Below are 81,785 nucleotides of genomic sequence, written 5' to 3' on the forward strand. Positions count from 1 at the left end.
TCGATCCGGGCCGCGCAGGAGGCGCAGGTCATACCCCCGATGGCGAGTTCGACTTCCCCGGTACCGGGCGTGGTGGTGGTCATGGCTGCTCCTCGGGCTGAGGCTTGGCAATGAAACGGGGGCGGGACCGAAAAGGGGTGGATCCCGCCCCCGTGGATTCAGGCGCGACCGACGAACTCGTAACCGGCGTCCTCGATCGTCCGGGCGATCAGGGAGTCGTCCGGCGCGCCGCCGGTGACGACCGTGACGACGCCGGTGCCGATGCCGGCGTCCACGGAGAGCACGGTGTCCAGGCCGCTGAGCGCCTTGGTGACGACGCCCTGGCAGTGGGCGCTGCCCACACCGTTGACCTTGTATGTGGTGGTGTGCCCGTCCCCGACCGCTGTGGCGGTGCCTGTCTCGGCGTTCTCCTTGGCATCGCCGGTGTGGCAGCTTCCGTCGGGGGTGCAGCAGGACGACATGGGGTTTCCTCCCGTGAGGCGGTTGACTAAGGAGAGCCGCATACCCCTAGGGGGTACCGACCTCGACCCCATGTATACCCCCCACCCGTATTCAAGGCAAGACAGGGAGCGAGCTTGACTTCATACCCCCAGGGGGTATGTTGACGCGTGTCGGCCGCCTGCCCGAGCGGCCCTTCAGGGAGGCCACCATGAACACCGCCGTACGCATCACGGTCTTCGCCGCCGCGCTCGCCGCGACCTTCGGCACCGCCTACGGCGTCGGTACGGGAATCGACCCCGTCGTCGCGAAGGACGAACGCCCCGCCGAACACGGCGGACACAGCGGGACGGCCAAGGACACAAGCGCCCGGAAGGAGGCGGGGCACGGCGGTCACGAAGAGACACCGCCCGGCGGGCTGCAGATCTCAGAGAACGGCTACACCCTCGACCTGCGGACGGACCGCATCGACGCCGGCAAGCGACAGGAACTGCGCTTCGCCGTCCAGGACAGCGGCGGGCGAACGGTCACCGCCTTCAAGCGCGAGCACGACAAGGAACTCCACCTGATCGTCGCCTCACGCGACCTGACGACCTACCGCCACCTCCACCCCACACGGGCTGCCGACGGCACGTGGAGCACACCCGTCGACCTGCCCAAGGCGGGCTCCCACCGGGTCTTCGCCGACTTCACGCCCGCGGCGAAGGGAGCGAGGAACCTCACGCTCGGCGCCGACCTGGCGGTCGCGGGCACGTACAAGCCGGACGAACTGCCGGGCCACACCACGACAGCCAAGGTCGACGGCTACGAAGTGACCCTCAACGGCCGGCTGCGGCCCGGTGCTCAGGACCGCCTCACCCTCAGCGTCAGCAAGGACGGCAAGCGGGTGCGGGACCTTCAGCCCTACCTCGGTGCCTACGGCCACCTGGTCGCCCTGCGCGACGGCGACCTGGCGTACCTGCACGTGCACCCGAACGGAGAGCCCGGAGACGGCAGGACCCGGCCGGGCCCCGCCATCTCCTTCACCGCGACGGCGCCCAGCTCCGGCGCCTACCGCCTCTTCCTCGACTTCAAGCACCAGGGGAAGGTCCGCACGGTGGCCTTCACCGTGCACACGGACGGCACGGCGCCCGCCGAGACCGGGGCCTCCGGCGGAGCCGAGGAGACCGACGGACACGACCACTGATCCGGGTCCCCGACCGGGAGCCCGGGGTTACGGGGTTACGGGGTTAGCGCGCGGACTGGGTGTGCACGTACTCGACGAGCCGCGTCAGCGCGTCGGGGTCCGTGGCCGGCATGACGCCGTGTCCCAGGTTGAAGATGTGGCCCTCCAGTCCGGCGGCCGCGTCGAGCACCTCGCGGGTCTTGGCCTCCACCGCCTCCTGGGAGGCGAAGAGGACCGTCGAGTCGAGGTTGCCCTGGAGCGCCTTGCCGGGGCCGACGCGGCGGGCGGCCTCGTCGAGCGGGACGCGCCAGTCGACGCCGACGACGTCCGCGCCGGCCTCGCCCATCAGGCCCAGCAGCTCGCCGGTGCCGACACCGAAGTGGATGCGCGGTACGCCGTACGACGCGACGGCCTCGAAGACCTTGGCGGACGCGGGCATGACCGAGCGGCGGTAGTCGGCGGGCGCGAGGGCTCCCGCCCACGAGTCGAAGAGCTGGACGGCGCTGGCGCCCGCCTCGATCTGCACCTTCAGGAAGGCCGCGGTGATCTCGGCGAGCCGGTCGAGCAGGTCGGCCCACAGCTCGGGGTCGCCGTACATGATCGCCTTGGCGTTCTCGTACGTGCGGGACGGGCCGCCCTCGACGAGGTAGCTGGCGAGGGTGAAGGGCGCGCCCGCGAAACCGATGAGCGGGGTCGCGCCGAGCTCGGCGGTGAGCAGCCCGATGGCCTCGGTGACGTAGTGGACGTCCTCCGGGGTCAGATCGCGCAGCTGGGCGAGGTCGGCGCGAGTGCGGATCGGGCGCTCGACGACCGGACCGACACCGGGCTTGATGTCGAGGTCGATGCCGATGGCCTTCAGCGGGACGACGATGTCGCTGTAGTAGACCGCCGCGTCCACGTTGTGCCGGCGGACCGGCTGGAGCGTGATCTCCGTGACCAGCTCCGGGCGCGTGCAGGACTCCAGCATCGGGATGCCCTCGCGCACCTTCCGGTACTCGGGGAGGGACCGGCCGGCCTGTCGCATGAACCACACCGGGGTGTGCGGCACGGGCTCGCGCCTGCACGCCCTGAGGAAGGCTGAGTCCTTGACCGCGTCGGGCGTGGCGGTCGTGGCGGTCGGCTGGTGGCCCGAGGGGCCGGCGTTGGCACTCACGACGGAAAGTCTCGCACGCCGCGCGCTGCCCCCGACGCCGGGTACGGCCGTCTCCGGGGCCCTGCCGTGGAGCGGGAAGGCGGTGGGAAGGGAGCCGGAGAGAGTCGCCCGAAGCCCCGCGAAGGCCCTGAAACGGGCGCAGCGTTCGCTCAGCGCGATGCGACCGTGACCCGGTGCACGGGTGTCTCTCCCTGCGCTCGGGCTCCGTTCCCCTTAATCTTCCCCGCATGGCTGCGGCACAGGAACGACTGTCGGACGGCGCTGGCGGAATGGACGACGCGAAGGAGGGGGGCCCCGATGCGAGGCAGACGGAGACGGCTCCGCTGCCCTTCCGTACGGCCGTCGACGCGCTGGGGGCCGCGACAGTGCGGCCGGAGATCGAGATCGAGCCCACGCGCGCACCTCAGCGGCTCGCCCCGTACGCGTACGCACTGGAGGCAGCCGTCCTCGAGGACGACGAGGACCTGGCCGACGGCCGCCTCATCCTGCTCCACGATCCGGCGGGACACGATGCCTGGCAGGGTGCCTTCCGTCTGGTGACCCTGATCCGCGCCGAGCTGGAGGCGGAGATGGCCGCCGACCCGCTGCTCCCCGACGTGTGCTGGGCGTGGCTGACGGGGGCGCTGCAGACCCGCGGTCTGGCGTACGGCGAACCGAGCGGCACCGTCACCAGGGCGAGCTCCCACTACTTCGGCGGCCTCAGCGCCCGCCCCGCCGCCTGCCAGATCGAGATCCGCGCCTCCTGGACGCCCCGTGAGGGCCTTGGGGGCATCCCCGACACCGCCTCTCACCTCGCCTCCTGGTGCGACCTGCTCTCGCAGGTCGCCGGCCTGCCGCCGACGGTCCCGGGCGACACGTCCGTGGTCACACTGCCCCAGCGCCGGGGGCCACAGCCGCGATAGGGCCTGCCCGCCTCCGCCAAAGCCTTCGAGGCCGCCGCCGCGTACGCGAGGTGCCTCCTCGCATACGCGGCCCCTTCACGAATGCGAGGAGGCACCTCGCACGCGCGGCCTCTCGTCGTCTGCGCGGCCTCTCGTCGTACTGACGGGTCGACGCACAAAGGTCCCGCGCACCAAGGTCCCGCGCACAGACGCCCTCACGCGCAGAGGCCCCTGGTCGCAGAACCCCCACGCGCACACATCGCACCGGCGCCCGCCGAAGGCTCCACGCCGCTCACAGCGCCGCGCTCGCGCCCTCCGTCTCGGCGGGCGCCGGTGCGTCGGCGGTCCTGTCCGCCCCTGTGGCGCCGTTCCACGCCCTCACACGGCCTTTCACCCCGCTCACCAGGGGTTGTCTCCGCGTTTGCCACGTTCCTTTCGCCGTGATCATGCATTTCTGCCCCGCACATCACTCTTTCGCCACTACCTCTTTGTCGATACGGCCACTTTCGGACCGGTATTGACGCAGAGCGAACCCGTTCGATCTTCGAATGATCGAAGGCGTGTCCGAATTGCACGGATTGTTACTCACCAAATCGTGATCATTTCCTAAAGGAGCATGCGCCGGGTGCCGAAGACGTCTGTGACCTTGAAAGCACGGTTCGTCCCCACTTCACCCCCACGAGCCGGCCCCGTCCCGCACCCCAGGAGGCCTGGTGTCCGTTCTCCTCGAGCAGCCCGCAAGCCTGGTCGCCTACCGCCCGAACAAACCCACCGCGATGGTGGTCGTGGCCGACCCCCGCGTCCGTTCCACCGTCACCAGACATCTCTGGGCCCTCGGCGTCCGCGACGTCATCGAGGCCTCCTCCGTCGCGGAGGCCCGCCCCCGCATCGGCAACCCCCGCGACATCTGCGTCGCCGACGTCCACCTGCCGGACGGCTCCGGCCTCACCCTCCTGTCCGAGACCCGCGCCGCGGGCTGGCCCAACGGTCTCGCCCTCTCCGCCGCCGACGACATCGGCGCCGTACGCAACGCCCTGGCCGGCGGCGTGAAGGGCTACGTCGTCACCGGTACGCGAACGAACATCGGCCTCCCCACCCGCCCGGGCGCCGCCCCCATCGGCTCCGCGGCGGCCCGTATGCACCGCCGCCCCCCGGGTGCCCCGAGTCACCCGGGTGGCTACCGCGAGCTGTCGGGCCGTGAGGTCGAGGTACTGCGTCTGGTCGCCGAAGGCCAGTCCAACAAGGCCATCGGCGTCTCGATGGGCCTGTCCGCCCTCACCGTCAAGAGCCACCTCGCCCGCATCGCCCGCAAGCTCGGCACGGGCGACCGCGCCGGCATGGTGGCCGTGGCCCTGCGCACCGGGATCATCCACTGAGCGCGGAACGGTGACCGGTGCTCGGTGCCCCGTGTCCGGGACCGACGGCCCCGCGCCGGTCCCGGACACGGGGTACGTGAGCCGACCGGCCTCGCGTACCGGGCGCGACGGGCGTCCCGCACGGGATGGGCACACCGAGTGGGACACGAATACCGTGTGCGACGGAGCGCGCACCGGGCGCATTCACTGACACGTGTGACATGTGACTGGAATACGACCCTCGGACACCCGTCGACGGAACGTTCCGTCGGCGGGTGTCGTCCACACACGGATACCCTTGACAGGTGACCGACGCCCAAGAGACCGCAGCAGACAGCTCACTGCGCACCACCGGAGGCGCCCCTCCGGACGACGGCGGATCTTCTGCGACGGGGGCGCCGATCCCTTTGCTGGAGCCTCAGGACGGCATCCCCCCCGTGATCGCCGACGACGCCTCGCTCGCCGAGACGATCGCCGCGTTCGCCGCCGGGTCCGGTCCTGTCGCCGTCGACGCCGAACGCGCGTCCGGGTACCGATACGGCCAGCGCGCCTATCTCGTGCAGCTGCGCCGCGAGGGCGCGGGCACCGCGCTCGTCGACCCCGTCGCCTGCCCTGATCTGTCGGGCCTCGGCGAGGCGATCTCCGGTGTGGAGTGGGTGCTGCACGCGGCCACCCAGGACCTGCCGTGTCTGCGTGAGATAGGCATGGTCCCCACACGGATCTTCGACACCGAGCTCGCCGGACGCCTCGCCGGCTTCCCCCGGGTCGGCCTCGGCGCGATGGTCGAGGGTGTCCTCGGCTACGTCCTCGAGAAGGGGCACTCCGCCGTCGACTGGTCCACGCGCCCGCTCCCCGAGCCGTGGCTGCGGTACGCGGCGCTCGACGTCGAGCTCCTGGTGGACCTGAGGGACGCACTGGAGAAGGAGCTCGACCGGCAGGGGAAGCTGGAGTGGGCGCGGCAGGAGTTCGACGCGATCGCGTCCGCCCCGCCGCCGGAGCCCCGCAAGGACCCCTGGCGCCGTACGTCGGGGATGCACAAGGTGCGGCGGCGGCGCCAGATGGCCGTCGTGCGGGAGCTGTGGGAGACCCGCGACCGCGTCGCGCGGCGCAGGGACGTCTCACCGGGCAAGGTTCTCAGCGACACGGCCATCGTCGAGGCCGCGCTGGGCCTGCCGGCCAACGCGCAGGCGCTCGCCTCGCTGAACGGGTACGGGCACCGCATGGGGCGGCGCCAGCTGGAGCAGTGGCAGGAAGCGGTCGATCGCGCGAAGGCTCTGCCGGACGCCCGGCTGCCGCAGCCGGGGCAGCCGGTGGCAGGGCCTCCGCCGCCGCGGGCGTGGGCCGACAAGGATCCTGCCGCCGCGGCGCGGTTGTCGGCGGCGCGGGCCGCGGTGTCGGCGCTGGCCGAGCAGCTGAACATGCCGCAGGAGAACCTGATCACTCCGGACACGGTGCGGCGGGTTTGCTGGGAGCCGCCGAAGGTCGTGGACGCCGAGTCGGTGGGGGCGGCGCTGGCCGGGTACGGGGCTCGGGCGTGGCAGGTGGAGCAGGTCACTCCGGTGTTGGTGGGGGCGCTGTCGGTGAAGGAGGCCTAGAGGCCTAGTCGCCATAGGCGTTTCCCTCGTACGGCGGCTGCGGGTTCGGTGTGGCTTGTCGCGCCCGCGCGGCGGAGCCGCACATCGACACAGCCCCGCGCCCCTGACGGGGCGCGGCCCTCACTTCGTCGCCCCCCTCATGAACCCGTTGTAGATGTACCGCTGCAGGAACAGGAACACGATCAGCGTCGGCAGGATCACGAGGACCGTGCCCGCCGAGATGACCTCCCAGTGGGCGCCGAAGGGGCCCTTGAAGCGGAAAAGGGACGTCGAAATCACGCCAAGATCTTCGGAGGGCATGTAGAGGAAGGGGATGTAGAAGTCGTTGTAGACGGCGATCCCCTTCACGATCACCACCGTGGCGATCGCGGGCTTGAGCAGCGGAAAGATGATCTTGCGGTAGATGGTGAAGGCGTTGGCGCCGTCCAGTCGGGCCGCCTCGTCGAGGGAGACCGGAATCGATCGCACGAACTGCAGGAAGATGTAGATCGAGACGATGTCGGTGCCCGTGTAGAGCGCGATCGGCGCCCAGCGGCTGTCGAACATGCCGAAGCTGTTGACGATCTGAAAGGTCGCCACCTGCGTGGTCACCCCGGGGACGAGGGTCGCCACGAGGAAGAGGGCGAGCACCAGCTTCCGGAAGCGGAAGGTGAAGCGGTCGATCGCGTACGCGGCCATCGAGCCGATGACGACCGTGCCCGTGACGGCGAAGAGCAGGATGAAGGCCGTGTTGCCGAACGCCGTCAGCATGCGGCCGTCCTGGAACGCCGTCGCGTAGTTGCCGAGGTTCAGCGGATTGTCGGGGAGTGTGAGCGCGCCGCTGTCGTCCGCGATCTCCTTCGAGGACTTGAGCGACGTCAGGAAGACCGCGGTGAGCGGCAGCAGGACGACCACGGCCGCGACGAGCAGCGACAGGTACGTGAGCGCCCGGGCGACCGATCTGCGGGCGGCCGACCCGCGGACGGCCGGCGTGGAGGCCAGGTGCGTCATACGAGATCCACCTTCTCGTCGGGGACCAGACGGCGCTGCACCCAGGTCACGACCAGGATGATCAGCAGCAGGACGACCGCGGCGGCCGACGCCAGTCCCGTCTTGTTGAACTGGAAGGCGAGCTTCACCGTCTGGATCACGAAGGTCTCGGTCCCGGTCGCGCCGCCGGTCATGATGTACGGGATCTCGAAGACCGCCAGCGAGCCGGAGATCGAGAGGATGACGGTCAGGCCGATCACCGGGCGGATGCCGGGCGCGATGATGTAGCGGAACTGCTGCCAGCGGTTCGCGCCGTCCAGATCGGCGGCCTCGTACAGGTCCCCCGGGATCGACTGGATCGCGCCCAGGAACAGCACGAAGTTCAGGCCCAGGTAGCGCCAGACGGAGACGCCCGCCAGCGAGACGTTCGCGGACGTCGACGTGCCCAGCCAGGCGCGGTCCGACTCGTGGCCGAACAGGCCCAGCACCGAGTCCAGGGTGCCGCCGTCCTGGAAGAAGTAGAGGAAGACCATGCCGATCGCGACCCCGTTGATCAGGTACGGGAAGAACAGCACGCCCTTGAAGAGGTTCCGGAAGCGGATGTTGAAGCTGAGGACCGTGGCGAAGTAGAGCGCGAGGGCGATCTGGACGGCGGAGGCGGCGAGGTAGTAGCCGCTGACGAGGAAGACCTGGAAGAGCTCCTTCCTGGTGAAGATGTCGACGTAGTTCTCGGTGCCGGTGTAGTGGAGCTCGGGGCTGACGCCGTCCCAGTCGGTGAAGCTGTACGCGATCATGTTGGCGACCGGTGCGTACGTGAAGGTGATCAGCAGGGCCAGCGGGGCGGCCAGGAAGAGCCAGGGGGTGAGCCGTCGCCCAAGGAGCACCTTTCGCGGGGGCCGGGACCTCCCGCGGGCCGGTGGCGCGCTCGTCGTCGGCCGCGCCACCTTCTGGGTCGTGTGCGTCATCAGGACCCCAGGGACTTTTCCGCCTCGGTCCACCGCTTGCCGAGGTCGGCGAGGAAGTCGTCGAGGCTGCCCTTCCTGGCGCCGCGGGCGAGGTCGACCAGTTCCTGGCGGTAGTCGGGCTTGTAGATGCCGACCTCGGACTCGTTGTCGATCTCCTTGACCACCCCGCCCTTGGCGTCGTCGAGTTCGATGAGCTTCACGCCGGCGTCCTCGTACGGCTTCAGCACCTCGGGGAGCGGGTCGCCCTTGACCGGCGAGAGGGCCTGGTTCGCCGCCGCGTAACCGGACTTGTCGGTGAACCAGTCGATCCAGGCCCGGGCCGCCGCCTTGTGGTCCGAGTTGATGTTGACGGCCTGGTTGTAGTCGGGGGACATGGTCGCGCAGAACGTTCCGCCGGCCCGGGCCGGGAAGGGCATGAAGCCGATGTCGCCGGGGTCGGCGCCGGCCTCCTTCGCGGCCGCCTGGAACTGGATGACCGCCCAGGAGCCGAGCCACATCGTGGCGATGTCGCCCTTGGCCAGCTTGGGCTTCGACGCCTCCCAGTTGGTGGTCGTCGGGTCCTTCTCGATCAGACCCTCGCGGACGATGTCGTACAGCAGCGTGTCGCCCACGCGCAGGTCCTCGCCCTCGGCCCACGGGTCGCCCTCGGAGAGCCTGGTCGTCGCCTTGGTGTCGCAGCTGACCGCGCCGTCGACGTACGTCCAGCTGGTCAGCGGCCACATGTCCTTGAAGTTCGTGTAGTACGGGACCGCGTCGGTTCTGGACTTCACGGCCTTGAGAGCGGCGATGAACTCGGCGGGTGTGGTGGGCCAGTCGGTGACCCCGGCCTCCTTCCAGATCCTCTTGTTGTAGACGAAGCCGGGGACCGCGCCCATCGGACTCTGCCCGTAGACCTTGCCGTCGACAGCGGTGAAGCCGGTGAAGTGGTACTTCTTGGCGCGCTCGGCCCGTGTGCCCAACGAGGCGAAGAACTTGGGGTAGTCGTTCTTCTTGATGACCGCCGGGATCATCAGCACGTCGCCGTAGTTCTCCGTGTTCATACGGATCTTGACCTCGCCCTCGTAGTCCGTGAGGGCCTCGAACTCGACCTTGACCTTGGGATAGGTCCTGTTGAACTGGGCGGCGTACTTCTTCATCGTGCCGTCCTGCACGAGGTCGGTGCGGTGGGTGAGGACCTTGATGGTTCCCGACACTTTTGACGGGTCATCAGGCGCCTTGGCGTCCGCGCCTTTCGACGCGCCGCCGCTGCCCGTGCAGCCCGCGGTGACGATCGCGGCGGCCAGCAGTGTTCCGATGAGACTCCTGCGATGGTTCATGTGCACCAGCTCCGTTCGGGACGGAAGAGCACGAGTGGGATGGCTGGTTCGGCACTCTGACAGTCCGTACTGAACCGGTAAAGTCCCAATTTCGCCAAGGGTGTCGAAACTTTTCGGGCAGTGCTTGCGGATGCTGGACTAGACCGGTTTAGGGAGTGCGCATGCTGGACGCGACACCGCTCACCGAGGGATGGACCCTGCGGTACGACGGCCGGGCCCTTCCCGCCGCCGTACCGGGCTGTGTGCACACCGACCTGCTGGCGGCGGGCGTGATCCCGGATCCCTTCCTCGGGCGGAACGAGACCGAGGTGGCGTGGGTGGGTCGGAGGGAGTGGACGTACGAGACGGAACTGCCGGGCGCCTCCGGCTCGGCCGTCACATCGCCCGGCGCCTCCGGGCACGAGCAGACCGACCTGGTCTTCGAGGGTCTGGACACGGCGGCCGAGATCGTCCTGGACGGCCGGCTCCTGGGCCGGGTGCGGAACATGCACCGCTCGTACCGCTTCGACGTGACCGGCATGAGCGGCCGGCTGGCGGTGCGCTTCGCCTCCGCGCACACCGAGGCGGAGGCGGTGCGGGACCGGCTCGGCGACCGGCCGAACGCCTATCCGGAGCCCTTCCCGTTCCTGCGCAAGATGGCCTGCTCCTTCGGCTGGGACTGGGGGCCGACCCTCGTCACGGCCGGGATCTGGCGGCCGGTGCGCCTGGAGCACTGGTCGACGGCCCGCGTCGCCCGGGTGCGTCCGCTGGTGACCGTCGAGGACGGCGTGGGGCGCGTCGAGCTGGCCGTCGAGGTCGAGCGCGCCCGGGTCGAGGCGGACCTCACCCTCGAGGCCCGGATCGGTGACGTACGCGTGAGCGCGCCGCTCGACGGGAGCAGCGGGACCGTACGGCTGGACGTGCCGGACGCCGCGTTGTGGTGGCCACGAGGATACGGGGAACAGCCCCTGTACGACGTCGAGTTGAAGCTGGAGCACGACGGCACACCGCTCGACGTCTGGCGGCGCCGCATCGGCTTCAGGACCGTGGAGCTGGACCGGACCGCGGACGCGCACGGCACCGGCTTCACGCTCGCCGTCAACGGGACGCGGCTGTTCGCGCGCGGGGTCAACTGGATCCCGGACGACGTGTTCCCGTCCCGGATCACCCGCGAGCGCTACCGCGAGCGCCTCACGCAGGCGGCCGGCGCGGGCGTGGACCTCGTCCGCGTCTGGGGCGGCGGGATCTACGAGAGCGAGGACTTCTACGACGCGTGCGACGAGCTGGGGCTGCTGGTCTGGCAGGACTTCCCGTTCGCGTGCGCGGCCTACCCCGAGGAGCAGCCACTGCGGGGCGAGGTGGAGGCCGAGGCGCGCGAGAACGTCGTACGGCTGATGCCACACCCCTCGCTCGCGCTGTGGAACGGCAACAACGAGAACCTGTGGGGCTTCAGGGACTGGGGCTGGGAGGAGCGGCTCGCCGGGGAGTCGTGGGGCGAGGGGTACTACCTCGGCGCACTGCCGCGTGTCGTGGCCGAGTTGGACCCGACCCGGCCGTACACACCGGGCAGCCCCTGGTCCGGGTCCTGGGACCACCACCCGAACGACCCGGCGCACGGCACGCACCACTCGTGGGAGGTGTGGAACCGTGAGGACTACGCGCGGTACCGCGCGAACGTGCCGCGCTTCGTGGCCGAGTTCGGCTGGCAGGCACCGCCCGCGTACGCGACGCTGCGGCGCGCCCTGCCCGGCGAGGAGCTCGCGCCGGACTCCCCCGGCATGCTGCACCACCAGAAGGCGGACGACGGCAACGGCAAGCTGGAGCGGGGCCTGGCCCGCCATTTCCCGGTCCCCGAGGGCGACTTCGACCGCTGGCACTATCTGACGCAGGTCAACCAGGCCCGGGCCGTCGCCGCCGGGATCGAGCACTGGCGCTCGCACTGGCCCGTGTGCGCGGGCACGATCGTGTGGCAACTCAACGACTGCTGGCCGGTGACCTCCTGGGCCGCGATCGACGGCGACGGGCGGCCCAAGCCGCTCTACCACGAGCTGCGCCGGCTGTACGCGGACCGGCTGCTCACGCTGCGGGTACGGGACGGCGAGCTGGTGCTGGCCGCCGTGAACCAGGCGGGCGTGGACTGGTCGACCTCGCTCCGGCTGCGGCGGATGTCCGTGGACGGGGTGGTGGTGGCCGAGGCGGACCTGCCCCTCGCGTCCGCCGCACGGACGGTCGCCGACATCCGGGTGCCACGCGAACTGGAGCCCCACGGGCCGAAGGAGTTCCTGGTCGCCGACGCGGACCGGCTGCGGGCCCTGCACTTCCCGGTGCCGGACCGTGAAGTCGCCTACCCCCGGCCGGAGTTCGACGTCACCGTGGCGTCCGGCACCGTGACCGTGACGGCCCGCACGCTCGTACGGGACCTGCTGCTCCAGGCCGACCGGCTGGCCCCCGCCGCACAGGCCGACACCGGCCTGGTCACCCTGCTGCCCGGCGAACGCGTCACCATGGGCGTACGCGGCTGGCAGGCGCCCGACGACGGCTCCGGCGCGGCCGCCGTCCGGTCCGCCCTGTACTGCGTGGAGCCCACCCGATGACGACGCCCTCGCCCCCGCCGACACCCTCGACACCCCCGGCTCCGTCAGCCCCCCGGGTCACGATCAAGGACGTCGCCGCGCGGGCCGGGGTGTCCAAGGGAGCGGTGTCGCTGGCCTTCAACCACAAGCCGGGACTGTCCGACGCCACCCGGGACCGCATCTTCGCGGCGGCCCGCGAACTGGGCTGGGCACCGAACCTGACCGCCCGCTCGCTGGCCGGTCAGCGGGCGGACGTCGTGGGGCTTGCGATCTGCCGTCCGGCGAAACTGCTGGGCCTCGAACCGTTCTACATGGAGTTCGTCTCCGGGGTGGAGAGCGTGCTGAGCGAACGTTCCTGCTCGCTGCTCCTGCGCCTCGTGCGCAATCCGGAGGAGGAGGTGGGAATCCAGGACGCGTGGTGGCGGGGGAAGCAGGTCGGCGGTTCGATCCTCGTCGACTTCCGCGCGGATGATCCCCGGGTGGCCGGGGTGCGACGGCTCGGGATGCCGGTGGTCGCGGTCGGGCACCCCTCCCTGACCGGCGGCCTCACCTCCGTGTGGACCGACGACGCCACCGCCATGGCGGAGGCCGTACGGTACCTGGCGGCGCTCGGGCACCGGCGGATCGCCCGGGTGGGGGGCGCGGCGGCGCTCGGGCACACGTCCATCCGTACGGCGGCGTTCGACGAGGCCGCGGGGGCGCTGGTGCCGGCCGGGGCGTGGCAGGTGGCGACCGACTTCTCTGGGGAGGCGGGGGCGAGGGCGACGCGGTCTTTGCTCAGCGCCTCCGGCGGGGACCGGCCGACGGCGATCGTGTACGACAACGACATCATGGCGGTGGCGGGGTTGTCGGTGGCGGCGGAAATGGGGCTGTCGGTGCCGGGGGATGTTTCTCTGCTGGCCTGGGACGACTCCCAGCTGTGCCGGTTGACGCATCCGACCTTGTCCGCGATGAGTCATGACGTGCACGGGTTCGGGGCGGAGGTGGCTCGGACGTTGTTCGGGGTGATCGCGGGTGACGGGGTGGAGTCGCATCCCGTTCCGACGCCGGTGCTCACGCCGCGGGGGTCGACAGCGCCGCCTCGGTGAGCGCGGTACTTGTCTGCGGGTTCGTTGTGGCTGGTCGCGCCCCGCGGCGGAGCCGCATATCGACACAGCCCCGCGCCCCTGACGGGGCGCGGTCACCCTGACGCACCAAAGTTTCCGTGTGACCTTCGCCGCTCCCGGCCGCGGGACTGGGCAGCATGGTTACCCGTAAGTAGCATGGGTCCTGAGCGCGCGCTCAGCTGTGCGTGCCGCAGCAGTGCCATCCCGCACCCTCTGGAGGAGAGCCACCGTGCCTCGTACCGTCAGGGACGTCGTCTTCGTCGACGGCGTCCGTACCCCGTTCGGCAAGGCGGGCCCGAAGGGCATCTACCACGAGACCCGCGCCGACGACCTCGTCGTGAAGGCGATCCGGGAGCTGCTGCGTCGCAACCCCGGTCTCGACCCGAAGAAGGTCGACGAGGTCGCCATCGCCGCGACCACGCAGATCGGTGACCAGGGCCTGACCATCGGCCGTACGGCGGGCATCCTCGCCGGGCTGCCGCAGTCGGTCCCCGGTTACTCGATCGACCGCATGTGCGCGGGCGCACTGACCGCTGTCACCACCACGGCCGGCTCCATCGCCTTCGGCGCGTACGACGCCGTCATCGCCGGTGGTGTCGAGCACATGGGCCGCCACCCGATGGGCGAGGGCGTCGACCCGAACCCGCGGTTCGTCAGCGAGAAGCTGGTCGACGAGTCGGCGCTGTTCATGGGCATGACCGCCGAGAACCTGCACGACCGCTACCCGCACATCACCAAGCAGCGCGCCGACGAGTACGCCGTGCGCTCGCAGGAGAAGGCCGCGAAGGCGTACGCCAACGGCAAGATCCAGGCCGACCTGGTCCCGATCTCCGTACGCCGGACCAACCCCGAGGCCGGCGAGACGGGCTGGGGCCTGGTCACCGCCGACGAGCCGATGCGCCCGGGCACCACCCTGGAGAACCTGGCGAACCTCAAGACGCCGTTCCGCGTCCACGGGCGGGTCACCGCCGGTAACGCGGCCGGTCTGAACGACGGCGCCACCGCCTCGATCATCGCGTCCGAAGACTTCGCCCGCGAGAACAACCTCCCGGTGAAGATGCGCCTGGTCAGCTACGCCTTCGCGGGCGTCGAGCCGGAGGTCATGGGCTACGGCCCGATCCCGGCGACCGAGAAGGCCCTCGCCAAGGCCGGTCTGTCGATCGAGGACATCAACCTCTTCGAGATCAACGAGGCCTTCGCCGTCCAGGTCCTGGCCTTCCTCGACCACTACGGCATCGCGGACGACGACGAGCGCGTCAACCAGTACGGCGGCGCGATCGCCTACGGTCACCCGCTGGCCTCCTCGGGCGTCCGCCTGATGACACAGCTCGCCCGCCAGTTCGAGGAGCAGCCAGGCGTCCGCTACGGCCTGACCACCATGTGCGTCGGCTTCGGCATGGGCGCGACGGTCATCTGGGAGAACCCGCACTTCGACGGAGGCAACAAGTGAGCACCACCGAACTCCTGAAGGGCGCGGCCGAGCTGTTCCCCGACGAGGTCGTGACGTCCGCGCACGTGCGCCACCTCGACCTGCCGTACGGCGCCGGGCGCTTCGCGCTGATCACGCTGGACAACGGCCTCGACCACACCAAGCCGACCACCTTCGGCCCGGCCTCGCTGGCGAACCTCAACACCGCGATCGACCAGGTGGAGAAGGAGGCCGCGGCCGGCGAGATCGTCGGCGTCGGCATCACCGGCAAGCCGTTCATCTTCGCCGTCGGCGCCGACCTCAAGGGCGTCGAGCTGCTGAAGGAGCACAAGGACGCGCTGGCCATCGGCAAGGGCGGCCACGAGGTCTTCAAGCGGCTGTCCGGCCTCGCCGCGCCGACCTTCGCCTACTACAACGGTGCCGCGATGGGCGGTGGCGTCGAGGTCGGTCTGCACTGCCAGTACCGGACCGTGTCGAAGGCCCTGCCGGCCTTCTCGCTCCCCGAGGTCTTCCTGGGGCTCGTTCCGGGCTGGGGTGGCTGCACACTGCTGCCGAACCTGATCGGTGCCGACAAGGCCGTCTCGGTGATCATCGAGAACAGCCTCAACCAGAACAAGCAGCTCAAGGGGCAGCAGGTCTTCGACCTCGGTATCGCCGACGCGATCTTCGAGGGCGCGGACTTCCTGGAGCAGTCGCTGATCTGGACGGCTCAGGTCCTGAAGGGTGACGTCGAGGTTGAGCGCCCGGTGATCGACCGCGGTGAGGCCTGGGACCAGGCCGTCGCCAAGGGCCGGTTCATCGCCGACAGCAAGGTGCACGGGGCGGCCCCGGCCGCGTACCGCGCGCTGGACATCATCGCCGCCGCCAAGAACGGCGACCCGCAGCAGGGCTACGACGCCGAGGACCAGGCGCTCGCCGACCTGATCATGGGTGGCGAACTGCGCGCCGGCATCTACGCGTTCAACCTGGTGCAGAAGCGCGGCAAGCGTCCCGCGGGTGCGCCGGACAAGAACCTGGCGCGTCCGGTCACCAAGGTCGGCGTCGTCGGCGCCGGTCTGATGGCCTCGCAGCTCGCGCTGCTGTTCCTGCGCCGCCTGGAGGTGCCGGTCGTGCTGACCGACATCGACCAGGAGCGCGTCGACAAGGGTGTGGGCTACGTCCACGCCGAGATCGACAAGCTCCTCGGCAAGGGCCGCATCAACCAGGACAAGGCCAACCGCCTGAAGGCGCTGGTCACCGGTGTCCTGGACAAGGCCGAGGGCTTCGCGGACGCGGACTTCGTCATCGAGGCCGTGTTCGAGGAGATCGGCGTCAAGCAGCAGGTGTTCGCGGAGGTCGAGGCGGTCGCCCCGGCGCACGCGATCTTCGCGACCAACACCTCCTCGCTGTCGGTCTCCGAGATGGCGTCGAAGCTCAAGAACCCCGAGCGGGTCGTGGGCTTCCACTTCTTCAACCCGGTCGCGGTGCTGCCGCTGCTGGAGATCGTCCGTGGTGAGAAGACGGACGACGCCTCGCTGGCCACGGCGTTCGCCGTCGCCAAGAAGCTGAAGAAGACCGCGGTCCTCACGAAGGACGCCCCGGCGTTCGTCGTGAACCGCATCCTCACCCGCTTCATGGGCGAGATCCAGAACGTCATCGACGAGGGCACCCCGGTCGACGTCGCCGAGAAGGCTGTCGAGCCGCTCGGTCTGCCGATGTCCCCGCTGGTGCTGCTGGAGCTGGTGGGCCCCGCGATCGGTCTGCACGTCTCCGAGACGCTCAACAGCGCCTTCCCGGACCGCTTCAAGGTCTCCCCGAACCTCAAGGCGGTCGTCGAGGCGGGCAAGCGCGGCTTCTACGTCTACGACTCCGGCAAGCCGGAGCTGGACCCCGAGGTCGCCGCGCTGCTGAAGCAGGGCGACTCCGTCCTGACCGAGGAGCAGGTGCGGGCGCGGGTCCTGGACGCGGTGGCCCAGGAGATCGGGCTCATGCTCGACGAGGGCGTGGTGGCCGAGGCCCAGGACATCGACCTGTGCCTGATCACGGGCGCCGGCTGGCCCTTCCACCTGGGCGGCATCACGCCGTACCTGGACCGCGAGGGCGTCAGCGAGCGCGTGAACGGCAAGACGTTCCTGGAGCCCGGAGTGGCTTCGGTCCCGGCGTAACCACGCCTCGCCTGTGCGGTCGTACGGTGCCCGGCACATCAACTGGTGTGCCGGGCACCGGCGTTGTGACAGAGGTTGTGCCGGCCCTCAGATCTCCTGCCAGGCCTGGAACGCCAGCCCCGGCTCGTCCTTGCGGCGGGTCAGGCGAAGTTGGCCGTCCGGGGTCAGGGTGGCCGCGACCACGCGTCCGGCCGCGTCCTCGGCCAGGGCCACGCGCGTGCCCTCCGGCAGCTGCGGCCCCGACTCCGTCCACCACGCTCCCGCCGACTCCTGCTCGGTCGGGTAGGCAGCGAAGACGACCCGTCCGGAGGACGAGCGCTGGGCGAGCACCGTGCAGTCGTGGCCCTCGATGTCGCAGCGCACCGTGGCCACCGGCCCGGGTCCCGCGGCGTCGAGCAGGGCCACCGGCTCGCCGCCGGGCCGCCAGGAGTACAGGACGCCGTCGGTGCCGGTGAAGAACAGCGTCGTGTTCTCCTTGGAGGTGGGCAGGGCGGCCAGTGCGCCGGGTTCGACGGGACAGTTCAGCGGATCCGCGGCGACCGGGCGGGCGCCCGACTCCTCCTGGTACCAGCGCAGCACGCCCTCGGCGTTGGTGGCGTACACCTCGACGAGCCCCGACTCCCCCGTCACGGCGACGAGTTCCTCGTGCACCTCGAAGCCCCCGAGATCGTGCCATCCGTTCCAGCCGCCGCGTGCCTTCTGGTTGACCGTGTGCACGCCCTTGCCCCGGTTGCGGACGAAGAGGTACGCCCGCCCCTCGGCGTCGACGGCGACGGCGGGCAACCCCGTCCTGTCGCCGCGCCGGTCGGGATGGCCGACCGGGTTCCAGTCCAACGGCGCCAGCCGGGGCCGGAAGTGGGTGGAGTGCACCAGGCCGGACTCGTCGGGCCGGGTGGGCCGCCAGGCGGTCAGATGGGCGTATCCGTCGGGCCCCTGGCCGACCGCCAGCCCTGTGTGCAGCCTCTGGTCGCCGCCCACCTTGCGCGGGGGGTCCCAGGGACCGCCGGGCACGCGCTCGGCCCGGCACAGTACGGCGTCCCCCGAGGGCACATAGACACTGAGCCGGCCGTCGCGGCCGCGTATGAACCAGTCGCCGTTCACCGGATCACTTTAATTGTGACGGACCGTCGCCCGCGTTCCGGGCCCCGCCTGATCAGGCCCGGGATCGCACCGGTGGGACGTCCGACGGCGTGGAATGGCCCCTGCCGGGGCGTGGGACCCTGACCGTATGGACGACAACGACCCCCTGCTCGTGATCGTGGACGCGGCGAACGTCGTCGGTTCCGTGCCCGACGGGTGGTGGCGGGACCGGCGGGGGGCCGCGGAACGGCTGCGGGACCGGCTCGCGGCGACGGGGGTGCCGGGGCAGCCCGGCCCCGTGGAGATCGTTCTCGTGGTCGAGGGCGCGGCCCGCGGGGTCGAGTCCACGCCTGGCGTACGGGTCGAGTCGGCGCCCGGCAGCGGGGACGACCGCATGGTCGAGCTGGTCGCGGAGGCCCCCGGCCGTCGCTGCCTGGTCGTGACGGCCGACCGGGAGCTGCGGCGGCGGGTGACGGAACTGGGGGCGGAGGTGACCGGCCCGCGCACGGTACACGGCCACAATCCCGCACACTAGGGCCCCTTTGTTCCAAAATGGGGGTCTTTTTACCCCAGGCTGACCCGGTGAAACAGGCATAAGCTGGCCGTGTTCGGTCATGATTTCGACATTCTGGTCACTTTCCAGTGACGGGATGACGCCGACGCGGGAACCTGGCTCAATGGTGCCCGTCTTTCTGAGAGGATTCCGGCACCCTTGGCGGCCGGTGGACGGGAGGCAGGAGTGGCGCGTGCCGCTCGCAGCAGGGACGGGCGCGAGCTCGTTTTCGATTCCTGGGGTGACCCTCAAGGACACCCCGTCTTCTTGCTGCACGGAACTCCCGGCAGCCATCAGGGGCCGCGGCCGCGGTCGATGGTGCTCTACCAGCTCGGTATCCACCTGATCGCCTACGACCGTCCCGGTTACGGCGGTTCGACCCGCAAGCCCGGCCGTCAGGTGGCCGATGCCGCCACGGACGTCGAGGCCATCGCCAAGCACCTGAAGCTGGACGAGTTCTCCGTCGTCGGCCGGTCGGGAGGCGGTCCTCACGCGCTCGCCTGTGCGGCGGAGCTGTCCGACCGGGTGCGCAGCGCTGCCGTTCTGGTGAGCCTCGCCCCACCGGACGCACCGGAGCTCGACTGGTTCAAGGGGATGACGGAGTCCAACGTCCGTGAGTACCGCAACGCCCGCGAGAACCGCGACGTGCTGCAGAGCACCCTGGTGCAGAACGCGGACGCCATGCGGGCGGACCCCATGGCCCTGCTGAAGGACCTCGACGAGGAGATGCCCGACGTCGACCGACAGGTCGTGGCGGACGCCGGCATCCGGCGGATGCTGCACAAGAACTTCATGTCCGGGATCAAGGAGAGCGCGGACGGCTGGATCGACGACGCCGTCGCCTTCAGCATGCCGTGGGGCTTCGATCCGACGGAGATCACCGTGCCCACGCTGCTGTGGCACGGGGAGAACGACGTGTTCTCCCCTGTAGAGCACTTCCGATGGCTGGCCCGCAGCATCCCGCGGGCCACCGTCGTCCTGCAGCCGTCGGCGGCGCACTTCGCCGCCGTTCCGGTGCTGCCGCAGGTGCTCGGCTGGCTCCGGGAACAGGCGAAGGCCGGCGCCGCCGCGACCACGACGGCGTAGACCGTGTCCGTCAGATGGGGTGCGGGTCGAGCTCCAGACCCACCCTCTGGCCGCTGCGCAGCCGGACCACCTTCGAGTGCTGGGCACCGAGCTTGGCGCTCAGCACGTCAAGGCTCTCCCGGGCCAGTTGGTCGGCTTCGGAGGTACGCCCGGTCTCGCGGAGCAGGATCGAGAGGTTGCCCAGGCAGGTGAGGGCCGTGGGATGGTCCGTGCCGAGGCGCTCGCGCAACTCCCTATGGGCCTGGCGGTAGTTGAGTTCGGCCTTCTCGGTGTCGCCGAGGGCGGCCTCGGTGTTCGCCAGGTTCATCTGGCAGTTCATGCTGAAGGGGTGCTCCGGGCCGAGAGTGGTCCCCAGAGCCGCACGGGCCTGCTCGCACACTTCGCGGGCCCCGGGGAGCCGGCCGGTCGCCAGCAGGTTGATGCCGTGGTTGACCGCGCACGCCAGCGTGTTGGGGTGGGCCTCGCCGAGCGCCGCGCGGAACCGGTCGAGCAGGTCGACGGTCTCCGCGCAGGCCTCCTCATGGCGGCCCGCCGCCGCGAGATGGCCCGCCAGGCCGAGGCGCACCACCAGCGTCTCGGGCGAGGCGTCACCCAGGCGCCGCCGGGAGATGTCGAGCACGCCCTGGCTGAGCTCGATGGCCTCGTCCAGCATGTCGAGCCTGCGCAGTGTGATGGCGAGCGCCTTCGCGGCCTCCAGGGCGGGTGGTGACTCCTCGCCGAGTTCGACGGCCGTCTCGTGGACGGCGCGCAGGGTCTCGGCCGACGCCTCGTACTCCCCGCAGGAACGCAGGTCACGGCCGAGGTTGATCTGGGAGAACAGGGTGTAGGGGTGCTTGGCGCCCAACGTCTCCACCCGCAGGGCGCAGTTGTCCTTGTCAACGGTCTGGGCCTCGAAGCAGTCCCCGGCCATGCGCATCGACACGGCCAGGTTGTTGGCCGCGAACAGAGTCCGGGAATGGTCCTCGCCGAGGAGGTCCACGGACCGCTCGTAGGTCTCGCGGTCGATCTCCAGCGCCCTCCTGACCCGGCCGACGGCCCGCAGGTCCGCCGTGAGACCGCCCGCCGTCATCAGGGTGTGCGCGTCGTCGTCGCCCAGGGCCTCGCGCTGCCGCTCGTAGACGTCCTGGTCGATCTCCAGCGCCTTGCTGTACCAGCCCTGGAAACGCAGCACGTTGGCGATCTCGAAGCGCAGGTGCAGAGTCCAGCGGTCGTTCGGACCCGCCTCCTTCTGCCAGATGGTCAGAAGCTCCTCCGCGAGCGACAGGGCGTCCGCGTACTCGCCGCGCGCCCTCAGGTACCGCAGCCACTCGGTCATCAGCCGCCGGATCCGGTCGTCGAGCGAGTACTTGATCCAGGGCGCCTTCAGATGGGGCCAGATCGTGTTGTAGCGCGACCAGTTGCCCGGGTGTTCCACGTCGCCCTCGGAAGGGCGCGCGCCGCTGAGCACGTTGCGCACGACGCGCAGCGCCTCTTCCTGTTCCGCGTCGGACATCGACGAGCGCACCGCCGCCTGCACGAGCCGGTGCACCTGGATGCTGCGGCTCTTGCGGTCGACCTTGGCCAGGGCGTAGCGGTGCAGTTGCTGGATGGCCCGGGACACCAGCGCCGTACCGTCGCTGCCCGGCTGGAGTTCGCTGAGGGCGTCGCTCATCTCCTTGCCGTGTACCAGGTTGAAGGACATGGGATCCGCACCGAAGTGGGAGCACAGTTCCAACAGCCGCCGGGCGACCGGGGAATTGAGTCGCTGGATGGAGATGTTCCAGGTCGCGCCCACCTGCAGCGGGTACGTCTGGGTGTCGGCGACCGCCTGAAGTGTCGCCAGCTGCGGCTTCAGCAGTTCCAGGTACTCAGCGGCGTCCTGGCCGGTCTCGTTCAGCCAGGCGGCGGCCTGGTCGACGGCCAGCGGCAGGTCACCGAGCGCTTCCGCGACCCGGTCCGCGTCCTCCGCGCTGATGGCGGACACCCGGTGCAGGAGGTGGTCGACGCTCTCGGTGCGCCGGAAGACGTCGACCTCGACGCGCTCGCCGATCTGGGCCCAGCCCTCATTGCGGGTGGTGATCAGTACGTGGCCGGTCGGGCTGTTGACCAGCAGACGCTCGATGGACTCGGGGGTGGTCGCGTTGTCGAAGACCAGCAGCCACCGGTCGTATTTCGTGCCCCGGCGCAGCGCGTCCCGTACCGCGTCGGCCGTGGCGCTGATGCTGTCCCGCTCCTCGACTCCGAGGTGGGGGGCGAGTTCGGAGTACTGGCGCAGCGCGAGGTCGCCGAACTCCGCCTCGATCCACCAGACGACGTCGTAGTTGCCCCGGTATCTGTGGGCGTACTCGGTGGCCAACTGGGTCTTGCCGACCCCGCCCATGCCGTGCAGGAGGGTCGCGGTGCCCGTGTCGGCGAGCCGCAGCCGCAGGTCCTCCAGCAGCTCGGCGCGCCCGGTGAAGGCCGCGTTGCGCACGGGGACGGACCACACGGGTGGCTCCGCCCCGGGGTAGCGGGGGCCGCCGGCTGCGCCGTCCGCGGGGTGCTCGCCCTGGACGGCCTGCGCGTCCAGCGCCCGCAGCAGGACCTTCCTGGCCTGCGCCTCGGACATGTTGCCGAGATGGATCGGCTTGCGGTCCAGGAACGGGTCGCCGAGCCGCACTTCGCCGACCTGGATCGGCACCAGGGTGCGCCGCGCGCCCATCGGGTCCGCCGCGGCCACGGCCTCCCACACCGCCCTGGCCTGCGGGGACTTCTGGTAGTCGGCGGACAGCACCGCCACCGTGCGGGAGGCTCCTCGCACCTTGCTGTCGGTGTCGTCGCGCAGGGGGACGCCCGCCGCGGAGCCGTCCTCGGAACGGGCGTCGCCGACGGTGAACCCCGCGTCGCTGAGGACCCGCCCGATCCACTCCGCCCACATCCGGTCCTCGGGCACATAGCTCAGGAACACATGAGTGGGGTCCGGCTGCCGGCGGCGCACGACGGTCTTGAGGTAGTTCTGGCGGTCCTCGTCGGTCATCGGGGCTAGGCAGGTCACCGCTCCCTCGGTGATGACCGACGTGAGCCGTTCGCAGGCCGCCAGAAGGGAAGCGGGGGTGCCCGGCTCGTCGCGGAAGGTCGCCAGGATCTCCTCGTAGGCGTACGTGGGCTTGTACGGCACCTCCACGTTGCCCCAGTAGCGGCGCGGGTCGACGTGCGGGGTGCGTACCAGCAGCTGGTCGAAGGTGAGCCGGACCTTGGCCCGTGCGGCCTCCAGTCGTTCCGCCTCGGAGTCCTCCACCCTCATGGGCACCGGCAGGATGCGGATGCGACGGTCCCCGTACGTGTCCTCGACCCGGCGGGCGACGGCCGCCGCGCCCTCGATGCTCTGGTCGTTGTGGGTGAAGCAGTTCACCAGTACGTCGGGGAAGTGGATCGTGCAGATGTCGGAGATGTCACTCAGGCCGGTGCGGCTGTCGACGAGGACGAAGTCGTAGCCGTGACGGAACTGAGCACACAGGGCGTCCAGGAACTGACCGCCGAACTGCTTCGCGTAGAAGAGGTTCCAGTTGAACTGGGAGAAGATCGAGGAGTAGTTGCGGTCCTGGCGGCCCGCCGAGATGTAGTCCAGCCGGCCGCCGGCCGGGAAGGTCCACAGCAGCCGGGAGACCGCCTTGCTGATGTCGGCCTGGCTGGTGATCCACGCCTGGTCGGGTTCGGCGCCGCGCAGGGAGTCGACCTTCAGCATGTAGTCGTTGATGAGGTTCAGTACGCCGGGGCGGTCACGCAACGCGTTCGGTTCCAGGAACGGGCTCAGGAAGCGGTCGAGACCCGGCGCCTCCAGGTCCCAGTCGACCACCAGGACCCGCTTGCCCTGCGAGGCCGTGATCCAGGCGGTGTTGGCGAGCGCCATGGTGCGGCCGGTGCCGCCCTTGTAGCTGTAGAACGTGACGATCTTGCCGCCGTCGGGGCGGGAGAGCGCGCCGGTCACGGTTGTGCCTCCTGGTCACCCTGGGAGTCGTCCTGGTCCGAGGCGGGGGCGACCGGTCCGCCGGATGCGGGAGTGGGCCGCTCCACCGACGCCGAAGGCCTGGTCGAGGATCGTAGCGGAACTCGGTTGAGGTATTGCTGGGCCGCGCTGTCGGCGAGCTCGATGAAACGGGAGTTGAACTTCTCCGAGGTGTCGAGACCCAGCATGGCGCCCCGTTGGATGGCCCGGCTGCTGCTCAACCGCCGGGGCAGCGCGGACCGCAGCCGCGCTTCGAGGTCCCCCCGCGCGTGCCGGGTCTGCGGGTCGTCGGCCAGCGGTGTCAGCACGGTCACCCAGGGCAGGTCGCGGGCGTCGAACGCGCGCAGCCGGTCGAGGGCCGTACGGTCGTGCAAGATCCAGGGATCGAGGATGAGCACCCAGGGGCTCCGGGTCTCACGCTGTCCGAGGAAGACGGGCTCGGCCTCGTCGTACGTGCTGATCTCGGGGGCGAATCCGAGGTTGCGGGCCAGTTCGGCGGTGCGTTCGGCCAAAGGGGTGCCGAACCCGTCGCTGAAGGGCTGCCAGTCCCGCGGCTCCGCACCGTACTTGGTGTCCCTGCGGTCGGTTGGCAGGTGGTGGATGTCCGGGGCGAGCACGGCGATGCCCAGCGGGTGCCAGGACGAGGCGGCGAAGGCGTCGGGGACACCGTCCAGGTCGACGAACTCGGTCCGATCCGCGGCAGGTTCGGGCGCCGTGTTCGACGAGTGGACGACGCACTGGGCGATCCTGCGGACGCACTGGGCGTAGGCCTCCCGGTGGTCGGGGTCCTGCCGCAGCCCGTACAGTCCGTGCTTCGCGTACAGCTCCAGTGTCTCGGCGCCGACGTGCAGCGGAGTCGCCGGCCCGCCGGGCACCGGCAGGTCCAGGTCGACGACGACCGGGCGCGCGGTCGTCGGCACGGGCACCCACAGGGCCGGTACCAGGACGCCTCGGTGGCGACGGTGGGTGAAGGCGTACCACTGGCGGCCGCAGTAAGGGTCGGCGAAGTAGCGGCGCGAGATCAGCGGAACGAAGCTGCGGCTGCGGTGCAGGGCGCGCGTCGTCGACCGTCCGCCGCGGTCGGCGGCGTCCAGGTATCCGACGGACGTGGTCGCGAGGGATCCGCCCATCCGTACGACCTCCCGGGTCAGGTCGATATAGAACTCCGCCACGTTCTTGTCGGCCGCCGGGCGGCCCGCGTCCAGGTGGTCGCCCGGCGGCAGCGCGGGCGCGTAGCTGAGGAAGAAATAGGGTGACTCGTCGCGTACACCGGTGTCGAAGTGGCTGGCGTCCATCAGTGCTCCTCCTCTGCCAGGCCGTTCAGGGAGTCGAAGAGGTCGTCGAAGAGGCCCGGATCGCAGGGCTCCAGGCGGGCACTGACCGCCACTTCGACGATCTTTCTGGCGAGTTGGTACACCACCCGGTTGACGACCTGCTCGTCTCCGTAGGTCAGCAGGCCGAGCAACCCTTCCGTCTCGTAGTCGTCGGCGAAGTCCTGGTGGGTGTACTGCACGTCCGCGTAGGGCGGGGGTATCTCCTCGCGCCGTAGCGGGTTCCACAGGACGGGGACGATGGCATTGCGTGTGAACCTCCCGCGGTCGCGCTGCAGTTGCTGTCGCCGCTCGAAGCACTGCCATTCCACGGCGCACCACTTGCTGCCGAACAGCCGGGGGGACAGCACCGGCACGAGGACCTGGCACCGCGCGAGGTGGTCCTTCAACTCGTCCCGCCACCCGGCGCCGAGCTCGGTCCGTCGGTCGAGGTAGACCGCGCGGATCTTGCCGTCGAGGTCGGTGAGCGCCATCAGGTCCACGGTGAGCTTGTTGTAGAAGCGGATCAGCCGTTCGTCCGTCGGACCGTCGCTGCCCGGCACGTGCGGCACGCGGCCGTAGCTGAGGAACCCGTAGGGCTGCTGGACGCTGCGGCGCGGCCGGTCGTCGGAGCGCTCACGCACGGTCGGCCTCCGTGGACAGGTCGCGGGACACGTGGCGGCGGGCGGCCACCCGGTCGGCGGCGGTGTCGACGGCCCGGCGCAGCGGGAAGAACGGGCTGTCTGCCGCGCCGATACGGCCCCGGACGATCGGGCCGCGGCCACCGGGCGCCGAGCTCTCCGGCCATCGGCCGGGTTCGCCGAAGTGGCTGTCGTCGAAGCCGGCGCCCAGCAGCAGCACGTACGCCCCCTCCCCGTACAGCCGGCCGAGCGGGGACCGCTCGCCGAGCAGGCAGTTCAAGGCGTGTCCGGAGACGATCCGGGCGGCCTCGGGCCCGAGCGCGACGAGCCGCGCTGAAGGGCTCCATGCTCTTACGGTAGGACAAGAGTTGATGCGGTGTCAGGCCTCGCGTCATGTGGACGTACGTCCGTGAGGTGAGGGAATGTCCTCGGTGAAGGTGGGGACACGACCAGGGTGCCGCGGGGGCCGAGCACGCCCCGCACGTCCCTCAGTGCGCATCCCCGTTCAGCCCTGCAGCCTGGCAGCCATCCGGCGTCCGTGGGCGGTGAGTCCGTCGAGCTGGATCGCCCCTGTCGGGAGGCGGTCCAGGTAGGCGGACCTGAGGCTTTCCCTGGCCTCGTCGCTGCCCGCGAGGTCGAACAGGTCCAACAGGGCGTTGAACTTCACCTGTTGCACTCCTTCCACGATCAGCCCGGCCAGAGCCCCGGCGGTTTCCGGCAAGGCCAGTCCCAGGGCCCCGAAGGCGTGCGGGTCGGCGGCCACGTGTCCCTGTTTTCCTCCCCCGCGCACCGGGGTGCACGCGGTCAGCAGGGCGCGGACGCCCGGCGCGCGGGGTGCGTGGCGGGCGCGCAGGAGCTCGGCGGCCTCGGTGAACGACCGCGTCCACCGGGCGTACGCCGTCTCGTCCAGCCTGGGGGCGGGCTCGGCGGCGAATCCGTCGCGGTAGGGGTCGCCGTCCTCCAGGAGGACCGTGAACTCGCCCGTGACAATGGTGCGCACGGGTTCCCAGCCGATGCTGAGGACCGCGGCCTCGGCGACGGGGAGCGGCTTGCCGCCCGACCGGGAGTCGAGCAGCAGAGCGCCCGCGCGCGCGACCAGCACGACGGGCCCGTCACCGGGCGGCAGGGTCAGCCGTCCCATGCCCGGCAGATGCGCCTCCACGGTGTGCTCCGGCAGTTCGAGCCGGAGGTGGGTGCCCGCCCGTACCGCGGCCGCCATGGCGATCTCCCCGAGCCTCTGCCGTACGGCGGGCGCGGGAACCCTCCCTTCGAGGCTGCGCACCGCCCAGGTGCCGAGCTGAGGATGGCGCATGGTCTCGGCTGTCTCCCGGGGCCGGTGCTGGTCCTGCCGTGTCAGGGCGCTCGCCTCGGGGCCCGGATACCGGGCGCAGACGGCGCCGATCAGCAGCCGGCGGACGCTGGCCTCGGCACCGACGAGAGCGCGCAGCGCGTCGCCGTCGCCGCCGCCCGCGGCGAGGGAGTCGAAGCCGTCCACGGTCAGCGTGTGCCGGCGCACCGGCCGCGGCCGCGGTGACCGCAGGATGTGACCGATCAGCCGGAAGAGGTCCTCGCAGTAGACCGAGGGGTTGTCGAAGCCGTTGTCGGACCGGTGGCGGTGGCCGTACAGCCCACCCCCGCAGATCCGCACCACGGAGCAGTCACGACACTGGCGGCTCAGCGCGTCCGATCCCCCGCCCTGAGCCAGGAAGCCGGGGTGGGCGGCCGCCTCGTCGAAGGTGTGCCGCAGGATGTGGAATCCCGTGGCGGGCGCGCCGTGTTTCGCCGTCTTGAGCCAGTCGGCCTGTTCGATCTCCCCGTCGGTCTCGACGACGACCAGGTCGGGACTGCCGAGGCCGAGTGCTTCGGTGAAGGAATCCCGCCCGTCCCGCCCAGCCTCGATCGAGTCGAAGAGCCGGACGGGAAAGGGCCTTCCGTCGGCGGTCCAGCGGTCGTGGACGGTGGTCAGCCACCGTGCGTGGGCCGCGTTCCCCGGTGGCGGGCGGTCCCAGGTGGCGTGCGGCAGCAGGAAGTCCACCCGTGGTGGATCGAGCGCGGCCAGGGCCTCGTACACGTCGAGGGGGTCGTTCTCCACATCGATGGTGCACAGCAGGCCGGCGAAGGCGCTGCGGTAGGGGGCGGAGCCGATGAGCCGCACCGCCCGGACCACGGCGTCGTACGATCCGTTGCCGTTCGCCCGCTTGCGGTGGCGGTCGTTGGACGCGCGGTCGCCGTCGAGGGAGATGCCGGTGGCGATCCGCTCGCGGACCAGCATGCGGCAGACGTCCTCGTCGAGGCGCAGGCCGTTGGTCTGCATCCGCAGATCGAGTTCGCAGACACCGTCCAGTGCGGCGCGCAGGTCCCCGGCGATGTGAGCCAGCCGTTCGGGTCCGGCGAGCAGGGGTTCACCACCGTGCAGGACGACGTGCACGCCGGCGAGTTCGGGGTGGGCCCTGGCGTGCTCGGCGATCCGGGACACCACGGCCGCCGCCACCTCGTCCGTGATCACCTGAGGCCGGCGTCGCCAGCTCTGGTCGGCGTGGCGATAGACGTAGCAGTGATCGCAGGCCAGGTCGCACCTGCTGTGCACCTTGAGGACGAACTGACGGAACGCTCTTGTCCCGGCGGTCATCGGCCCATGGTGTCCGGTGCGGTCAGATGCTGGAGTTGAAGCTGGATCCCGACTGCCGCGCGGACGGCAGCAGCCTGTTCAACGACTGCGCTCGGACGTCGAGCAGGTCACTCAGTGAGGTGGACTCGACGTCCGGGATGTGCGTGGTGAGGTGCGGCAGTTGCGAGGGCGCTGCAGGCACGGCGCTCGCAAGGCCACCGGAAACCTCTCCCGCATTCGTCATCACGGTCTCCTTCGCCGGTTCGTGGAATCGCCGCCAGCGGGGCGGATTCCCGCCGAGTGGAATCGCACTGAGCAGTCCGCCGGTGGCACGACGTCACCGCTCCACCCATCATCGTGGCCCTTTCCCGTCAGTGACAAGGGCGGCAAGGGTAGCTTACGAGCCAGCTTCCGTACGGTAACGGCCAATGTGCGTCAGGTGGGCGCGCGTAGAACGCGGGCGGCACGCCACCCGGCCCAGCGGCCCCACCGGAAGCGGGACCGACGGGGCCGGGCGGGTGAGGGAGGACCTAGGCATCGCGGCTCGGTGTCCTCGTCGTCTCGTCCGCCGCCGCGTCCTCGCGCGTTCCCAGGCGGCTGTGTGTGCGGCCGTACAGGAAGTACAGGACGAAGCCGAGGACCATCCAGACGGCGAAGCGGGTCCAGGTCTCGGCCGGCAGGTTGAGCATCAGCCACAGCGAGGCGAGGACGGACAGGACCGGGATGACGGGCACCCACGGGGTGCGGAACGCGCGGGGCAGGTCGGGCCGGGTCCGGCGGAGGACGAGGACGCTGACCGCCACGACGACGAAGGCGAACAGCGTGCCGATGTTGACCAGTTCGGCGAGTTCGCCGAGGCTCGTGAAGCCCGCGACGACGGCGATGACCACGCCGAGCAGGATGGTCGGCCGGTGCGGTGTCTTGAAGCGCGGGTGGACGTGGGAGAAGAAGCGCGGCAGCAGTCCGTCGCGGCTCATCGCGAAGAACACCCGGGTCTGGCCGAGCAGCAGGATCATGCAGACGACGGTCAGGCCGACGGAGGCGCCGAAGCTGATGAAGCCCGCGAACCCCGGGTGCCCGGTGGCCTTGAACGCGTCCGCGAGCGGGGCGTCCACGGAGAGCTTCGTGTAGTGCTGCATGCCGGTCACCACGATCGACACCGCCACGTAGAGCGCGGTGCAGATGAGCAGCGAGCCGAGGATGCCGCGCGGCATGTCCCGCTGCGGGTTCTTCGTCTCCTCGGCGGCCGTGGCCACGATGTCGAAGCCGATGAAGGCGAAGAAGACGACGGACGCCGCCGTGAAGACGCCCATCACACCGAAGTTGGAGGGCGCCCATCCGAACAGCAGCTGGACCAGCGGGGAATGGATGTCGCCGCCCGCCTCCACGGCCTGCGCCTTCGGGATGAACGGGTCGTAGTTGGCACTCTTGATGAAGAAGGCACCCGCGACGATGACGACGAGGACGACGGCCACCTTGATGGCGACCACGAGTGAGGTGATGCGGGCCGACAGCTTCATGCCGATGACGAGGATGGCGGTGAGGACGAGGACGAGCCCGGCGGCGAGGATGTCGAAGCCGAAGCCGTCGGCCCCGTCCCTGCCGCTGAGCGCCTCGGGCATGTGCCAGCCCGCGTTCTCCATCAGCGAGCGGATGTAGCCGGACCAGCCGACCGCGACCACCGCCGTGCCGAGCGCGAACTCCAGCACCAGGTCCCAGCCGATGATCCAGGCGGGCAGCTCACCGAGCGAGGCGTACGAGAAGGTGTACGCGGACCCGGCGACCGGGACCGAGGACGCGAACTCGGCGTAACACAGCGCGGCGAGCGCGCAGACGACTCCGGCCACGACGAACGCCAGGGCGACCGCGGGCCCCGCGTTGTTCTTGGCGACGGTACCGGTGAGGACGAAGATGCCGGTGCCGACGATGACACCGACGCCGAACACCGTGAGATCCATGGCGGACAGGGACTTCTTGAGCGCGTGCTCCGGTTCCTCGGTGTCCTGGATCGACTGTTCGACCCGTTTTGTCCTGAAGAGAGTGCTCACGGGCGTACCTCCCACGCTTCGTCGTCCCGACATGATCGGGGGGCGTAGGGCGTATGCCCCGGCGCGGGTGGACTCACGCGAACGGGCCGGTCTCACCACCGTAAAGGGTTGTGAAACCGGCCCGTCCGTACAGGTCAGTCGCGGGCGGGCTCCACGGCGTCCACCCGCTCGAACCGGCCGTCCAGCTTGGAGACGAGGCCGGTGACCTGGCGGGCGATGTCCGGCGCGGTGAGGCCGATCTCCGCCATGACCTCGGCGCGGGAGGCGTGGTCGAGGAAGCGCGGCGGGATGCCGAAGTCGCGCAGCGGGACGTCCACGCCCGCGTCGCGCAGGGCCTGGGCGACGGCCGAGCCGACGCCGCCGACGCGGGAGTTGTCCTCGACGGTGACGACCACGCGGTGCTGTTCGGCGAGCGGCGCCATGGCCTCGTCGACGGGCTTGACCCAGCGAGGGTCGACGACGGTCGTGGAGATGCCCTGCTTGTCGAGCAGGCCGGCGATCTCCAGGCACATGGGCGCGAGGGCGCCCACCGACACCAGCAGCACGTCCGGGGCGTCGGTGCCCGGCTCGCGCAGCACGTCCATGCCGCCGACCCGGCCCACGGCGGGTACGGCGGGACCGACGGCGCCCTTGGAGAAGCGGACCACGGTCGGGGCGTCCTTGACCTCGACGGCCTCGCGGAGCTGGGCGCGGACCTGGTCGGCGTCGCGCGGCGCGGCGAGCCGCAGCCCCGGCACGACCTGGAGGATCGACATGTCCCACATGCCGTTGTGGGATGCGCCGTCGGTGCCGGTGACGCCGGCCCGGTCCAGCACGAACGTGACCCCGCACTTGTGCAGGGCCACGTCCATCAGCACCTGGTCGAAGGCGCGGTTGAGGAAGGTGGCGTACACGGCGAAGACGGGGTGCAGCCCGCCCGTGGCGAGCCCCGCGGCCGACACGGCGCCGTGCTGCTCGGCGATACCGACGTCGAACACCCGCTCGGGGAAGGCCTTGGCGAACTTCTCCAGACCGACCGGCTGCAGCATGGCGGCGGTGATGGCGACGACGTCCTTGCGCTCCATGCCGAGCTTGACCATCTCCTCGCCGAAGACGGACGTCCAGTCGGCGCCGGAGGAGGCGATCGGCAGACCCGTGTCGGGGTGGATCTTGCCGACGGCGTGGAAGCGGTCCGCCTCGTCCTGGAGGGCGGGCTGGTAGCCGCGGCCCTTCTCGGTGAGGCAGTGCACGATGACGGGGCCGCCGAACCGCTTGGCCCGTACGAGCGCGGACTCCAGGGCCTCGATGTCGTGTCCGTCGATCGGGCCCACGTACTTCAGGCCCAGGTCCTCGAACATGCCCTGCGGGGCGATGAAGTCCTTCAGGCCCTTCTTGGCGCCGTGCAGCGTGTCGAAGAGCGGCTTGCCCACGACCGGGGTGCGCTCCAGGACTTCCTTCGTCCGGGCGAGGAAACGCTCGTAGCCCTCCGTCGTGCGCAGGGTGGCGAGGTGGTTGGCGAGGCCGCCGATCGTCGGGGCGTACGACCGCTCGTTGTCGTTGACGACGATGACGAGCGGGCGGTCCTTGGCGTCCGCGATGTTGTTGAGCGCCTCCCAGGCCATACCGCCGGTGAGGGCGCCGTCACCGATGACGGCGACCACGTGGTCACCGCGCTTACGGAGCTGGTTGGCCTTCGCGAGGCCGTCGGCCCAGCCGAGGACAGTGGACGCGTGGGAGTTCTCGATGACGTCGTGCTCGGACTCGGCCTGCGACGGGTAACCCGACAGGCCGCCCTTCATCTTCAGCTTCGAGAAGTCCTGACGGCCGGTGAGCAGCTTGTGCACGTAGGACTGGTGGCCCGTGTCCCACAGCACCTTGTCCTTCGGGGATTCGAAGACGCGGTGCAGGGCGATGGTGAGCTCGACCACACCCAGGTTGGGCCCGAGGTGGCCGCCGGTCTTGGACACCGCCTCGACGAGGAAGGTCCGGATCTCCTCGGCCAGCTGGTCCAGCTGCTCCAGGCTGAGCCGGTCCAGATCGCGCGGTCCCCTGATGCGGGTCAGCAGCGGCACCCGTGCCTCCTTGCAGTAGTGCGTTCGAGCGTTGCCGGGTCCGGTCGAGTCTAATGTTCCGCCAGGACGGGCGACGTCCGGCCCGCGCGTCACACTCACGCGATCGGCCGTAGACCATGTCGCACAGCCACCTGCGAACGAAACGTTCCCCGCGCCCCAAAGGGGCGCGGGGAACTGCGCGACCAGCCACGACGAACCCGCAGGCGCCGAACGACACCCGGCCCTACGGCGCTTCGGCGCTACGCGCGACCGGCGGTCTTCTGCGTCCTCCGCGTGACCGAGTCGATAACCACCGTCGTGAGGAGAACCCCCGCCGTGATCATGTACTTGACCGGCTCGGCGATCGACTCCAGCTGCAACCCGTACTGGATCGACACGATCACCATCACACCGAGCAGCGCGTTCCACGTACGCCCGCGCCCACCGAACAGCGACGTACCACCGATCACGGCCGCCGCGATCGCGTTCATCAGCAGGTCACCCGTACCGGCGCTCTGGTTGGCGGACGCGATCTTGGAGGCCAGGAACAGGCCGCCCATCGCCGCGAACCCGCCCGAGATGGCGAACACGGAGATCCGTACCGCCGTCACGTTGATACCCGCACGCCGGGACGCCTCCACGCTGCCACCGAGCGCGAAGATCTTGCGGCCGTACGCGGTGCGGCGCAGCACGAAGTCGGTGGCCACCAGGAACACCAGGAAGATCACCGTGGCCAGCGGCAGCCCCTTGTACTGGTTGTACATGAAGGCGGCCGCGAAGGAGACGATGGCGAGCAGCACCGTGCGCAGGACCGTGTCGCTGAGTGGCCGGGACGGGATGCCCACGGCCTCCCGGCGGCGGTTGCCCAGGAACGAGGTGACGAAGAACACCGCGACGACCACGGCGGCGAGACCGTACGCGGCCGCGATGTCCGCGAAGAAGTACGTGGTCAGCTTGCCGATGAAGCCGTCGCTGTCCAGGTTGATCGTGCCGTTCGCGCCCAGCGTCTGGAGCATGAAGCCCAGCCAGAACAGCAGACCGGCCAGTGTGACGGCGAACGCGGGCGCGCCGAGCACCGCGAAGAAGAAGCCGTGGGCCGCGCCGATGGCGGCACCCGCGGCGATGGCGAAGAGCACGGCCGCCCACTCGGGCCAGCCCTGGTTGACCGCGAGGACGGCCGCGATGGCGCTGGACGCGCCGCTGACCGAGCCGACCGACAGGTCGATCTCCCCGAGCAGCAGCACGAAGACGATGCCGACGGAGATCATGCCCGTGCCGACCATCGTGACGGAGATGTCGCTCAGGTTCTGCGCGGAGAGGAACGCCGAGTTCAGGCTCTGGAAGACGACGCAGATGATGAGCAGGCCGATGACGACCGGGATGGATCCCAGTTCGCCGGCCTTCATCTTCCGCCGGAACTCACCGATGTAGCCGGTGAGGCCCCGCTCACGGATGAGGAGCCGGGGGTCGACCGCGGTGACCGCGGCGGCCGCGGCCTCGGGGTTCTCGACGACTGCCTCGTCCTGCGGAGCCGTGGAGGTCTTGTCGATGCTCACTTGGATACCTCCCCGTTCGAGCGCGCCGCACGGCGGGTCACGGCGTTGTCGGTGGCGCCCGTGATGGCGGAGATGATGTCTTCCTGCGAGGTCGACTTGACCTCGAAGACGCCGTTGTTGCGGCCGAGGCGCAGTACGGCCACCTTGTCGGCGACGGCCTTCACGTCGGCCATGTTGTGGCTGATGAGGATGACCGCGTGGTTGCGTTCGCGCAGCCGCTCGACCAGGTCGAGGACCTGGGCGGTCTGCTCGACGCCGAGGGCCGCGGTGGGCTCGTCGAGGATGACCAGCTGGGGCTCGCCGAGCATGGAGCGGGCGATGGCCACCGTCTGGCGCTGACCGCCGGAGAGCGAGGCGATCGGGATGCGCACACTGGGGATGCGGATCGACAGCGTCCGCAGCAGTTCCTGGGAGCGCCGCTCCATCTCGACCTCGTCGAGGACGCCGAACTTGCGCAGTTCGCGGCCCAGGAACAGGTTGCCGACGACGTCGATGTTGTCGCACAGCGCGAGGTCCTGGTAGACGGTCGCGATGCCCAGGCTCTGGGCGTCGTGCGGCCTGTTGATCTGGACGGCCCTGCCGTCCCACTCGATGACGCCCTCATCGATGGGGTGCACGCCGGCGATCGTCTTGACCAGCGTGGATTTTCCGGCGCCGTTGTCGCCGACCAGGGCGACCACCTCACCGGCATGGACCTCAAGCTCTACGTCGGTGAGCGCCTGCACGGCACCGAACCGCTTGGAGACCCCGCGCAACGCCAGCACGGGCGTAGCGGACACGTGAACCATCTCCTTCGCCGCCTGACCCGGCGGAAGGGTTCTGCGGAGACAATCCGCAGAGAAACACAGAGAAAACAGGGGGGAGTTGTTCCGTCCGGCGCCCCGCTCGAGCTTGCGGGGCTGTCTGATGCGCGGGGCGCCGGAGGAGTGCGGGGCGGAGCGGGCCGGGCCACGGAGCCGCTCCGCATGAGCCGGTCCCCGCCACCGTAGGGGAATTCGAAGGGCGAATTCCCGTACGGGACAGGGACGTTCGGCTGTCCGTGAGGACCGCTTACTTGACGCCGGCCTTGTCGCAGGCCGACTTGTACTTGGCCGTGCAGATCTCGGCAGCGGTGTAGATACCGTCCTTGATGACGGTGTCGTTGATGTTCTCCTTGGTCAGCGAGACCACGGGGATGATGGACGAGGGAACGTCCTTGGCGCTGCTGCTGGAGACCTTCTCCTTGGCGATGGAGTCGAGCTTCTCGCCCTTGGCGAGCGCCACGGCCAGCTCGGCCGCCACGCTTGCCTCCTGCGGGTAGGACTTGTAGACGCTCATGAACTGCTCGCCGGTGAGGATGCGCTGCACGGCGGCGAGTTCGGCGTCCTGACCGGTGACCGGGACGTCGATGCCGGCCGCCTTCAGGGCGGTGATGATGCCGCCCGCCATGCCGTCGTTGGCGGAGTAGACGCCGACGATCTTCTTCTTGCCGAGCGCCGAGACCGCCGACTCCATGTTGGCGTTGGCGTTGTCCGGCGACCATTCCTTGGTGTCGAACTCGCGGCCGATCTTGACCTTGCCGTCGAGGACGGAGTGGGCGCCCTTCTTGAACATGGCGGCGTTCGGGTCGGTGACCGCCCCGTTCATCATGACGATGTCGCCGTCCTTGGCCTTGCCGCCCAGGGCCTTCAGCAGGGCCTCGCCCTGGGTCCTGCCGACCTCCTCGTTGTCGAAGGAGGTGTAGGCGCTGATCGGGCCCTCGGCCAGGCGGTCGTAGGCGACGACGGGGATGCCCTGGTCCTTGGCCTTCTGCACGGAGTTCTGGATGGCCTTGGAGTCGACGGCGTCCAGGATGAGCACGTCCACCTTGCTGGTGATCATCGTGTCCACCTGCTGGGCCTGGAGGCTGGCGTCCTGCCGGGCGTTGCTGTACAGGACTTCGGCCTTGTTGTTCGTGAGCTCCTTGACCTTCTTCTCGATCATGGGCTTGTCGAACTTCTCGTACCGAGCGGTCTTGTTCTCCGGCAGGAGCAGGCCGACCTTGATCTTGTCGCCCTTCGCCGCGCCCGAGGACTCGCTGTCCTTGTCACCGGACTCCTTGGCACTGCCACAGGCGGCCAGCGAGACGGCCATCGCACCGGCTGCAACGGCGACGGCGGCGCGACGCATACGCGTGTTCACTTCAGAAACCTCCCTGACGAGGCCGCGACACTGCGGCCGAGGTGACGGGAAGTCAACTCGGCCGCACGTGCGACGTCAAGAAGTAAATCCTTAACGAGATGGCAACGGTGCCATTCGTTATCTAAGTGAAGGCAGGAGCCGCGGTAGACATCGTTCCGTCCAAAAGGGTTGAATCCCCCATCTCGCTGAGGGCCAGCGCGAGGGCGCCGAGGACCTCTGCCCGGCCGCCAAGTGCCCCGGGCAGCACCGTGAGTTGACGTGCCGCGCTGGGAATCGCGTACCGGCCCACGGACTCCCTTATGGGCCCGAGGACCAGTTCCCCCGCCTCGGCGAGATCGCCGCCGAGGACCACCCGGCTGGGGTTCAGCAGGTTGCAGAGATTGGCGACACCGCTGCCGATGTGCCGGCCCACGTCGGCGATCACCCGACGGCAGCCCGGATCGCCGTCCCGGGCCAGCCTGACCACGGCTTCCATGGTCAGGTCGGTGCCGTGGCTGGACCGCAGGAGCGGCAGTACGTAGCGCGCGGCCGCGAAGGTCTCCAGGCAGCCGCGGTTGCCGCAGCGGCACACGGGGCCGGACTCGTCGAGGGTGATGTGGCCGATCTCCCCGGCGGTGCCGCCCGGGCCGCGGTAGATCTTCCCGGCGATCACCAGACCGGCGCCGACACCGCTGGCGACCTTGATGTACGCGAGGTCCTTGACCCCCCGGCCGCTCCCCCAGACCAGCTCTCCGAGGGCGCCCAGGTTGGCGTCGTTGTCCACGTGCACGGGCACCCCGAGCCGCCCCCGCAGCTCCTCGGCGGGCCGGGTCCCGGTCCAGCCGGGCAGGATGGCGGTGGAGCCGAGGGTTCCGGACTCCACGTCGATCGGGCCGGGCACGCCGAGGCCCACGCCCGCGATCTTGGTGCGGTCCACGCCGGTGGCCTCGATCAGCCGGTTGACCAGCTGCTCCGCCCGGTCCAGGCCCTGCGCGGCGGAGGCGTCCACGTCGAGCGGCTCGGACTCCTCGGCCAGCACCTGGTGGGCGAGGTTTCCGACCGCGACGCGCAAATGCGTGTGCCCGAAGTCCACCCCTATGACGATGCCGGCGTCACCGCTCAGACTGACGGCCCGGGCCCGGCGGCCACCCGCCGAGGTGGGCGTGACCTCGACCGTTCCACCGTCCTTGAGCTCCCGCACGATGTTGGAGACGGTCGCCGCCGACAGGCCGGTCGTCCGCGCGATCTCCGCCTGGGTGAGGGATCCGGCCAGCCGCACGGCCCGTACGACCCGCTCCAGATTGGCTCGGTGCAGTGACGACTGCGACCCCGGAGTCTCCACGACGACCTCCTGCGCGCGGGACCGCTTCAGCGAGGCCCCGTCCATGTCCAACAAGTGAACTCTAAGTCGAGCCGTTCGGGGTACGTCCCGTCAAGAGGTTGAGTCAGATCGGGATCGTTGCACCTGCACGCGTAGCCGCCCCCGGAGGACCGGGGGCGGCGTAACGGGAGTGAACGCGGAAGGCCGTCGGGCGCCCGGGGCCCTCGGGCGTCAGGGCCGGACTACTTCAGCGCACCCGCCGTGAGCCCTGCCACCACCTGCCGCTGGAAGACGATGTACGCGGCGAGGACCGGCAGCATCGCCATCACGAGCCCGGCGAAGAGACCGGACCAGTCACCCTTGTAGCCCTGGCTGACGGCCAGCTGCACCAGGCCCTGGGTGAGGACGCGCTTGTCCGGGTCGGTGTTGAGCACCGTCGGCAGCATGTACTGGTTCCACTGCCCCAGGAAGTTGAAGATGCCGACGCTGATCAGACCGGGCTTGGCCATCGGCAGCATGATCTGGAAGAACGTCCTGGAGTGCGAGGCCCCGTCGACGAACGCCGCCTCCGCCACCGAGGTCGGCAGGGTGCGGAAGAACGCGGTCAGGAAGAACACCGTGAACGGCAGCGAGTAGGCGATGTAGACGAGGATCAACCCGTGGATGGTGTTCAGCAGGCCCATGTTGTTCACCACGTAGAACAGCGGGACCAGCGCGAGCATGATCGGGAAGCTCATGCCGCCGATGAACAGGTAGTAGATGAAGCGGTTGCCCGGGAAGTCGAAGCGGGCCAGCACGTACGCGGCCATCGAGCCGAGCACCAGCGTGCCGATGAGCGAACCGCCCACCACCAGAACGGTGTTGAGGAAGTAGTCGCTCATGTTGGCCTCGGTCCAGGCCCGCGACCAGTTGTCGAAGTGCAGCTTGTCCGGCAGCGACCAGGGCGAGCTGAAGATCGACTTGTCGTCCTTGAAGGAGGTCATCACCGCCCACAGCAGCGGCATGACCACCATGAACGCCCACAGGACGAGCATCCCGTGGGAGAAGGCGTTGAGGACGCCGCCTTCCTTCTTCTCCTTCGTGGGCCCTCCGGCCGGGGCGTCCACCTTGACGACGGGGGCGCCGGACTCGGCCGGTACGGGGGCGGAGGTCTCGGTCGTCTTCATCTGATCAGTACTCCAGCCGCTCGCGCCGGCCCAGCCGCATCACCACGGCCGCGAAGGCCAGCGTGACGACGAGCAGGGCGACGCCGATGGTGGTGGCGTAGGCGGCCTGACCGTCACGGAACGCCTTCTGGTACACGTACAGGACCATGACGGTGGTCGAGTAGTCGGGACCGCCGGGCCCGGTCGTCATGATGCCCACGACCGCGAACGACTCGGCGCCGAGGGCCAGGATGCCCATGTAGACCCAGCCGGACTGCACGGTGTCCCACAGCAGCGGCAGGGTGATCCGGAAGAACGTGGAGAAGCGGTTGGCGCCGTCCAGCAGCGCGGCCTCGTACAGGTCCGCCGGGATGGAGGCCATGCCGGCGGAGAAGAGGACCACGAAGAAGCCGACCGTGGACCACACGAGCACCGCCATCACGCACCACAGCGCGAGGTTCGGGTCGCCCAGCCAGAGCGGCTGGACGCTGTCCAGCCCGATCCCGCGCAGCAGGGAGTTGATCGCTCCGCTGTCCGGGTTGTACGCGAAGGCGAACAGCAGGGCGACGATCGCGATGGAGAGCACCTGCGGGAAGAAGTAGACGATCTTGTAGAACGAGGAGCCGCGGACGCCGGAGATCACCGGTCCGCCCCTCCTCCGCCGTCCGCCCACGTTGATCATGAAGGCGAAGAACAGCGCCAGCCCGATCGTCACCACCGGCACCAGCAACGCGAACAGGATGCTGTGCTGCAACGACTTCCAGAAGATGTCGTCGTCGAGCATCCTCGAGTAGTTGTCGAAGCCGACCATCTTGAAGTCGGGACTGAGGCCCGTCCAGTCCGTGAACGAGTAGTAGATGGACTGGATGAACGGCCAGACGACAAAGAGGGCGTACACCCCCAGGGGCACCGTGAGGAACCCCACGATGAACCGGTACTTGCCGTGCTGCATTACCACCGACCCCGATTCGTGCGCGGACGCCGTCGGGGCCTGCCCGGCGCGCATACGCCGGGCAGGCCCTTGGGACGGATTCTCACTGGTGCTTGTAGTGCTTGATCGACGAGTCCTTGGCGGCCGCGTCGGCGAAGCCCTGGATCTTCTTGATGGCCTCGGCCGGGGTGATGCGGCCGGCCATCATCTCGCCGAGCCCCGCCACACCGATCTGCTCCTTCTGGAGCTGCACGTACCAGTCCTGCAGACGCGGGTTCAGCACGTTGTCGCCGGCCTTGTCCAGCGCCGCGACGCCGGACTTCAGGCCCGGGGTGAGGGCGATGCCGTCGGTGCCGCCGTTGTAGGCGGTCAGTGACTTCACCTTGCTGGTGAAGTTCTTCGAGGACTCCTCGCTGAGCATGATGCGCAGCTGCTCCATGCCGCCCGAGCCGTTCTTCGCCTTCGCCGGGACGATGAAGGGCTCGCCGCCGGAGGCCCAGATGGTGCCGAAGGGCATCTTGTCGGAGGAGTCGATACCGGTGGGCGCGGAGACGGCCAGGTCGAAGTCCTTCGGGATGACCTTCGCCGACTCGTTCTCGACCCACGAGCCGTTCGGGATGAACAGGGCCTTGCCCTCGGCCCAGGCGGTCTGCGACTGGATGTGGTCCAGGCCCGGGGTGCCCTTGAGGACGTAGCCCTTCTTGTAGAGCTCGTAGTAGGCCTCGAAGCAGGCCTTGACGGCCGGGTGCTTCCAGGCGTTCGGCTCCAGGTTGTCGATGGCGTCGAGCACCTCGCGGCCGCCGACCTTGCCGATCATCGGGTAGAGCGAGAAGGGGATGTAGTACGGGTACTTGCCCGCGTACGTCCAGCCCGCCATGCCCTTCTTCTTGGCCTTCTCGCAGACCGCGAGCATCTGGTCCCAGGTCTCGGGGTACTGCTCGTCGAGCGAGTCCAGGGCCTTCTGCGAGTACCAGACGCCGTACACGGTGTAGGCGTAGTACATGATCCAGACCGGGTCGCCGTCGAACTGGCCCATCTCCACGATGCCGGGGCGCAGCGTGTCGCGGACCTTCTTCTTCGGGTCGTCGACCGACGGGGAGTCCAGCAGCGGCGTGAGGTCGGCGAGCTGCTTCTTGCCGACGAGGACGCCCATGTCCATCTGCTCGGCGCCGGAGTTGTCGATCAGGTCGGGCGGGGTGCCCTGGTTGAACCGCGGCTGCAGGGTGGACTGGATCTTCTGGGTGGCGGAGAACTTGACCTTCGCCTTGGGGAAGGTCTTCTCGTAGACCTTCACGGCGTCCTGGGCGTACTCCTTGCCGAAGCCGCCGTCGAACAGGACGAACTCCATCTGCGCGGTGTTGTTGACACCGAGCGGGTTCTTCGCGGTCTTCTCGCCCGCCTTGGCCTTCTCCTCGTCCCCGCCGCCGCTGCTGGCACACGCGGACAGGAAGCCCATCGTGGGGACGGAGATCAGGCCCAGCGCAGCGGAGCGCTTGATCAGATCACGGCGGCCGACACCCTCAGGGCCGTTGGTCCCGTCGGTAGTGGATCCCATGCTCAAGTCCTCGCCTTCTCCAGGACTCAGGCGGTGAACCGGATCCTCCCGGCACCGCGGTCGGTTCGTGCTGGGGTCGTGCGTGAGGATTCAACAGGGGCGAGACGGCGGACGGCGTGTGTGACACGGTCCGCGGCCACCCGTTTTCCCCCGGGTCGTGCCCGTCCACGGCGAAGTGGACGCCGACAGGTATAGTCCACTCCCCGTCAGCTGAGCAAGATCGAAGCAAGGTTGCCCTGTGGTCTTGTCCGAGTTGAGACCTCTCGTAAAAATGACACGGCTGTGACTCTCCCAAGCGAAGGTCCACGCCACTTCGCCCCGATTCGGCGCGACTTCTACGGTGCGGATTCAGCCACAGAGGACCCGGTTGCCGCACCCAACACCCTTGACATCACCGTTCACTTGAACCCCTACTGGTGCCTTGCGCAGCGAGTTGACAACGTTGTCCATCTCTGATCGTTTCCGATCAGGCGCAGGGAGGGTGCTCGCGCATGCGGCACAGACGGTGTTCCACGGTGGTGCTCGGCGCCGCCGCCTTCGCTCTCGTGGCGGCCTCGCAGGGGGCGGCCGTGGCACTGCCGGTCGCGGCGGCGGCCGCGGACCGGGAGTTCCACTCGTCCTTCGAAACAGACGATCCATCACCGGACTGGCTCAATACGGTCGACACGGCACCAAACGGTACCAAACGGTCGTCCGGCGTCGACGGTGGCTACAGCAGCGGCATCCCCGGCAATGTGAACGACCACGTCACGGACCTCCGGGCGAGCGGTGAGTACGCGGGGGCGGGCGAGGTGAAGGAGAACCTCGTCGACGGCGAGCCGAGCAGCAAATGGCTGACCTTCGCCTCCACCGGCTGGGTGGAGTTCGACCTCGACGCCCCGGTGAAGATCGTGAAGTACGCGCTGACGTCGGCCAACGACCACGCCGAACGGAACCCGAAGGACTTCTCGCTCCAGGGCTCCACGGACGGCAAGGACTGGAAGACCCTCGACACCCGGACGGGCGAATCCTTCAGCGAGCCGTTCCAGACGAAGACGTACGACATCGAGGACCCCCCGGCCGAGTACCGGCACTTCCGGCTGGAGATCACCAGGAACAACGGCGCGTCCGACGCCATTCAGCTCGCCGACGTGCAGTTCTCCACGGGCGGCAGCGGCGACCCGATCCCGCAGGACATGCTCTCGCTGGTCGACCGCGGCCCCAGCGGCTCGCCCACGGCGAAGTCGGGCGCGGGCTTCACCGGCAAGCGGGCGCTCAAGTACGCGGGCCGGCACACGGCGGACGGCCGGGCGTACTCGTACAACAAGGTCTTCGACGTCGATGTGGCCGTCGGCCGGAACACCGAGCTGGCCTACCGGATCTACCCGTCCATGGCGGACCGCGACCGCGACTACGACGCCACGAACGTGTCGGTGGACCTCGCCTTCACCGACGGCACCCACCTGAGCGATCTCGCCGCCACCGACCAGCACGGCTTCGCGCTCACCCCCCGCGGGCAGGGCGCGGCCAAGGTCCTGTACGTCAACCAGTGGAACAACGTCACCTCACGGATCGGTTCGGTCGCCGCGGGCAAGACGGTGGACCGGATCCTGGTGGCGTACGACTCGCCGAAGGGCCCGGCGAAGTTCCGGGGCTGGCTCGACGACGTGGCCCTGCGCGTCGCCGCCCCCGAGAAGCCGAAGGCCCACCTGTCGGACTACGCGCTGACGACCCGCGGCACGAACTCCAGCGGCGGCTTCTCGCGCGGCAACAACTTCCCCGCGACGGCCGTGCCCCACGGCTTCAACTTCTGGACACCGGTCACCAACGCCGAGTCCTGGAACTGGCTGTACGACTACGCACGCGCGAACAACGCGGACAACCTGCCCACCATCCAGGCGTTCAGCGCGAGCCACGAGCCGAGCCCCTGGATGGGTGACCGGCAGACCTTCCAGGTGATGCCGTCGGCCGCGTCGGGCACCCCGGACACGGGCCGCACGGCACGCGCCCTGGCCTTCCGGCACGAGAACGAGACGGCGCGGCCGTACTACTACGGCGTCCGCTTCGAGAACGGCCTCAAGGCGGAGATGGCGCCCACCGACCACGCGGCGGCCCTGCGCTTCACCTACCCGGGCGACGACGCGAGCGTCCTCTTCGACAACGTCAACGAGCAGGCCGGCCTGACCCTCGACAAGGAGAACGGGATCGTCTCCGGCTACTCGGACGTGAAGTCCCCGCTGTCGGCGGGCGCGAGCCGCCTCTTCGTGTACGGGGTCTTCGACGCACCGGTGAAGGAGGGCAGCTCCTCGGGTGAGAAGGGCTACCTCCGCTTCGACCCGGGCGCCGACCGCACGGTCACCCTGCGCCTGGCCACCTCGCTGATCAGCGTCGACCAGGCGAAGGACAACCTGCGCCAGGAGATCCCGGAGGGCGCCTCCTTCGAGACCGTGAAGACTCGGGCACAGCGCCAGTGGGACAAGATCCTCGGCAAGGTCGAGGTGGAGGGCGCCACACCGGACCAGCTGACGACGCTGTACTCCAGCCTGTACCGGCTGTACCTGTACCCCAACTCCGGCTTCGAGAAGGTGGGTTCGACGTACAAGTACGCCTCCCCGTTCTCGCCCGCGACCGGTCAGGACACACCGACGCACACGGGCGCGAAGATCGTGGACGGCAAGGTGTACGTCAACAACGGCTTCTGGGACACGTACCGCACGACCTGGCCCGCGTACTCACTGCTGACCCCGCGTCAGGCGGGCGAGATGGTCGACGGCTTCGTGCAGCAGTACAAGGACGGCGGCTGGACGTCCCGCTGGTCCTCCCCCGGCTACGCGGACCTGATGACCGGCACCTCGTCGGACGTGGCGTTCGCGGACGCGTACGTGAAGGGGGTCGGCTTCGACGCGAAGGCCGCCTACGACGCGGCCGTGAAGAACGCCACGGTGGTCCCGCCGTCTTCGGGCGTGGGCCGCAAGGGCATGGCCACCTCCCCCTTCCTCGGCTACACGAGCACCGACACGCACGAGGGCCTGTCGTGGGCGCTGGAGGGCTACCTCAACGACTACGGCATCGCGCGGATGGGCCAGGCGCTGTACAGGAAGACGGGCGAGAAGCGCTACAAGGACGAGTCCGCGTACTTCCTCAACCGCGCCCAGGACTACGTGAACCTGTTCGACGACAAGGCCGGCTTCTTCCAGGGCCGCGACGCCAAGGGTGACTGGCGGGTCGAGTCCTCGAAGTACGACCCGCGCGTGTGGGGCTACGACTACACGGAGACCAACGGCTGGGGCTACGCCTTCACCGCGCCCCAGGACAGCCGGGGCCTGGCCAACCTGTACGGCGGCCGGAAGGGACTGGCCGAGAAGCTGGACGGGTACTTCTCGACTCCGGAGACGGCCTCCCCCGAGTTCAAGGGCTCCTACTCCGGGGTCATCCATGAGATGACGGAGGCGCGGGACGTCCGGATGGGCATGTACGGGCACTCCAACCAGGTGGCCCACCACGCGATCTACATGTACGACGCGGCGGGGCAGCCCTGGAAGGCGCAGAAGAACGTCCGCGAGGTCCTCTCCCGCCTCTACACCGGCAGCGAGATCGGCCAGGGCTACCACGGCGACGAGGACAACGGCGAGCAGTCGGCCTGGTACCTCTTCTCCGCGCTCGGCTTCTACCCGCTGGTCATGGGCAGCGGCGAGTACGCCATCGGCTCCCCGCTGTTCACCAAGGCGACCATCCACCTGGAGAACGGCAAGGACCTGGTGGTGAAGGCCCCGAAGAACAGCGCCAAGAACGTCTACGTCCAGGGCCTCAAGGTCAACGGCAAGAAGTGGACGGCCACTTCGCTGCCCCACTCGGTCGTCGCGAAGGGCGGGACCCTGGAGTTCGACATGGGCCCGAAGCCGTCCTCGTGGGGTACGGGCCGGGACGCGGCGCCCGTGTCGATCACGAAGGACGACAAGGTGCCGTCACCGCGCTCGGACGTCACGAAGGGTGAGGGCGCGCTGTTCGACAACACGTCGGCGACGGACGCGTCGGTCACCTCCGTGGACCTTCCGGTCGACGGCAGGGCCAAGGCCGTCCAGTACACCCTGACGTCGTCCTCGGACCGCGCGAAGGCCCCGACCGGCTGGATGCTCCAGGGCTCGTCCGACGGCACGACGTGGAAGACCCTCGACCAGCGCACCGGCGAAGCCTTCCGGTGGGACAGGCAGACCCGCGCGTTCTCGGTGACCACCCCGGGCACGTACGCCAAGTACCGCCTGGTCCTCTCCGGTGAGTCGACGCTGGCGGAGGTGGAGTTGCTCGGCTGACCGGCCACCGACGGCGAGGGCGGGCCCGGGGGTGACTCCGGGCCCGCCCTCGTGTTGCCGCCCAACGGCGTGCGGCAGCCGTTTACAACGGAACCACTGGGCGCTACTTTCCAAGACAGGTGCGGTGGGAGCGCTCCCACATCGGTGGACCGGAACCCGCCCCTCGGAGCGCTCCCACCTCCCGCACGCAGGGGTGCCGCACGCACCCGGCGCCCCCTGTACGAGGACCGGCGCACACACCGCACGTCCCTCACGGCCGTACACCCGAGGAGTATTTGTCATGCGCGTGACATCCATGCGATTAAGACTCCCCCGGCGCCACAGAGCCCTCTTCCTCGTCCTGCTCGCCCTCGTCACCACCCTCCCCGCGCTCGGCCTGGTCATGACGGCGGGCAGTGGTGAGGCGGAGGCCCACGGGACCCCCATGAAACCGGGCAGCCGCACCTTCCTGTGCTGGCAGGACGGACTGACCGACACCGGCGAGATCAAACCGGTCAACCCGGCCTGCAAGGCGGCCCAGCAGGTCAGCGGCACCACGCCGTTCTACAACTGGTTCTCCGTCCTGCGCTCGGACGGCGCCGGCCGGACCCGGGGCTTCGTCCCCGACGGCCAGTTGTGCAGCGGCGGCAACACCAACTTCACCGGGTTCAACACGCCCAGCAAGGACTGGCCGCTGACCCACCTCACCTCGGGCGCGACCGTCGACTTCTCGTACAACGCATGGGCCGCGCACCCGGGTTGGTTCTACGTCTACATCACCAAGGACGGCTTCGACCCGACGAAGACGCTCACCTGGAACGACATGGAGGAGCAGCCGTTCCTGAGCGTCGACCACCCGCCGCTGAACGGCAGCCCGGGCACGGTCGAGGCCAACTACTCCTGGCGGGGCCAGCTCCCTGCCAACAAGTCGGGCCGCCACATCATTTACATGGTCTGGCAGCGCTCCGACAGCCAGGAGACCTTCTACTCCTGCTCGGACGTCGTCTTCGACGGAGGCAACGGCGAGGTGACCGGCATCAAGGAGCCGGGCAACCCCACCGACCCCGTACCGGGCCAGTGCTCCGCGACCCGCCGTACGACGGGCAGCTGGAGCGGCGGCTACCAGTCCGAGGTGACCGTCAAGAACACCGGTGACGTGCCGATGCTGGGCTGGATGGTCGACTGGACGCTGCCGAGCGGGCAGTCGGTCAGAAGCCTGTGGAGCGGCAACGCCACCTACAGCGGACAGAACGTGATGGTCCACAACGTCGACTGGAACGGGTCGCTGGATCCCGGCGAGAGCACGACGTTCGGCTATGTGACGGACGGCTCGGGAGGTGATCCCGCCACGAGCCTGGCCTGCCGGGTGGGCTGAGCGCCCTCTCGGCCGGCCGACGAGCCGGGCCGGCTCCTGGCGGACCGGCTCGGGGCGGACCGGGTGGGCGTGGTTGCGTCCTCACCCGGTCCGCGAGCCGTCCCGGTCCCGGGGGGAGGAGACCGGCACGGGTGGGGAGTGGCTTGTGGTGACCGCGGGGCGCGACAACGTTGTCCGTACCTGCCCGGACGTGACTTTACTCCGTCAACGGACAACGATGTCAAGTCAGTTGGGGGCTGAGGCCTGGTCTGATGCCCGGCGGCCGGTCCACCGTGCGCGGTCTCGTCTTCACCTGGCAGGTACGGCACCGAGATCGTCGCCAGGACCGCGTACCGCAATGTCGCGGGCGCGGGCAGGGATCCGGTCGCCACCCACGTCCTCGCGACGAGGCCCTACGAGGCCCCCGCCGGCCGGACGATCAAGAGCGTGAGGCTGCCGGACGACGCGGATCTGCACGTGTTCGCTCTCGCGGTGGGCTGACGGAGCCCCGGTGCTCGCCGGCCGGTCCCGGCACGGGTGGGGCCGCTGGTCGCACCCGAGGGTGGCAGCACATATGGCGCGTTTGTCCAGGTATGCGATTCTGAGTGTGGGTGCCCTGCCGCTCATCGGCGGCGCGGTCCGGCGTCGTCGGGTCATGCGCCCGCGCCGTCGCCGCCTGAGTTCCGGGGACCTCCACCTGCCGGCACCTGCGGCATGGACGGGAGGTAGGTACGGACAATGCCCCATTACGGCGGTGCCCGGGCCGCAGTCTCGGGTCTGCGGGCACTCGGGGCCGGGGCAGAGGACGCCGGTCCGACTCGCCCGGCGTCGGAGCCCACCGTGAGAGAGCGGGTCCTGGCGTTCGCCGGGGCGGCGCTGGCGGCTGTCTATGTGCCGGGTGACGGAAGCCAGGAGCTCAGGCTCGCGGAAGTGGTCGCATCGGCCGGAGCCGGCACTTCCGGGGGCAGGCTGCCCGAACGCATTCCGGTCTCCGGCGACTCTCCGGTCGCCGACGCCTTCCGCGTCGGCCGGCAGCTGTGGCTGAGTTCCGCGGTGTTCGCCTCCCGCCCCGAGGACGGTCCGCTCGCCGTGCTGCCGCTCGGTACGGCCGGCGCCTGGCTGGGCTGTCTCGTCGCCCTGGGCGACTCCGTGGACGGCTTCGGGGCCGAGCAGCGGGACTTCCTGGAGCAGTACGCCGAGGCGATCGCCGGGCGGCTCCGCGGGGAGGCGGACCCGTCGGCGCCCGCGCCACTGCTGGATCCCGCGCTGCGGAGCATGCGCGTCGGCTCGTTCGTCCTGGTGCTGGGCACGGGCGTGGTCGAGACGGACACGACCCTGCTCGAACTGTTCGGTATCTCCGAGGACGACTTCGACGGCAAGACCGACACCCTGCTCTCGTACACCGTCCCGGAGGACCTCCCCTCGCTGATGTCGGTGGTCGAGCCGTCCACGCAGGCCGGCGGCCTGCGGGAGCTGGAGTTCCGTGTCCGCCGGCGGACCGGGGAGCTGACCTGGCTGCGCCTGAGCTGCCGGGTGCTGAGGGGCACGGACGACGGTCCGGAGCAGGTGGTGGGCCTGGTGACCGCGGCCCCCGTGCTGCGGCAGAGCGCCAGTGACGTCGCCCGGGTGCAGTGGCTGACCGCCGCGCTCGACGACGCCACGACGGTCCGGGACGTCAGCCGCGTGGTGGTCTCCGCCCTGCGCGAGCCGCTGGCCGCCGACCGGGTGGCCCTCGCCGAGCTGGTGGACGACCGGCTGGCGGTCACCGTGCTCGATCCGCCGGCGGCCGGTGCCTGGCCCGAGCTGTGGCGTTCCGAGTGGCGCTCGGAGTGGCCCGACGCGCCGGTCAGCGCCCTGCCCACGCTGCAGGCGGCGCTGCGCGACGGCCGGATGAGCCTGTGGCCCGCGGGGGCCGCCCTCGAACCCGGGCTCACCGGCGTCGGTCCCGGCGGGCTCGCGGTCCTGCCGCTGCGGGCCAAGAGCGGGGTCGCCGGGGTGTGCCTGGTCGGCTGGGAAGAGCCGCACGAGTTCGGCCCGGAGGAGCGGTCCCTGCTCACCGCGACGGCGGGGCTGGTGGGGCAGGCCCTGAAGCGGGCGCACGCGTACGACGCCGAGCAGGAGCTCGCCACGCTGCTGCAGCGCAGTCTGCTGCCGCGCCGCCTCCCCGAGCTGCCCGGCGGAACCGCCGTGGCCCGCTATCTGCCCGCCCAGCGCGGACTGCAGGTGGGCGGTGACTGGTACGACGTCATCGCGCTCTCCGAGAGCCGGGTGGCCCTGGTCATCGGTGACGTGCAGGGCCACAGCGCCGGGGCCGCGACGATCATGGGCCAGATGCGCACCGCGGTGCGGGCCTACGCCGTGGAGGGCCACCCGCCCGATGTGGTCGTCTCGCACGCGAACCGTCTGCTCGTCGGCATGGAGACCGACCTCTTCGCCACCTGCTGCTACGTCGAACTGGACATGGAGGAGGGCAACGCGCTGTTCGTCCGGGCCGGGCACCTGTCGCCGCTGCTGCGCCACCCCGACGGCAGCACCGAGGAGATCGCCGTCGAGGGCGGGCTGCCGCTGGGCATCGCCGCGGACGCCGAGTTCCCGCTGACCGCGGTCGCGCTGTCCCCCGGCGCCGTCCTCGCGCTGGTGACCGACGGCCTGGTCGAGTCGGCCGACCTGCAGCTGGACGACGGCATGCGGCGCACACGGGAGGCACTCGCGAGCGCCGACCCCTCGGATCCCGGGCGGATGGCGGACGTGCTGCTCGGCGAGGACGGCCGGCGAGAGGACGACGTGGCGTTGCTGCTGCTGCGCTACGACGGGATGAAGGTACGGCCGGTGCGGGCCGGCTGGGTGGTGTGGCGGCTGCCCGACGCCGTCATGCACGCCCGCCGTTTCGCCGCGCGCACCCTGCGCTCGTGGAGCGTCGGCGACGAGGCCGACGCGATGCTGCTGGTCGTCTCGGAGCTGGTCACCAACGCGCTGGTGCACACCCAGGGCGCGGTCCGGCTCGACCTCACCCATGCCGGTGACCGGGTGCGGGTCGCCGTGACCGACTCCTCGCCGCGTGCCCCCGCCAAGCCGGTGATCGTGGACTGGGAGTCGACCGGTGGGCGTGGCCTCTTCCTCGTCGAGGCGATGTCGGCGTCCTGGGGCTCCGTGCCGGTCGGCGGCGGCAAGCAGGTGTGGAGCGAGGTCGTCGTGACACCGCCCGAACCGGAGCCGGAGCAGGACGGGCCCGACCGGAGCGACGCCGGTACCGGAGGCGAGGACAAGCGGTCCGGACGCAAACGCGGGGGTCTGAGACGGAAACGAGGGGGTCTGAGATGAGGACCCGCACACGCAGGTCCGGGATGAGGACCCGCACACGCAACGCCCTCACGGCCGTCGTCGCGGGGCTCATGGCCGTGTTCGCGGCCGGCTGCTCGGAAGGCGACGGAGACGGGGACAACGGCTTCACCGTCGGTCTGCTGCTGCCGAGCCGCGCGGTCCCCCGCTGGGAGCACTCCGACAAACCCATGATCGAGAAGCGGGTGAAGGAGCTGTGCCCCGACTGCACCATCAGGTACGCCAACGCCGAGAACGACGCGACGAGCCAGCGGCAGCAGATGAACTCCCTGGTCACCAAGGGGGCGGGAGTCATCATCCTCGACGCCGTCGACCCCAAGGCGCTGCGCTCCTCGGTCCAGGCGGCGGACCGGGCGGACGTCCCGGTCCTCGCCTACGACCGGCTCGCCGAGGGCCCGATCTCGGGCTTCGTCAGCTTCGACGGCGCCGAGGTCGGCAAGCTCCAGGCCGAGGGGCTCCTGAAGGCCATGGGCGAGGAGGCGAACGGTGGCCGGATCGTCATGATGAACGGCGACCCGGCCAGCCCCAACGCGGCCTGGTACGAGGAGGGGGCCCGGTCCGTCCTCGACGACAAGGTGACGATCGGCAAGGCGTACACCACGCTGGGATGGCGGACGGACAACGCCCACGACAACATGTCCGCCGCGATCAGCTCCCTGGGCCCGGACGGCATCGACGGCGTCCTGGCGGCCAACGACTCCATAGCCGCCGGTGTCATCGCGGCCCTCAAGAGCGCCCGTGTCTCGCCACTGCCCCCGGTCACCGGTCAGGACGCCGACCTCGACGCGGTGCAGCGGATCGTCAAGGGTGAGCAGACCATGACGGTCTACAAGCCCTTCAAGCAGGAGGCCGACGCGGCCGCCGCCATGGCCGTGGCCCTCGGTCGCGGTGAGTCGGTCGACTCCGTCGCCACGACGACGGTGGACAGCCCGACCACCGAGAACGTCCCGGCGGTGCTGCTCACCCCGGTCGGCGTCACCGTCGACACCATCGCGCAGACGCTCGTCAAGGACGGCGTGTACACGATCGACCAGATCTGCACCCCGAAGCTCCGGCCCGCCTGCGACCAGGCCGGGCTCACCGGATGAGGGAAGGTGGTCCCGGTGGTGTTCCCGCCCGTGCTGGCGTTGCGCGGCATCTCCAAGCGGTTCGGCGGTGTCCAGGCGCTCTTGGACGTGGAACTGCAGCTGAGGGCCGGCGAGGTGGTCGCCCTGGCCGGGGACAACGGCGCCGGCAAGTCCACGCTCATCAAGGTGATCTCGGGGGTGAGCCCCGCCGACCGGGGCGTCATCGAGTGGGAGGGCCGGCTCGTCCACATCAAGCGGCCCCACGACGCCCACGCGCTGGGCATCGCGACCGTGTACCAGGACCTCGCGATGTGCGACAACCTCGACGTCGTCGGCAACCTCTTCCTCGGCCGGGAGATCGACCGGGTGGGCATCCTCGACGAGGTGGAGATGGAGCGCCGCGCCCGTGAGCTGATGCGCACGCTGTCCATCCGTATCCCCGATGTGCGCATGCCGGTCGCCGCGCTGTCCGCGGGGCAGCGGCAGGCCGTCGCGATCTCCCGCTCGCTGATGGGCTCACCGAAGGTGCTGCTCCTCGACGAGCCCACCGCCGCTCTGGGCGTCGAGCAGACCAGCCACCTCCTCGACCTCATCGAGCAGGTGCGCGACCGGGGTATGGCGGTCCTCCTGATCAGCCACAACATGGGCGACATCAAGGCCGTCGCCGACCGGGTCGCCGTCCTGCGCCTGGGCCGGAACAACGGCCTCTTCGACGTGGGCACGTCGTCCCAGGAGCAGATCATCTCGTCCATCACCGGCGCCGCGGACAACGCCGTGGCCCACCGCGCGACCGGCACCGAGGAGGCCTGGCCGTGAGCGGCGGCCGGCCGCCCCCGGACTCCGTGCCCACCGGGCCGGGCAGCGGTGCGGGCACGGAGACCGCCACGCCGGGCCGGGGCCCGCGCACGCGGGGGTGGCACCGGAGCCTCAAGGGATACGCCAACGAGGTCCGCGGACGGGTGCGGGTCAGTGAACGCGGCCCGATCCTCGTCGTCCTCGGTCTGATCGTGATCTGGCTCGTCTTCCAGTCCCTCGACGACAACTTCCTCTCTCCGCGCAACCTGTCCAACCTCAGCGTGGACATCGTGGGCACCGGCCTGGTCGCCGTCGGCATCGTGTTCGTGCTGCTGATCGGGGAGATCGACCTGTCGGTCGGCTCCGTCAGCGGTCTGGCGGGGGCCGTGTTCGCGGTGCTGAACGTGAACCTGGGCATGCCGGAGTGGCTCGCCGTGATCGTGGCCGTGGTCACGGGGACGGCGGTGGGCGCCTTCCACGGGGTCTTCTTCGCCAGACTCGGGGTGCCCGCGTTCGTCGTCACGCTCGCGGGGCTGCTGGTCTGGAACGGCCTGACGCTCTACCTGCTGGGTGCGAGCGGCACCATCAACATCGACGAGGACGGCCTGGTCGCCAAGCTGACCAGCGAGTACTTCGGTGCCCACGCGGTGGCGTACGGCCTGGCGGCCCTCGGCACGGCCGCGTACCTGCTCGCCTGTCTGCGGTACCGGAACCGGAACCGGGCCGCCGGGATGCCGTCCCGGCCGGTGGCCGAGATCTGGGTGCGTGGTGCTGTCCTGGCGGTGCTGGCCTTCGGCGCGGCGCACACGCTCAACCGGTTCCAGGGCATGCCGCTCGCGCTGCTGATCTTCCTGGTGGTCCTCGTCGTCTCGGACTACGTCCTGCGCCGCACCCGCTACGGACGGCGGGTCTACGCGCTCGGCAGCGGCGTGGAGGCGGCGCGGCGTGCCGGTATCGGTGTGGAACGCGTACGGATCGCGATGTTCATGGTGTCGGGGACGCTGGCGGCGGTCGGCGGCCTGTTCGTGGCCTCGGGACTCACCTCCGCGAGCCCCACGACGGCCCGTGCCGCCGGCTCGGGCATGCTGCTGATCAACGCCATCGCGGCGGCCGTCATCGGGGGAACCAGTCTGTTCGGCGGCCGTGGCTCGCCCTGGTCCGTCCTGCTCGGGGTGCTGGTCATCCAGTCGATCGCCTCGGGCATGGCGCTGCTGGGGGTCGAGGACTCCGTCCAGTTCATGATCACCGGCGGGGTGCTGCTCGCCGCCGTCGCGGCGGACTCGCTCTCCCGGCGCGCGGAGACGCTGCGCGGGCCGCCTCGAACGGGATGACGCGACGGAATGACGCAACGGAGTCACGCAACGGCGTGACACAACGGAGCAATTCGCCGGGATACTGCATATGATGCCCTACTCCCCCTATGCCCATATGATTGCTGAAATGTCCACTAAACGGCATCCATAGAACGGCAAGGTTCGGGCGTGCCCCGCGCGCCGAAGGACCGAGCCTCGTGTCCACCGGAGTGCCATGAAGCGCAGCCGCCTCGCCCAGGTGGCCGTGACCGCCGCGGCCGCCACCGGACTGGTGCTCTCCGGCTGCGGTGACGCGGACACGCCGTCCGGGGGATCGAGTCGCAGCATCAACGTGCTCGCCATGGACGCGCCCCAGGTGCAGAACCTCAAGAAGCTCACCAAGAAGAACTTCACCGCCAAAACCGGCATCACGGTCAACTACACCTTGCTGCCGGAGAACCAGGCCCGCGAACGGATGAACAGCGAGTTCGCGACCCAGGCCGGGCACTACGACGTGGCGAGCGTCAGCGCGTACGAGGTGCCGATCTACTCGGACAACGGCTGGCTCGCCCCGCTGGACTCTTACGCCAAGGCGGACAAGGCCTTCGACCAGGACGACGTCTTCCCCAACCTGGTCGCGTCGCTGACGGGGGACGACGGCAGGCTCTACGCCGAGCCCTTCTACGGCGAGGGTTCCTTCCTGATGTACCGCAAGGACCTCTTCCGTCAGGAGGGACTGACCATGCCGGCGAACCCGACCTGGGACCAGGTCGCCCGGCTGGCTGCCAGGGTCGACGGCAACGACGGCGTCGACGGCATCTGTCTGCGCGGGCTGCCCGGGTGGGGGCAGAACCTCGCCCCGCTCAACACCGTCGTGAACACCTTCGGCGGTGCCTGGTACGACATGAAGTGGGACGCCGGGCTCGCCTCGCCGGAGTTCAGGAAGGCGGTGGGTTTCTACGTCGATCTCCTCCGCTCGCACGGTGAGCCCGACGCCCAGCGGATGGGCGTCCTGGAGATCCTCGACCACTTCATCCAGGGCAAGTGCGCCATGATGTACGACGCCACGTCGCTGGCCTCGTCCATAGAGGCGGACGGTTCGTCGGTCAAGGGCAAGGTCGGGTACGCCCCGGCGCCGCACGACAGGACCGAGCGGTCCGGCTGGCTGTGGACCTGGGCCTGGGGCATCCAGGCGGCCAGCGAGCGCAAGGACGCCGCCTGGGAGTTCATCTCCTGGGCCTCCTCCAAGGAGTACCAGGCGGAGGTCGGCAGCGAGCTCGGCTGGACCGCGGCGCCCGCGGGGAGCCGTGAGTCGCTGTACGACAACCCCGAGTACCAGAAGGCGGCGCATGCCTGGTACCGGCAGGAGTACGCGGCGGAGACGGACTCCGCCGATCCGAGGAATCCCGGGGTCGCGCCACGGCCGTACACCGGTATCGGCTTCCTCGCGATCCCCGAGTTCGCCGTGCTCGGTACCGCGGTCTCCCAGCAGATCGGCTCCGCCATCGCGGGTCAGCAGTCCGTCGACAAGGCCCTGGAAAAGTCCCAGGACCTGGCCCAGGCGTCGGCGGCGAAGTATCGGGTGGGGTGACGCCCCATCCCCGCGGGTCCGGGGGCGCAGCCCTCAGGAATGGGACAGGACACACATGACGCAGGGCCGCGCCCCCGACTGAGGAGCGCGGCCCCGAACCGCCGTGCCGGATCGCCTACTTGCGGATCAGGCTGCGCAGCACGTACTGCATGATGCCGCCGTTGCGGTAGTAGTCGGCCTCACCGGGGGTGTCGATGCGGACGACCGCGTCGAACTCGACGCCCGTGTCGGTGGTGACCTTGACCGTGCGCGGCGTGGTGCCGTTGTTGAGCTCCTCGACGCCCGCGAAGGAGAAGGTCTCCTCGCCGGTCAGACCGAGGGACGCGGCCGAGGCGCCCTCCGGGAACTGGAGCGGGAGCACGCCCATGCCGATGAGGTTCGAGCGGTGGATGCGCTCGTACGACTCGGCGATGACGGCCTTGACGCCGAGGAGCGCGGTGCCCTTGGCCGCCCAGTCGCGGGACGAGCCGGAGCCGTACTCCTTGCCGGCCAGGACGACCAGCGGGGTGCCGGCGGCCTGGTAGTTCTGCGAGGCGTCGTAGATGAAGGAGACGGGAGCGTCGGCCTTCGTGAAGTCGCGGGTGTAACCGCCCTCGGTGCCCGGCGCGATCTGGTTGCGCAGGCGGATGTTGGCGAACGTGCCGCGGATCATGACCTCGTGGTTGCCGCGGCGGGAGCCGTAGCTGTTGAAGTCGCGGCGCTCGACGCCGTGCTCCGTGAGGTACTTGCCGGCCGGGGTGTCTGCCTTGATGGCACCGGCGGGCGAGATGTGGTCCGTCGTCACCGAGTCGCCCAGCTTGGCGAGGACGCGGGCGCCGGAGATGTCGGAGACCGGGGTGGTCTCCATGGTCATGCCCTCGAAGTACGGGGGCTTGCGGACGTACGTCGACTCGGCGTCCCACTCGAAGGTGTTGCCGGTCGGGACGGGCAGGGCCTGCCACTGGGCGTCGCCCGCGAAGACGTCGGAGTAGGACTTGTTGAACATGTCCTCGCCGATGGCGTTCGCGACGACGTCGTTGACCTCGGCCTCGGAGGGCCAGATGTCCTCGAGGTGGACCGGGTTGCCGTCCTGGTCGATACCCAGGGCGTCCTTGGTGATGTTCACCTTCATGGAGCCCGCGATGGCGTACGCGACGACCAGCGGCGGGGACGCCAGGTAGTTCATCTTGACGTCGGGGTTGATACGGCCCTCGAAGTTCCGGTTGCCGGAGAGGACCGAGGTGACCGCGAGGTCGTGGTCGTTGACGGCCTTGGAGACCTCCTCCGGCAGCGGGCCGGAGTTGCCGATGCAGGTGGTGCAGCCGTAACCGACCAGGTTGAAGCCGACCTTGTCGAGGTACGGGGTCAGGCCCGCCTTGTCGAAGTAGTCGGTGACGACCTTCGAGCCCGGGGCGAGCGTGGTCTTGACCCACGGCTTGCGGGTCAGGCCCTTCTCCACGGCCTTCTTCGCGACGAGCGCGGCGGCGACCATGACGTACGGGTTCGAGGTGTTGGTGCAGGAGGTGATGGCCGCGACCGTCACCGCGCCGTGGTCGATCTCGTAGGTCGAGCCGTCGGGGGCGGTCACGGTGACCGGGTTCGACGGGGCGCCGTTCGGGGCGACGGCCGGGGCGTCGGAGGCCGGGAAGGACTCCTGGCCCGCCTCGTCCACGGCGTCGACGTAGTTACGGACGTCCAGCTTGAACTGCTCGGCGGCCTTGGCGAGGACGATGCGGTCCTGCGGGCGCTTCGGGCCGGCGATCGACGGGACGACCGTCGACAGGTCGAGCTCCAGCTTCTCGGAGAAGTCGGGCTCGGCGGCCGGGTCGAGCCAGAGGCCCTGCTCCTTGGCGTAGGCCTCGACGAGCGCCAGCTGCTGCTCGCTGCGGCCGGTCAGCTTCAGGTAGTTGATGGTCTCGGCGTCGATCGGGAAGATCGCGGCGGTCGAGCCGAACTCCGGCGACATGTTGCCGATGGTGGCGCGGTTGGCGAGGGAGGTGGCGGCCACGCCCTCGCCGTAGAACTCGACGAACTTGCCGACGACACCGTGCTTGCGGAGCATCTCGGTGATGGTCAGCACCAGGTCGGTGGCGGTGGTGCCGGGCTTCAGCTCACCGGTCAGCTTGAAGCCGACGACGCGCGGGATGAGCATGGACACCGGCTGGCCGAGCATGGCGGCCTCGGCCTCGATGCCGCCGACGCCCCAGCCGAGGACGCCGAGGCCGTTGACCATGGTGGTGTGCGAGTCGGTGCCGACGAGGGTGTCGGGGTACGCCTGACCGTTACGGACCATGACCGTGCGCGCCAGGTGCTCGATGTTCACCTGGTGGACGATGCCGGTGCCGGGGGGTACGACCTTGAAGTCGTCGAAGGCGGTCTGGCCCCAGCGCAGGAACTGGTAGCGCTCGCGGTTGCGGCCGTACTCCAGCTCGACGTTCTGCGCGAAGGCGTCGTTGGTACCGAACTTGTCGGCGATGACGGAGTGGTCGATGACCAGCTCGGCCGGGGAAAGCGGGTTGACCTTGGCCGGGTCGCCGCCCAGCTCCTTGACGGCCTCGCGCATGGTGGCGAGGTCCACGACACAGGGAACGCCGGTGAAGTCCTGCATGATCACGCGGGCCGGCGTGAACTGGATCTCCTGGCTGGGCTGGGCCTGCGAGTCCCAGTCACCGAGGGCCCTGATGTGGTCGGCGGTGATGTTCGCGCCGTCCTCGGTACGGAGCAGGTTCTCCAGCAGGACCTTGAGGCTGTAGGGAAGGCGGGCCGAGCCCTCCACCTTGTCCAGCCGGAAGATCTCGTACGACTCGTCGCCCACCTGCAGCGTGCTGCGGGCGTCGAAGCTGTTCGCCGACACGACAGTCTCCTTCATTTTTGTGCGCGTACCACCGCATCCTGCCGCCACGCCGTCTCGACGATCCGCTAAGGTAAGGCTAAGTTAGGTAACCCTTACCGCCCGCCCGGTGATGGCGTGCGGCTACGGCGCGCCTCGGCAGATATCTCGATGTCGAGATAACTCTAGTACATGTGCGCGGCTTGGTCATGCCCCGAGCCCTTGTCCGCTGTCATCCAATCGAGGCGTTTGACAGCGAACCCAGCCGTTCCGGCTTCCTTGCCGGCGAACCTAAGGCGTGTCCGTTAAATGCGAGCCCGGACCAGCACTGCGGCGAGAACTGCGGCCGAGCGGTAGACGATCGCGAGCTTGTCGAACCTCGCGGCCAGGCCCCTCCACTGCTTGAGCAGGGCGAAGGACCGCTCGACCGCGTTGCGGTTCTTGTGGGCCACCGGATCGAACTTCGACGGACGCCCGCCTGCTGAACCGCGGCGGCGACAGTGGTCCTGCTGGTCACGCCGTTCAGGGATGACCGCGGTGATCCCGCGGGCCTTGAGCGCTGCCCGGATCGCGCGGGAGGAGTAGGCCTTGTGCCCGAGCAGCGTGGTCGGGGTCGTGCGCGGGCGGCCTGCTCCGGTCCTAGGGACTCGCAGGTCGCCCAGCAACAACGGCAGGGACTGACCGTCGTGCGCCTGCCCGGGCGTCACGACGACGGCCAGCGGTCGGCCCTGACCGTCCACGGCGTGGTGGATCTTCGTGGTCAGCCCGCCGCGGGAACGGCCGATAGCGTGCCCGGCGGGCTCTCGGAGGGCGTCGAGGCCCTGCCCTCGGGCTGCGGCCCGGCACTTCTCGGGGCGGCAGGTGTTGGTGGCGTGCTGGCGGGCCCGGGTGATGGTGGAGTCCACCGCCACCCGCCAGTCGATCAGCCCATCGTCGTCCGCGCGGGCGAGCAGGACGCCGAACACGCGGTCCCAGGTCCCGTCGGCGACCCAGCGGCGGTGGCGGGCCCACACGGTCTTCCAGGATCCGAACCTGGCTGGGAGGTCTCGCCGAGGAATACCGGTGCGGTACCGAAAGACGATCGCCTCCACAATGCGGCGGTGATCGGCCCACGGCCTGCCACGACGACCAGTACTGGAGGGCAGCAGAGGTTGGATGCGGTCCCACTGCCGGTCGGTCAGCCGGGCGTGACGAGGCATCAGGATCAGACCGCAGAGGTGCTGCGCACCCGGGCCAGCAGCCCGGCCGGGCTCAGCCGATCTTCTTGATCACCCGGGCGGGCACTCCCGCGACCACTGTGCCGGCAGGGACATCACGAGTGACCACCGCACCAGCAGCGACCACCGCACCGGCACCGATGGTCACCCCCTGCGTGATCACGGCAGCCGTCCCGATCCAGACGTCGTCCTCGATGACGATCGGGGCGAAGGAGAGGTACTCGCGGCGCTCGGCCAGGGGCAGTGGATGGCCTCCGGTGATGAGGCTGGCCTTGGGGGCGATCATGACGCCGTTCCCGATACGGATGCCTCCCTTGTCCATGAAGGTGCATCCCTGGTTGACGAAGACGTTCTCCCCGAACGTCGTGTTCAGCCCGTACTCGGTAAAGAACGGCGGGTAGATCATCACCGAATCCGGAAGCGGACCACCAAACACAACAGAAAGTAGTTCCGCGCGACCTTCGCTGTCGCTGAACGGAAGCGCGTTCAGTCGAGACGTCGCATCGGTCACTTCCACGATCCGCTCCGCATGGCGCGCGAACTCAGGCGTCTGGACATACATAACCTGCTCTGTGCGGGTAGACATGCGCTGATCCCACCACCGCGCAGAACACTTGATCAAACAACCCTGACCACGCCCGACACAACCAATGGTTGTGGAAGTAGGGTGGAGGCGTGGATGTTGAAGCGCTGCGGACGTTCGTGGCCGTCGCTGAGACCGGCCAGTTCCAGGCTGCGGCCGACGAGCTGGGGATCAGCCAGCAGGCGGTCTCCAAGCGGATCGCGGCCCTGGAGAGGCACATCGAGGTCACGCTCCTGGTACGGACCTCCCGAGGCTCCCGGCTGAGCCTGGACGGGCAGGTCTTCCTGCCCCACGCCAGGAAGGTCCTGGCGGCCATCGCGCAGGCTGAGCAGGCCGTGCGCCCCGGAAGCCGTCCCTTGCGCGTCGATGTCCTCAATCGGCGCATCTCCCCGGCCCAGACCGTCTACCGGTTTTACCGCTCCCACCCCGATATGGACCTGGACGCGGTCACGCTGAGCAAGGAGAACGCCGCCCAGGCCGCCCAGGCGGTGCTCTCAGGGACCGTCGACGCGTCCTTCCGTGCCCTGCCAGCAGATCAGATCCCGGCCGGGATCAGCGCCGAACGACTCCTGGACGCACCCCTGGAGCTCCTGGTCGGACCCGGCCACCCGCTGGCTGACGCGCCCTGGGTCAGTCCTGCGGATCTGGCCGGCCACCGCATCTGGATCCCCGGGATCAGGCCGGGCACGGAGTGGGCGGCGTTCTACCAGGCGCTGTCCGAGACCTTCGGCCTCAGCATCGACGCGCTCGGCCCCAACTTCGGTGACGAGGCCCTGATGGACGCGCTGGCCGACTCGGCCTCGCTGGCCACCCTCGTCGGCAGCGGGGACCGGTACCTGTGGCCCCAGACCCACGACCTGCGGCGTGTCCCGTTGCACGACCCAACCCCGGTCTACCCGCACGTGCTGCTGTTCCGCAGCGGAGACCAGCACCCCGTGCTGACCGCGCTACGCGACTATCTGCGCACCGCAGGCCCGCGAGCCCCGCACGACGTGTGGGCGCCCGACTGGCTAGGCCGCTGACCAGATGACCGAATTGACAGACACGCTCTAGTCGCCGACTACGAGCACCTCATCAGCGAGCCGGGCGTCACTTCTCGGGCTGGTACTGGGCGGCGACGACCGGGCGGCACGTCGGTTCGGTGGTCGTGGATGTCCGTGCTGATGAGCGGATCCCCACCGCTGAAGCAGTTGGCGCTGGAGCGGCAAGCGATCGCCTCCCTCACGGCCTACGGGGCGACATCACTCCATCGACTCCAGAATGCGGTCGAGTGTCCGGAGCCCCATTCTGCTCATCGTCGGATTGCTGTCGACGTAGTACCAGACAACACCCATCGCCTGTTCGAACGCCCATGCCTTGCCGCGCTCCCACTCCAGATCGTCACAGACCAGTGTCCGCCGGAGCACTTCCCGGGGGCCTGGCCGCAACAGGTGCCAGGCACTGACCAGATCCAGCGCGGGGTCGGCCGGGCCGAAGCCTCCGGTGTCGAGTACGCCGCTGAGCCGGTCTCCCGTGACCAGTACATTGCCGGGAATCAAGTCACCATGGCTCATCACGTCGGCACCCGTGCGCGGCAACTCCCGAAAGCGGCTCCACACCTGGCGCAGCCGGGGCACGTCGAGCAGCCCCATACTCTCCTCGAAGCACTTCGCCATCCAGTCGTCATGGTGAGCGAGAACGCCGCCACGACTTTCGCCGCCGAAAAGCCGCCCCCGCGTCTCGGCGTCCCGCAGGGCTGAGATGAAGGCCGCGAGGTCCTCGGCAAAAGCGTCCGACCCACTCGGGTCGGCATCGAAGGCGACCGTTCCCGGCAGCCATGTCTGGACCGACCACGGCATGGGGTAACCCGCTCCAGGCTTCCCCAAGGCGACGGGTTCCGGGGCGGGGAACCGAGACACCTGTGCCAGCTCCGCGCTCGCCCGGGCTTCCTGCTCCAGAATCGCCAGCGCCTCGGCAGCATCGGCCAGACGCAGTGGGAAACGCGCAGAGAGGTCGTCCCCGATACGGAAGATGGCGTGGACCGTCCCGGTCGACGACAGGAGCTGGATCGCCTTGCCGCTCCACTGAGGGAACTGTTCCTGGATCAAGGTCGCGACGATTTCGGTGGTCACGTCCACTTGGTCATCGTGCATGGTCAATCTCGCAGCACCTTCCACTAGTCCAATGCGAAACGCCGGAAGCGGACCAGATCAACTGAGACGACAGCCAGTATTCAGACGCCAGGTTCCAGATCAACTGAGATTTGCGGCCACCCAGGTGCCCCAACCGTTCCACGGACACCTGTCGCGCGGCTCTCGCCCGCGTGGCGTAGCCCCCTGCGCCGGCACCCCGGGGAAGCACTCCGCGCTACTGGCCCGACCGGTACGGCACGCGCGCCACGCGGCCAACGGCCAACCGCCCTGCCGCAGGCATTCGTTGGCGCTTCGCGGGTACCCGCTCCGCAAGGGAAGGAGGCACGCATGCCACTCACGTTCCGCAAGAGCTTCCGGATCCTCCCCGGGGTCCGGCTGAACATCAACCGCCGTTCCTGGTCCATCACCACGGGCGGTCGGCACGGGCCGCGCCGCACCCACAGCAGCACGGGCCGCCGCACCACGTCGATGGATCTGCCGGGCCCGTTCGGCTGGCGGCGCACCACCGCACGCCGTCGGCACGGCTGAGGCCGCCTCACCTGGAGGCCTCATCCGGCGAGCCTCACCCGGAAGGCGGTCTTCCACTTTTCGTATATCTCACATCCGATATACGGTCGCGCCATGGCAGACGACTACCTCGTACGCATCGGCAGGCTCATCCGTGACGCCCGGCAGCACCGGGGCTGGACACAATCGCAGCTGGCGGAGGCACTCGGCACCAGCCAGAGCGCCGTCAATCGCATCGAACGCGGCAACCAAAACATCAGCCTTGAGATGATCGCTCGAATCGGTGAAGCACTGGACAGTGAGATCGTCTCACTGGGCTACGCGGGTCCGATGCATCTGCGCGTGGTCGGCGGCCGCCGTCTGTCGGGCGCCATCGACGTGAAGACCAGCAAGAACGCGTGTGTCGCGCTGCTGTGCGCCACGCTGCTCAACAAGGGGCGCACGGTGCTGCGCCGGGTGGCCCGCATCGAGGAGGTGTACCGCCTTCTGGAGGTGCTCTCCTCGATCGGCGTCCGCACCCGGTGGATCAACGACGGCGTGGACCTGGAGATCGTGCCGCCGGCCGACCTCGACATGGACGCCATCGACGCGGAGGCGGCCCGGCGCACCCGCTCGATCATCATGTTCCTCGGCCCGCTGCTGCACCGTGTGGACCGCTTCCTGCTGCCGTACGCGGGCGGGTGCGACCTCGGTACGCGGACGATCGAGCCGCACATGATCGCGCTGCGCCGGTTCGGCCTGGACATCACCGCCACCGAGGGCCAGTACCACGCCACGGTGGACCGGTCGGTCGCCCCGGCGCGGCCGATCGTGCTGACCGAGCGCGGCGACACGGTGACCGAGAACGCGTTGCTGGCCGCCGCCCGCCACGACGGCACGACCGTCATTCGCAACGCCTCGTCCAACTACATGGTCCAGGACCTCTGCTTCTTCCTGGAGGCCCTGGGCGTGCGGGTGGAGGGCATCGGGACGACCACGCTCACCGTGCACGGCGTGCCAGACATCGACGTGGACGTCGACTACTCCCCCTCGGAGGACCCGGTCGAGGCGATGAGCCTGCTGGCCGCCGCCGTGGTCACCGAGTCGGAGCTGACGGTGCGCCGCGTCCCCATCGAGTTCCTGGAGATCGAACTCGCGGTCCTGGAGGAGATGGGCCTCGACCACGACCGCACACCCGAGTACGTCGCGGACAACGGCCGGACGCGGCTGGTGGACCTCACCGTCCGGCCCTCCAAGCTGGAGGCGCCGATCGACAAGATCCACCCGATGCCGTTCCCGGGACTGAACATCGACAACGTCCCGTTCTTCGCGGCCATCGCGGCGTCCGCGCAGGGCAAGACGCTGATCCACGACTGGGTCTACGACAACCGCGCGATCTACCTCACCGACCTCAACCGCCTCGGCGGCCGTCTCCAGCTCCTCGACCCGCACCGCGTGCTGGTCGAGGGCCCGACCCGCTGGCGCGCGGCCGAGATGATGTGCCCGCCCGCCCTGCGGCCCGCCGTGGTCGTCCTGCTGGCGATGATGGCGGCGGACGGCACGTCGGTCCTGCGGAACGTGTACGTCATCAACCGCGGGTACGAGGACCTGGCCGAGCGGCTCAACTCGGTGGGGGCGCAGATCGAGATCTTCCGGGACATCTGAGTGGCGGAAGCCGCCGTACCCTGCCTGACCTGCAGTGATGAAGGTCTGAAGGGGGTGCGGCGGCACCTGTGGGACAGCAGCCCTGAAATTCCGGGAGTTCATCACCAGCAAGCCGTTCATGACCCACCGCCTGCCCGACCGACGCCGTGCCCGCCATGCGTCCTAGCGCTCGCCTCTCCGGCTCAGCCAGGCGCGGTCGCCGCGGCCACGAACATCGGCAGCGCCAGGAACAGCCGGTCGGCGCCGGCACGAGCGCGCTGCTCGGTGATCCACGCATCCGCCTGCTTGCGCGTGACGGTGCCGGACGAGCAGGCCCCTTCGGCCAGCCCGGTCAGCAGGGGCAGCATCACCGGCCCGGTGAAGACACCCGTGTGCACCTCGATCGTCACCCCACCGAAGCCGGCCTCCAGCAGCAGGTTTCGATAGCGGCGTGCGGCGCGCGGGCCGGGTGTCAGATCGGCACGCGCATGGACGATGGTTCGCGTGAGGGCCGGGTCGTCGGAGTCGATGACGAAGGTGTCCCAGTCCTGCCCGATCAGCACGATCCGCCCGCCCGGCACGAGCACGCGCCGCGCCTCCGCCAATGCCCGCTCGGGTTCGCCCAGTTCGTGGAACACCTTGTCCGCACGGTAGCCATCGACCGACGCGTCGGCGAGCCCCAGCCCGTAGGCCCCGGCAATCCGGAAGTCGCAGTCGGGCCACCGCTCGCGGGCAACCGCGATCATCCGCTCGTCCGGGTCCACGCCAACGGCCCTGGCACCGCGTTCGGCCAGCTCCACCACCGCCCGCCCTGCGCCGCAGCCCACGTCCGCCACGGATGTTCCGGGCTCGATGCGCAACAACTCATAGGACAGGGCCCGCAGTTCTCTGGCCCCGGGCAGCGCGTCGGCCGCGTCGAGCACGGCAATGAGTTCGTCCGTCGACTGTCGCGTATGGCCTGTTTCCTTGGTCATGCACGCCAGGCTGCGACTTAATGTCGGCATGAAGTCAAGCGAACACAGCAGGGACGGCAACGGCGACAAAGAGGTTTTGAGTGTCGGTGCCCTCGCGAAACGCTTCGGCCTCGCCACGCATGTCCTGCGCCACTGGGAGACGATGGGGCTGCTGACCCCCGTACGGGACGCCGCAGGACGCCGACGCTACAAAACCGCCGACCTCACGCGGGTCGCTGTCATCCTGCGGGCAAAGGAAGCGGGCCTGTCCCTCGACACCATCCGCACCCTGGCCGCCACCACGGAACCCGCGCAGCGCAGGGACATCCTGCGCCAGGAAGCCGAGGCACTTCGCTCCCGCATCGCGGCCGCGCAGTACTCGCTCGGGCTCATAGAGTGCGCACTGGACTGTGACCACGAGGACTTCACCCAGTGCGCGCACTTCCGGCAGATGGTGGCCGAGCGCGTCGGTGTCGACGCCCCCGTGCACATCCCGGTCTGATTCCGCCCAGGGGCGGCCGGATCGCTCCGGCCGCCCGGTGCAGTGGCAGGTCACGGTGCTCGCTGGTCGCTTCCGGGACATCTGAGCGAAAGGTCACTGAGACACCGTTCCTTTGGTGCCGGTGATGACTTGGGCTTCTGCCAGCGTTCGGGTGCCAACCACGGAGGGCAAGCTTCCCGCCTGGCGGCGGCTCAGGTAATCGCGGGGCGCCGGCCGCGAACACATCAGGCACAAGGAGCGGTTGAGGGCCGCACCCCGGGCTGGGGTGCGGCGCGGCGCATGTGCTTACGCGGTCCAGCCTCCGTACGGCACGGTGATCAGCTCCATGGCATGGCCCGCCGGGTCCATGAAGTACACCCCGCGGCCGCCGTCGTTGTGGTTGATCGCGCCGGGCTGTTGCCGCTGCGGGTCGGCGTAGTGCTCGATGCCGCGCTCGCTGATCCGCGCGTACACCGCGTCGAACTCCTCCTCGGAGACCAGGAAGGCGTAGTGCTGCATGGCGATGTGGTCCGCGGGGATCGTGGCGAAGTCCAGCGTGACGCCGTTGCTCAGGCCGACCGCGATGAACGGGCCCCACTCCGCGGTGATCTCAAGGCCCAGCAGGTCCGCGAAGAACTGGGCGGACTCCCGGTTGTCCCGGGCGTGGACGATCGTGTGGTTCAACTCAACTGACAAGGAATGCCTCCGAAGGCATCTCCCGACACCTCCATGCCTCACCCAGCCGGTGATCGACACGCGATGTCCCGGTAGATCCTAGTCGCTGTTGTCAACGAAGTGAGTCGGCGGTAGTTGATGGACTCGATGCCCTTACGGGCAATGCGGTGGCGGATGCCTCTCTCGCGGAGCCATCTGCGCAGGTGGTCGGAGTCGTAGCCCTTGTCGGCATGGAGCTTGGCTGGGCGCCGACGACGCGGGCCGCGTCGGGAGCGGACGGGCGGGCCCCCCCGCCGCAACGGCGGCTTCAGGCCGAGGCTGTCGTGCACGTTGGCACCGGAGATGCCCAGCGACAGGGCCGATCCGTTCCGGTCCGTGTCAGGTGGATTTTCGATCCGCTCTTGCCGCCGTCGGCCGGATTCGGTCCGCACAGTGGCCCCCTTTTGCCGCCCGCACGCTGACGGAGTCGATCGCGCACCGCGACCAGTCCAGCTCACCGCGGGCGCCGAGCTCGTCAAGGACAACTCGGTGGAGCCTGGCCCACACCCTGGCCCGGCTCCACCGGGCGAAACGCCGATAGACCGTCGACCGGGCCGGCCAATGAACACCGGCGGCAACTGCCGCCAGGTACACCCCGAGGTCGCTACGAAGATGATCGCCGCCAGGCATTCGCGGTCACCCGCCCGCCGTCGTCCGCCGCGCTGCGGACGTATCGCCTCCGTCTGCGGAACCACCCGCCGGAACAGCGTCCATGACTCATCCGGCACCAATCGCTGATCAGACCCGTCATGCACCGCTCAACGAAACGATCAAGCCATAAGAAACGGCGTCCAAAAGCGACGTGGTTCACCGGCTGCTCGCGCCCGCGCCCACGGCGACGGCGGGCAGGACCGCGAGGGCGAGGATGCCGCCGGTGAGGGCCAGGACGGGGTAGCCGGAGGCGGCAACGACCAGGCCGGAGGAAAGGCCGCCGGTGGCGCCGGCGATGGCGATCGAGACGTCCACCAGGCCCTGGGTCCTGGCGCGGGTGGCCAGCGGCACGGCATCGGTGATCATCGCGGTGCCGGAGACGAGGCCGAGGTTCCAGCCCACCCCCAGCAACGCGAGCGCCAGCGCGAGCAGGGCGACGGAGTCCGCGGGCGCCGCGGCGGCCGTGACCCCGGCGGCGAGGAGGGTGACGCCCGAAGAGGCGGCGATCGCGGTGGGCCCGTACCGGTCGACGAGCCAGCCGGTCAGGGGTGAGGGCAGGTACATGGCGCCGACGTGGATGGCGATGACGAGGCCGGAGGCGGCGGTGCCGTGGCCGTGGTCGTGCATGTGCACGGGCGTCATCGTCATGACGGCCGCCATGACGAGCTGGGTGAGGATCATCGTCAGCGCGCCTGGTATCAGCCCTGGCCCACGGGTGGGCGCCGCCTTCGCCGCGGTGGCTTCCGTCCGCTGCTGGAGGTCGAGGCTCCGGGCGAGCAGCAGGGGGTCGGGGCGCAGCCAGAGGGCGAGGACGAGGGCGGCCAGGGCGTAGGCGGTGCCGGCGAGCAGGAACGGCCCGGCCAGGGTGGGCATGCCGAGGCTGACGGCGAGGGCGCCGGTGGGTGCGGCGAGGTTGGGGCCGACGACACCACCGAGGGTGGTGGCGACCAGGACGGTGGAGACAGCACGTGCGCGGTGGGCGGGCGCGGCGAGGTCGGCTCCCGCGTACCGGGCCTGAAGGTTGGTGGCCGTACCGGCGCCGTAGACGAACAGGGCGATGAAGAGCAGCACGGGGTTGTCGGCGACGGCGGCGACGATGACGCCCGCGCTGCCGACGGCACCGGTCAGGTATCCGGCGGCCAGGCCCAGCCGGCGGCCCCGGGCCTGGGAGACGCGGCCGATGCTGACGGCGGCGAGGGCCGAGCCGGCGGTGAACAGCGCGCTGGGCAGACCCGCGAGGTTGGTGGAACCGAGCATGTCCTGCGCGAGCAGGGCTCCGACGGTGATGCCGGCCGCGAGCCCCGCCCCGCTCAGGATCTGGCTGCTGACCAGCACGGCGAGGACGCGGCGCTGCGCCTCGGATCGCGGGGACGTACCGGTGGTGGTGGGTGCGGAGGTGCTCGTCACGAACGGTTCTCCTTTCCTCTCAGGACCCGGCTTCCTCTCAGGACCCGGCCAGGGTGTCGACGACGACAATGGTGGTCCATGGAGGGAATTCCTAGCGGCTCGACCGGCTCGACCGGCTCGACGAACGGCTTGTGGTGGGGAAGGTGCTGCTGCGCCTGTTCGGGGCGCTGTGCGCTGCCAGTACGGCCTGCGCTGCTCGCTCTCCGGCCGCGAGGGCGCCTTCGATGTGCCCGGCATGGTCGGTCGCCGTCTCGGTCGACGCCCAGTGGAGTCGGCCGTCCAGCGTCGGCCGCTGATAGAGGGGATGACCGAAGAGCGCGTAATCGGCCAGGTGCAGCACGGTGGAGGGGGACGTCCACTGCTCGGTGCTCCAGTCCTGCACGTGCAGGACGTCGGGGCTGCCGGCGGCAGGGCCGAAGAGCCCGGCGAGCTGAGTGGGCGACGACCTTCGCGACGGCTCCCATCCGGACCGGAGTGGACTGGGCGAGGCGCACGACGTCGACGCGCTCCAGCGCCAGGGCGGCGCGGGACAGCCCGGAGGGTCTGGTCACTCGCTGTCGGCGGTGTCCAGGACGATGCGGAAGCGGGGAGTTCCGGAACGCAGCCGGGTCACGGCTTCACCGGCCCGCTCCAGAGGCATCCGCTCGATCATGGGCCGCACGCCGTTGATGACGGCGAACCGCATCGCCTCTTCCGTCTCGCGGGCGCTGCCCGTCAGGTGTCCGGTGAGAGTGTGGCCGTTCATGACCAGCCGGGCCACCGGAACGGTCACGGATCCCGCGTCGATGCCGACGAGGGTGAGCTGTCCGTGCGCGTTCAGTCCGGTGAGGAGCTCGTCCACGGGGGCGGTGGAGGAGGCGGTGTGGACGATGAGGTCGGCGCCGCCGAGTTCCTTCAGGGCGGCTCCGGGAGCCTGGGCGTCGCTGTCGATGTAGTGGTGGGCGCCGAGCTCGCGGGCGAGCTTCTCGCGGTCGCTTCCCCGGGCGAGGGCGATGGTCTCGTAGCCGAGCTTCGCGGCGAACTGCACGGCGAGATGCCCCAGTCCGCCGAGCCCGAACACGGCGACGCGACCGCCTCCGCGCGTACCGGCCTTGCGCACGGCGTTGAAGGTCGTCACCCCGGCGCAGCCGAACGGGGCGGCGTCGAACAGGTCGAGCTCGTCGGGGACGCGCGCGAGTGCGTCGGCGGGCACGGTGATGCTCCGGGCCCAGCCGCCCGGGTAGGACAGGCCGGGAACCCTGCGTTCGGGGCAGTGGACGACGTCGCCCGCCCGGCAGTACGCACAGTGCCCGCAGCTGCCACCGAACCAGCCGACGGCCACGCGGTCCCCGACCGACCAGCCCTCGACCCGCTCGCCCGTCTCGGCGATGACACCGGCGACCTCGTGCCCCGGGGTGACCGGGAAGGACGTGCCCGCGCCGGTGGCCGCGACCGTGGAGAGGTCGGCGTTGCACACGCCGCTCGCCGTGACGGACACTCGGACCCGGCTCCCCGACGGCGACGTCGTCTCGGCCGCGAAGGGGTGGAGGGGACCTCGAGGCTCGGTCACGACCATGGCCACGGCGGTGTCCGACATGGTGCTCTTCCCTTTCTGAACACGACGATGCGCATAGGTGCTGGTTATGCTGGGTCAGCAGCAGCCCCACCATAGGCAGGGAAGATCAAGCCCGGTAGGGGACATCCGTGAATGGAGCGATAAGGCATGGCTATGGCCGATCGCCTGAATCCCGAAGGCCTCCGGTACGCGCAGGCAGTCGTCGAGACCAAGTCGTTCAGCGCCGCCGCACGCGCTTACGGCGTCACCCAGCCCGCCCTGTCCAACGGGATCGCCAAGCTGGAGGAGCGCCTCGGCGGCAAGCTGTTCGACCGCTCGCCGCGCGGCGTGACCCAGACCGACTTCGGCACGCGGATCCTTCCTTTGATCGAGCGCGCCCTGGTCGCGCTGGACGCCGTCGCGGCGGAGGCCAGGCGACTGACCGAACCGGGCGAGCAGAAGATCCGTATGGGTGTCTCGCCCCTGATCGGCTCGCACCTGGTCGCCCGGGCGTTCAGCATGGTCTGCGACCTTCCCGCGCCCAGCGACCTCGTGCTGCGCGAGGCGAACATGCAGGACCTGCGCGCATGCCTGCCGGCAGGCGATCTCGACATCATCCTGATCCCCGCCGTCACCGCGATGCCGCGCTTCGAGCACCGGGTCATCGATGTCGAGCCGATCGTCGTCGTCAGCCCCGATTCCGCGCAGGACGCTCCGCTGGAGCTCCAGGAGGCCGGCAAGGAGCAGTTCATCCTCGTACCGGACACCTGCGGCCTGACCACGTTCACCAGACAGCTCTTCCAGGCGCACGAGATGCCCCTGCGGACGTATCCGGGAGAAGCCGCCGGCTACCAGGTCCTGGAGGACTGGACGAAGCTGGGCCTGGGCTCGGCCATGGTCCCCCGCTCCAGGCTCACCTCGCCCGACGTGCCCCACCGGCCGCTGATGAACGAGGGCCGCGAAGTGCAGATCTCCTTCGAAGCGGTGTGGAGCGCCGACTCCCCGCTCGGCGCGGACCTGCTCCGCCTCGCCGAGAGCCTCGCGGCCGCCCGCCTCTAGCCGTACGCATTGCTTGTGGCCCCTCTCCTCCCCCTCCCCGACACCGACACCGACACTCATGACCGACAGGTGGAGTCATGCACGAACTCGAAGCGCTGCTCCGCGAGTACGACCGTGCCCGCGCGCACACGGACGAGCTGTGGAAAGACCTCACCCCGGACGAGGTGACCTGGCGCCCGCACGAGGACTCCAGTGCCATCGGCTGGCATCTCGGCCACCAGGCCCACGTGGCCCACTTCATGATCCGCAACCTCACCGCGGCCGAGCCCAGCCCCGACCCGGAACTGGACGGGCTCATGGACTCGGCGAATCCGGAGAAGTTCCGCGGCACGCTGCCCACGGTCAAGCGGCTCACCGAATTCCGCGACACGGTCGCCGAACGCGTCCACGCCCGCATCGGCGACATCGCCGCCGGAAACGTCGGCGCCCCGACCCAACTGACCGTCGTGGGGACCTACTTGCTGACCGCGCTGATCAACCACGAGTACCAGCACGACCAGTGGATCAGCGAGGTCCGTGCCGACAACCTCGGCCACCCGCTCCCGCCCGACCCCGCCTCGGACCGGCTCAGCCGCGTCGACGGCTACCTCGTCCTCACCCCCTACGCCTGACCACCACACCGCACACGGACGGGGCCCCGGTGCCTAGTCCATGCGCCGCTGGTCCTCCTCGCTCCAGGCCCGGGTGTCGCGGGGCGGGAGGTACGGCTCCTCCTCCTCGGGCAGGCCGCCCTCGACGGCGCGCTGCCGGGACAGCTCCGCGTCGAACTCCAGGCCGAGGAGGATCGCGATGTTACTGATCCACAGCCACACCAGGAAGATGATCACTCCGGCCAGGGTCCCGTAGGTCTTGTTGTAGGAGGCGAAGTTCGCCACGTAGATCGCGAAGCCGGCCGAGGCGACCATCCAGATCAGCAGGGCCAGCACACTGCCCGGGGTGATCCACTTGAATCCGCGGCCCTTCACGTTGGGCGCCGCCCAGTACAGGAGCGCGATCATGAAGGTGACCAGGAGGACCAGCACCGGCCATTTCACATAGGACCACACCGTCAGTGCCGTGTCCCCGACCCCCAGCGCCGATCCGACCTCATGGGCCAGACCGCCGGTGAAGACCACGATCAGCGCGCTGATCACCGCCAGCACCAGCAGGAGCACCGTCACCCCCACGCGCACCGGCAGCACCTTCCACACCGGACGGCCCTCGGGAACGTCGTACACGGCGTTGGCGCTCCGGATGAACGCCGCGACATAGCCGGAGGCCGCCCACACCGCCAGGACCAGACCCACCACTGCCATGGCCGAGCCGATGCCTCCCCGGCCCTGCAGTTGCCGCACCGCGTCGCTGAGGACGTCCTGCACCGCCCCCGGGGTCAGCTTCTGCAGGTTGGCCAGGACCTGGTCGGTCGCCGACCGGCCGGAGAGGCCCAGGATCGACACCAGCACCAGCAGGGCCGGGAACAGCGACAGCACGCCGTAGTACGTCAGTGCCGCCGCCCGGTCGGTGAGCTCGTCGTCCTTGAACTCCTTCAGCGTTCCCTTCAGCACGGCCTTCCAGGAGCGTTTCGACAGCTGGGTCGGCTCGTCCGGCGCCCGCTGCTCCACTTCCTCCCCCGGCCCCGGTGCCTTCGGCTTCTCAGACTTCGGTGTCCGCGCCATAAGTCCGGAGTACCCCATATGGTCGGACCATGCGGCGCCGCAGGGCGGCAGCGTGCCAAGGATTCGGTCATCGACCGGAAAGCGATTGTCCAAGATTGATTCAACGACCGCCAAGATTCAGCAAGGGAAACGGCCGGACCAAGATTCGGACGTACGTTCCTCACCGTGAATTCTGAGCCCGCTCCCCACAGAGCCGTCGGCCTCGCGCCGACCACCCCCACCGCCGCGACCACGACCAGGACCGCGCGGCGTTCCCTTCTCCGCGCGGCGCTGACCGGCACCGCCGTCCTCGGCACCTCTCTCGCCGTCGGCGCCTCCTCCGCCGCCGCGACCCCCACCGGCAGCACCCGCCCCCGCCCGACCACCGCACAGGAGGCCTTGCGGGAACTGGCGGCGGGCAACCTCCGCTGGCGCACCTACCGCGAGCGCCACCCCGACGAGACGCCCGCCGTGCGGCAGGCACTGGTGTCGGGTCAGCACCCCTTCGCCCTCGTACTCGGCTGCATCGACTCCCGGGTGCCGCCGGAGCTGGTGTTCGACCAGGGGCTCGGCGACCTGATGACCGTGCGCTCGGCGGGCGAGGTGCTCGACGAGGCCGTGCTCGGCAGCGTCGCCTACGGCGCGCTCGAACTGGACATCCCCCTGATCCTGGTACTCGGGCACCAGTCGTGCGGCGCCGTGAAGGCCGCGGTCCAGGCGGACCAGACGGGTGAGGAACTGCCCGCCCACATCCAGTACATCGCCGACCAGATCAAGCCGGCCATCGACCACAGCACGGAGGGTGACGCGCGTATAGCCGCGACCATCGATGCCAACGTCGAGCTCGTACGGTCCCGGCTCGCGGCCGAGGCCGACCTCGCCGCCAAGGTGGACGCGGGCGAACTGCTCATAGTCGGCGCCCGCTACGACCTGACGACCCAGCGGGTCAACCGGGTCGGCTGACCCCCGGCGGAGGTCCCGGTTTCCGGCGCTCGGCCGGAGACCGGGACCATCGTGCCCCGTCAGCACGCCCTCAGCCGACCGCCGGCAAGCCCTCAGCGAGCCACCAGCGTGATCTCCCGTTCCTCCTTCGCGTGGAAGACCGGCACGAGCACCAGGGCGGGGTGGGGACGCAGCTCCATCAGAGTGGCCTGCACGACGGCGGAGCCGGGCCCGTACCCGTCGGACCCTGCCCTCGGGTCCGCGGCCCCGTGGCAGATCGCGCGGACGCCGACGCAGCGGTGCGTGGCGGGCGTGACCCTGCCCTTGTTCGTCCACGGGTGTACGTCTCCGTCGCAGACGGCGCGCGTGCCGCCGACGGAGCGACGTCTGCCGTCCTGCTCGATCGAGGACGACACGTAGACAGGTCCGCTGCCCGCGGCGCAGCGGTACGTGCCGGACAGGGTGATCGTGCCGTCGGCGGCCACCCGGCCGGTGGCGGCGATCGTCAGGGCCTCGTCCGGTTCGGCCGCGGCCTGAGCCGAGGGAGCGCCGAAGATCAGCAGCGCAGCGCCCACGGCCGCGCCCATGACCTGGGAAACCGACATCGGTATACCTCCTTGAGCGGGTACCTCAGAGGTATCGGCACAGCGGGCGCCTGCCCGCCTTCGTCACCCCCTGGGCGGCGATTCGGCTCGTCCGTCTCCAGCACACCGCCATCTCCAGCACACCGGCCGTCCCGCGGTATGTCAGCGTCGTGTCACAGGACGTCCGGGTGGTGTCACGCTTCCTCGACATCGCTTGGCGGGGCGTCCCGGCGCGCGCATGGTCGGAGTACAGCACCAGGGCGGGGCGGCGACCCGCCGCCCGCCGCAGAGCCATCCGATGTGAAGCATCCGATGTGGAGGCGCGCCATGTGTTCTCACCAGACCCAGTGCTCCGCGGCCGACCGCCCCGGGCGCGACAGCGCCCACGTCGTCGCGTTCCACCCCGAACAGGGCTGGAACCTGCTGTGCAACGGGACGATCGTCTTCGACGACACCGGTGAGCTCCTGCCCGACGGCAGGGTGGTCGCGCCGGTGCGGGTGCCGGTGACGGAGTTGGCCGTCGCCGCGTAGCGCTCCGCGGGTTCAGCGGGTTCGGTGGGTTCCGTTGTGATGAGTCTGCGGGCCGGTGGGGGCTTGTCGCGCAGTTCCCCGCGCCCCTACGGGGCGCCACGTTCCTACGGCAGTACCGCGAAGCCGTCGAGTTCCACCAGTGCCTGCTCGTCCCACAGGCGTACGGTGCCGATGACCGCCATCGCGGGGTAGTCGCGGCCCGCCAGTGTCCGCCAGATGCGCCCCAGGTGGGCGGCATGGGTCCGGTAGTCGGCCACATCGGTGGCGTAGACCGTGACGCGGGCGAGGTCGGCCGGAGTGCCGCCGGCTGCCGCCAGAGCCGTCAGGAGATTGGTGAGCGCCCGCTCGAACTGCTCCGGGAGCGTGGTCCCGACGACCTTGCCGTCGGTGTCGAGCGCGGTCTGGCCCGCCAGGAAGACCACCCGGGAGCCCGTGGCGACGACCGCGTGGGAGAAGCCCGTGGGCGGGGAGAGGCCGGGCGGGTTGACGCGCTCGGCGCTCATGAGGCGCGCACCTCCTTCGCAGCCTCCTGTGCCGCGTCCTTCACCGATTCCTTCGCCAACTCCTTCGCGATGATGTCCCGTTGGACCTCGCTCGCCCCCTCGTAGACCCGGGGCGCCCGCACCTCCCGGTAGAGGTGTTCCAGGAGGTGGCCGCGGCGCAGGGCGCGGGCGCCGTGGAGTTGGACCGCCGCGTCGACGACGTACTGGGCGGTCTCGGTGGCGAGCAGCTTGGCCATGGCGGCGCGCTTGGGGACGTCCGGGGCCCCTTCGTCGTACGCCGTCGCCGCCGCGTACACCATGAGACGTGCCGCCTCCGTCCGTACGGCCATCTCGGCGATCTGATGGGCCACGGTCTGAAGTTCCCTCAGCTTGCCTCCGAAGGCGTCCCGTTCGGCCGTGTGCGCGAGGGTGGCGTCCAGGGCCGCCTGCGCCATACCGACCGCGAAGGCCCCCACGCTCGGCCGGAAGAGGTTCAGGGTGTTTATGGCGACCCGGAACCCGCGGTCGGGCTCGCCGAGGACGTCGTCCACCGTGACCGGTACGGCGTCGAAGTCGAGGGCTCCGATGGGGTGCGGGGAGAGCATGTCGAGGGCTGTGCCGGTGAGGCCGGGGCGGTCGGCGGGGACGAGGAAGGCGGTGACGCCCCGGGCGCCGGCCGCGGGTGTCGTGCGGGCGAAGACGGTGGAGAAGTCGGCCTCGGGGGCGTTGGAGATCCAGCACTTCTCCCCCGTGAGCCGCCAGCGGCCCGGGCCGTCCGGTTCCGCGCGCAGGGCCAGCGCCGCCGCGTCCGACCCCGCCCCGGGCTCGCTCAGTGCGAAGGCCGCCACCGCCGTGCCCGCGGTCACCTCGGGCAGCCAGCGTTCCCGCTGGGCCCCGGTGCCGTAGGCGTGCACCGGATGGGCGCCCAGGCCCTGAAGGGCGAGCGCGGTCTCGGCCTCCGTGCAGGCGTACGCGAGGGACTCCCGCATCAGGCACAGGTCGAGCGCGCCGGAGGTGAACAGCCGCTCCAGCAGTCCGAGTTGGGCGAGTTCCGTGAGGAGCGGGCGGTTGACGCGGCCCGGCTCGCCCTTCTCCGCGAGGGGCCGCAGCCTCTCCGCCGCCAGGGAGCGGAGTTCGGCGCATCGGGCGAGTTGTGCGGGTTCTAGCGAGAATGCCGTCATCGCCGGTCCTCTCACCTGAGAAGTCACCTGAAAGGTCACCTGAAGGGCGGGTCCCCACTGACGGTATCGCGGACCGTTGACTGTCGTCACCAACACGATACGCTCCTGATGCGAGCCCACCACTACAAAGGGGGCGAACCGCCATGGAGACCAAGGACCCCGGCCAGGGCGTACAGCCGACGATCTCGGCCCACGCGGACACCTTCGCCCGCGACCACCTCCCACCCCCGGGCCAGTGGCCCGAGCTCACCTTCGACCTGCCGGAGCTGCGCTACCCGGGCCGTCTCAACTGCGCCGCCGAACTGCTCGGCACGGCCGACCCCGCCCGCCCCGTGTTCCACACCCCCTCGGGGACCACCTGGACGTACGGCGAACTCCGCGCCCGCGTCGACCGCGTCGCGCACATCCTGACCGGCACCCTCGGTGTCGTCCCCGGCAACCGGGTCCTCCTGCGCGGCCCGACCACCCCGTGGCTCGCGGCCTGCTGGCTGGCGGTGCTGAAGGCGGGCGCGGTCGCCGTCACCGTGCTGGCGCAGGCGCGGTCCCACGAGCTCGCGACCATGTGCCGGATCGCCCGGGTGAACCAGGCGCTGTGCGACGTACGGTCGGTGGACGACCTCGCGAAGGCCGAGGTGCCCGGGCTGCGGATCACGGCGTACGGCGGTGACGCGCCGGACGACCTGCTGCGCCTGCCGGCGCCCGACGGTCCGTTCGAGGCCGTGAGCACGGCCGCCGACGACGTGGCGCTGATCGCATTCACATCGGGCACTACCGGACGCCCGAAGGGATGTCTGCACTTCCACCGTGATGTGTTGGCGATAGCGGACACCTTCTCGAAGCATGTGTTGAAGCCACACCAGGACGATGTCTTCGCGGGCAGTCCGCCCCTCGGGTTCACGTTCGGGCTAGGCGGGCTCGTCGTCTTCCCGATGCGGGTGGGCGCCAGTGCCTTACTGCTCGAACAGGCGGGCCCCCGGCAGTTGCCGGCCGCGATCGCCGAACACCGGGTGTCGGTGCTGTTCACCGCGCCGACGGCGTACCGGGCGATGCTGGGCGAGCTCGACGGGCACGACATGTCGTCGCTGAGGCGCTGCGTCTCGGCCGGCGAGAACCTGCCCGCGGCCACCTGGCGGGCGTGGCACGAGCGCACCGGGCTGCGGATCATCAACGGCATCGGCGCCACCGAGCTGCTGCACATCTTCCTCTCGGCGGCCGACGAGCACATCAGGCCCGGCACCACGGGCGTTCCCGTACCGGGGTGGCACGCGCGCGTGCAGGACGAGAACGGCTCCCCCGTGCCGGACGGCGAGCCCGGTCTGCTGGCGGTGCGCGGACCGGTGGGCTGCCGCTATCTCGCCGACGAGCGGCAGCGGGAGTACGTGCGCGGCGGCTGGAACGTCACCGGGGACACCTACGTCCGCGAGCCCGACGGCTACTTCCGCTATGTGGCGCGCGCGGACGACATGATCATCTCGGCCGGGTACAACATCGCGGGCCCGGAGGTCGAGGACGCCCTGCTGCGCCACCCGGACGTGGTCGAGGCGGCGGTGGTGGGACGGCCGGACGAGGACCGGGGGCAGGTCGTCGTGGCGTACGCGGTGCTGAGGCCGGGCGCGCCCCGGGACACGGAGACGCTGCGCGCGTTCCTCAAGACGGAGCTGGCCCCCTACAAGTGTCCGCGCGAGATCGTCTTCCTCGACGCGCTGCCGCGCACGGCGACCGGGAAGGTCCAGCGGTTCCGGCTGCGCACCGGCGGTGGCCAGCCGTGACGACCAGCCGTGACGACCAGCGGTGATGGCCGACAACAGTGACGATGAAGATCTAAAATGATCAACGTGTCCGAGCAGCACGCCCCCCGTTCCCTCATCGTGACCTTCTACGGAGCGTACGGCCGCTCCGTGCCGGGTCCGGTGCCCGTGTCCGAACTGATCCGGCTCCTCGCGGCGGTGGGCGTCGACGCGCCCTCCGTACGGTCGTCGGTGTCCCGGCTGAAACGGCGCGGGCTGCTCGTACCGGCCCGAGCGGCGACCGGGGCGGCCGGGTACGGGCTGTCCGCGGAGGCGCGGCAGCTGCTCGACGACGGCGACCGGCGCGTGTACGCCGCCGAGCCGCCCCCCGAGGACGAGGGCTGGGTGCTGGCCGTGTTCTCCGTGCCGGAGGCGGAGCGGCAGAAACGGCACGTGCTGCGCTCCCGGCTGGCCGGGCTCGGCTTCGGCACCGCCGCCCCCGGGGTGTGGATCGCGCCCGCCCGTCTGTACGAGGAGACCCGGCACAGCCTGGAGCGGCTGGGGCTCGGCCCGTACGTCGATCTGTTCCGCGGCGCGCACCTGGGCTTCGCGCCCACGGTCGAGTCCGTGGCCCGCTGGTGGGACCTGGCCGCGATCGCCAAGGAGCACGAGGCGTTCCTCGACCGCCACGCGCGCGTGCTCCACGGCTGGGAGGGCCGGGAGGACACGCCCGCGGAGGAGGCGTACCGCGACTACCTGCTGGCGCTCGACTCCTGGCGCCACCTGCCGTACGTGGACCCCGGACTGCCGTCCGCCCTGCTTCCCGCCGACTGGCCGGGGGCGCGCTCGGCGGCCGTCTTCCGGGCCCTGCACGAGCGACTGAGGAACGCCGGAGCAATCTTCGCCGGAGTGGATCAAACACCCGAAGCAACTCCCGTAAACATCCGCTCCGGTTACGATTCGGTGGACTCAGGGAACCCTTAGGGTTCTCCTCCCGTCTTCTCAGAATTCTTACTTAGCATCGTGACGCATGAGTCTGATGCGCAATCTGAACCGGGCGCTCACCGCCACGACCGGCCTCCAGGTCCGCAAGGCCGCCCCGGCCGCCCCTGACCGGCCGAAGAAGACCGCGGCCCCCGAGCCCGCCGCGAAGAAACCCACAGCGGTGTACCGATGTCCGGGCCCCGAGGAACTCGCGACCGACCGGTTGCTGCGGCAGCCGGTCTTCATCATGTCTCCGGTGCGTTCCGGCTCCACGCTGCTCAGGATGCTGCTGAACGCGCACCCGCGGCTGCACTCCCCGCACGAGCTGCACATACGTCGGCTGGAGGTCGGCTACGGCAGCAAACTGTCACAGAAGGCCATGAGCGCCCTCGACCTGGAGCGCGGCGATCTGGAGCACCTGCTGTGGGACCGGGTCATGCACCGCGAGCTGGTGAGGTCGGGCAAGGACTTCATCGTCGAGAAGACCCCGAGCAACGCCTTCGTGTACCAGCGCATCAGGGACTGCTGGCCCGACGCGCGCTTCGTCTTCCTGCTGCGCCACCCCGTCTCCATCGCCCAGTCCTGGCACGAGGGCGACCCCGGCAGGCGCACGTACGAGGAGGCGGCGGCCGACGCACTGCGCTACATGAAGGCCGTCGAGCGGGCCCGCGAGGGCATCACCGGCGGGCACACCGTGCGCTACGAGGACATCACCGCCGACCCCGAGAAGGAGATGCGGCGGCTGTGCCTGTTCCTCGACGTCGACTTCGAACCGTCCATGCTGGACTACGGCAAGAAGGACGACACCCAGGTGGTCAAGGGTCTCGGTGACTGGCGGGACAAGATCAGGACCGGCTCGGTCCAGGCCGGCCGCGCGCTGCCCACCGAGGACGAGATCCCGGAGATCCTCCGGCCCATGTGCACGGCGTGGGGTTACAGCGAGTGAAGCCGCACGCCGAGATTGCAGAGGTCTGGCCGCGCGACGGACGCATCAGACTCGTCGGACACCTCCACGGACACTCCGGGGAGGGCGCGTGGACACTGGTCCTCACCCGCCGTGCCCGCACCGAGCAGCGCCTGCGCTACGACGCCCACGTCAAGGGCGACCGCTTCGAGGGCGAACTGCCCATCGCCGACCTCGCCGCGGCCGACCACGCGGCCGTCGAGGAATGGGACATCCACCTCAGCGACGGCGAGGTGGAACTGCGCGCCGGACGCCGCCTCGACGACGTCCGGGGTAAGAAAAAGATCTTCGTGTACCCGGAGCAGCGCACCGGTGACATCGGCGTACGCCCCTACTACACGATCAAGGACAACCTCTCCCTGGAGTGCCGCACGGGAGCGGGGGGCGCGGCATGAGCGACCGCCGTCCCCTCCCTTCCCTGCCCTCCCTGCCCTCCCTGCCCTCCCTCCCCAGAATCCGCTATCTCCTGCTGCACGCCTACGGCCGCGGCGGCACCATCCGTACGGTCATGAACCAGGCCAACTCCCTCGTGGCCGCCGGCTGGGACGTCGAGATCGTGAGCGCGTTGCGCCGCCGGGACGACATCCAGTTCCCGCTCGACCCGCGCGTCACCGTCTCCACGGTCGTCGACCTGCGCGAGGAGGCGTACACGCCGCCGTCCGGCCTCGTGGACCGCTGGCGCGACCGCCGCCGGGGCAGACTCCTCGACGCGCCCCCGCGCCACATTCCCGAGGGCGAGTTCGGCTACCGCTACTTCAACCGGTACATCGAGAACCAACTCATCGCGTACATGGGCGCGTTGACCGACGGCGTCCTCGTCACCACCCGACCCGCCCTGAACTTCCTGGCCGCCCGGCACGCCACGAACGGCGTGGTCCGCGTCGCGCAGGAGCACATGAACCACGGCACCCACAAAAGTGACGTGCAGCAGCGCATCCAGGAGACCTACCCCCGCTTCGACGCGGTCGCCGTGCTCACCGAGCGGGACCGCGACGAGTACGAGGAACTGCTGCCCGGAACCAGGGTCGTGCGCATCCCCAACGCCGTGCACTCGCTCGACCAACTGCCCGCCGACCCGCAGGCGAAGATCGCGGTGGCGGCCGGGAGGCTCTTCCCCCAGAAGGGCTTCGACATGCTGATTCCGGCCTGGGCGAAGCTTGTGGAAACTTTTCCCGACTGGCAGTTGAGGATCTACGGAAGCGGCGAGAAGAAAGCGGAACTTCGGGCTCAGATCGAGGAACACCATCTCTACAATCACGTGTTCCTGATGGGTCACACCGACCGTCTGGACGACGAACTGGCCAAGGCCTCGTTCTACGTGCTGAGTTCACGCTTCGAGGGACTGCCGATGGTGATGATCGAGGCCATGAGCCACGCCCTGCCCGTGGTGAGCTTCGACTGTCCGACCGGTCCCGCCGATGTCCTCACGCACGGGGTCGACGGTCTGCTGGTGCCGCCGGAGGACCCGGACGCGCTCGCCGACGCGATGGCCAAGCTGATGGCCGACGAGAAGCGGCGCGCTGACATGGGTGTCGCCGCGGTGCTCACGGCCGCCTCGTACGGTCCGGACGCCGTGCACCCTCGTTGGGAAGCCCTCTTCACCGACCTCCATGGACAACGGCGCCCGACCACCGGGGCCGCGAAAGGACAGCACGCATGACCACCACCCCCAGGGCTCAGGGAGCCACCGTCTGGCTCACCGGACTGCCGAGCGCGGGCAAGACCACCATCGCCCGCGTCCTCGCCGGGCGCCTGCGGTCTCAGGGGCACCGCGTGGAGGTCCTCGACGGTGACGAGATCCGCCGCTTCCTCTCCGCCGGCCTCGGCTTCTCCCGCGAGGACCGTCACACCAACGTGCAGCGCATCGGCCTGGTCGCCGAGGTCCTCGCCCGCAACGGCGTCCTCGCCGTCGTCCCCGTCATCGCCCCGTACGCCGACAGCCGCGAGGCCGTGCGCAAGCGCCACGACGCGAGCGGGACGCCGTACCTCGAGGTGCACGTGGCGACCCCGGTGGAGGTGTGCAGCGAGCGGGACGTGAAGGGGCTGTACGCACGCCAGGCCGCGGGCATGCTGAAGGGCCTGACCGGCGTCGACGACCCGTACGAGGCACCGGTCGACCCTGCGCTGGTCCTCCAGACGCAGAACCAGACGCCCGAGGAGTCGGCGGACGCGGTGCACGCGGTGCTGGCCGCGAAGGGACTGGCGGCGAGGGGGTCGGCATGACGGCAGAGCTCACGGCACGATCCTTCGCCCTGTCGCACCTGGACTCGCTGGAGTCCGAGGCGGTGCACATCTTCCGTGAGGTGGCGGGCGAGTTCGAGCGGCCGGTGATCCTGTTCTCCGGC

At 69.9% G+C, this 81,785-nt stretch carries 65 protein-coding genes and 3 pseudogenes; 33 read left to right on the top strand and 35 right to left on the bottom strand.

Features of this window, described 5'->3' with window-relative positions; translation table 11 throughout:
- Positions 1-158: 158 nt before the first annotated feature.
- Entirely contained in the window at positions 159-461 is a 303-nt protein-coding gene (locus AB0959_RS42395) for a cation transporter (RefSeq protein WP_366832186.1), read from the bottom strand.
- Positions 462-649: 188 nt separating this feature from the next.
- Here AB0959_RS42395 and AB0959_RS42400 point away from each other — a divergent pair, with 188 nt between their 5' ends.
- Complete coding sequence (locus tag AB0959_RS42400; protein ID WP_366832187.1) at positions 650-1,624, top strand: hypothetical protein; 975 nt, start codon at positions 650-652, stop codon at positions 1,622-1,624.
- A gap of 43 nt (positions 1,625-1,667) precedes the next feature.
- Here the strand turns inward: AB0959_RS42400 and hemE are convergent, their stop codons facing one another.
- Entirely contained in the window at positions 1,668-2,756 is a 1,089-nt protein-coding gene (hemE, locus tag AB0959_RS42405) for a uroporphyrinogen decarboxylase (RefSeq protein ID WP_366832188.1), read from the bottom strand.
- A 227-nt stretch (positions 2,757-2,983) separates the two neighbouring features.
- Between hemE and AB0959_RS42410 the strand changes: the two genes are divergently transcribed.
- From AB0959_RS42410 to AB0959_RS42420, 3 genes are all read left to right on the top strand, one after another.
- Positions 2,984-3,658: a DUF3000 domain-containing protein gene (locus tag AB0959_RS42410; protein WP_366832189.1), complete on the top strand. Its 675-nt coding sequence runs from the start codon at positions 2,984-2,986 to the stop codon at positions 3,656-3,658.
- A 692-nt stretch (positions 3,659-4,350) separates the two neighbouring features.
- A complete protein-coding gene (locus AB0959_RS42415) occupies positions 4,351-5,013 on the top strand; it encodes a response regulator transcription factor (RefSeq protein WP_129305965.1) in 663 nt (220 codons plus the stop codon).
- A 284-nt stretch (positions 5,014-5,297) separates the two neighbouring features.
- Entirely contained in the window at positions 5,298-6,587 is a 1,290-nt protein-coding gene (locus AB0959_RS42420) for an HRDC domain-containing protein (protein WP_366832190.1), read from the top strand.
- A gap of 120 nt (positions 6,588-6,707) precedes the next feature.
- On the opposite strand, the gene AB0959_RS42425 is transcribed toward AB0959_RS42420, so the two are convergent.
- Genes AB0959_RS42425 through AB0959_RS42435 form a run of 3 tightly spaced genes read right to left on the bottom strand, consistent with a single transcriptional unit; the run spans position 6,708 to position 9,837 of the window.
- Positions 6,708-7,577, bottom strand: coding sequence for a carbohydrate ABC transporter permease (locus tag AB0959_RS42425; RefSeq protein ID WP_366832191.1), 870 nt, complete (start codon positions 7,575-7,577; stop codon positions 6,708-6,710).
- Entirely contained in the window at positions 7,574-8,521 is a 948-nt protein-coding gene (locus AB0959_RS42430; protein WP_366832192.1) for a sugar ABC transporter permease, read from the bottom strand. Before AB0959_RS42430 ends, AB0959_RS42425 begins: the two co-directional genes overlap by 4 nt.
- Positions 8,521-9,837: an ABC transporter substrate-binding protein gene (locus AB0959_RS42435; RefSeq protein WP_366832193.1), complete on the bottom strand. Its 1,317-nt coding sequence runs from the start codon at positions 9,835-9,837 to the stop codon at positions 8,521-8,523. Before AB0959_RS42435 ends, AB0959_RS42430 begins: the two co-directional genes overlap by 1 nt.
- Before the next feature lie 161 nt (positions 9,838-9,998).
- On the opposite strand from AB0959_RS42435, the gene AB0959_RS42440 reads away from it, so the two are divergent.
- From AB0959_RS42440 to AB0959_RS42455, 4 genes are all read left to right on the top strand, one after another.
- A complete protein-coding gene (locus AB0959_RS42440) occupies positions 9,999-12,410 on the top strand; it encodes a glycoside hydrolase family 2 protein (protein ID WP_366832194.1) in 2,412 nt (803 codons plus the stop codon).
- Positions 12,407-13,477, top strand: coding sequence for a LacI family DNA-binding transcriptional regulator (locus AB0959_RS42445; RefSeq protein WP_366832195.1), 1,071 nt, complete (start codon positions 12,407-12,409; stop codon positions 13,475-13,477). Before AB0959_RS42440 ends, AB0959_RS42445 begins: the two co-directional genes overlap by 4 nt.
- A 247-nt stretch (positions 13,478-13,724) precedes the next feature.
- A complete protein-coding gene (locus tag AB0959_RS42450; protein WP_366832196.1) occupies positions 13,725-14,945 on the top strand; it encodes an acetyl-CoA C-acyltransferase in 1,221 nt (406 codons plus the stop codon).
- Positions 14,942-17,068 carry a 3-hydroxyacyl-CoA dehydrogenase NAD-binding domain-containing protein gene (locus AB0959_RS42455; RefSeq protein WP_366832197.1) on the top strand — a complete coding sequence of 709 codons (2,127 nt, stop codon included), beginning with the start codon at positions 14,942-14,944 and terminating at the stop codon, positions 17,066-17,068. The genes AB0959_RS42450 and AB0959_RS42455 overlap by 4 nt, the downstream gene beginning before the upstream one ends.
- Positions 17,069-17,155: 87 nt before the next feature.
- Here the strand turns inward: AB0959_RS42455 and AB0959_RS42460 are convergent, their stop codons facing one another.
- The gene (locus AB0959_RS42460; protein ID WP_366832198.1) at positions 17,156-18,169 is read right to left on the bottom strand and encodes a hypothetical protein; all 1,014 of its coding nucleotides are present in this window, start codon (positions 18,167-18,169) and stop codon (positions 17,156-17,158) included.
- Positions 18,170-18,296: 127 nt separating this feature from the next.
- Here AB0959_RS42460 and AB0959_RS42465 point away from each other — a divergent pair, with 127 nt between their 5' ends.
- Positions 18,297-18,683: an NTP pyrophosphohydrolase gene (locus AB0959_RS42465; protein ID WP_366832199.1), complete on the top strand. Its 387-nt coding sequence runs from the start codon at positions 18,297-18,299 to the stop codon at positions 18,681-18,683.
- 204 nt (positions 18,684-18,887) lie between these two features.
- A complete protein-coding gene (locus AB0959_RS42470; protein WP_366832200.1) occupies positions 18,888-19,787 on the top strand; it encodes an alpha/beta hydrolase in 900 nt (299 codons plus the stop codon).
- A gap of 10 nt (positions 19,788-19,797) precedes the next feature.
- Here AB0959_RS42470 and fxsT read toward each other — a convergent pair whose 3' ends face one another.
- The 15 genes from fxsT to ngcE form a co-directional block, all read right to left on the bottom strand.
- Positions 19,798-23,733, bottom strand: coding sequence for an FxSxx-COOH system tetratricopeptide repeat protein (gene fxsT, locus AB0959_RS42475; protein ID WP_366832201.1), 3,936 nt, complete (start codon positions 23,731-23,733; stop codon positions 19,798-19,800).
- Positions 23,730-25,046, bottom strand: coding sequence for an FxsC protein (gene fsxC, locus AB0959_RS42480; protein ID WP_366832202.1), 1,317 nt, complete (start codon positions 25,044-25,046; stop codon positions 23,730-23,732). The genes fxsT and fsxC overlap by 4 nt, the downstream gene beginning before the upstream one ends.
- Positions 25,046-25,705, bottom strand: coding sequence for a TIR-like protein FxsC (locus AB0959_RS42485; RefSeq protein WP_366832203.1), 660 nt, complete (start codon positions 25,703-25,705; stop codon positions 25,046-25,048). Before AB0959_RS42485 ends, fsxC begins: the two co-directional genes overlap by 1 nt.
- Positions 25,698-26,075, bottom strand: a complete 378-nt coding sequence (locus tag AB0959_RS42490; protein ID WP_366832243.1) for an AAC(3) family N-acetyltransferase — start codon at positions 26,073-26,075, stop codon at positions 25,698-25,700. The genes AB0959_RS42485 and AB0959_RS42490 overlap by 8 nt, the downstream gene beginning before the upstream one ends.
- Positions 26,076-26,207: 132 nt before the next feature.
- Positions 26,208-28,331: an FxsB family cyclophane-forming radical SAM/SPASM peptide maturase gene (locus AB0959_RS42495; protein ID WP_366832204.1), complete on the bottom strand. Its 2,124-nt coding sequence runs from the start codon at positions 28,329-28,331 to the stop codon at positions 26,208-26,210.
- A gap of 22 nt (positions 28,332-28,353) precedes the next feature.
- Positions 28,354-28,554, bottom strand: a complete 201-nt coding sequence (locus AB0959_RS42500) for a hypothetical protein (RefSeq protein ID WP_366832205.1) — start codon at positions 28,552-28,554, stop codon at positions 28,354-28,356.
- A gap of 286 nt (positions 28,555-28,840) precedes the next feature.
- A complete protein-coding gene (locus AB0959_RS42505) occupies positions 28,841-30,358 on the bottom strand; it encodes an amino acid permease (protein ID WP_366832206.1) in 1,518 nt (505 codons plus the stop codon).
- A gap of 134 nt (positions 30,359-30,492) precedes the next feature.
- A complete protein-coding gene (dxs, locus tag AB0959_RS42510; RefSeq protein ID WP_366832207.1) occupies positions 30,493-32,409 on the bottom strand; it encodes a 1-deoxy-D-xylulose-5-phosphate synthase in 1,917 nt (638 codons plus the stop codon).
- A gap of 239 nt (positions 32,410-32,648) precedes the next feature.
- A complete protein-coding gene (locus AB0959_RS42515) occupies positions 32,649-33,944 on the bottom strand; it encodes a sugar ABC transporter permease (RefSeq protein ID WP_366832208.1) in 1,296 nt (431 codons plus the stop codon).
- Positions 33,941-34,732 (bottom strand): ATP-binding cassette domain-containing protein, encoded by a 792-nt coding sequence (locus AB0959_RS42520; RefSeq protein WP_366832209.1) that lies wholly within the window; start codon positions 34,730-34,732, stop codon positions 33,941-33,943. Before AB0959_RS42520 ends, AB0959_RS42515 begins: the two co-directional genes overlap by 4 nt.
- Before the next feature lie 262 nt (positions 34,733-34,994).
- Positions 34,995-36,092, bottom strand: a complete 1,098-nt coding sequence (locus tag AB0959_RS42525; RefSeq protein WP_366832244.1) for a substrate-binding domain-containing protein — start codon at positions 36,090-36,092, stop codon at positions 34,995-34,997.
- Between the two features lie 133 nt (positions 36,093-36,225).
- The gene (locus tag AB0959_RS42530) at positions 36,226-37,425 is read right to left on the bottom strand and encodes an ROK family transcriptional regulator (RefSeq protein WP_366832245.1); all 1,200 of its coding nucleotides are present in this window, start codon (positions 37,423-37,425) and stop codon (positions 36,226-36,228) included.
- Positions 37,426-37,646: 221 nt separating this feature from the next.
- The gene (locus AB0959_RS42535) at positions 37,647-38,570 is read right to left on the bottom strand and encodes a carbohydrate ABC transporter permease (RefSeq protein ID WP_366832210.1); all 924 of its coding nucleotides are present in this window, start codon (positions 38,568-38,570) and stop codon (positions 37,647-37,649) included.
- Positions 38,571-38,574: 4 nt separating this feature from the next.
- Positions 38,575-39,501 carry a sugar ABC transporter permease gene (locus tag AB0959_RS42540; protein ID WP_366832211.1) on the bottom strand — a complete coding sequence of 309 codons (927 nt, stop codon included), beginning with the start codon at positions 39,499-39,501 and terminating at the stop codon, positions 38,575-38,577.
- Positions 39,502-39,583: 82 nt separating this feature from the next.
- Positions 39,584-41,035 (bottom strand): N-acetylglucosamine/diacetylchitobiose ABC transporter substrate-binding protein, encoded by a 1,452-nt coding sequence (gene ngcE / locus AB0959_RS42545; protein ID WP_366832212.1) that lies wholly within the window; start codon positions 41,033-41,035, stop codon positions 39,584-39,586.
- Between the two features lie 491 nt (positions 41,036-41,526).
- On the opposite strand from ngcE, the gene AB0959_RS42550 reads away from it, so the two are divergent.
- From AB0959_RS42550 to AB0959_RS42585, 8 genes and pseudogenes are all read left to right on the top strand, one after another.
- On the top strand, positions 41,527-45,324 hold the full coding sequence (locus tag AB0959_RS42550) for a GH92 family glycosyl hydrolase (protein WP_366832213.1): 3,798 nt from the start codon (positions 41,527-41,529) through the stop codon (positions 45,322-45,324).
- Between the two features lie 280 nt (positions 45,325-45,604).
- Positions 45,605-46,678, top strand: a complete 1,074-nt coding sequence (locus AB0959_RS42555; protein ID WP_366832214.1) for a lytic polysaccharide monooxygenase — start codon at positions 45,605-45,607, stop codon at positions 46,676-46,678.
- A 297-nt stretch (positions 46,679-46,975) separates the two neighbouring features.
- Positions 46,976-47,158 (top strand): annotated as a pseudogene (locus AB0959_RS42560) (hypothetical protein); the annotation flags it as partial.
- Between the two features lie 339 nt (positions 47,159-47,497).
- Positions 47,498-49,978 (top strand): SpoIIE family protein phosphatase, encoded by a 2,481-nt coding sequence (locus AB0959_RS42565; protein WP_366832215.1) that lies wholly within the window; start codon positions 47,498-47,500, stop codon positions 49,976-49,978.
- A gap of 23 nt (positions 49,979-50,001) precedes the next feature.
- On the top strand, positions 50,002-51,084 hold the full coding sequence (locus tag AB0959_RS42570) for a substrate-binding domain-containing protein (protein WP_366832216.1): 1,083 nt from the start codon (positions 50,002-50,004) through the stop codon (positions 51,082-51,084).
- 15 nt (positions 51,085-51,099) lie between these two features.
- Positions 51,100-51,879, top strand: a complete 780-nt coding sequence (locus AB0959_RS42575) for an ATP-binding cassette domain-containing protein (protein ID WP_366832217.1) — start codon at positions 51,100-51,102, stop codon at positions 51,877-51,879.
- Between the two features lie 143 nt (positions 51,880-52,022).
- Entirely contained in the window at positions 52,023-53,189 is a 1,167-nt protein-coding gene (locus tag AB0959_RS42580) for a sugar ABC transporter permease (RefSeq protein ID WP_366832246.1), read from the top strand.
- A gap of 196 nt (positions 53,190-53,385) precedes the next feature.
- Positions 53,386-54,741 (top strand): sugar ABC transporter substrate-binding protein, encoded by a 1,356-nt coding sequence (locus tag AB0959_RS42585; RefSeq protein WP_366832218.1) that lies wholly within the window; start codon positions 53,386-53,388, stop codon positions 54,739-54,741.
- Positions 54,742-54,856: 115 nt separating this feature from the next.
- Here the strand turns inward: AB0959_RS42585 and acnA are convergent, their stop codons facing one another.
- The 3 genes from acnA to AB0959_RS42600 form a co-directional block, all read right to left on the bottom strand.
- Positions 54,857-57,574: an aconitate hydratase AcnA gene (gene acnA / locus AB0959_RS42590; RefSeq protein WP_366832219.1), complete on the bottom strand. Its 2,718-nt coding sequence runs from the start codon at positions 57,572-57,574 to the stop codon at positions 54,857-54,859.
- A 281-nt stretch (positions 57,575-57,855) separates the two neighbouring features.
- Positions 57,856-58,749 (bottom strand): IS5 family transposase, encoded by an 894-nt coding sequence (locus tag AB0959_RS42595; protein ID WP_366832220.1) that lies wholly within the window; start codon positions 58,747-58,749, stop codon positions 57,856-57,858.
- A 52-nt stretch (positions 58,750-58,801) separates the two neighbouring features.
- The gene (locus AB0959_RS42600; RefSeq protein ID WP_366832247.1) at positions 58,802-59,329 is read right to left on the bottom strand and encodes a DapH/DapD/GlmU-related protein; all 528 of its coding nucleotides are present in this window, start codon (positions 59,327-59,329) and stop codon (positions 58,802-58,804) included.
- Positions 59,330-59,442: 113 nt separating this feature from the next.
- Between AB0959_RS42600 and AB0959_RS42605 the strand changes: the two genes are divergently transcribed.
- Complete coding sequence (locus tag AB0959_RS42605; protein WP_366832221.1) at positions 59,443-60,372, top strand: LysR family transcriptional regulator; 930 nt, start codon at positions 59,443-59,445, stop codon at positions 60,370-60,372.
- Positions 60,373-60,591: 219 nt separating this feature from the next.
- Here the strand turns inward: AB0959_RS42605 and AB0959_RS42610 are convergent, their stop codons facing one another.
- Positions 60,592-61,482 (bottom strand): aminoglycoside phosphotransferase family protein, encoded by an 891-nt coding sequence (locus AB0959_RS42610; RefSeq protein WP_366832248.1) that lies wholly within the window; start codon positions 61,480-61,482, stop codon positions 60,592-60,594.
- Between the two features lie 327 nt (positions 61,483-61,809).
- On the opposite strand from AB0959_RS42610, the gene AB0959_RS42615 reads away from it, so the two are divergent.
- A complete protein-coding gene (locus AB0959_RS42615) occupies positions 61,810-62,010 on the top strand; it encodes a DUF4236 domain-containing protein (RefSeq protein WP_366832222.1) in 201 nt (66 codons plus the stop codon).
- Between the two features lie 93 nt (positions 62,011-62,103).
- The gene (locus AB0959_RS42620; RefSeq protein WP_366832223.1) at positions 62,104-63,633 is read left to right on the top strand and encodes a UDP-N-acetylglucosamine 1-carboxyvinyltransferase; all 1,530 of its coding nucleotides are present in this window, start codon (positions 62,104-62,106) and stop codon (positions 63,631-63,633) included.
- A gap of 182 nt (positions 63,634-63,815) precedes the next feature.
- Here the strand turns inward: AB0959_RS42620 and AB0959_RS42625 are convergent, their stop codons facing one another.
- Positions 63,816-64,586 carry a methyltransferase domain-containing protein gene (locus AB0959_RS42625; RefSeq protein ID WP_366832224.1) on the bottom strand — a complete coding sequence of 257 codons (771 nt, stop codon included), beginning with the start codon at positions 64,584-64,586 and terminating at the stop codon, positions 63,816-63,818.
- A 28-nt stretch (positions 64,587-64,614) separates the two neighbouring features.
- Here AB0959_RS42625 and AB0959_RS42630 point away from each other — a divergent pair, with 28 nt between their 5' ends.
- Positions 64,615-65,067, top strand: a complete 453-nt coding sequence (locus AB0959_RS42630; RefSeq protein ID WP_366832225.1) for a MerR family transcriptional regulator — start codon at positions 64,615-64,617, stop codon at positions 65,065-65,067.
- Positions 65,068-65,352: 285 nt separating this feature from the next.
- Here the strand turns inward: AB0959_RS42630 and AB0959_RS42635 are convergent, their stop codons facing one another.
- The 5 genes and pseudogenes from AB0959_RS42635 to AB0959_RS42655 all read right to left on the bottom strand — a co-directional run bounded on the left by AB0959_RS42635 (position 65,353) and on the right by AB0959_RS42655 (position 69,394).
- The gene (locus tag AB0959_RS42635; protein ID WP_366832226.1) at positions 65,353-65,742 is read right to left on the bottom strand and encodes a VOC family protein; all 390 of its coding nucleotides are present in this window, start codon (positions 65,740-65,742) and stop codon (positions 65,353-65,355) included.
- 119 nt (positions 65,743-65,861) lie between these two features.
- Positions 65,862-66,515, bottom strand: a pseudogene (locus AB0959_RS42640) (IS5 family transposase); the annotation flags it as partial.
- Between the two features lie 52 nt (positions 66,516-66,567).
- Entirely contained in the window at positions 66,568-67,818 is a 1,251-nt protein-coding gene (locus AB0959_RS42645; protein ID WP_366832227.1) for an MFS transporter, read from the bottom strand.
- A 91-nt stretch (positions 67,819-67,909) separates the two neighbouring features.
- Positions 67,910-68,200 (bottom strand): FAD-dependent oxidoreductase, encoded by a 291-nt coding sequence (locus AB0959_RS42650; RefSeq protein WP_366832228.1) that lies wholly within the window; start codon positions 68,198-68,200, stop codon positions 67,910-67,912.
- Between the two features lie 165 nt (positions 68,201-68,365).
- Positions 68,366-69,394 (bottom strand): alcohol dehydrogenase catalytic domain-containing protein, encoded by a 1,029-nt coding sequence (locus AB0959_RS42655; protein ID WP_366832229.1) that lies wholly within the window; start codon positions 69,392-69,394, stop codon positions 68,366-68,368.
- Positions 69,395-69,520: 126 nt separating this feature from the next.
- Between AB0959_RS42655 and AB0959_RS42660 the strand changes: the two genes are divergently transcribed.
- The gene (locus AB0959_RS42660) at positions 69,521-70,411 is read left to right on the top strand and encodes a LysR family transcriptional regulator (RefSeq protein WP_366832230.1); all 891 of its coding nucleotides are present in this window, start codon (positions 69,521-69,523) and stop codon (positions 70,409-70,411) included.
- Between the two features lie 77 nt (positions 70,412-70,488).
- The gene (locus AB0959_RS42665) at positions 70,489-71,022 is read left to right on the top strand and encodes a DinB family protein (RefSeq protein WP_366832231.1); all 534 of its coding nucleotides are present in this window, start codon (positions 70,489-70,491) and stop codon (positions 71,020-71,022) included.
- A 33-nt stretch (positions 71,023-71,055) separates the two neighbouring features.
- On the opposite strand, the gene AB0959_RS42670 is transcribed toward AB0959_RS42665, so the two are convergent.
- Positions 71,056-72,066 carry a YihY/virulence factor BrkB family protein gene (locus AB0959_RS42670; RefSeq protein WP_366832232.1) on the bottom strand — a complete coding sequence of 337 codons (1,011 nt, stop codon included), beginning with the start codon at positions 72,064-72,066 and terminating at the stop codon, positions 71,056-71,058.
- A gap of 270 nt (positions 72,067-72,336) precedes the next feature.
- Between AB0959_RS42670 and AB0959_RS42675 the strand changes: the two genes are divergently transcribed.
- Complete coding sequence (locus AB0959_RS42675; RefSeq protein WP_366832249.1) at positions 72,337-73,008, top strand: carbonic anhydrase; 672 nt, start codon at positions 72,337-72,339, stop codon at positions 73,006-73,008.
- A 92-nt stretch (positions 73,009-73,100) separates the two neighbouring features.
- Here AB0959_RS42675 and AB0959_RS42680 read toward each other — a convergent pair whose 3' ends face one another.
- Positions 73,101-73,592: a DUF6299 family protein gene (locus AB0959_RS42680; protein ID WP_366832233.1), complete on the bottom strand. Its 492-nt coding sequence runs from the start codon at positions 73,590-73,592 to the stop codon at positions 73,101-73,103.
- Between the two features lie 306 nt (positions 73,593-73,898).
- On the opposite strand from AB0959_RS42680, the gene AB0959_RS42685 reads away from it, so the two are divergent.
- Positions 73,899-74,102 carry a DUF5999 family protein gene (locus tag AB0959_RS42685; protein ID WP_366832234.1) on the top strand — a complete coding sequence of 68 codons (204 nt, stop codon included), beginning with the start codon at positions 73,899-73,901 and terminating at the stop codon, positions 74,100-74,102.
- Positions 74,103-74,206: 104 nt separating this feature from the next.
- Here the strand turns inward: AB0959_RS42685 and AB0959_RS42690 are convergent, their stop codons facing one another.
- Together AB0959_RS42690 and AB0959_RS42695 are read right to left on the bottom strand one after the other, a co-directional pair.
- Positions 74,207-74,605, bottom strand: a complete 399-nt coding sequence (locus tag AB0959_RS42690) for a RidA family protein (protein ID WP_366832235.1) — start codon at positions 74,603-74,605, stop codon at positions 74,207-74,209.
- Complete coding sequence (locus AB0959_RS42695) at positions 74,602-75,765, bottom strand: acyl-CoA dehydrogenase family protein (protein ID WP_366832236.1); 1,164 nt, start codon at positions 75,763-75,765, stop codon at positions 74,602-74,604. Before AB0959_RS42695 ends, AB0959_RS42690 begins: the two co-directional genes overlap by 4 nt.
- 143 nt (positions 75,766-75,908) lie before the next feature.
- Here AB0959_RS42695 and AB0959_RS42700 point away from each other — a divergent pair, with 143 nt between their 5' ends.
- The 7 genes and pseudogenes from AB0959_RS42700 to AB0959_RS42730 all read left to right on the top strand — a co-directional run.
- On the top strand, positions 75,909-77,534 hold the full coding sequence (locus AB0959_RS42700; RefSeq protein WP_366832237.1) for an AMP-binding protein: 1,626 nt from the start codon (positions 75,909-75,911) through the stop codon (positions 77,532-77,534).
- Between the two features lie 57 nt (positions 77,535-77,591).
- A complete protein-coding gene (locus AB0959_RS42705) occupies positions 77,592-78,476 on the top strand; it encodes a PaaX family transcriptional regulator C-terminal domain-containing protein (protein WP_366832238.1) in 885 nt (294 codons plus the stop codon).
- 46 nt (positions 78,477-78,522) lie between these two features.
- On the top strand, positions 78,523-79,422 hold the full coding sequence (locus AB0959_RS42710) for a sulfotransferase (protein WP_366832239.1): 900 nt from the start codon (positions 78,523-78,525) through the stop codon (positions 79,420-79,422).
- On the top strand, positions 79,404-79,835 hold the full coding sequence (locus AB0959_RS42715) for a hypothetical protein (protein WP_366832240.1): 432 nt from the start codon (positions 79,404-79,406) through the stop codon (positions 79,833-79,835). Before AB0959_RS42710 ends, AB0959_RS42715 begins: the two co-directional genes overlap by 19 nt.
- The gene (locus AB0959_RS42720; RefSeq protein ID WP_366832241.1) at positions 79,832-81,100 is read left to right on the top strand and encodes a glycosyltransferase family 4 protein; all 1,269 of its coding nucleotides are present in this window, start codon (positions 79,832-79,834) and stop codon (positions 81,098-81,100) included. Before AB0959_RS42715 ends, AB0959_RS42720 begins: the two co-directional genes overlap by 4 nt.
- Entirely contained in the window at positions 81,097-81,663 is a 567-nt protein-coding gene (gene cysC / locus AB0959_RS42725) for an adenylyl-sulfate kinase (protein ID WP_366832242.1), read from the top strand. Before AB0959_RS42720 ends, cysC begins: the two co-directional genes overlap by 4 nt.
- Positions 81,660-81,785 (top strand): annotated as a pseudogene (locus AB0959_RS42730) (sulfate adenylyltransferase small subunit); the annotation flags it as partial. The gene cysC and the pseudogene AB0959_RS42730, both read left to right, overlap by 4 nt.

Origin of the sequence: Streptomyces sp. NPDC046862 (assembly GCF_040704615.1) — a bacterium.
Taxonomy (GTDB): Bacteria; Actinomycetota; Actinomycetes; order Streptomycetales; family Streptomycetaceae; genus Streptomyces.

Excerpts from the sequence above, each read along its gene's own strand:
- AB0959_RS42395 (WP_366832186.1), bottom strand. The coding sequence starts at position 461 with ATGTCGTCCTGCTGCACCCCCGACGGAAGCTGCCACACCGGCGATGCC.
- AB0959_RS42400 (WP_366832187.1), top strand. The coding sequence starts at position 650 with ATGAACACCGCCGTACGCATCACGGTCTTCGCCGCCGCGCTCGCCGCG.
- AB0959_RS42410 (WP_366832189.1), top strand. The coding sequence starts at position 2,984 with ATGGCTGCGGCACAGGAACGACTGTCGGACGGCGCTGGCGGAATGGAC.
- AB0959_RS42425 (WP_366832191.1), bottom strand. The coding sequence starts at position 7,577 with ATGACGCACCTGGCCTCCACGCCGGCCGTCCGCGGGTCGGCCGCCCGC.
- AB0959_RS42430 (WP_366832192.1), bottom strand. The coding sequence starts at position 8,521 with ATGACGCACACGACCCAGAAGGTGGCGCGGCCGACGACGAGCGCGCCA.
- AB0959_RS42435 (WP_366832193.1), bottom strand. The coding sequence starts at position 9,837 with ATGAACCATCGCAGGAGTCTCATCGGAACACTGCTGGCCGCCGCGATC.
- AB0959_RS42440 (WP_366832194.1), top strand. The coding sequence starts at position 9,999 with ATGCTGGACGCGACACCGCTCACCGAGGGATGGACCCTGCGGTACGAC.
- AB0959_RS42445 (WP_366832195.1), top strand. The coding sequence starts at position 12,407 with ATGACGACGCCCTCGCCCCCGCCGACACCCTCGACACCCCCGGCTCCG.
- AB0959_RS42465 (WP_366832199.1), top strand. The coding sequence starts at position 18,297 with ATGGACGACAACGACCCCCTGCTCGTGATCGTGGACGCGGCGAACGTC.
- fsxC (WP_366832202.1), bottom strand. The coding sequence starts at position 25,046 with ATGGACGCCAGCCACTTCGACACCGGTGTACGCGACGAGTCACCCTAT.
- AB0959_RS42495 (WP_366832204.1), bottom strand. The coding sequence starts at position 28,331 with ATGACCGCCGGGACAAGAGCGTTCCGTCAGTTCGTCCTCAAGGTGCAC.
- AB0959_RS42500 (WP_366832205.1), bottom strand. The coding sequence starts at position 28,554 with ATGACGAATGCGGGAGAGGTTTCCGGTGGCCTTGCGAGCGCCGTGCCT.
- AB0959_RS42520 (WP_366832209.1), bottom strand. The coding sequence starts at position 34,732 with ATGGTTCACGTGTCCGCTACGCCCGTGCTGGCGTTGCGCGGGGTCTCC.
- AB0959_RS42525 (WP_366832244.1), bottom strand. The coding sequence starts at position 36,092 with ATGCGTCGCGCCGCCGTCGCCGTTGCAGCCGGTGCGATGGCCGTCTCG.
- AB0959_RS42535 (WP_366832210.1), bottom strand. The coding sequence starts at position 38,570 with ATGAAGACGACCGAGACCTCCGCCCCCGTACCGGCCGAGTCCGGCGCC.
- AB0959_RS42540 (WP_366832211.1), bottom strand. The coding sequence starts at position 39,501 with ATGCAGCACGGCAAGTACCGGTTCATCGTGGGGTTCCTCACGGTGCCC.
- ngcE (WP_366832212.1), bottom strand. The coding sequence starts at position 41,035 with ATGGGATCCACTACCGACGGGACCAACGGCCCTGAGGGTGTCGGCCGC.
- AB0959_RS42550 (WP_366832213.1), top strand. The coding sequence starts at position 41,527 with ATGCGGCACAGACGGTGTTCCACGGTGGTGCTCGGCGCCGCCGCCTTC.
- AB0959_RS42555 (WP_366832214.1), top strand. The coding sequence starts at position 45,605 with ATGCGCGTGACATCCATGCGATTAAGACTCCCCCGGCGCCACAGAGCC.
- AB0959_RS42570 (WP_366832216.1), top strand. The coding sequence starts at position 50,002 with ATGAGGACCCGCACACGCAACGCCCTCACGGCCGTCGTCGCGGGGCTC.
- AB0959_RS42585 (WP_366832218.1), top strand. The coding sequence starts at position 53,386 with ATGAAGCGCAGCCGCCTCGCCCAGGTGGCCGTGACCGCCGCGGCCGCC.
- AB0959_RS42595 (WP_366832220.1), bottom strand. The coding sequence starts at position 58,749 with ATGCCTCGTCACGCCCGGCTGACCGACCGGCAGTGGGACCGCATCCAA.
- AB0959_RS42600 (WP_366832247.1), bottom strand. The coding sequence starts at position 59,329 with ATGTATGTCCAGACGCCTGAGTTCGCGCGCCATGCGGAGCGGATCGTG.
- AB0959_RS42610 (WP_366832248.1), bottom strand. The coding sequence starts at position 61,482 with ATGCACGATGACCAAGTGGACGTGACCACCGAAATCGTCGCGACCTTG.
- AB0959_RS42615 (WP_366832222.1), top strand. The coding sequence starts at position 61,810 with ATGCCACTCACGTTCCGCAAGAGCTTCCGGATCCTCCCCGGGGTCCGG.
- AB0959_RS42620 (WP_366832223.1), top strand. The coding sequence starts at position 62,104 with ATGGCAGACGACTACCTCGTACGCATCGGCAGGCTCATCCGTGACGCC.
- AB0959_RS42625 (WP_366832224.1), bottom strand. The coding sequence starts at position 64,586 with ATGACCAAGGAAACAGGCCATACGCGACAGTCGACGGACGAACTCATT.
- AB0959_RS42630 (WP_366832225.1), top strand. The coding sequence starts at position 64,615 with ATGAAGTCAAGCGAACACAGCAGGGACGGCAACGGCGACAAAGAGGTT.
- AB0959_RS42655 (WP_366832229.1), bottom strand. The coding sequence starts at position 69,394 with ATGTCGGACACCGCCGTGGCCATGGTCGTGACCGAGCCTCGAGGTCCC.
- AB0959_RS42660 (WP_366832230.1), top strand. The coding sequence starts at position 69,521 with ATGGCTATGGCCGATCGCCTGAATCCCGAAGGCCTCCGGTACGCGCAG.
- AB0959_RS42665 (WP_366832231.1), top strand. The coding sequence starts at position 70,489 with ATGCACGAACTCGAAGCGCTGCTCCGCGAGTACGACCGTGCCCGCGCG.
- AB0959_RS42670 (WP_366832232.1), bottom strand. The coding sequence starts at position 72,066 with ATGGCGCGGACACCGAAGTCTGAGAAGCCGAAGGCACCGGGGCCGGGG.
- AB0959_RS42680 (WP_366832233.1), bottom strand. The coding sequence starts at position 73,592 with ATGTCGGTTTCCCAGGTCATGGGCGCGGCCGTGGGCGCTGCGCTGCTG.
- AB0959_RS42685 (WP_366832234.1), top strand. The coding sequence starts at position 73,899 with ATGTGTTCTCACCAGACCCAGTGCTCCGCGGCCGACCGCCCCGGGCGC.
- AB0959_RS42690 (WP_366832235.1), bottom strand. The coding sequence starts at position 74,605 with ATGAGCGCCGAGCGCGTCAACCCGCCCGGCCTCTCCCCGCCCACGGGC.
- AB0959_RS42695 (WP_366832236.1), bottom strand. The coding sequence starts at position 75,765 with ATGACGGCATTCTCGCTAGAACCCGCACAACTCGCCCGATGCGCCGAA.
- AB0959_RS42700 (WP_366832237.1), top strand. The coding sequence starts at position 75,909 with ATGGAGACCAAGGACCCCGGCCAGGGCGTACAGCCGACGATCTCGGCC.
- AB0959_RS42705 (WP_366832238.1), top strand. The coding sequence starts at position 77,592 with ATGATCAACGTGTCCGAGCAGCACGCCCCCCGTTCCCTCATCGTGACC.
- AB0959_RS42710 (WP_366832239.1), top strand. The coding sequence starts at position 78,523 with ATGAGTCTGATGCGCAATCTGAACCGGGCGCTCACCGCCACGACCGGC.
- AB0959_RS42720 (WP_366832241.1), top strand. The coding sequence starts at position 79,832 with ATGAGCGACCGCCGTCCCCTCCCTTCCCTGCCCTCCCTGCCCTCCCTG.
- cysC (WP_366832242.1), top strand. The coding sequence starts at position 81,097 with ATGACCACCACCCCCAGGGCTCAGGGAGCCACCGTCTGGCTCACCGGA.